This window comes from Actinomadura madurae (genome assembly GCF_047130825.1).
Classification (GTDB): domain Bacteria; phylum Actinomycetota; class Actinomycetes; order Streptosporangiales; family Streptosporangiaceae; genus Spirillospora; species Spirillospora madurae.
In genome coordinates this window covers 7,021,808-7,133,759 of the sequence record NZ_CP083237.1, presented here as the reverse complement: position 1 = coordinate 7,133,759, position 111,952 = coordinate 7,021,808, and the positions used below count along the sequence as shown (strand labels likewise).

Annotated in this window: 107 protein-coding genes and 3 pseudogenes (2 of these 110 cut by a window edge); 63 read left to right on the top strand and 47 right to left on the bottom strand. The window is 71.6% G+C overall.

From position 1 onward, the window contains the following. The 4 genes and pseudogenes from K8Z49_RS32830 to K8Z49_RS32815 all read right to left on the bottom strand — a co-directional run. A protein-coding gene (locus K8Z49_RS32830) for a carboxylesterase/lipase family protein (RefSeq protein ID WP_412521215.1) crosses the window boundary here: on the bottom strand, positions 1–1,162 show its 5' portion. Its footprint begins 395 nt before the window's first position; only the first 1,162 of its 1,557 coding nucleotides appear in the window; it begins with the start codon at positions 1,160–1,162; the stop codon falls past the left edge of the window. After that, positions 1,153–2,082, bottom strand: a complete 930-nt coding sequence (locus tag K8Z49_RS32825; protein ID WP_021593710.1) for an MBL fold metallo-hydrolase — start codon at positions 2,080–2,082, stop codon at positions 1,153–1,155. The genes K8Z49_RS32830 and K8Z49_RS32825 overlap by 10 nt, the downstream gene beginning before the upstream one ends. After that, positions 2,013–2,828: a GPR1/FUN34/YaaH family transporter gene (locus K8Z49_RS32820; protein ID WP_412516022.1), complete on the bottom strand. Its 816-nt coding sequence runs from the start codon at positions 2,826–2,828 to the stop codon at positions 2,013–2,015. The genes K8Z49_RS32825 and K8Z49_RS32820 overlap by 70 nt, the downstream gene beginning before the upstream one ends. Before the next feature lie 68 nt (positions 2,829–2,896). After that, a pseudogene (locus tag K8Z49_RS32815) lies at positions 2,897–3,690 on the bottom strand (transposase family protein). 1,277 nt (positions 3,691–4,967) lie between these two features. On the opposite strand from K8Z49_RS32815, the gene K8Z49_RS32810 reads away from it, so the two are divergent. From K8Z49_RS32810 to K8Z49_RS32800, 3 genes are read left to right on the top strand one after another with little or no spacing between them, the layout of a single operon-like run. Further along, a complete protein-coding gene (locus K8Z49_RS32810; RefSeq protein ID WP_412516021.1) occupies positions 4,968–6,107 on the top strand; it encodes a hypothetical protein in 1,140 nt (379 codons plus the stop codon). After that, positions 6,100–7,803: a hypothetical protein gene (locus K8Z49_RS32805; protein ID WP_412516020.1), complete on the top strand. Its 1,704-nt coding sequence runs from the start codon at positions 6,100–6,102 to the stop codon at positions 7,801–7,803. The genes K8Z49_RS32810 and K8Z49_RS32805 overlap by 8 nt, the downstream gene beginning before the upstream one ends. An 8-nt stretch (positions 7,804–7,811) precedes the next feature. Beyond that, entirely contained in the window at positions 7,812–8,945 is a 1,134-nt protein-coding gene (locus K8Z49_RS32800) for a hypothetical protein (protein ID WP_412516019.1), read from the top strand. A gap of 6 nt (positions 8,946–8,951) precedes the next feature. Here the strand turns inward: K8Z49_RS32800 and K8Z49_RS32795 are convergent, their stop codons facing one another. Continuing rightward, a complete protein-coding gene (locus tag K8Z49_RS32795; protein WP_412516018.1) occupies positions 8,952–10,163 on the bottom strand; it encodes a hypothetical protein in 1,212 nt (403 codons plus the stop codon). 70 nt (positions 10,164–10,233) lie between these two features. Here K8Z49_RS32795 and K8Z49_RS32790 point away from each other — a divergent pair, with 70 nt between their 5' ends. Both K8Z49_RS32790 and K8Z49_RS32785 read left to right on the top strand, forming a co-directional pair. Next, positions 10,234–10,392, top strand: coding sequence for a hypothetical protein (locus K8Z49_RS32790; protein WP_412516017.1), 159 nt, complete (start codon positions 10,234–10,236; stop codon positions 10,390–10,392). 468 nt (positions 10,393–10,860) lie between these two features. Beyond that, a complete protein-coding gene (locus K8Z49_RS32785) occupies positions 10,861–11,421 on the top strand; it encodes a hypothetical protein (RefSeq protein WP_412516016.1) in 561 nt (186 codons plus the stop codon). 8 nt (positions 11,422–11,429) lie between these two features. Here the strand turns inward: K8Z49_RS32785 and K8Z49_RS32780 are convergent, their stop codons facing one another. Further along, on the bottom strand, positions 11,430–12,008 hold the full coding sequence (locus K8Z49_RS32780) for a hypothetical protein (RefSeq protein WP_152563868.1): 579 nt from the start codon (positions 12,006–12,008) through the stop codon (positions 11,430–11,432). A 220-nt stretch (positions 12,009–12,228) separates the two neighbouring features. On the opposite strand from K8Z49_RS32780, the gene K8Z49_RS32775 reads away from it, so the two are divergent. Beyond that, positions 12,229–13,695 carry a hypothetical protein gene (locus K8Z49_RS32775; protein ID WP_412516015.1) on the top strand — a complete coding sequence of 489 codons (1,467 nt, stop codon included), beginning with the start codon at positions 12,229–12,231 and terminating at the stop codon, positions 13,693–13,695. 111 nt (positions 13,696–13,806) lie between these two features. On the opposite strand, the gene K8Z49_RS32770 is transcribed toward K8Z49_RS32775, so the two are convergent. Further along, entirely contained in the window at positions 13,807–14,391 is a 585-nt protein-coding gene (locus K8Z49_RS32770) for a TetR family transcriptional regulator (RefSeq protein WP_021593720.1), read from the bottom strand. A 93-nt stretch (positions 14,392–14,484) separates the two neighbouring features. Between K8Z49_RS32770 and K8Z49_RS32765 the strand changes: the two genes are divergently transcribed. After that, positions 14,485–15,966 (top strand): aldehyde dehydrogenase family protein, encoded by a 1,482-nt coding sequence (locus tag K8Z49_RS32765; RefSeq protein WP_412516014.1) that lies wholly within the window; start codon positions 14,485–14,487, stop codon positions 15,964–15,966. Positions 15,967–16,017: 51 nt separating this feature from the next. Here the strand turns inward: K8Z49_RS32765 and K8Z49_RS32760 are convergent. The 4 genes and pseudogenes from K8Z49_RS32760 to K8Z49_RS32745 form a co-directional block, all read right to left on the bottom strand. After that, a pseudogene (locus tag K8Z49_RS32760) lies at positions 16,018–16,206 on the bottom strand (alpha/beta hydrolase); the annotation flags it as partial. Positions 16,207–16,483: 277 nt separating this feature from the next. Then, positions 16,484–17,651, bottom strand: a pseudogene (locus K8Z49_RS32755) (urease subunit alpha); the annotation flags it as partial. After that, a complete protein-coding gene (locus K8Z49_RS32750; RefSeq protein ID WP_412516013.1) occupies positions 17,593–17,730 on the bottom strand; it encodes an urease subunit beta in 138 nt (45 codons plus the stop codon). The gene K8Z49_RS32750 and the pseudogene K8Z49_RS32755, both read right to left, overlap by 59 nt. Next, the gene (locus K8Z49_RS32745) at positions 17,727–18,029 is read right to left on the bottom strand and encodes an urease subunit gamma (RefSeq protein WP_412516012.1); all 303 of its coding nucleotides are present in this window, start codon (positions 18,027–18,029) and stop codon (positions 17,727–17,729) included. The genes K8Z49_RS32750 and K8Z49_RS32745 overlap by 4 nt, the downstream gene beginning before the upstream one ends. A gap of 285 nt (positions 18,030–18,314) precedes the next feature. On the opposite strand from K8Z49_RS32745, the gene K8Z49_RS32740 reads away from it, so the two are divergent. The 4 genes from K8Z49_RS32740 to K8Z49_RS32725 are packed head-to-tail and all read left to right on the top strand — an operon-like array spanning position 18,315 to position 24,543. Beyond that, positions 18,315–19,544 (top strand): hypothetical protein, encoded by a 1,230-nt coding sequence (locus K8Z49_RS32740; protein WP_412516011.1) that lies wholly within the window; start codon positions 18,315–18,317, stop codon positions 19,542–19,544. Then, positions 19,528–20,298: a hypothetical protein gene (locus tag K8Z49_RS32735; protein ID WP_412516010.1), complete on the top strand. Its 771-nt coding sequence runs from the start codon at positions 19,528–19,530 to the stop codon at positions 20,296–20,298. Before K8Z49_RS32740 ends, K8Z49_RS32735 begins: the two co-directional genes overlap by 17 nt. 24 nt (positions 20,299–20,322) lie before the next feature. Further along, the gene (locus K8Z49_RS32730) at positions 20,323–22,380 is read left to right on the top strand and encodes a protein kinase domain-containing protein (protein WP_412516009.1); all 2,058 of its coding nucleotides are present in this window, start codon (positions 20,323–20,325) and stop codon (positions 22,378–22,380) included. A gap of 18 nt (positions 22,381–22,398) precedes the next feature. Then, positions 22,399–24,543: a PQQ-binding-like beta-propeller repeat protein gene (locus tag K8Z49_RS32725; protein ID WP_412516008.1), complete on the top strand. Its 2,145-nt coding sequence runs from the start codon at positions 22,399–22,401 to the stop codon at positions 24,541–24,543. Positions 24,544–24,650: 107 nt separating this feature from the next. Here the strand turns inward: K8Z49_RS32725 and K8Z49_RS32720 are convergent, their stop codons facing one another. Both K8Z49_RS32720 and K8Z49_RS32715 read right to left on the bottom strand, forming a co-directional pair. Further along, complete coding sequence (locus K8Z49_RS32720) at positions 24,651–25,211, bottom strand: DUF1772 domain-containing protein (RefSeq protein WP_021594233.1); 561 nt, start codon at positions 25,209–25,211, stop codon at positions 24,651–24,653. Positions 25,212–25,216: 5 nt separating this feature from the next. Further along, positions 25,217–26,044, bottom strand: coding sequence for an NAD(P)H-binding protein (locus K8Z49_RS32715; protein ID WP_412516007.1), 828 nt, complete (start codon positions 26,042–26,044; stop codon positions 25,217–25,219). A 132-nt stretch (positions 26,045–26,176) separates the two neighbouring features. On the opposite strand from K8Z49_RS32715, the gene K8Z49_RS32710 reads away from it, so the two are divergent. Next, positions 26,177–27,079: a LysR family transcriptional regulator gene (locus K8Z49_RS32710; protein ID WP_412516006.1), complete on the top strand. Its 903-nt coding sequence runs from the start codon at positions 26,177–26,179 to the stop codon at positions 27,077–27,079. Here the strand turns inward: K8Z49_RS32710 and K8Z49_RS32705 are convergent. Further along, positions 27,076–27,609, bottom strand: a complete 534-nt coding sequence (locus K8Z49_RS32705) for a hypothetical protein (RefSeq protein WP_143118419.1) — start codon at positions 27,607–27,609, stop codon at positions 27,076–27,078. The two genes, K8Z49_RS32710 and K8Z49_RS32705, sit on opposite strands and share 4 nt — an antisense overlap. Positions 27,610–28,318: 709 nt before the next feature. Here K8Z49_RS32705 and K8Z49_RS32700 point away from each other — a divergent pair. After that, complete coding sequence (locus K8Z49_RS32700; RefSeq protein WP_021594239.1) at positions 28,319–29,128, top strand: IclR family transcriptional regulator; 810 nt, start codon at positions 28,319–28,321, stop codon at positions 29,126–29,128. A gap of 53 nt (positions 29,129–29,181) precedes the next feature. Here the strand turns inward: K8Z49_RS32700 and K8Z49_RS32695 are convergent, their stop codons facing one another. Continuing rightward, on the bottom strand, positions 29,182–30,480 hold the full coding sequence (locus K8Z49_RS32695; RefSeq protein WP_200871758.1) for an MFS transporter: 1,299 nt from the start codon (positions 30,478–30,480) through the stop codon (positions 29,182–29,184). Positions 30,481–30,742: 262 nt separating this feature from the next. Between K8Z49_RS32695 and K8Z49_RS32690 the strand changes: the two genes are divergently transcribed. The 5 genes from K8Z49_RS32690 to K8Z49_RS32670 are packed head-to-tail and all read left to right on the top strand — an operon-like array spanning position 30,743 to position 35,095. Further along, positions 30,743–31,633: a DUF6282 family protein gene (locus tag K8Z49_RS32690; RefSeq protein WP_021594241.1), complete on the top strand. Its 891-nt coding sequence runs from the start codon at positions 30,743–30,745 to the stop codon at positions 31,631–31,633. 15 nt (positions 31,634–31,648) lie between these two features. After that, a complete protein-coding gene (locus K8Z49_RS32685) occupies positions 31,649–32,560 on the top strand; it encodes a hypothetical protein (RefSeq protein WP_412516005.1) in 912 nt (303 codons plus the stop codon). Beyond that, on the top strand, positions 32,557–33,342 hold the full coding sequence (locus K8Z49_RS32680; protein ID WP_021594243.1) for an HpcH/HpaI aldolase family protein: 786 nt from the start codon (positions 32,557–32,559) through the stop codon (positions 33,340–33,342). Before K8Z49_RS32685 ends, K8Z49_RS32680 begins: the two co-directional genes overlap by 4 nt. Before the next feature lie 2 nt (positions 33,343–33,344). Beyond that, positions 33,345–34,286, top strand: coding sequence for a 3-keto-5-aminohexanoate cleavage protein (locus K8Z49_RS32675; protein ID WP_075021180.1), 942 nt, complete (start codon positions 33,345–33,347; stop codon positions 34,284–34,286). Between the two features lie 41 nt (positions 34,287–34,327). After that, positions 34,328–35,095: an SDR family NAD(P)-dependent oxidoreductase gene (locus tag K8Z49_RS32670; RefSeq protein ID WP_021594245.1), complete on the top strand. Its 768-nt coding sequence runs from the start codon at positions 34,328–34,330 to the stop codon at positions 35,093–35,095. Positions 35,096–35,153: 58 nt separating this feature from the next. On the opposite strand, the gene K8Z49_RS32665 is transcribed toward K8Z49_RS32670, so the two are convergent. From K8Z49_RS32665 to K8Z49_RS32610, 12 genes are all read right to left on the bottom strand, one after another. Next, entirely contained in the window at positions 35,154–35,942 is a 789-nt protein-coding gene (locus K8Z49_RS32665) for a carboxymuconolactone decarboxylase family protein (protein ID WP_021594246.1), read from the bottom strand. Next, positions 35,939–36,823, bottom strand: coding sequence for an NAD(P)-dependent oxidoreductase (locus K8Z49_RS32660; protein WP_412516004.1), 885 nt, complete (start codon positions 36,821–36,823; stop codon positions 35,939–35,941). The genes K8Z49_RS32665 and K8Z49_RS32660 overlap by 4 nt, the downstream gene beginning before the upstream one ends. Next, positions 36,816–37,217 carry a 4-carboxymuconolactone decarboxylase gene (pcaC, locus tag K8Z49_RS32655; protein ID WP_021594248.1) on the bottom strand — a complete coding sequence of 134 codons (402 nt, stop codon included), beginning with the start codon at positions 37,215–37,217 and terminating at the stop codon, positions 36,816–36,818. The genes K8Z49_RS32660 and pcaC overlap by 8 nt, the downstream gene beginning before the upstream one ends. Further along, complete coding sequence (locus K8Z49_RS32650; protein WP_021594249.1) at positions 37,214–37,627, bottom strand: cupin domain-containing protein; 414 nt, start codon at positions 37,625–37,627, stop codon at positions 37,214–37,216. The genes pcaC and K8Z49_RS32650 overlap by 4 nt, the downstream gene beginning before the upstream one ends. Further along, positions 37,624–38,535, bottom strand: a complete 912-nt coding sequence (locus K8Z49_RS32645; protein WP_021594250.1) for an NAD(P)-dependent oxidoreductase — start codon at positions 38,533–38,535, stop codon at positions 37,624–37,626. The genes K8Z49_RS32650 and K8Z49_RS32645 overlap by 4 nt, the downstream gene beginning before the upstream one ends. After that, positions 38,532–39,341 carry an SDR family NAD(P)-dependent oxidoreductase gene (locus K8Z49_RS32640; RefSeq protein ID WP_021594251.1) on the bottom strand — a complete coding sequence of 270 codons (810 nt, stop codon included), beginning with the start codon at positions 39,339–39,341 and terminating at the stop codon, positions 38,532–38,534. The genes K8Z49_RS32645 and K8Z49_RS32640 overlap by 4 nt, the downstream gene beginning before the upstream one ends. Positions 39,342–39,406: 65 nt before the next feature. Further along, the gene (locus K8Z49_RS32635; protein WP_412516003.1) at positions 39,407–40,228 is read right to left on the bottom strand and encodes an N-acyl homoserine lactonase family protein; all 822 of its coding nucleotides are present in this window, start codon (positions 40,226–40,228) and stop codon (positions 39,407–39,409) included. Next, the gene (locus tag K8Z49_RS32630; protein WP_021594253.1) at positions 40,225–41,166 is read right to left on the bottom strand and encodes a DUF6282 family protein; all 942 of its coding nucleotides are present in this window, start codon (positions 41,164–41,166) and stop codon (positions 40,225–40,227) included. The genes K8Z49_RS32635 and K8Z49_RS32630 overlap by 4 nt, the downstream gene beginning before the upstream one ends. Further along, the gene (locus K8Z49_RS32625) at positions 41,163–42,305 is read right to left on the bottom strand and encodes an ABC transporter ATP-binding protein (protein ID WP_412516002.1); all 1,143 of its coding nucleotides are present in this window, start codon (positions 42,303–42,305) and stop codon (positions 41,163–41,165) included. The genes K8Z49_RS32630 and K8Z49_RS32625 overlap by 4 nt, the downstream gene beginning before the upstream one ends. Further along, a complete protein-coding gene (locus K8Z49_RS32620; RefSeq protein ID WP_412516001.1) occupies positions 42,302–44,068 on the bottom strand; it encodes an ABC transporter permease subunit in 1,767 nt (588 codons plus the stop codon). Before K8Z49_RS32620 ends, K8Z49_RS32625 begins: the two co-directional genes overlap by 4 nt. A gap of 3 nt (positions 44,069–44,071) precedes the next feature. Then, complete coding sequence (locus K8Z49_RS32615) at positions 44,072–45,124, bottom strand: extracellular solute-binding protein (RefSeq protein ID WP_081842335.1); 1,053 nt, start codon at positions 45,122–45,124, stop codon at positions 44,072–44,074. 101 nt (positions 45,125–45,225) lie between these two features. Further along, positions 45,226–46,014, bottom strand: a complete 789-nt coding sequence (locus K8Z49_RS32610) for an IclR family transcriptional regulator (RefSeq protein ID WP_021594257.1) — start codon at positions 46,012–46,014, stop codon at positions 45,226–45,228. Positions 46,015–46,297: 283 nt separating this feature from the next. On the opposite strand from K8Z49_RS32610, the gene K8Z49_RS32605 reads away from it, so the two are divergent. The 15 genes from K8Z49_RS32605 (at position 46,298) to K8Z49_RS32535 (ending at position 61,599) form a co-directional block, all read left to right on the top strand. After that, on the top strand, positions 46,298–47,053 hold the full coding sequence (locus K8Z49_RS32605) for an HpcH/HpaI aldolase family protein (protein ID WP_412516000.1): 756 nt from the start codon (positions 46,298–46,300) through the stop codon (positions 47,051–47,053). Positions 47,054–47,084: 31 nt separating this feature from the next. Then, complete coding sequence (locus tag K8Z49_RS32600; protein WP_412515999.1) at positions 47,085–48,011, top strand: hypothetical protein; 927 nt, start codon at positions 47,085–47,087, stop codon at positions 48,009–48,011. Further along, positions 48,001–49,560: a flavin-containing monooxygenase gene (locus K8Z49_RS32595; protein ID WP_412515998.1), complete on the top strand. Its 1,560-nt coding sequence runs from the start codon at positions 48,001–48,003 to the stop codon at positions 49,558–49,560. The genes K8Z49_RS32600 and K8Z49_RS32595 overlap by 11 nt, the downstream gene beginning before the upstream one ends. Next, positions 49,553–51,247 carry a thiamine pyrophosphate-binding protein gene (locus tag K8Z49_RS32590; RefSeq protein WP_412515997.1) on the top strand — a complete coding sequence of 565 codons (1,695 nt, stop codon included), beginning with the start codon at positions 49,553–49,555 and terminating at the stop codon, positions 51,245–51,247. The genes K8Z49_RS32595 and K8Z49_RS32590 overlap by 8 nt, the downstream gene beginning before the upstream one ends. A 27-nt stretch (positions 51,248–51,274) precedes the next feature. Next, positions 51,275–52,255, top strand: coding sequence for a DUF6282 family protein (locus tag K8Z49_RS32585; protein ID WP_412515996.1), 981 nt, complete (start codon positions 51,275–51,277; stop codon positions 52,253–52,255). Beyond that, on the top strand, positions 52,252–52,833 hold the full coding sequence (locus tag K8Z49_RS32580) for a carboxymuconolactone decarboxylase family protein (protein ID WP_075021187.1): 582 nt from the start codon (positions 52,252–52,254) through the stop codon (positions 52,831–52,833). Before K8Z49_RS32585 ends, K8Z49_RS32580 begins: the two co-directional genes overlap by 4 nt. Further along, positions 52,830–53,699: an N-acyl homoserine lactonase family protein gene (locus K8Z49_RS32575; RefSeq protein WP_075021188.1), complete on the top strand. Its 870-nt coding sequence runs from the start codon at positions 52,830–52,832 to the stop codon at positions 53,697–53,699. Before K8Z49_RS32580 ends, K8Z49_RS32575 begins: the two co-directional genes overlap by 4 nt. A gap of 369 nt (positions 53,700–54,068) precedes the next feature. After that, complete coding sequence (locus K8Z49_RS32570) at positions 54,069–54,668, top strand: hypothetical protein (protein WP_412515995.1); 600 nt, start codon at positions 54,069–54,071, stop codon at positions 54,666–54,668. Positions 54,669–54,684: 16 nt separating this feature from the next. Beyond that, complete coding sequence (locus K8Z49_RS32565) at positions 54,685–55,473, top strand: glycosyltransferase family 2 protein (protein WP_021594266.1); 789 nt, start codon at positions 54,685–54,687, stop codon at positions 55,471–55,473. Next, a complete protein-coding gene (locus K8Z49_RS32560) occupies positions 55,470–56,705 on the top strand; it encodes a 2-phospho-L-lactate transferase CofD family protein (RefSeq protein ID WP_021594267.1) in 1,236 nt (411 codons plus the stop codon). Before K8Z49_RS32565 ends, K8Z49_RS32560 begins: the two co-directional genes overlap by 4 nt. Continuing rightward, complete coding sequence (locus tag K8Z49_RS32555) at positions 56,702–57,331, top strand: HAD family hydrolase (protein WP_412515994.1); 630 nt, start codon at positions 56,702–56,704, stop codon at positions 57,329–57,331. Before K8Z49_RS32560 ends, K8Z49_RS32555 begins: the two co-directional genes overlap by 4 nt. After that, the gene (locus tag K8Z49_RS32550) at positions 57,328–58,083 is read left to right on the top strand and encodes an NTP transferase domain-containing protein (RefSeq protein ID WP_412515993.1); all 756 of its coding nucleotides are present in this window, start codon (positions 57,328–57,330) and stop codon (positions 58,081–58,083) included. Before K8Z49_RS32555 ends, K8Z49_RS32550 begins: the two co-directional genes overlap by 4 nt. Then, the gene (locus K8Z49_RS32545) at positions 58,080–59,363 is read left to right on the top strand and encodes a lipopolysaccharide biosynthesis protein (RefSeq protein ID WP_412515992.1); all 1,284 of its coding nucleotides are present in this window, start codon (positions 58,080–58,082) and stop codon (positions 59,361–59,363) included. The genes K8Z49_RS32550 and K8Z49_RS32545 overlap by 4 nt, the downstream gene beginning before the upstream one ends. After that, a complete protein-coding gene (locus K8Z49_RS32540) occupies positions 59,360–60,607 on the top strand; it encodes a glycosyltransferase family 4 protein (protein ID WP_412515991.1) in 1,248 nt (415 codons plus the stop codon). The genes K8Z49_RS32545 and K8Z49_RS32540 overlap by 4 nt, the downstream gene beginning before the upstream one ends. Further along, entirely contained in the window at positions 60,604–61,599 is a 996-nt protein-coding gene (locus tag K8Z49_RS32535) for a glycosyltransferase family 2 protein (protein ID WP_052357306.1), read from the top strand. Before K8Z49_RS32540 ends, K8Z49_RS32535 begins: the two co-directional genes overlap by 4 nt. A 6-nt stretch (positions 61,600–61,605) precedes the next feature. Here K8Z49_RS32535 and K8Z49_RS32530 read toward each other — a convergent pair whose 3' ends face one another. From K8Z49_RS32530 to K8Z49_RS32500, 7 genes are all read right to left on the bottom strand, one after another. Further along, positions 61,606–62,055 (bottom strand): hypothetical protein, encoded by a 450-nt coding sequence (locus K8Z49_RS32530; protein ID WP_143118420.1) that lies wholly within the window; start codon positions 62,053–62,055, stop codon positions 61,606–61,608. A 477-nt stretch (positions 62,056–62,532) separates the two neighbouring features. After that, positions 62,533–63,399: a hypothetical protein gene (locus tag K8Z49_RS32525; RefSeq protein ID WP_143118421.1), complete on the bottom strand. Its 867-nt coding sequence runs from the start codon at positions 63,397–63,399 to the stop codon at positions 62,533–62,535. A gap of 169 nt (positions 63,400–63,568) precedes the next feature. Then, the gene (locus K8Z49_RS32520) at positions 63,569–64,618 is read right to left on the bottom strand and encodes a DUF5753 domain-containing protein (protein ID WP_177287697.1); all 1,050 of its coding nucleotides are present in this window, start codon (positions 64,616–64,618) and stop codon (positions 63,569–63,571) included. A gap of 150 nt (positions 64,619–64,768) precedes the next feature. After that, a complete protein-coding gene (locus tag K8Z49_RS32515) occupies positions 64,769–65,590 on the bottom strand; it encodes an SAM-dependent methyltransferase (protein ID WP_024934506.1) in 822 nt (273 codons plus the stop codon). 103 nt (positions 65,591–65,693) lie between these two features. Beyond that, complete coding sequence (locus K8Z49_RS32510; RefSeq protein WP_412515990.1) at positions 65,694–67,226, bottom strand: tripartite tricarboxylate transporter permease; 1,533 nt, start codon at positions 67,224–67,226, stop codon at positions 65,694–65,696. A 19-nt stretch (positions 67,227–67,245) separates the two neighbouring features. Next, positions 67,246–67,743: a tripartite tricarboxylate transporter TctB family protein gene (locus tag K8Z49_RS32505; RefSeq protein ID WP_412515989.1), complete on the bottom strand. Its 498-nt coding sequence runs from the start codon at positions 67,741–67,743 to the stop codon at positions 67,246–67,248. 17 nt (positions 67,744–67,760) lie between these two features. Beyond that, the gene (locus K8Z49_RS32500; RefSeq protein WP_412515988.1) at positions 67,761–68,738 is read right to left on the bottom strand and encodes a tripartite tricarboxylate transporter substrate binding protein; all 978 of its coding nucleotides are present in this window, start codon (positions 68,736–68,738) and stop codon (positions 67,761–67,763) included. 359 nt (positions 68,739–69,097) lie between these two features. Here K8Z49_RS32500 and K8Z49_RS32495 point away from each other — a divergent pair, with 359 nt between their 5' ends. Genes K8Z49_RS32495 through K8Z49_RS32485 form a run of 3 tightly spaced genes read left to right on the top strand, consistent with a single transcriptional unit; the run spans position 69,098 to position 72,131 of the window. Further along, entirely contained in the window at positions 69,098–69,925 is an 828-nt protein-coding gene (locus K8Z49_RS32495) for an enoyl-CoA hydratase-related protein (RefSeq protein ID WP_412515987.1), read from the top strand. Between the two features lie 7 nt (positions 69,926–69,932). Continuing rightward, positions 69,933–71,063: a CaiB/BaiF CoA transferase family protein gene (locus K8Z49_RS32490; RefSeq protein WP_412515986.1), complete on the top strand. Its 1,131-nt coding sequence runs from the start codon at positions 69,933–69,935 to the stop codon at positions 71,061–71,063. Positions 71,064–71,096: 33 nt separating this feature from the next. Further along, positions 71,097–72,131 carry a LysR family transcriptional regulator gene (locus K8Z49_RS32485; protein WP_024934509.1) on the top strand — a complete coding sequence of 345 codons (1,035 nt, stop codon included), beginning with the start codon at positions 71,097–71,099 and terminating at the stop codon, positions 72,129–72,131. Positions 72,132–72,161: 30 nt separating this feature from the next. Here K8Z49_RS32485 and K8Z49_RS32480 read toward each other — a convergent pair whose 3' ends face one another. Next, the gene (locus K8Z49_RS32480) at positions 72,162–72,956 is read right to left on the bottom strand and encodes a hypothetical protein (RefSeq protein WP_075021194.1); all 795 of its coding nucleotides are present in this window, start codon (positions 72,954–72,956) and stop codon (positions 72,162–72,164) included. Between the two features lie 209 nt (positions 72,957–73,165). Here K8Z49_RS32480 and K8Z49_RS32475 point away from each other — a divergent pair, with 209 nt between their 5' ends. After that, positions 73,166–74,359 (top strand): alpha-hydroxy acid oxidase, encoded by a 1,194-nt coding sequence (locus K8Z49_RS32475; protein ID WP_412515985.1) that lies wholly within the window; start codon positions 73,166–73,168, stop codon positions 74,357–74,359. 25 nt (positions 74,360–74,384) lie between these two features. On the opposite strand, the gene K8Z49_RS32470 is transcribed toward K8Z49_RS32475, so the two are convergent. Beyond that, on the bottom strand, positions 74,385–75,779 hold the full coding sequence (locus tag K8Z49_RS32470) for an FAD-binding oxidoreductase (RefSeq protein WP_412515984.1): 1,395 nt from the start codon (positions 75,777–75,779) through the stop codon (positions 74,385–74,387). Between the two features lie 63 nt (positions 75,780–75,842). Here K8Z49_RS32470 and K8Z49_RS32465 point away from each other — a divergent pair, with 63 nt between their 5' ends. The 8 genes from K8Z49_RS32465 to K8Z49_RS32430 all read left to right on the top strand — a co-directional run bounded on the left by K8Z49_RS32465 (position 75,843) and on the right by K8Z49_RS32430 (position 83,833). After that, a complete protein-coding gene (locus tag K8Z49_RS32465) occupies positions 75,843–76,775 on the top strand; it encodes a LysR substrate-binding domain-containing protein (protein WP_412515983.1) in 933 nt (310 codons plus the stop codon). A gap of 215 nt (positions 76,776–76,990) precedes the next feature. Then, positions 76,991–78,220, top strand: a complete 1,230-nt coding sequence (locus tag K8Z49_RS32460) for an ABC transporter substrate-binding protein (RefSeq protein WP_081842341.1) — start codon at positions 76,991–76,993, stop codon at positions 78,218–78,220. 12 nt (positions 78,221–78,232) lie between these two features. Next, positions 78,233–79,087: a branched-chain amino acid ABC transporter permease gene (locus tag K8Z49_RS32455; RefSeq protein ID WP_081842342.1), complete on the top strand. Its 855-nt coding sequence runs from the start codon at positions 78,233–78,235 to the stop codon at positions 79,085–79,087. Continuing rightward, positions 79,084–80,055 (top strand): branched-chain amino acid ABC transporter permease, encoded by a 972-nt coding sequence (locus K8Z49_RS32450; RefSeq protein WP_075021197.1) that lies wholly within the window; start codon positions 79,084–79,086, stop codon positions 80,053–80,055. The genes K8Z49_RS32455 and K8Z49_RS32450 overlap by 4 nt, the downstream gene beginning before the upstream one ends. Continuing rightward, positions 80,048–80,803 (top strand): ABC transporter ATP-binding protein, encoded by a 756-nt coding sequence (locus tag K8Z49_RS32445; RefSeq protein ID WP_021594378.1) that lies wholly within the window; start codon positions 80,048–80,050, stop codon positions 80,801–80,803. Before K8Z49_RS32450 ends, K8Z49_RS32445 begins: the two co-directional genes overlap by 8 nt. Continuing rightward, the gene (locus K8Z49_RS32440) at positions 80,800–81,591 is read left to right on the top strand and encodes an ABC transporter ATP-binding protein (RefSeq protein ID WP_075021198.1); all 792 of its coding nucleotides are present in this window, start codon (positions 80,800–80,802) and stop codon (positions 81,589–81,591) included. Before K8Z49_RS32445 ends, K8Z49_RS32440 begins: the two co-directional genes overlap by 4 nt. Further along, positions 81,588–82,850 carry a metal-dependent hydrolase family protein gene (locus K8Z49_RS32435; RefSeq protein WP_412515982.1) on the top strand — a complete coding sequence of 421 codons (1,263 nt, stop codon included), beginning with the start codon at positions 81,588–81,590 and terminating at the stop codon, positions 82,848–82,850. Before K8Z49_RS32440 ends, K8Z49_RS32435 begins: the two co-directional genes overlap by 4 nt. After that, positions 82,850–83,833 carry a dihydrodipicolinate synthase family protein gene (locus K8Z49_RS32430; protein WP_412515981.1) on the top strand — a complete coding sequence of 328 codons (984 nt, stop codon included), beginning with the start codon at positions 82,850–82,852 and terminating at the stop codon, positions 83,831–83,833. The genes K8Z49_RS32435 and K8Z49_RS32430 overlap by 1 nt, the downstream gene beginning before the upstream one ends. Before the next feature lie 4 nt (positions 83,834–83,837). Here the strand turns inward: K8Z49_RS32430 and K8Z49_RS32425 are convergent, their stop codons facing one another. Further along, the gene (locus tag K8Z49_RS32425; RefSeq protein WP_412515979.1) at positions 83,838–84,896 is read right to left on the bottom strand and encodes an SDR family oxidoreductase; all 1,059 of its coding nucleotides are present in this window, start codon (positions 84,894–84,896) and stop codon (positions 83,838–83,840) included. A gap of 120 nt (positions 84,897–85,016) precedes the next feature. Next, complete coding sequence (locus K8Z49_RS32420; protein WP_021594373.1) at positions 85,017–85,442, bottom strand: hypothetical protein; 426 nt, start codon at positions 85,440–85,442, stop codon at positions 85,017–85,019. A 102-nt stretch (positions 85,443–85,544) separates the two neighbouring features. On the opposite strand from K8Z49_RS32420, the gene K8Z49_RS32415 reads away from it, so the two are divergent. Together K8Z49_RS32415 and K8Z49_RS32410 are read left to right on the top strand one after the other, a co-directional pair. Beyond that, entirely contained in the window at positions 85,545–86,444 is a 900-nt protein-coding gene (locus K8Z49_RS32415; RefSeq protein WP_412515978.1) for a LysR family transcriptional regulator, read from the top strand. Between the two features lie 90 nt (positions 86,445–86,534). Beyond that, positions 86,535–87,983 (top strand): beta-N-acetylhexosaminidase, encoded by a 1,449-nt coding sequence (locus K8Z49_RS32410; RefSeq protein ID WP_412515976.1) that lies wholly within the window; start codon positions 86,535–86,537, stop codon positions 87,981–87,983. Positions 87,984–88,064: 81 nt separating this feature from the next. Here K8Z49_RS32410 and K8Z49_RS32405 read toward each other — a convergent pair whose 3' ends face one another. From K8Z49_RS32405 to K8Z49_RS32395, 3 genes are all read right to left on the bottom strand, one after another. Then, positions 88,065–88,244: a hypothetical protein gene (locus tag K8Z49_RS32405; RefSeq protein ID WP_021594370.1), complete on the bottom strand. Its 180-nt coding sequence runs from the start codon at positions 88,242–88,244 to the stop codon at positions 88,065–88,067. A 98-nt stretch (positions 88,245–88,342) separates the two neighbouring features. Further along, positions 88,343–88,510, bottom strand: a complete 168-nt coding sequence (locus K8Z49_RS32400; protein ID WP_021594369.1) for a hypothetical protein — start codon at positions 88,508–88,510, stop codon at positions 88,343–88,345. Between the two features lie 115 nt (positions 88,511–88,625). After that, positions 88,626–89,210, bottom strand: a complete 585-nt coding sequence (locus K8Z49_RS32395; RefSeq protein WP_021594368.1) for a TetR family transcriptional regulator — start codon at positions 89,208–89,210, stop codon at positions 88,626–88,628. A 123-nt stretch (positions 89,211–89,333) separates the two neighbouring features. Here K8Z49_RS32395 and K8Z49_RS32390 point away from each other — a divergent pair, with 123 nt between their 5' ends. The 10 genes from K8Z49_RS32390 (at position 89,334) to K8Z49_RS32345 (ending at position 100,538) form a co-directional block, all read left to right on the top strand. Next, positions 89,334–90,284, top strand: coding sequence for an aldo/keto reductase (locus K8Z49_RS32390; RefSeq protein ID WP_412515974.1), 951 nt, complete (start codon positions 89,334–89,336; stop codon positions 90,282–90,284). 18 nt (positions 90,285–90,302) lie between these two features. Continuing rightward, on the top strand, positions 90,303–91,316 hold the full coding sequence (locus K8Z49_RS32385) for an NADPH:quinone reductase (RefSeq protein ID WP_412515972.1): 1,014 nt from the start codon (positions 90,303–90,305) through the stop codon (positions 91,314–91,316). 254 nt (positions 91,317–91,570) lie between these two features. After that, complete coding sequence (locus K8Z49_RS32380) at positions 91,571–92,590, top strand: extracellular solute-binding protein (RefSeq protein ID WP_021596975.1); 1,020 nt, start codon at positions 91,571–91,573, stop codon at positions 92,588–92,590. A 39-nt stretch (positions 92,591–92,629) separates the two neighbouring features. Next, a complete protein-coding gene (locus tag K8Z49_RS32375; protein WP_412515971.1) occupies positions 92,630–93,550 on the top strand; it encodes an ABC transporter permease in 921 nt (306 codons plus the stop codon). Further along, positions 93,543–94,370 carry an ABC transporter permease gene (locus tag K8Z49_RS32370; RefSeq protein WP_146877538.1) on the top strand — a complete coding sequence of 276 codons (828 nt, stop codon included), beginning with the start codon at positions 93,543–93,545 and terminating at the stop codon, positions 94,368–94,370. Before K8Z49_RS32375 ends, K8Z49_RS32370 begins: the two co-directional genes overlap by 8 nt. Continuing rightward, positions 94,367–95,527 carry an ABC transporter ATP-binding protein gene (locus K8Z49_RS32365; protein ID WP_412515970.1) on the top strand — a complete coding sequence of 387 codons (1,161 nt, stop codon included), beginning with the start codon at positions 94,367–94,369 and terminating at the stop codon, positions 95,525–95,527. Before K8Z49_RS32370 ends, K8Z49_RS32365 begins: the two co-directional genes overlap by 4 nt. A 65-nt stretch (positions 95,528–95,592) precedes the next feature. After that, entirely contained in the window at positions 95,593–96,729 is a 1,137-nt protein-coding gene (locus tag K8Z49_RS32360; protein WP_412515969.1) for an NAD(P)/FAD-dependent oxidoreductase, read from the top strand. After that, positions 96,726–98,084 carry an amidohydrolase family protein gene (locus tag K8Z49_RS32355; protein WP_021596980.1) on the top strand — a complete coding sequence of 453 codons (1,359 nt, stop codon included), beginning with the start codon at positions 96,726–96,728 and terminating at the stop codon, positions 98,082–98,084. Before K8Z49_RS32360 ends, K8Z49_RS32355 begins: the two co-directional genes overlap by 4 nt. A gap of 102 nt (positions 98,085–98,186) precedes the next feature. Further along, complete coding sequence (locus K8Z49_RS32350) at positions 98,187–99,173, top strand: LacI family DNA-binding transcriptional regulator (protein WP_412515968.1); 987 nt, start codon at positions 98,187–98,189, stop codon at positions 99,171–99,173. 9 nt (positions 99,174–99,182) lie between these two features. Next, the gene (locus K8Z49_RS32345; RefSeq protein ID WP_412515967.1) at positions 99,183–100,538 is read left to right on the top strand and encodes an MmgE/PrpD family protein; all 1,356 of its coding nucleotides are present in this window, start codon (positions 99,183–99,185) and stop codon (positions 100,536–100,538) included. A gap of 29 nt (positions 100,539–100,567) precedes the next feature. Here the strand turns inward: K8Z49_RS32345 and K8Z49_RS32340 are convergent, their stop codons facing one another. Then, on the bottom strand, positions 100,568–101,458 hold the full coding sequence (locus K8Z49_RS32340; RefSeq protein ID WP_075021218.1) for an LLM class F420-dependent oxidoreductase: 891 nt from the start codon (positions 101,456–101,458) through the stop codon (positions 100,568–100,570). 88 nt (positions 101,459–101,546) lie between these two features. Here K8Z49_RS32340 and K8Z49_RS32335 point away from each other — a divergent pair, with 88 nt between their 5' ends. After that, a complete protein-coding gene (locus K8Z49_RS32335) occupies positions 101,547–102,068 on the top strand; it encodes a TetR/AcrR family transcriptional regulator (RefSeq protein WP_075021219.1) in 522 nt (173 codons plus the stop codon). A gap of 12 nt (positions 102,069–102,080) precedes the next feature. Here the strand turns inward: K8Z49_RS32335 and K8Z49_RS32330 are convergent, their stop codons facing one another. Genes K8Z49_RS32330 through K8Z49_RS32320 form a run of 3 tightly spaced genes read right to left on the bottom strand, consistent with a single transcriptional unit; the run spans position 102,081 to position 104,730 of the window. After that, entirely contained in the window at positions 102,081–102,740 is a 660-nt protein-coding gene (locus K8Z49_RS32330; protein WP_024934515.1) for a response regulator, read from the bottom strand. Then, a complete protein-coding gene (locus K8Z49_RS32325; RefSeq protein ID WP_024934516.1) occupies positions 102,737–103,891 on the bottom strand; it encodes a sensor histidine kinase in 1,155 nt (384 codons plus the stop codon). The genes K8Z49_RS32330 and K8Z49_RS32325 overlap by 4 nt, the downstream gene beginning before the upstream one ends. Next, the gene (locus tag K8Z49_RS32320) at positions 103,888–104,730 is read right to left on the bottom strand and encodes a CPBP family intramembrane glutamic endopeptidase (protein ID WP_021596986.1); all 843 of its coding nucleotides are present in this window, start codon (positions 104,728–104,730) and stop codon (positions 103,888–103,890) included. The genes K8Z49_RS32325 and K8Z49_RS32320 overlap by 4 nt, the downstream gene beginning before the upstream one ends. A gap of 273 nt (positions 104,731–105,003) precedes the next feature. Between K8Z49_RS32320 and K8Z49_RS32315 the strand changes: the two genes are divergently transcribed. Continuing rightward, positions 105,004–106,206, top strand: coding sequence for an MFS transporter (locus K8Z49_RS32315; protein WP_412515966.1), 1,203 nt, complete (start codon positions 105,004–105,006; stop codon positions 106,204–106,206). A gap of 4 nt (positions 106,207–106,210) precedes the next feature. Here the strand turns inward: K8Z49_RS32315 and K8Z49_RS32310 are convergent, their stop codons facing one another. Next, positions 106,211–107,125 (bottom strand): oxygenase MpaB family protein, encoded by a 915-nt coding sequence (locus tag K8Z49_RS32310; protein ID WP_412515965.1) that lies wholly within the window; start codon positions 107,123–107,125, stop codon positions 106,211–106,213. Positions 107,126–107,213: 88 nt separating this feature from the next. Here K8Z49_RS32310 and K8Z49_RS32305 point away from each other — a divergent pair, with 88 nt between their 5' ends. From K8Z49_RS32305 to K8Z49_RS32295, 3 genes are all read left to right on the top strand, one after another. Continuing rightward, positions 107,214–107,831 (top strand): TetR/AcrR family transcriptional regulator, encoded by a 618-nt coding sequence (locus tag K8Z49_RS32305; RefSeq protein ID WP_021599169.1) that lies wholly within the window; start codon positions 107,214–107,216, stop codon positions 107,829–107,831. A gap of 140 nt (positions 107,832–107,971) precedes the next feature. Continuing rightward, positions 107,972–108,952: a helix-turn-helix domain-containing protein gene (locus tag K8Z49_RS32300; RefSeq protein WP_412515964.1), complete on the top strand. Its 981-nt coding sequence runs from the start codon at positions 107,972–107,974 to the stop codon at positions 108,950–108,952. A gap of 287 nt (positions 108,953–109,239) precedes the next feature. Next, positions 109,240–110,571 carry an OmpA family protein gene (locus K8Z49_RS32295; RefSeq protein WP_412515963.1) on the top strand — a complete coding sequence of 444 codons (1,332 nt, stop codon included), beginning with the start codon at positions 109,240–109,242 and terminating at the stop codon, positions 110,569–110,571. An 18-nt stretch (positions 110,572–110,589) separates the two neighbouring features. Here the strand turns inward: K8Z49_RS32295 and K8Z49_RS32290 are convergent, their stop codons facing one another. Then, on the bottom strand, positions 110,590–111,393 hold the full coding sequence (locus tag K8Z49_RS32290; protein ID WP_412515962.1) for a hypothetical protein: 804 nt from the start codon (positions 111,391–111,393) through the stop codon (positions 110,590–110,592). 153 nt (positions 111,394–111,546) lie between these two features. On the opposite strand from K8Z49_RS32290, the gene K8Z49_RS32285 reads away from it, so the two are divergent. Beyond that, positions 111,547–111,952: the 5' portion of a PQQ-binding-like beta-propeller repeat protein gene (locus K8Z49_RS32285; RefSeq protein ID WP_412515961.1), read on the top strand. 1,733 nt of this gene lie beyond the right edge of the window; the window shows 406 of its 2,139 coding nt (coding positions 1–406); its start codon is at positions 111,547–111,549; its stop codon lies beyond the right edge, outside the window.

Here is a 111,952-nt window from a genome sequence, read left to right as displayed (position 1 = left end):
CGTGCGCGTCGGCCAGGGCCCAGCTGCCCGCGCCGAACAGCGCGTCGCCCAGGATGGCGGACCGCAGCTCGCCGAAGGACGCCTCGGGCCGGGCCTTCCTGTACGTCTCGACGAGCCGCGCGGGACTCGGGTGCGAGCGCGCCGCCGTATCCTCGACGTCCCGGGCGGTCGAGGCGGCGTACTTGCCCACCGGGACCAGGTAGAGATTCCCCTCCTCCGCGTTGGTCCCGATCAGCAGGTCGATGCCGGCGGCGAGGCCGGTGGCGACGAGCTCGGCGGGCTGCGTGTCGAGGACCAGGCTGAAGGGGCTGAGACCGGCCAGCGGATCGTGGTGCGACTCGGTCCGCAGGTCGATGCCCCCGAGCCGGGACGCGACCTCGACCAGCCGCTCGTCGGGGACGTCCGCGAAGGCGTCGGCGCGGGGCGCTGCGCCGAGGGCCTCGGACGCGGCCTCGGTGACGCGGGCGGCCTGCTCGGTCGTGAACGCGCCCAGGCCGCTGCCGCTCTGGATGATCGCCCGGCGGAAGAGGCCCGCCGCTTCGGGGGCGGCGAGGACGCCGCCGACGATGGTCGCCCCGGCCGACTGGCCGAAGAGGGTGACCTTGCCGGGATCACCGCCGAACGCGGCGATGTTCTCCCGGACCCAGCGCAGTGCGGCGACGACGTCCAGCAGGCCGCGGTTGGCGGGCGCTCCGGGGAGGTCGAGGAAACCGGCGATGCCGAGCCGGTAGTTGAGGGTGACGAGGACCACGCCGTCACGGGCGAAGGCGGAGCCCTCGTACAGCGCGGACCGGGTCGATCCGGCGACGAACCCGCCGCCGTGGACGAACACCATGACGGGCAGGTCGCCGTTCGCGGCGGCGGGCGTCCAGACGTTGACGGTGAGGTAGTCCTCCCCGCGGCTCCAACCAGTGCCGAAATAGGGGGACATGTCCACGCTGCCGAGCGTGCGCTCGGACTGCGGCGCGTTGGGCCCCCACGCGGTGGCGTCCCGAACGTCGTCCCAGGGCTCGTGCGGCCGCGGCGCGGCGAACCGGCCGGCACCGCGGGGCGGGGCGGCGTAGGGGATGTTCAGGAAAGCCGCGATGCCGTCCTGGCTCCGGCCGCGGACGGGCCCCTGCGCGGTCTTGATGACGGGGTTGCGGTCGTGGTTCACGCCGATGCCTTCCCGCGGTCCTCGTCATAGGGCGTGAACGGGGCCCAGCCCTTGATGGCGAACCTGCTTCCGTCACGCGTGACCTCGGCGGCGCCGTGGCCGCCCAGGTGCGCGGGAACCACGAGCGCGTTATTGTCGGCCGCCCAGCCCAGGATCTTGCGGCGGGTGGCGCGGGCGCCCGCGGCGTCCTCGCAGAAGCAGCTGTTGGTGCCCGGCTCCAGGATCTGTACCGGGCTGTGCAGCATGTCGCCGACGAACACCGCGCGGTCCGCCCCGGAGGCGAGCGTCAGGACGGAGGAGCCGGGAGTGTGCCCGGGCGCCGCGTCCAGGCGCAGGTTGGCGTCGATCCGGTGGCTGCCCTCCCACAGCAACGTCAGGCCCGCCTCGTGCACCGGGGCCACGCTGTCCTCGAAGACGTTCTGGTTGCCGCGGCCGAACACCGTCTCGTGGCCGTTCTCTGGATTCCAGAAGTCGAAGTCGGCCTTCGGCATCAGGTAGGTGGCGTTGGGGAAGGTGGGGGCCCAGCGCCGTTCGTCCAGGTACGTGTTCCAGCCGACGTGGTCGATGTGGAGGTGGGTGTTGACCACGATGTCCACGTCCTCGGGCTCGACGCCGGCGCGCGCCAGATTGGCCAGGAAGTCGGTTTTCCGATGGCCCCAGACCGGCGCGTACGGCCGCTCCTTATGGTTGCCCACGCCCGTGTCGACAAGAATGGTCTTCCCCTCGCTGCGCAGCAGCCAGGTCTGGATCGCGGAGTTGATGATATTCGTCTCGGAATCCAGGAAATGCGGGACCAGCCAGGGAGCACCGTCTTCCCAGACCTCCTTCGAACCTTCTGGAAAGAAGGTGTCAGGCGTCATTTCGACGGAACCGTAGTACTCCCAGATCCGGGTGATGGTGACGTCGCCCAACTCGATTTGTTCCATAACGCGTCCTTGGAGTCTCGGCGGCTTTCCAGGAAGCGTAAGAGTGGCCCCCACACCCCCGGTATCCGTAACCTGACTGCACCTGCCACACCCCGCCAGGGCCGGCGCGGTACACCGGCCCTGGCGCGCCGACCGTTCAGGTGGGGAGCGGTGCGCCGGCCGGGGGCTTCCGCGGCCCCTCTTCTGGCCGCGACGATGCCGCAGTTCCGCAGCACGTCGCCGGCGGCGACGAACCAGATGGCCGCGGCCGCCACGAAGGCGAACCAGCCGGAGACACGGGGCAGGGAAGCGGACCCGTACATCACGCCGAAGCCGAGGCACAGGATCCGGGCCGCGATCGCGACGAACGTGATCATGAACGGCACGCTGCGGAACACGAAGGCGGGTACCGCCAGGTAGACGGTCGGAACCACCTGCAGCACCACGTACCATGCGACGGCTTGCGTGGTGAACCCGTCATCGGTGACACCCGAGGTCAGGACGAAGTAGAGACCAATCACCCAGAAACCGAACGTGGCGAGCACGTAGCCCGGGTAGGCGAGGACTCCGAAAAGGCAGAGAATTCCGCAGACTATTTCCGCGAGTCCACTGAACAGAAGGGCGTAGTTGAGCCCCACGGCCACTCCGGCGTCCGTGGTGTAACGAATCCCGTACAGGGCGAGCGTGAAGCCGAACAGCGCGAGCGCGATCGGCGAGGCGACCGCCAATGCGGACGAGCGACTTTCCGTCTTGCCGGCCATCTCCATCCTCCGATTTTCGTTCATGTGAATGCGGCATGCCCCGGCGCACTGACACAGCGCCGACTGACCCTTTTTCATCCTCGGGTGGGCTCGTAGTTCTGTAGGACGGCGATGGCCTTGACCAGGTGGCCGGCCTTGCTGGGGCTGCAGCGGAGCTTACGGAGGATTCGCCATGATTTGAGCTGGGCGTTTGCGTGTTCGCCTGGGCCGCGGAGCTTGGTGTGCGCCCGGTTGGCCTGTTTCTGCGACTCGGGCTTGTCCTTGCCCTTGTAGGGCGTGATGACGACCGATACCTCGGCTCCTTGGTAGGCCTTGTCGGCCAGGGTGAGGATTCCCGCCTTCTCCAGTGCGCGCAGGATGCCCCAGACGCGGGCGGCGGTCAGGTCGTGGATCTTGCCGGGCATCGCGCCCGAGGTCCACAGGATCGTCCCGTCCGGCCCGGCGATCACCTGCACGTTCATCCCGTGCGCCCGATGCTTGCCGGAGAAGTAGGGGCGGTCGGCCCTCACCCGGTCAGCGCGGATGAGCGTGCCGTTCAGGACCAGGTGCGTCAGCCCGTCGGTCTTGGCCTTGCGCAACGCGGCTGCGAGCTTGGGTGAACGCGCCGACAGCAGCGTGACGATCTCCTGGACGTAGCGCCAGGCGGTGGCTACCGAGATACCCCGAATGCCGCGGCGGCCTCGGCGAACGTCTCGCCCTTGCGCAGGTGCATCAGCACCAGCACCAGCACCAGCACCAGGAGAGCCTGCTGGCCGGGGTTCAGCAGCCGCCAGTGTGACCTGATCGCCCGGCGGTGGCGGCGGGCGATCCCCGCCACATAGTTCAGCGTCGGACGCGACAAATCCACGGCGGCACGGTAGAACAGCATGCAGAGGCTCTTGGTGAGACGGCGTGGGTTGTGGTGATCAACCCGTCTACCAGGGGCTTCTCTGCGTCTGAGGGATTCCGCCAACTCGCGATCATGCTGTGATCAACCCGCCCCGCCCAGGATGAAAAAGGGTCACTGCATTCGACTCATCAGATTCGGGCCTCCAAAGATCACGTGGTATCAGTCACCTGACTGCACCACCCCAGGATCGGCGTTCAATCTCCGAGATTCAGCGGCGGGCGAGAACTGTGCGGAGCCGTTCCGGAGACAGGGTGTCCATCCCGAATGCGAGTCGGAGTAACCATCGCCGGATCCACCACTACGCCGCGCGGCGCCTGGGCACGCAACGAGCGCAGTCGCGTCCGGTGGCGCCAGACGTTGCGGGCGGTGATGGTCCTGCTGTCGCTGCACGGGTCAAGCCCGGACGAGATCGCCGAGTTGCTTGAGCTTTATCCGGCCACCGCACGGCGCGGATCGGCCGATTCAGCGCCGACGGCCTGGCGGGTCTGGCCGACCGCGACGGTCGGGACGGCCCCGGCGGCCGGGCTAGGGTGTAGTCACCCACCTGAGCGAGCGAAGCGCGGCGCCGCTGGCGTGCCCGGGGCCGCGGACAGCGCCGCGGATCTGGCAACGGATGGGCCGTCCGAAGCTGAGCCGGCGCCCCATGTCCCGCGAAGCACGCTAGGTCGCGGTTTGGCGGTGTCGCCCGCGACGACCCCCGACCAGACGATCGCTGCCATCGTGGCCCACTGCCGGAACTGCCGCGGCGCTCGGTGGTGTGCGCGCAACGAGACCCAATCACACCTCCTGGCCTACCTGCGGTGGGGCTGGACGCCGCACGACAACCTATACACCCGGGCAAGAATCGCCCGGTGAGGTGCTGGGTGCGCTGGAAGTGGTCACCGGGCGGTGGGTGTGGCGACCCGGGCGGCCGCTGCGCAGCACACTTCATAGTCCCGGTGAGCGATGTGGAGGCCACGTTCCCCCGCGCCTCGCGGCGATCTGGAACAACAACCACCACCACGTCACAGCGCCTGGACCAGCCCCTGGCTCCCCTTCCAGTTGCGAGCACAACTCCCGGGATAGCACCTAGAGCATCTGGCACGTTTCGGCCAGACTGAGTTGCGGGCACCGTGCAAAATGTCACTTACAACTGCGCCTAGATGGCTGAGTATCGATGCGTACGTGACTCGATCGGCCTTTCTTGATCGATAGGTCTGAGGAGCATCATGGCCCCACCTTCTCCACCCTCGGAGACGCAACCTTCGCTGGATCTCGTGGACCGAGTCGATGCGACGAGCATCGAACGCGGCCTTATGGAGAGCCCTGAGTTCGTAGCCGGATGCGATCTCGGCATCGTGGACCTGACCGCGACCAAGCAGTTCGACGTCGTAGCACTGCTGTATCTGCTCTCCCTTCTCAGCGGGCGGCGCGGCACCGACCGCCGGATCAGGTTCAAGCTGCCTGCCGACGCGCGGGCCCGGCACCTGCTGCGCCGATCGTGCTTCGCGGCCGCCGCCGAGTTGGCTGCTCAGACGCCATTCCCTGTGCTGGTGGATTCGGCGGATCTGGCCTACTTCGGCGAACACCCGCCACTTGATCTGCTCCGGTCGGAGACCGGTCAAACACCCCGGGGCAGTGTGTTGTCCTATCTCATCGAACAACATCATTTCGGTCTGTCAGCCCACCGTATTGACGGTCCGCAAAGCCTGCTGCGGATGCTCGACGAGGAAGTGCGGCACTGGGGCGGTTACGCGATGGTCAATCTGCTGGACGGCATACTGTTCGGCCAGGCGATCGATGTCTCGCGCGTGGTGGTCCAGGAACTGGTGGCCAACGTTGTGGAACACCCGAAGCCGTCAACGGCCGTTGTCGCATCGCAGTTGGAGCTGCGGGCCGCCGGCTCCCAGGGGCCCCATGCCGCGCTCACGATCGCGGCATGGGACGACGGGTTGTCCATCGTTGAGACCTTGCGCACCTGCCTGCGTCAAGGCGACAGCGTCCGCGCATGGTCCCCCGATGTTCCCGACACGTTCGCTGTACGAGCACCGCACGTCTCAGGAGGCACTGCTACGTACGCGTCGTCCTGGACACCAGGCACTTCGGCCACCGACGAGGAGATCCTCTTGGCGAGCCTGTTTCCGGGCATCACCCGCAAGGCGGCCCACGAGCGTCCGGCCAGCGACCGGACGCCGGCCGCGAAGAGGATGGACTACGGCTACGGGCTGTTCGCTCTCTACAAGGCCGCAGTGGACCACTTCCGGGGTTCGGTGGAACTGCGCTGTGGCGCCACGGTTCTTAGCCTCACCAGACCGGACCGAACTGAGCCCTACCAGGTCACCCTGTCCACCCAGCACGGCTTAGAGCCGCTCACCGGAACCATCGTGACGGTACGGCTGCCGGTCCGCGATGACTGAGCCGAACGTCTTCCCGTACTACATCCAGATCGCCCGGGCCCTGCCGGAGCCCGTACCTGTTGAGCGCGAGAAGACCTATAGCTGGCTGGCCGAGCGACTGCTCAACGGTCCCCAGGTGGATATCCGGCAACCCCGGGGCAGCATCTATCTGACCCCCGAGCAGATGCGCGATGAGCCTAGCCGGATCTGGGACCTGCTGGAGGCTCCCCCTCACCGCGACGGCCCAACCCTCGTCATCCTCGACCTGGCGCACAACCCCTACCATCTGCTCCGCGACATCTTCCTCGGCCACATCGCGGAGATCGTCCGGGGCTGGGCACATCGGGATCTGCGCTGCCAGATCGCCGTCTTGTTGCCGCTACTTCCGCCGCGCATCTCGTTGTTCTGGGCGATCGACGAGGGGGAGGACGGGATGCCCTCCGAGGGCTCACGGGTCACCGTAATCAGCAACAAGGGCGACTCCGTGCCCGTCCGGTTCGGCGAACCCGAGGGCCGCCAGTACAGTCTGTTGCAACTGCGGCCCGAGCGGGCCCTGCGAGAGCGGCTGAAGCAGCGCATCGTCCGCAACGTCGGCCACTATCAACTCGGCACTTCTGATGATCCGCACTGCACCCGCTTCTACTTCGAAATCGCGGCGGCAGAGCATGAGATCGGCGGCCTGATCACCACCTGGGCCCGGGAACATATCCGGTCGCAGGTCACGGGCGGCCGGTTCACCCTGGTCAGTCATGGCAAGGACAACAGCAGCTTCCACGATGCGGTGGGGGGCGCGGCCGCGGCCCTGGGTTGCACTGTCCAGGAGGTCAAGCTGGTCGACCCGGCTCGGAACCTTTTCCACGTGACCGGCATCGAGGGGGTCGCCGCCCTAGTGCTCGATGTCGTACACACCGGACGGACATACCGCGACATCGTTCTCGGCCTCAAGGCGCAGGGCGTTCCGCTCGCACCGGAAGCCCTCACGGTCATGACGACGGACCCGGAACGCACGGCCGAACCTGCGACACCGAAGCTGCACTCGCTGTGCGACGCGTTCGAGCGCGAGAAGACAGCGCGCGAAGAATGTCATCAGTGCCTGATCGGCCTGCCATACACCTACCCACACGAAACAGGCCAAATCGGGCTGCGCACGTTCGACATGTGGGGGATCCTCGGCAAGGCGGCCTTCCAGAGGGAACCTTTCGGACCGCCCGAGAAAGTCCGCACCAGGATGCCGTTCATTCCCGACACGGGGCAGATCTTCGACGCGCACGGATCCTGGCTCGCCCAGAAGATCTCAGATCTCTTGGAATGGCTCAAGATCAGCCCGGATGTGGTGTTCGTCTGTCCGAAGGAGCCGCACATCGAGCGGCTGGTCACCCAGCTCGGCTTCCTGCGACAGAACCGGCAACTCACTGTCCAGATTCCGCGGTCGGTGCTGAACAGCAAGAACCTGTCTCAGACACTGGCGGGTCAGCGCGAGGAAGACTGGCACCGCCAGCTGCGTCATCTGGGACGTCGCAACTACGGCAACATCGTGCTGCTCGACGAGTTCGTCCGCTCGCACACGACCGCCCGGTCGATGGTCAAGCTGATACAGCACAGGGCGTTCGGCGAGTTCGGGCTGGAGCCGCGCGCCTATATCCCGATCATCGACTTCTCGGTCGACGGCGGGATCTCCGTACCCACCTATCCGCTCTACAAGATTGCGCACCCCTGAGGGCCGCCATGACACCACCAAACGACTCCGAGCATCCAGCTTCGGTTCCCTACCGCCCGGTCCCGCAGAATGAGGAGCCTGCCCTGGAGGCATGTCGCGGTCTGCTGTATCACCTGCTCCGAGATGATGAGGATCAGAGCCGCCTGCCAGTCGCTGAACTGGGCCGCCGAGCGCTTCGTCGCAACCTGCTGCTGGCGGACTATGCCCGCCGATCGGCCCACCTGCATCCGCAGGTCAAGGCGGTGTTCGACGCCTACCTGGTGGAGTCGCTCGGTGCGCACCGGCGCTCGCAGGCTTGGCTGGAGCTCAGCAAGAGCCCTCGCGTGGCCGAACCCGTGGACGTGGCCATCCTCACCGTGCTCCGCGAGGAACTGGAGGCCACGGTGAGGGTCTTCGAGGCGGAACGGGTCCCGCAGGCGGACGGAGACGAGCTGCCGTTCTACTCGGCGAAAATCAAACGTACCGGGGAGCCGGACGAACCGTGGTCGGTTACCATCACGCACACGGTCAAGCCGCTCAACGTGCACACTTTCGGCCCTGTCCAACAAATCCGTGACCTCTACCTCCCGAGGGCCATCTTCCTCGTAGGAATCGCCGCAGGTATCCAGGAGAAGTTCTCGCCCGGGGATGTCGTCGTGCCTCGGAAGGTCTTCTACTACGAGCCAGAGCGGTTGACGGCAGACGGAGCCCGCCCCCGGCCCGAACACGCGGAACAGGAGGATCTCTCGCTGTACGGGTACGCACAACATGACCCGCAAGCGGGTGAGTTTGTCGACAAGGTGCGCGAGTTCGTCGCCGGGCTTCCGGCCTACCAGCGCCCGGACATCGATCTGAACGAGCTGCGACCCAAGGTGCTCAGTGAGAACCAGACCATCGCCTGCGGGGAGCGGGTGCTACGAGATGGCAAGTATCTCATTGGGCTGCGTGATTTCGATGAGACGATCAGCGCCGCCGACCAGGAGTCCTACGGCTTCGTCCAAGCCGTCGGCAAACGCCCTTGGATGATCTTTCGCGGAATCAGCGATCACGCCGACCCGGTGAAGCGCGACGACTGGAAGTACGTGGCCGCCGGGGCCGCCGCGATCTGTCTGCGTGACTTCCTGGAACGCAGCTACCAGCCCAAGGGTCTACGCAAGTTCTGACCCGGTTCACAGCACGCGCTCGAGCCGCTCTGGCGCCACCGCGTTGAGGATCAACGAGCGGACCTGCTCGAAGAGCCCCCCGCTCCCGGAGGTGGCGAGATAGTGCGGCATGTCCGCGCGCTCAACCGGGGGAAGGCTGGAGTGCACGGTGAGCATGTACGGCGAGTAGAGGATCATCGCCTCCGGCGACACCGCGTCGATGCACAGCGCCGCCGCCCCTGGGAGCTCGTCGGTTTGGTAGACCTGCAAACGCTCCGCGGCCTCACCGTGCTGCCGTTTGAACCGGTCAAACCGCTCCAGGGAGCTATGACACTTGGTGGCCAGATCCTCCTGCCACAATCTGGAGCACAGCTCGGCGGCCTCGCTGCCGGGGTCCAGTACCACACAGCGGTAGGTGCCGCCGCGCCGCAGAAAGTCGAGGACCGCCTCCCGGTAATAGGCGGGACGCTCGGTCGTGACGAGATAGCCGGCACAGGTATTCAGGGCCGTGCCGATGTCGAGCACGTCGTCGTAGGCGACCGCTACCAGCCTCGCCTTCTCCTGCTGGCTCGGGCGCTGGGCGTAGCCGGCCAGCCGGACGCCGCCCGACAGTCCCGCCACCCTCAGCCAGGCTCGCCGCGCGTCGTTCGCCTGCCCGCCCGGCCCCATGAGATAGACCTTGCGGCCTTCGAAGCTCCCCGCCTCCTGAAACGAGGAGGCATATCGGCCTGAGACCCGATAGATGTCCTCGGAAACCGCCAGGTGGTCTTGGGGCGTCGCCTCTTCCAGATGCGCGGTGAAGTTGATGTGCGGCGAGTGGATGGCCCCGGTGTCGTCCGCCGTCAAATACTCGATGGGGCCCTTATGGATCGCCATCCGAAGGTGGAGCTCACCTTGGAACTCGTCTTTGGCGAACTCCTCGCGCAACTGGGGCAGGTAGACGGCGAGCACTTGCCAACCCGCCTCCAGCGCGACGTCGCGGGCGACGCTTTCCTGCTCGTCGTGGATGACGAGGAAGCCACCGTCCCCGCGCCAGTTCCACAGGGCGACTCTGGCACAGCCCTTCTTGGCGGCCAACTCTTTCACCCCAGCGATCACTCTCGCCCGCAGCACCTCGAAAGCGTGCGCCACACGGTCCCGGGGGTTGAGATTTACGATGCTGGAGTAGCCGGCCGCGTCGAGGAAGAGGAAGTAGACGTTGTCGTACGCCTGACCCGCCTGGAAGATGTCCTGACCCATCGCGGACTCCCTCGGCTCGACCCCAGTGTCGATCGTGGATATGCCCGCTGAGCCCTCTTTGTACCGGGGGGTGCCAACTCACGACTGCGGGAGTGCTGACGCCGTCGCTGCCCGTAACCTCCAGACGGATGCGCTCCTCGTCACCGGCGACTACATCCTGCCAGTCGAGATGCACTACCACTTCGAGTCGATCTGCGAGTCCTGCACGTTCTTCGCCACCATCACCTAGTTCACCCCTGGCCGCCAACGAGACGACGCTGCCGCCAAGGAAAAGGTGACTCGAGAAAGGTTTCCTGACCCAACTCACCGCGGCCGCCGCTTGACAACGAGACCGGTTATGAGTGACACACAGGGCGTGATCACACGGCCGGACCAAGAGCGTCGTGGAACAGCACGTCGCGCCGAGTGAGCTCCACTCCTTCCGGAGACAATCATGTCCGCCGACCATATGTGTTCGAAACAGCTTGGCCAGGTTTCTTGTATTTCTGGTTTTCAATGGGCGCGGATGATCTCGGTGAGTTGGCCCGGGGACTTGTCAGCGGTCCAGCGACGTGACGTAGTAGCGATGCGCGTCTTGACCACGCTAAGGTCTGCCACCGACGACCAGGTCCTCGAGCGGTGCCCTTCCTAGCTGGCGCGGACAAGATCCGGTGCAGACAGTTCGGACCTGCGCCGACATCCCGAGAATGCAACCCGTATGACGACCAGTGCTCAGCAGTTGATCGAGATGGCGCGTCTTGCGTCGGTGGTCGGGCCGTTTGACTGGGGGCGGGTTGAGCGGCGGATCGGGGCGGCTGTGCCGCGGGACTACCGCGAGCTTCTCGACGCTGGGGGTGGTGGGATCTGGCTGGACTGGTTGAGGCTCTACGTTCCGGCGCCCGGCGTCGGCCTCAAGCATGTCGATCTGGAGCGCTCGGGGGTGGAGTTCGAACAGCTCCAGGACCTGTTCGAGGACGAAGTCGTGGGGCGGCCGGACGGTCTCGGCCCTGATTCCAGGCTGCTGCCCTGGGCCTCGACCGGCACCGGGCTCACGCTGTATTGGCAGGTCTCCCCCGAGGCGGCGGCCGGTTCGTATCCGATCCGGGTCTCAGACCGGAACGGCGACGTATGGGAAAGGTACGACCTGCTCACCACCGACTTCCTCCTGGGAATCATCCGGGGTGAGGTGCACAGCGAGTTGCTCAACGAGTCGTGGACAAAGCGCGACATGCTCTTCAAGCCCTACGCGGGCGAGCCGGTGCAGCGTCATGACGCCTGACCTGGATATCACTCAGGCACTGCTCTGGCAGGCTGCCGTCTGCTGCGCAGCACAAGGTGGACATTGAAAGCGGTGATCACAGCGAGTGCGGCCAGCCCCAGCCAGAACCCGACACTCACCTCTACCTTGATTCCGAGGTTGTCGAAGAATTTCGCGACTTCGGCCGGCGGCATGGTCGACGGCATTGGCAGAAACTCATGTCCTTGTACGTCCAGCGACTCCGAGGCCCACAGCCCGGTCACCACCAGGAGTCCACCGGAGACCGTCGCCGCAACGGCGGCGACGAAGCTTCGCCTCTGCGGACTGCGTGCCAGGGCGGTGCCCGCACCTGCCACCAGGACGACGAGCAGGGCGAATGGCAAAACGCGGACCGCCGCGGGGAACGTGTTCGCCTCAGTGGCGATGTTCCAACCGGTGAACCCTTCATCGACTATCCATTTCAATCTCGGAGGTCCGGACTCCGCGCTGGTGGCAATGCACGGCATGAACAGGAATATCAGCGAAACCAGCACGAAACCGATCGGATTGATCAGCCGTGTCATCACCGGCACAAGAGGAGATGGTGCGTGTTTCCTTACGTCGTCCATCTGCTGGACTATAGCCAGCCCGCCCGGGACCGGTCCCGGAATCGCCAGTGGCCGGTGTGCGGGCTGCCGGCCTCGCGACCATCCGGTCCCCGCCCGACCGCCGTGATCAACATGTCGCCGGCCCCGTTGGCTTCGGCGGTGGTCGCGTTGCGGGCGTCTCCGTGGACCACCTGGCCAGTGTCGGTGGCGCACCAGGCGCGTTTCTCTCCCATGCGAGATCATGATCGGTATGGCTCGGTACCGGTATGACGCGAAGGTTGAGGCCTTTCCCCGGGATCTGTTGGACGAGGTCGTCGCGGCCCTGCTGGACGCGGTGGAAGAGGCGCCCGTCACCGAGAGCGGCTTCGAGTTCGGGCAGGACGTTCACGACGGGATACGGCTGGTGGAGGGCCGGCACGTCGCCACCGGGGCCCGCTATCGGATGGCCGCCGAACGAGGCGAGGGCGAGGTGAGCGTTGCGGCGTGGAACAGGGCCGGGGAGTCGCGGATCGAGGCCACCGGCGACTTCGGCGGCCATATCGTCCGGCTCAAGGTGGAGCTACGCATGTCAGGGCGGCGGCTTCGTGACGTCCGGATCAGCGGCGACTACCAAGGGCCGAAGCCGTTCCGCAAGGTGCGGCGGGCGAAGTGGGAATGTGAGGTGGCGGCCGAGGAATGGTGGGCCGTGCTCGGTTCGAAGACGGCGCCGCTTTCCGTGCGGTTCGTGCATCCGTTCGCCTTCGCCGATCTGCGTGTTGGGAGAGGTAAGGACAAGGGCGGGCGCTGGACTGTCAGGACCACGGCGCGATTCGGGGGTCGTTCCCTCTTGCGTCCGCTGGCCTGGGTGGGGTTGGCCGTCATGCGGCGCCGCGTCCGGCGCACGTTGGACGAAGGGTTCGGCAACGCCGTGTCCGCTTGGAACGCCGAGGTGCCCGGCATGGCGAAACGCGGCCTGCGAGAGCGGCTCGGCTTCGAGCACCGGGTGACGCTCACTGCTGTGTCCCGCGAGTGGGCCGAGGCATATGTCGCCGCCCTTCATCAGGCGGTCGGGGAGTTGCGCTTCAAGAAGGGCAGGCTCGTAACGGGTTCTGAGGCGGCGTTCGGCGTGCGGCTTCTCAAGGGCGCGCACATCGGGCCGGGTGCCCGCTACCGCATCGCGCTCGTTCCGGACGACGAGATCGAGCCGCTAAATGTGGACGTCGTGGCATGGGACCGTGCCGGGTCGAACCGCATCGAGTTCAGCACTCCGGGTGATGTGCAGACGGGGTGGATCGAGATCGACAGCGCCCGGAAACCCACCGTCGTGCGTGCCGCGCTTGCCGGCGAGGTGGAGGGGTTCCCACAGGCCGAGTGCGAGGGTGAACTGGACCTTGAGCGCTGGTGGACGGATACCGAAGAGGGCCCTGCCATGACGGTGAACGCCGCCAACCCGCTAGGTGAGGCGGCCCTGACGGTGAAGAGAACTCCGGAGGCGAACGGCAAATGGACGGTGACCATCGCCGCGACGGTTGAAGGCCGCGCTTGGACACGTCGGCTGATCGCCGCAGCGGGTCTCATCGCCGCCGTTCCCATGAACCGTGGGCTCCAGGAGTCGGCCGATGCGGCCGCATTGAAGTGGGACGGCCTCGCGGCCAGAAGCGCTTCGGTTTCGCCGCAGGAGGCCGCCGACGACACTTTGCGAGCACTCCTCGGCACCCCACCGGGCTGAATCCGGGCGTTCGCCGCGCGGACTCGGCGCCTGCGGGCCTCATGTCCACCCGAGTAAGAGCCGTCCCCGCGCAGGTCGGTGGCTTGTCCAAGGTCGTGGGTCGGCGCCTGGTCAGTCCTCGGAAGTGGTGCTGCGTGGGGCGAAGGCGTTGCGGACGGTGGTGGCGAGGCTGGCTCGGCGGCGGGTGTGGTCGGCGGCCGGGTCGGCCGCCGTCGCGGTGTAGGTGATGCTGGCCGGTGACCAGGTCATGGCCAGGGCGATGACCATCGCGTGGACGTCGGCCGCCGGCAGGTCCGGCGTCACGTGCCCGGCTTCCTGGGCTTGGACGATGGTCTTGATCTTGGGAGCGTCCTCAGCGGCCGGGAAGAGGTGGCCTTCCGGGGTGCGTTCCAGACGTGCCCAGGTGGCGAGGCGCACGAGCCGAGGGCGCGCGAGGTAGGCGTCATAGAGGCGGACGGCGTAGCCGGGGAGGTCGTCCGCGGTGAGCGGCACGGCGTCGACGATGCCTTCGACCTGGTCGGCCAGCACGGCGTCGAAGAGGCCCTCCTTGTTGTCGTAGTAGGCGTACATCTGAGCCTTGCTCACCCTGGATTCGGCCGAGATTCGGTCGACGCGCGCGCCGGCGATGCCGTAGGCGGCGAACTCTGTGGTGGCGGCGTCCAGGAGTCGGCGCCTGCTGGCTTGGGCTCTGTCCACATCATCAGGGTAAACGAACCAGTCTGTTTGCAAGGCGAGGCGGGGCTGGCTACCGTGGCGCAAACAAACTAGTTCGTTTGCGAAGGAGTCATTGTGACCATCCCTCTCACCGTCGCCCCCGACGAGCGGCCCGCGCCCGCGTTCCTGGACGGGTCCGCCAAGCGGCTCCTGATCGGCGGTAGCTGGAGACCGGCTCTTGCGGAAAACACGTTCGCGACGCTCGACCCCGCGACCGGGAAGGTGCTCGCCGACGTCGCCATGGCCGGAGCAGACGATGTGGGCGAAGCGGTGGCCGCGGCCCGGCGGGCCTTCGAGGACCCGTCGTGGGCGGACATCGGCCCGTATCAGCGCAGCCGGATCCTGCTGCAGATCGCCGACGTGCTGGAGGCGCACGCCGAAGAGCTGGCCGTGCTGGACTCCCTGGACATGGGCGGCCCCCTGTGGATGACCCGCTGGCTGGTGGACCACTCCGTCGAGGTCTTCCGGCACTACGCGGGCTGGCCGACGAAGATCTACGGCCGGACCGCCCCCGCGGACCCGTCGGTGCTCCACTACACCGTGCGCGAGCCCATCGGCGTCGTCGCGGCCATCACCGCGTGGAACGGTCCGGTTCTGCAGCTGGCGTGGAAGCTGGGTCCGGCGCTGGCGACCGGCAACACCGTGGTCGCCAAGCCGGCCGCCTGGTCCCCGCTGTCGGCCCTGCGCATCGGCGAGCTGCTGGGCGAGACGGACCTTCCCCCAGGCGTCGTCAACATCGTCACCGGAGACGGCGCCACCACCGGTGAGGCGCTCACGCACCATCCCGGGGTGGACAAGATCTCGTTCACCGGCTCGCTCGGGGTGGGCAAGCGCATCCTGGAGGTCTCCAGCAAGGACCTCAAACGGGTCACGCTGGAACTGGGCGGCAAGTCGCCGACGATCGTCTTCGACGACGCCGATCTGGAGGCGGCGGCCAAGGGTGCCGTCGCGGGGTTCGCGCAGGGCAGCGGCGAGGCCTGTGTCGCCGGGACCCGGATCTTCGTCCAGGAGACGGTCCGCGACCGGTTCCGCGAACTGCTGCTGAAGGAGATGAAGGCCTTCGCCCTGGGCGACCCGTTCCATCCCGATACCAAGATCGGCCCCTTGGTCACCGCGCAGCACTTCGAGCGGGTCGGCTCCTACCTCGACCTCGCCCGCGAGGAGGGCGGCAGCCTCCTGACCGTCGGCGACGCTCGGGACCTGTACATGCCGCCGACGCTGATCGAGGACGTCGGCGCGGACGCCCGCGTGGTCCGGGAGGAGATCTTCGGACCGGTCGCCGCCCTGCTGACGTTCACCGACGCGGAGGACGCCATCGCCCAGGGCAACGACACCATCTTCGGCCTGGCCGCCTCCGTGTGGACGACCGATCTCGGGCGCGCCCATCGCGTCGCAGGTGGCCTGCGGGCCGGAACCGTGTGGATCAACACCTACGGCGAGATGAGCGCGGGAACGGTCCCCTTCGGCGGTTTCAAGCAGTCGGGCATCGGCCGCGAACACGGCACCGAGGTCCTGGACGCCTACACCGAGACCAAGACCGTCATGATCCGGCTCTGACGGCCGTGCATATGTCGCTCTCCAGGTCTCCTTGTCGCAGGTCGCATTCGTGCCGGAGGTGAGGTAGGCGTTGACCGCTTCGGTGACGCAGCGGTTGGGGTACATGCCGTGGCGGCGGACGTTCCGCAAGGTGACCATGCGGGACGCGGGTAGCGCGCGGTGCAGGGCGACGGCGCCCTCGTGGACGGTGCGGGTGTCGCCCGTGGACTGGACGATCAGCGCCGGGAGGTCGCTGCCGATCCGGGCGGGAGGCCTCCACGGGCACGTTCGGTGAGAAGGCGCGCCCCGGCTGGAGATTACCGGGTCAGCCGCGGGCGTGCTTTTCGCCCTGGACGAGACGTTGCCGGAGGATCGCCGAATCGGGTGCGAGTGCCGTCACGAGGACGCCCGGTCCGGCGAGGGGCATGACCGCCGGCCCGTCGGCGGCGTACGCGTCCCTCGCCAGATCGGGGCCGACCAGCAGCACGTCGCCGGTGCAGCGCGCGTCCCCCAGCACGGCGCTGCTGGTGTAGAAGGCCGGATCGGGCAGCGGTAGCTCGTGCCGCAGCAGCGGGACGCCGTCGAGGGTGACGTACTTGGCGACGTAGCGGCGCGCCCGCAGGTTGTCGGCGGGATCGCCCGCGGTGCTCAGCGGACCGCGACGGCCCTTCATCACGTGGGCGGTCTGCCAGGTGCGGATCACGGTCTCGCCGATCCGCCCCATGGCCTGCGAGTCCGAGCCGATCATGGAGATGGCGCCGAGGTCGTGCAGGACGTCCTCGGCGGCCATGGTCGTCGGCCGGATGCGCGGCGATCGTGATGATGTCGGGCGCGTGGCCGCCGCCCGCGCCCTCGGTGTGGTACGCGTGGACCGCCCGGCCGCCGATGGCGCCGAGCGTCGACTCGACGTAGCCGGCCTCGTTGAGGGTGTCGGAGTGCAGGGCGACCGGCACGCCGGACGCGTCGGCGACGCGAAGGCAGGCGTCGATGGCCGCGGGGGTGGACCCCCAGTCCTCGTGCAGCTTGAAACCCGACGCTCCGGCGCGCAGCTGCTCCCACAGCGCGTCCTCGCCGACCGTGTTGCCCTTGCCGAGCAGGGCGACGTTCACCGGCCAGGAGTCGAGCGACTCCAGCATCCGGGCGATGTACCAGGCGCCGGAGACGGTGGTGGCCTTGGTCCCTTCCGCCGGGCCGGTCCCGCCGCCGATGAGGGTGGTGACCCCGGCCCCGAGCGCCTCCTCCAAGAGCCGCGGGCAGATCAGGTGGACGTGGGAGTCCACGGCTCCCGCGGTCAGGATGCGCCCGTTGCCGGCGAGGACCTCGGTGGACGGCCCGATGACCAGTTCCGGGTGGACGCCGTCCATCGTGTCGGGGTTCCCGGCCTTCCCGAGCGCGACGATCCTGCCGTCGCGGATCCCGAGGTCGGCCTTCACGACGCCCCAGTGGTCCAGGATCACGGCGCCGGTGACGACCATGTCGAGCGCGCCGTCCGCGCGGGTGGTGCGCGCCTGCCCCATCGACTCGCGGATCACCTTCCCGCCGCCGAAGAGCACCTCGTCACCGGCGCTCGCACCGCGGCTGCGGTCCTCGGTGACCTCGATGAACAGGTCGGTGTCGGCCAGCCTGATCCGGTCTCCGGCGGTGGGGCTAGTGGGACCCCACCTGGATGGGCCGGTCTCCCGTGTTGACGACCGTGACCATGACACGGGTGCGCCCGGCGTTGAGCACGTCGGGCGGGCCGTCAGCGGGAACGACCTCCCCGGGAACCAGCGGACGGGAGGTCACGGGATCGGCCTGTGGACGGTGACGAGCTTGGTCCCGTCGGGGAACGTCGCCTCGATCTGCACCGAGTCGAGCATCTTCGGAATGCCTTCCATGACGTCCTCCCGGGTCAGCACCGAACGGCCGGACTCCATCAACTCGGCGACCGTGCGCCCGTCCCGCGCCCCCTCCAGCACATGGACCGCGATGATCGCGGTCGCCTCCGGATGGTTCAGCCGCAGCCCCCGGGCCCGGCGCTCCCGCGCGACCGACGCGGCGACATGCAGCAACAGCCGCTCCTGCTCGTGTGGGCTGATCAGCACAGTCCGGACACTACTGGGCTGAGAAAGGTCATAGAACGGAGGAATTGCAGAGGTAACAGCGAATTTACGTGTGCCCGAAGAAGGCCGGTAAGCCAATCCACCCGTCACCCGGACGACGGCGCCCGGTCCCGGCCCTAGGACGCCGCCGGGTCAGCGTGATCGGCACCGGCCTGGCGATCGCGTCCGGACCGCTGATGGTGCCGGTCTTCGGTGCGGTGATGCCGAGGAAGGCGGGCGCCGTATGGCCAGGGTGCGGTCGGCTGATGGATGATAATCTTGTATTCAATGCACGCAACAGAGCCGGTAGAAGCCTGCGTCGATGACGCGAAGAGTATTCTGGTCGCGCCTTCGACACTGCACGATAATGACTCGCTCAGAGACTTCTTCGGGTCGACGATCACGCCAGAAGATCTTGCTTCCGGTTCGCTCGACCTCGCGCGGAAGACCGTCTACCTGTGCGGCGATGTGTCCGGGATCAGCGTCGGCCAGTTGCGTGCGGCGGCCCGGGTGTTCGTTATACGGGAGCTGTCGGACGGGTACTGCGAGGACGTCAACGAACCGTGGCCCCTTGTCGAGCTCGGCCAGGTTCCCATCCGGGTGCACGGCGTCGGCGTGTACTACCGGCGCTTTTTCGACCCCGGTGCCGATCACTTCAACCTGATCCGCACGGAGCACGCGTTCCAGTCCCTGACCGAGTCCACCAAGCCCGGAACGGCCCATCGCAGCGGAATCTACCTGACGCCCGTGACGCGGAACGGCGACGAACTGCATTTCCGCCTGCTCCGGTGCTCCACGAATCTCTCGGGGCCGACCGAAAGCTTCCGCCCGACCGACACGCATATCGTCGAGACTCTCAACCGCGAGGCCGCCGCCGTCTTCCGGAACCACGCGCCGCTGAATCACGTCCTCGCCCAGATCTACCACAACACCCCCGCCACGACCGAGCGCAGGCAATCCAAGGCGAAGATCTCGGCCCATGCCGACAAGACCAAGGACATGCCCGTCAACGGCATCATGGCGTTCTGCACCTTCTATGACGGGCTCGACAAGCTGCGACCCCTGTCCGAAGACCCCTTCGACTACGGCGTGAAGAATGCCAGCGGGCTGACCAAGCTCCGCTTCCGGCTCAAAGATACGACTGAAAACCGCCTCGGGGATACCCTTCCCTCGCAGTTCACCCTGACGCTTTACCCCGGCTCTGTGTTCTTCATGCCACTGTCCACCAACCGCCTGTACACGCATGAGATACGACCCTCGGCGTTGGACGCCGAATCGCTTCCGACCCGCCTGGGATACGTGGTGCGCTGCTCGAACGCTGAGGCCGTCCACAAGGACGGCCACACGTTCCTCAAGCTGGACGGAGATCTGGTGCGACTGGAGCCGCCCACCCCGGCAGGCATGGACGAACTGCGCAGGCTCTACGCCGAAGAGAACAAGAGCTCGTCCTTCATCGATTACGGCGACGAGTTTCTCTTCAGCATGAACAAGGGAGACTACGTTGCCCCCCGAGCCTAGGATCTCGGATGAGATCCTCTCGTTCGTTCTGCCGATCGAGGAAAATCTCTTCGCAGAGCTTTCCGCGTCAGCCCGCTGGGAGGACGTCGGCAAAGGCCGGCGAGGCGCCACGCTCACCAAGGTCGACGAGGCGCAGGGCGTGCCTCTCGTGCGCACGACCACTCCATACAGCAACCCCACACAGCGTTTCCGGCCGGTGCACGAAAGGCTCGCGCAACAGGTCCAAGAATGTGCAACGCTTCCGGTCGGCTTCAACAACGCTCTCATCGAGAGCTACACGAACGCTTACAGGACCATGGGCGGCCATTCCGACCAAGCCCTCGACCTGGCCGACGGGTCCTTCATCGCCGTCTTCTCCTGCTATCGGCATCCCGAAGCGGACCCGCCAAGGAAGCTGATCTTCGAATCGAAGGGGGCCGATGGCGAGAAGTTCGAGGTGACCCTCACCCACCACAGCATCGTCGCGTTCTCCGTCGACACGAACCGGCGGCTCAAGCACAAGATCGTGCTGGACACACCCGTCCGAACGACGGACAACGAATGGCTGGGTGTGACCCTCCGAACGTCACAGACCTTCCTCCGGTTCCGCGACGGACACGCATATCTCCCGCAAGGTGCGCGCCTCGTACTGGCCGACGAGGAGCAGCAGCGCGAGTTCTACCGGCTACGGCGCCGCGAGAACAATGAAACGGACTTCGTCTACCCCCCGCTGACGTACACCGTCAGCCAGAGCGACCTGATACCGCCCGCCTGAGGGCTGGTGTGCGTCATTGATGCCATGGAGCGGCTGACCCCGGAAGACCCGGTGCGCATCGGGCACCACGTGCTGGTCGCCCGGCTGGGGGCCGGCGGCATGGGGCGGGTCTATCTCGGTCGCACACCGGGCGGGACGCCGATCGCCATCAAGGTGATCCACGAGCATCTGGCGCGGGACCCGCGGTTCCGGGCGCGGTTCCGGCGAGAGGTCGCCAACGCCCGGTCGGTGAGCGGCGCGTTCACCGCACCCGTGCTGGAGGCCGATCCCGAGGCGTCCACGCCGTGGCTGGCCACGGCCTACCTGCCGGGTCTGTCGCTGCAGGAGGCGGTCCGGACGCACGGACCGTTCCCGGTGGAGGCGACGCAGGCGCTGGCGGCCGGGCTGGCGGAGGGGCTCGACTCCATCCACCGGGCGGGCGTGGTGCACCGCGACCTCAAGCCGTCCAACGTGCTGCTCAGCGGCGAGGGGCCGCGGATCATCGACTTCGGCATCGCCAGGGCGGCCGACGACCACGCGCTGACCCGTCCCGGCGGGGTCCTCGGCACGCCCGGCTACATGGCGCCCGAGCAGGCCGCCGGCCGGGAGGTCCGCCCGGCGGGCGACGTCTTCGCGCTGGGCGCGGTGCTGGGCTTCACCGTCCTCGGGCGCAGGGTGTTCGGCGACGGACCGCTCCCGGTCATGATCCATCGGGTGCTGCACGAGGACCCGGACCTGGACGGCATCCCCGACACGTTCCTGCGCGGCCTCGTCGCCGACTGCCTGGCCCGCAATCCCGCGCTGCGTCCCACGTCGGCGATGCTGCTCGACCGGCTGAGCTGGGCCGGCACGGCACCGGTGGGCGTCGGATGGCTGCCCGCGCCGCTGGCCGAGGCGGTACGGACCAGGCAGGCGCAGCCGCCGCCGGCCACCATGCCGCTGCCCCGCCGGGTCCGCCGGAGACGGCTGCTGGTCGCCGGCGGGATCGCGGCGGTGGGGGTGGCGGGCGCCGGGCTGGGCGAGCTGACCGCATGGCGGCGGTCCGGCACCGGGACGTCGCGGCGGACGCCGGAGACGCCCGCCGCCGCGGGAGGCGGACCGACGGGAGGCGGGCCGGCGAGCGGACGGGTGCGGTGGCGGCTGCGGGATTCGCGGACGGAGGCCGCACCCGTCATCGATGAGAGGACGGCGTACGCGGTGACCTCGACCGGCGACCTGGGAGGCGCCGAGGGGTGGATCCTCGCCGTCGACGTCCAGTCCGGGAAGCAGCGTTGGAAGCGGGGCATCAAGCGCTCCTCCGAACGGGTGGCGGTCGGGGGCGGGACGGTCGTCGCACTTGAGGCGGGTGGTCTGGACAACGCCGCACTCGGGGCGCGCTGGAAGCTCACGGCCTTCGACACCGCGGACGGGAAGAGACGGTGGTCGGCGTCCCTGGCCGCTCCGGTGCAGCCGCCGCTCGCGGCGGACGGGCTGGTGATCGTGGCAGGGGACGCGCTGATCGCGTTCGATCTCCGTACCGGAACCGAGCGGTGGCGGCGCTCGCTCGACTGGGTCGCGAGCCATCCGGTGATGACCGCCCGCGATGGGGCGCTCTGCGTCCTGACCAGGGAGGAGCTCCGGGTCCTCGAGACGGCGTCGGGCAGGACCGTGTGGCGCCGTCGTGTCCAGGGCCGGGCCGCGGCCTTGCAGGACACGGGCACGGTCTACGTCACCGACCTGGCGGACCGGCTCCATGCCGTACGGCAGGGCAAGGCCGGCTGGAGCGCCACCGCCGGGAAGGTCGTCAGGCCGCCCCTGGTGTACGGCGACACCGTCGTCGTCCAGGACCTGGCCGGGTTCGTGCGCGCGTTCGACCGGGACACGGGACGGCAGCGGTTCGCCGTGCCCGTCCAGGCCGGCGGCTCCGAGACGGCGACGGCCCCGCCGGCCCGCGTCGGCGGCACGCTCTACGCGCCCGGCGGCGACACCGTCCACGCCGTCGACCTTGATCGCGGGCGCCTGGCGTGGCGCGTCCGCCTGGACGCCGAGGTCGAGGGGCTGGACGCGGTGGACGGGGCCGTCATCTGCTCGACCGGCGACCTCGTCGCCGTCACCGGCCCCTGACCATCCCGGAGGGAACCGATGGAGCCCCTGCGCCCCGGCGACCCGAGACGGCTCGCCCAGTTCGAGGTGCTCGCCAGGCTGGGCCGGGGCGGCATGGGCGAGGTCTTCCTCGGCACCTCGCCCGGCGGACGGCCGGTGGCCATCAAGCTGATCCACCGCGAGCTCGCCGACGACCCCGGGTTCCGGGCCCGGTTCCGCCGCGAGACGGAGATCGCGCGAACGGTGAGCGGCGTCTTCACCGCCCCGGTGCTGCGCGCCGACCCCGACGCGGAACGGCCCTGGCTGGCCACGGCCTACCTGCCCGGCCTCTCCCTGGAGGAGGCGGTCGGGTCGCACGGTCCGCTGCCGCCGGCCGCCGTCCGGGGACTCGCGGTGGGGCTGGCGGAGGCGGTCCGGTCGATCCACCGGGCGGGGGTCGTCCACCGCGATCTCAAGCCGGCCAACGTGCTGCTCGGCCCGGACGGCGCGCGGGTGATCGACTTCGGCATCGCGCGGGCGGCCGACTCCGCCGCGATCACGCAGAGCGGCGAGGTGATCGGCTCGCCGGGCTACCTGGCGCCCGAGCACATCGCGCACGGCACGGCGGGACCCGCCTCCGACGTGTTCTCCCTCGGAGCCGTGCTGGTCTTCGCCTGCACCGGGACCGGCCCGTTCGGCGACGGGTCCGTCCACCGGATCCTGCACCGCACGGTGCACGAGCCGCCTCGGTTGGAGGCGGTGCCCGACCCCGTGCTGCGCGACATCGCCGCCGCCTGCCTGGCCAAGGATCCCGCCGAGCGGCCCGCCCCCGGCCAGGTGACCGAGCGGCTGACCGACGCCGCGACCATGGACCTGCACGGCACGCGGTGGCTGCCGCACCAGGTGGTCGCCGCGATCGGCGCCCGGGGCCGGGAACCGGTACCGCCGCCGCTGCCGGTTCACCGCCGCCGGCGGATACCGCGCCGGGTGCTGGTCGCCGGCGGGGCGGTCGGCGCGGTGGCCGCGTTCCTCGCGATCGACGACATGCGCACCAGGCCCGCCACCCCACCGGGACCGGTGCGCTGGATGGTGCGGCTACCAGGAGGTCGAGTGCGCAGGGAGCACGGCCTGGTGATCGTCGACGGGATGCTGCTCGTCGTCGGCGGGACCGCGTTCGCCGCCGTGGACCCCCGCGCCGGACGGGTCAGGTGGAGCGTCCCCGACGTCCTCACCGACACCGTGGAGGGTCTGGCGTGGTCGGCGGACCGGCTGTTCCTGCGGCTCGCGGACGGCCGGCTGGCCGCGTACGACCTCGCCACCGGCCGGGAGGCGTGGTCGCACCGGCTCGGCCTGACCTCCTCCGGCCCGCCTCCGGCGGTGGCAGGAGGCGCGGTGTGCGTACCGGTCCCCGGCGAGGACAAGCTGACGGCCTTCGACGCCCGGACCGGCCGGGCCCGGTGGAGCCACGGCCGCCTGTCGGCGCACGGGCCGGTCGCGTCCGGACGGACGGTGTGCCATCCGGACGCCGATGACCTGCTGGTGGGCATCGACGCCGTGACCGGCCGCCGCCGGTGGTCCGCCGAGCTTTCGCGGCCCCCGGTCATGCCCCTCCAGAAGGCCGGGGATCTGATCTTGGCGGTCACCGGCGCGCCCGGGACACGGTCGCACACGGTGCTCGCGTTCACCGCCGCGGACGGCAGGCCGCGCTGGCAGGCGGAGCTCGCCGCTCCCGCCTCCGAACACGGCATGCTGACGCTGGCCGACGACAGAACGGTCTACATGGTGTGGTCGGCCGGGGTGCTGCACGCGCTCGACCGCCGCACCGGGCGGCTCCGCTGGACGTACCCTCTCGGCGCGGTGCGCGACTCCGTCGACCCGCCCCCCATGATCGTCGCCCCGGGACGGCTCTTCGTGAACACGCGCAACGGCCTGCTCGTCGCCGTGGACACCGCCGGCGGCCGCGGCCTGTGGCGGCAGCGGCTGCATCCCGACAGCCACGGCGGGCCCGTGCTCGCGGACGGGCTGCTGCACATCGGCGACCGGGGCCTGTCCTCGTTCGACCCGGCGACCGGTCGGCTGGTGAGGCGGATAGGTGCCGACCACCGGTCCCGGCCGATCCACCCCGAGAACCTGTGCGCCTCGGGCGGCACCCTCTACCACGCCAACATCCACGGCGAACTCCTGGCCACCCCCACACGCTCCTAGCCGAACCCCGGCCGATCGCGCAGGGCCAGGGCGCCCTGCGCTGGACGGCCGTCGGCCACGGCGGGGGGCCGGGAGGCCGTCCGCCGTGGCCGGGGTGGGGCGGGCGATCAGCGGGGGGCGGTCGCCGCCGGGGCCGGTGGTCGCTCGTCCGCCGCGGGGGCGGCGGCGCTGGACCGGGCGGGCGTGTACACGACGAGCGCCCAGGCGAGGCAGGTGAACGCGGCGGTGTGGACGAGCGTGCGGATGATGTTCCACGTCACCCATCGGTCCTCGAAGTTCCGGCGGGTCTCGGCCAGGTCGGCGATGCGGGCGGGGTCCCCGGCCCGGTCGAGCCGGTCGTTGAGCGGGATGTTGATGCCCTGCGTGATCAGGTACGCGACCACGTAGAGCGCGAGCCCGGCGAGGATCCACGGCAGCGCGGGCCGGCCGTGGCCGCGCCAGGCGAGGACGACCGCCGTCGCGATGAGGGGCAGCGAGCCGAGGAAGGGGATCAGGAACCAGGGGTTGATGATCGCCCGGTTGATGTTCTGCATCCCCTCGACGAGGGTGCGGTCGGACGAGCGGCCGAAGCCGGGCATCACCGAGCAGGCGTAGGTGAACATCAGCCCGGCGACCAGGCCGCTGCTGAGGGTGGCCAAGAGCAGGGTGATGGACTGGAGCGTCTTCATCGGGGTCACCTCGCGTTCCAGACGCCGGTGGCGGCGGCGTCGCGCACGTAGTCGGAGAAGTCGCGGGCCGGGCGGCCGAGGACCCGCTGGACGCCGTCGCACACGTAGGCGTTGCGGCCGTCGAGCACGGTGGTGAACAGGTAGGTCAGCAGGCCGACGAGATCGTCGGGGACGCCGTCGGAGGCCAGGCCCGCGGCGAAGTCGCCCGCCGGGATCCGGTGGTAGCCGAGGGAGCGGCCGGTGGCGCCGGCGATGGCGGCGACGGCCTCGGCGAACGTCAGCAGCCGGGGCCCGGTCAGCTCGTAGATCTGGCCGAGGTGCCCGTCCTCGGTGAGGACGGCCGCCGCGGCGTCGGCGATGTCGTCGACGTCGACGAACGGCTCGCCCACGTCGCCGGCGGGCAGGGACAGGTCACCGGCCGCGAGGGCGTCCACCAGGTAGCCCTCGCTGAAGTTCTGGGCGAACCAGCTGCAGCGCAGGACCGTCCAGTCCGCGCCGGAGTCCGCGAGCACCTTCTCGCTGGCCTGGGCCTCCTCCTCGCCGCGGCCGGACAGCAGCACGAGCCGCCGGGTCCCCGACCGCAGCGCCGCCTCGGCGAACGATCCGATGGCCTCGGGCGCCCCGGGCGCCGCCAGGTCCGGGAAGTACGACAGGTACGCCGCGGTGACGCCCTCCAGCGCGGGCTCCCAGGTGTCCTGGTCCGCCCAGTCGAAGGGCACCCCGCCGGACCGGGATCCCACCCGCACCGGCCGGTCCCGGGCGGTCAGCCGCTGGACGACGCGCCGGCCGGTCTTGCCGGTGCCGCCGGTGACGAGGGTCATGTGGTCGGTCATCTCGCTGCTCCTTGGTCCGAGTGCCGCGGCCTCCTTCGGGCCGCACTTCAACGGTCGCCGGGGGCCGGGTTGGCAACAATGAGCGGCTCTGCAAGGGTCGTTAACCGAGGGGTTCACGATCGGAGGCCCGGCGTGGAGCAGCGCGACATCGAGATCTTCCTGACGCTCGCCGAGGAGCTGCACTTCGGTCGCACCGCCGAACGCCTGCACGTGTCCACCGCCCGGGTCAGCCAGACGATCAAGAAGCTGGAGCGCAGGATCGGCGCCGCGCTGTTCGAGCGGACCAGCCGCCGGGTCGTGCCGACCCCGATCGGACGGCGCCTGGAGGAGGACCTGCGGCCCGCCTACCAGCAGATCCTCGACGGCATCGACAGGGCGGTCGCGGCCGGCCGCGGGATCGAGGGGGTGCTGCGCGTCGGCTTCGTCGGCACGGTGGTCGGCCGGCTCCTGCAGCAGGCGGCCACGCGGTTCCACGCGCGCCATCCGGGGTGCGAGGTGCGGATCGCGGACGTGCGCTACAGCGATTTCCTCGACCTGCTCCGCGCCGACGAGCTCGACCTCGTCCTGGTTCCGGTCAAGGTCGACGAGCCCGACATCGCGTGCGGCCCCGTGCTCTTCCGCGAGCCCGTCGTCCTCGCGGTCTCGGCCCGGCACCGGCTCGCCCGGAGAGCGTCGGTCTCGCTGGAGGACCTCGGGGCCGAGGAGGTGCTGTCGCCGCGCGGTCTCCCCGCCTACATGAACGAGAGCCTGATACCCCGCCGCACGCCCGGCGGCAGGCCCATCCGGCACGGCCAGGAGTTCAGCACCGTCCAGGAGATGCTCTCCCTGATCGGCGCGGGGCTGGGCGTCTTCCCGGTGCCCGCCCATGCGAGCAAGTACGACACGCGCCCCGACATCGCCTACCTGCCGATCGACGACGGCCCGCCCAGGGAGCGCCGGTTCATCTGGCGCGCCACGGCCGAGACGAACCGGATCCGCGCCTTCACCCAGGCCACCGCCGACGCCATCGCCGCGGAGGGGAACCTCACTCTTTAGGGCACGGGGCGCTTCGGTGCTGTGAGGGCACGCCAGATGCCGACGGCCGACAGCACGCCCACGATGGCCAGGACGATCAGGGCCAGGGCGAGGCGTCCGCTCCCGGGACCGGTGACGAATCGGATCTCGTCAGGGTCGTCCTTGGAGATGGAGACCCAGACCGTCTCGCCCACGGCATAGCGCGGCCGGTCCCTGTCGGCCTTGTTCGCACGCGGGCTCGGCCTGTGGACGACGTCGCGCGTTCCCGCCGGGCAGGCGACCCGATAATCCTGCCGAAGCCACAGCTCGTTCGTCGGCTTCAGCGCCGACACCCGGCACGACTCGACCCGTTCCGCCCGCGCCGGCGTGATGTTGCCGAGCAGGATCAGGAAGGGGAACCCCGCGACGAGGGCGAGCACGATCATGGCCGTCCCGCCGCCGCCACGCCGTCGGGCGTCCAGCCGGACCAGGCCGATGGCCGCGCAGACGAAGAATCCCAATCCCGCCGCGGCCACCGGCCACCGCCACCAGCCCGCCGTGTCCTCTGTCACCAGTAGGAGGAGCAACACGAGAGGGAGCCCCACCCACCCGGCCGAAACCCACGACCAGTTCTTGCCTTCGGCGGTTCGCAAAGGCACCTCCGATTCTCAGATTCCTCTGCGTGGTCCGGCATATCCTCCCGCGGCTTCAGAAGTGCCGGCTCTGCCTCATGATCCGATCATCGAGGCCACAGCGCCGCTCACGAGTACCCCCAGCCCCTGGACGGTGATGAGGCCGGCCGACATCACGCCCAGTCCTCGCGCCCTGAAGTGATCGGGAACCGACGCACGGGCCGGGGGCAGGCCGGTGGCCAGGGCGAGGACGCCCACGGCGCGGTCGCACACCGGGCCGGGCACGAACCGGTAGGCGCGCGGCCACCTGCCCGGCCTGCCGATCCTCGACGCGCTGGACCGGATGTCCGCCGGGGGGGACGGCGCTGGCCTCCGGCACGACAACGCCACGATCGTTGCGGCTCTGGTGGTCTCCGGCCGCGCTGTGAGGAAGCAGATCACCGGCATTTTCCACAAGCTCGGGTTGCCCGCGGAAGGGCGCGGATACCGCCGGGTGCCGGCGGTCCCGGCCTACCTCGACGCCTGACCCGTGCGGGGCGGCGAGGGAGCGTCCGGCGCTGAGCCGCCCGGCTTCTGAGGTAGCCTGACAGCCGTGCTCCTGTCGTGAGCATGGCTGTCAGGCCCTCGATCACCGTCCGGCGGAGGCTCCGTGACCAAATCGACGCGGTCGCCGGACGGCGCTCGCGCGGACCGAGGCGACCAGGCGGACATCCAGGCCGTGAGCCGGGTCAGCCAGATCCTGTCGCTGTTCGATCCGGCCACGCCGGAGCTGACCGCCGGCGAGGTCGCCGAGCGGCTCGGCCTCAACCGCACCACCGCGTACCGCTACTGCACGTCGCTCGTCGCGGCCGGGCTGCTCGAACGCGGCCCCGAGGGCGGCGGCTACTCGCCCGGCGGCCTGCTGCTCCAGCTCGGCGCCTTCGCCATCGGCCACCGCCGCGTCATCAACCTCGCCCCGCGCCACATGCAGGCGCTCGCGCGCGCCACGCGGTGCAGCTCTGTGCTCAGCCTCTGGGGGCTCACCGGGCCGGTGGTCTCCCGGGTCGAGGAGAACATCTCCACCGCCGTCATCGTGTCCGTGCGGGTCGGCAGCCATCTGCCGCTCGACGCGGCGCAGAGCAAGGTTTTCCTGGCCTACCACGGCGATCAGCTGTCCATGGAGCGGCTCATGGCGAACCTGCCCGGCCCGGTGCGCGAGGAGCTGCGCGCCGACGTCGAGCGGGTCCGCGCCGTCGGCCACTGCTCCGCGATGAGCACCCCCGGCATCGTCGCGGTGGCGGCGCCCGTGTTCGACGAGTACGGCATCTGCGCCACCATGGCCATCATCGGCCCGGACAACACCCTGTCGATGTCCGACGACGCCCCCGAGCTTCGCGTCGTCGTCGACACCGCCCGCGAGCTCACCCGCGAGCTCGGCGGGCACTACCGGCCCGACGACGTCGACCAGCGCGCGATGTAGCGCGGCGGCGGGGCGCCCGCACGCCACCGCCGCCGCAGTCTCTCTCCCCCCGGTCAGCGCAGGGCCGGAACCGTGCTGTCGTCGGTCATGTCGACGTCCTTGGTCTCCGGGCCGAGGAAGCCGCCGAGGCTGATCAGCGCTCCGGCGAGCACGATCAGGACGGCCGGGGCGAGGTGCCCCGGCATGAAGTCGTCGAGCTGCCGCAGGTAGAACTGGTAGAACGCGGGGATGACGATGGCGAGGCTGTAGCCGACGCCGTACCCGGTGGACCGGATGCTCGCCGGGAACCGCTCGGTCAGGTACGCCGCGATCGGGCCGAACGTGCCGACGGTGAAGACGCCGATCAGGACGGCCCAGCCGAGCACCGCGCCGAACCCGCTGTTCATGGCCATCATCAGGGTGTAGGCGCCGGCGCCGATCGTCAGGACCGTCACGCCGTAGCCGATGTAGAACCGCCGCCGCCCGATCCGCTGGGACAGCACGCCGAGGAACGGGTAGGCCACCGCGGCCGACGCGTTGATCACGAGCATCGTCACCGTGACCTCCTTGCTCGACAGGTCGAGGTGCGACTTGAGCTGCGCGGGCGTCACGGCGGCCTCCATGTTGGTCGCCAGCCACGTGCCGGTCATCAGGATGAACACCTGCGCCAGGGCCCTGGGGTAGCGCACCACCAGCCGCACGAACGGCATCTTGTGCCGCTCGCCGCTGCGCTCCGTGGGCGGCTCGTGCACCTGCTTGAGGTAGTAGCGGAACAGCACGGCCGCCAGCAGCGCGCCGATCACGAACGGGATCCGCCAGCCCCACTGCACGTAGCTGCTGTGCAGCCCGGCGGGCGGCAGCAGTTGCAGGAGCAGCAGCGTGATCGCGGCGATCACGGCGTACGCCCAGGGGGAGGTCGAGGTGATGAGGGAGGCGTAGAGCCCGCGCTTGTGCTTCGGGCACCATTCCATCGCCAGCGGCACCGCGGTGGTGTACTCGCCGCCGAGGAAGATCCCGTCGATGAAGCGGAGGAAGATCAGCAGGCCGATCGACCAGGCCCCGATCGTCTCGTGGCCCGGCAGGCAGGCGATCAGCAGGGTGGTGATGCCGAAGCCGCCGACCGCGACCAGAGTGGTGACCTTGCGCCCGACCGTGTCGGCGAAGTGCCCGAAGACGAGCGCGCCGAGCGGGCGGCCGACGAGGGTCGAGGCGAACACCAGCGACGACAGCAGGGCCGTCGTGCTCGCGCTCAGGGACGCCGACTGGAAGTAGATCGTCGCGGGCGCCAGCACCACGATCGGCAGGTAGATGTCGAACTGGTCGACGAAGTAGGCGAGCGCCCCGCCGCGTACGGCGGCGCGCACCTTATCCATGTCCGGGCCGTGCGACGAGTGCGCCTGGCCCGCTGCCGCCGGCCGCGGCGCTTCTGCGTGGGACGGTGTGGACATCGCGTCCTCCGGTCTGTGCTGGCGGCTGCCCGGGGTTCGTTAGCCGCGACAGAACTCTGAACCTTGAGTTCACAAAGTGAACATGTAGCACCGTAAACGTGTGATCTGGACAACACAAGCACTTGAAGCAGGATGTTTGGCCTCGTATATTGAACAGCAACTTCAAAATACGAACGAAGGTGGCCAGATGAGCCCACGTCCCGCCATCGCCTCCGTCCTGGACGGGCTGGTCGACATGCACGTCCACTCCGGGCCCAGCCCGTTCCCGCGCCGCTTCGACCACGTCGAGGCCGCCCAGGACGGCGCCCGGATCGGCCTGCGCGCCATGGTGGCGAAATCCCACCACCACAACACCCAGATGGACGTCCTGGCGATGAAGGGGCGGCTGGCCGAGGTCGCCGCCTCCGTCTACGGGGGCATCGCGCTGAACAGCACCGTCGGCGGGCTCAACGTACACGCCGTGCGCATGTGCCTGCGCATGGGCGGCAAGGTCGTCTGGTTCCCGACCATCTCCTCCGGCCGGCACATCGAGTGCCACCCCGAGGACGGGGCGTTCCCGACCACCACCGTGCCGCTGACCCTGGAGCGCATCGACATCGTCGACGAGGACGGCGCGCTGAAGCCCGAAGTGATCGAGATCCTGGACGAGATCAAGGAGCAGGAGGCCGTCCTCAACGGCGGCCACATGTACCCCGAGTACATCCGCACCCTGTTCCAGGCCGCGCGGGAGCGCGGCATGAAGCGGATGGTCGTCAGCCACCCCGACTTCGTGATCGGCGCCGAGCCCGGCCTGTGCCGCGAGCTCGTCGACCTCGGCGCGTTCGTCGAGCACGAGATCGGCATGTACGACCCCGAGGGGAACATGGCGTGGGACCCCGAGCGGCTGATGACCTGGATCGAGACGCTCGGCCCCGAGCACACGGTGCTGTCCTCGGACTTCGGCCAGGCGGCCAACCCGAAGCCGGTGGACGCGTGGATGCGGGTGGCCGGCGCGCTGCTCGACCTCGGGCTGCCGGAGAAGGACCTGCGCCGCATGGTCCGCGACAACCCCGCCCACCTGCTCAACCTCGACGACTGACGGAAGGGACCCACCATGGCATACGGGAAAGACGACCCCCGCTCCTCGCTCGCGACGGCGACGGCATCGCGGCCGGACAGCGGCGCCCCCATCGCGGCTCCGCAGTACTTCGACTTCCGCAAGCTCGCCTCACCGGACGCCGCGTCACCGGACGAGCGGACCGCGATCGTCCGCGGCCAGAACGTCGTGCTTGTGCACACCTTCGCGCGCGCGGGAGACGAGCTCGGCAACGGAACGCTCGACGGTGAGCTCGTCGTGCTGGCCATCGGCGACTCGCCCGCCTTCTCGGTGATCACCGACGACGGCGCCACCAAGATCGACGAGCCGGGCCTGGTGGTGGTGCCGCCCGGCACCTCGCGGCTCGCCGTGGAGGGCGACGGCCCGCTCATCCGCCTGGTCGAGGCCACCGAGCCCGACTGGCGGGACCGGCCCGCCAACGCGGACTCCTACGTGGAGGACCACCCACGCGTCGCGCTGCTGGAGCGCTGGCCGGAGCCCCCCGCCGGGCCGGCGGTGCGGTTCTACCGGCTGTCGGAGGTGCCGAACGAGCCGGGCCGGTTCGGCCGCATCTTCCGGACCCGCTCGTTCATGGTGAACTTCCTGCCCGAGATCGACGGTCCGCGCGACCCCCACAAGCTCTCCCCGCACACCCACGACGACTTCGAGCAGCTCTCGCTGGCCGTGCAGGGCGAGTACGTCCACCACATCCGCACCCCGTGGCTGCCCGACAGCACCGGGTGGCGCGAGGACGACCATGTGCGGATCGGCAGCCCGTCCGTCGCGATCATCCCGCCGCCCACCGTGCACACCTCCGCGGCCGCCAGCCCCGACCGGAACCAGCTGATCGACATCTTCAGCCCGCCGCGCGCCGACTTCTCCGCCAAGCCGGGCTGGGTGCTCAACGCCGACGACTACCCGATGCCGTGACCGGGACGCGACGCACCGGCGCCGGGCTGTTCGCCCCGGACCGGGCCGGCACACCGCTCGGCACCTGGCTGAAGATCGCCTCCACCGAGCCGTCCGAGATCATGGCGTACTGCGGGTTCGACTTCGTCGTGATCGACCTGGAGCACGCGCCGCTCGACCTGACGATGGCGTACCGGCTGATCAACTCGGCCGCCGCGCTCGGCGTGGTGCCCCTGGTCCGGGTGCCGGACGGGACCCCGTCGACGATCCAGAAGATCCTCGACGCGGGCGCCATGGGCATCCTCGTGCCGCACGTCGACACCGTCGAGCAGGCCGAGGCCGTCGGGAAGGCGTGCCGGTTCCCGCCGCACGGTACCCGCGGCGCGGGCGGCACCAGCCGGGCCGGGGCGTGGGGGCTGCGCCCCGCGACCGACTACCGGGCCGTCGGGAACGACGACGTGCTGTGCATCCCGCAGCTCGAGAGCGTCGACGCCGTCAAGGCCGCGCCGGAGATCCTCGCCCTCGACTCGGTCGACGCGGTGTTCGTCGGCGCCGCGGACCTCTCGCTGTCGATGGGGTCCACCCCGGCCTCGCCCGAGGTGAAGGACCTGATCGGCTCGGCGCTCGACGCCGCGCACGCCGCGGGCAAGCGCTGCGGGCTGGCGTTCGGCGGCGTGCCCGAGCGGGCGGCGCAGGCGGCGCGCGACGGGTGCGACTTCGTCGTGCTCAGCAACGACGCCTCGATGCTGGCGGAGGCCGCGCGGGGGCTGGTCACGACGTTCCGGGAAGCGGAAGGGAGCTGACGATGCGGGCCGCCGAGAAGGTCATCATCACCACGGCGGTGACGGGATCGGTGAACGTGCCGTCCCAGAGCCCCCATCTCCCGCTGTCCGCCGACCAGGTGGCCGACGCCGCGCTGGAGGCGATCGAGGCCGGTTCGGCCATCGTGCACCTGCACGCCCGGCGGCCGGACGGGCGGCCGGCGTTCGAGGTCGAGGTCTTCGAGAAGATCATCGAGCGCATCACCGCGCACGGCGACGCCGTCCTCAACATCACCACCGGCGGCTCGACGCAGATGACGATGGAGCAGCGGCTGGCCGCCGCCCTCCACTTCCGGCCCGAGCTGGCGTCGCTGAACATGGGCTCGATGAACTTCGTGTTCTCGGGGATCGCCGACCGGGTGAAGGAGTGGAAGCACGACTGGGAGAAGCCCTACGTGCTCAACACCTACTCGCACCCGTTCGTCAACACCTTCGACAAGATCGAGCACACCCTGCGGACGCTCGGCGAGCACGGCACCCGGTTCGAGTTCGAGTGCTACGACATCGGGCACCTGTACACGCTCAAGTACTTCCTCGACAAGGGGCTCGCCAAGCCGCCGCTGCTGATCCAGGGCGTCTTCGGCATCCTGGGCGGCATCGGCGCCGACCACGAGAACCTCGAGCACATGGTGCGGATCGCCGACAAGCTCTTCGGTGACGACTACTCCTTCTCCGCCTTCGCCGCCGGCCGCGACCAGATGCAGTTCGCCACCCACAGCGCGTGGCTCGGCGGCCACGTGCGGGTGGGCCTCGAAGACAGCCTGTGGATCGGCCGGGGACGCCTCGCGGAGAGCAACGCCCAGCAGGTGACGAAGATCCGGGGCGTCATCGAAGACCTGGGCAAGGAGATCGCCACACCCGACGACGCCCGGAAGATGCTCGCCCTCCGCGGCGTCGACGGCGGCGACGCGAGCACGACCCCATGAGTACGCCCATGGAACGAGACCAGGAAAGGGCCCACTGACCCATGCCAGCCACCACAGAACCACCGCTCGCCGGCAAGACCGTCCTCATCGTCGGGGCGAGCACGGGGATCGGGGCCGCCACCGCGCGCCTCCTCGCCGCGGACGGCGCCGCCCTCATGCTCGTCGCGCGCAGCAAGGCGCCGCTCGCCGAACTCACCGAGGAGCTCACCTCGGACGGGCACGACGTCGCCTACACGACCGGCGACGTCTCGGACCCGTCGGACGTCGCCGCGTTCGTCGACGCCACCGTCGCGCGGTTCGGCCGGCTCGACGGGGCGTTCAACAACGCCGCGATTCCCGGGAGCGGGCGGCTCGACGCGGTCACCGAAGAGGACTTCGACCGGATCATGGCCGTCAACGTGAAGGGCACGTGGCTGTGCCTCCGCGAGGAGATCCGGGTCATGGAGGCGCAGGGCTCCGGCTCGATCGTCAACATGAGCAGCATCGGCGGCCTGCGCGGCAGCTCCGGTTCAGGCGCCTACCAGGCCACCAAGCATGCGGTCATCGGCCTGACCCGCACCGCCGCCCACGACTTCGGGCCGCTCGGCGTCCGGGTGAACGTGCTGGCCCCCGGCCCGATCGAGAGCGCGATGCTCGACCATCTGCGGCAGCGGATCCCCGGCGGCGTGGAGGCCCGGATCGCCGCCACGCCGCTGCGCAAGGCGGGGACGGGAGCGGAGGTCGGCGCGACCGTGTCGTTCCTGCTGAGCGACCGGGCGAGCCACCTCAGCGGGGTCATCCTGCCGGTCGATGGAGGGTTCCTCACCTGAGCGTTCCGGCGCCGGGCGGCCCGGCGCCGGAACGCTCACGAGCCCGGCCCCGGCCCGTTCACCGCCCGCAGGTGGCGGCGCCGGGGCTTCCCGCCTTCTCGGCCAGGGCCTTGTCCAGGAGGGGCGCCGCGGTCGTCGCGGCGTGGATGCCCACCACGCTGGCGATCTCCAGGACCTCCATGATCTCCTCCGCGGTGGCGCCGTGGCGCAGCGCGTTGCGCATGTGGAGCTTGAGGCCCGGCTGGTACAGGTGGGTGGCCGAGGCGTCGAAGGCCACGTAGACGAGTTCCTTGGTCTTCGGCGGGAGGGTGCCCGTCGTCCAGGGGACCGACGAGAAGTCCAGGTAGGCGCCGAAGAGTTCGGGGTCGAGTTCCAGCAGGCCGTCCCAGAACGGGTGCCAGTAGCCGCGGTTGGCGACGAACTCGGCCTTGAGACGCTCGCGCTCCGCGTCCAGGGGGGCGGGCTCGGTGCGGAGCCCCTCCTCTTCGAGGACCTCCAGAAGGAGGGGGACGCCGATGTTGCAGGCGTGGATGCCGAGGGTGCTGGTCAGCTCCAGCACCTCCATGATCTCCGCGCCCGTCGCGCCCTGTTCCAGGGCGGCGCGGATGTGCTGGAGGATGCCGGGCTCGTACAGGTGGGTCGCCGCGGCGTCCACGGCGATGTAGACGAACTCCTTCGTCTTGGCGTCCAGGTGGTTCTTGCGCCACGGCACGGCCGAGAAGTTCAGGTACGCCTTGAGGAACCCGGGGTCGTGGCGCAGCATGCTCTCCCACGGCGGCCCCCACGTGCCGCGCACGCGGATGAACTCGGCCTTGATCTCCTCCTGGTCGGGGGTGAGAACGGTCATCGTTGCTCTCCGTTCCGTAGCCAGCGCACGATCTCGGTGTGGTCGGCGTCGCCCGGCAGGTCGCGCGCCGCCTCGGCCCACAGGTCCACGGCCGCCGCGCCGAGCCGGGCGGGGCGGCCGGACGCGGCGGCGAGCCCGACCGCCGTCCGCATGTCCTTGAGCATCAGGCCGAGGCCGAAGCCGGAGTCGAACCCGCCCGGGAGCACGTGGACCGGCCACTTGACCTGGGTGGATCCGCTGCGGCCGCTGGACCCGTTGACGGCCTCCAGCATCACCTCGTAGTCGAGCCCGAACGCGTGCCCGGCCTCCAGCGCCTCCGAGGAGACGAGGAGGTGCGCCGCGGACATCAGGTTGTTGAGCGCCTTGAGGGCGTGTCCGGCGGCCACGGGGCCGACGTGCAGGACCTTCCCGCCCAGCGCCTCCAGCAGGGGCCGGACCCGCTCGACGGGCTCCGGGTCGCCCCCGGCCATGATGGTGAGCGTCCCGTTCCGGGCGCCCGCCACACCGCCGGAGACGGGCGCGTCGACCAGCGCCGCGCCCCGCTCCCCGATGCCGGGGGCGAGCGCCCGGGTCCGGACCGGGTCGGAGGAACCCATGTCGACCAGGACGGTGCCGGGGGCGAGTGCGTCGCGCAGCCCGCCGTCCAGCACCGCCTCGACGACATCGGACGTCGGCAGCATCAGCACCACCGCGTCCGCCCCCTCGGCGACCGCCGCCGCGGTGGGGACCGGGACCGCCCCCGGCAGCTCGTCCAGCACGGTCAGGGACGCCGCGTCGGCGTCGTGGCCGCGCACCGCGTACCCGGCGCGCGCGAGCCGGCCCGCCATCGGGGCGCCCATGTTGCCGAGCCCGACGAAACCGACCGTTCCGCGGTCACCCATCGGCGCGCAGCTCGGTCAGGACCCGCTCGGCGACGCGGAACGCCTCCAGCGCGGCGGGCGCGCCGCAGTAGATCATCGCCTGGAGCAGGCACTCGCGGATCTCGTCGTCGGTGACGCCGTTGTTCACCGCGCCCCGCACGTGCACCCCGAGCTCGTGGTTGCGGCCGAGCGCGGTCAGCATGACGATGTTCAGCATGCTGCGGGTGCGGCGCTCCAGGCCGGGCCTGGTCCAGATCTCGCCCCAGCAGTACTCGGTCAGCAGTTCCTGGATGGGACGGCCGAAGTCGCTCGCCGTCGACATCGCGCGGTCCACGTGCTCCGCGCCGAGCACCTCCCGGCGGGCCCGCATCCCCCGCTCGTACCGGCTCTCCTGGCTGTTCACGTCAAGGGTCATCGTTGCTCCTCCGGGATGGTCTGCGGGCGGGCGGCCCCGTACTCCTCGTCGGTGACGGGCCGGTCCCAGTGGGTCGTGCCGAGCGAGGTCGCGAGGTGCAGCAGGTAGCCGTCCGGCCCGGCGCCGTGCCAGTGGGTCTCGCCGGGCGGCACCCAGACCAGGTCGCCCGGGCCGAGCGGCTCGGGCGCCTCGCCGAGCGCGCACACCCACCCGGAACCGGCCGTGACCTGGAGGATCTGCCCGTTCTCGTGGTGGTGCCAGTGGGTGCGCGCGCCGGGGGCGAAGAACACGTTGTTGACGACGACGCCGTCGGTGGACGGCAGGACGGGGTCGGCCCAGACCTCGCCGGTGAACGTCGACGACCTCCGCTCGGACGCGCCCGCGGAGGCTCGCCCGCGCACGATCCTCATCGGGCGGCCTCCTCGCCGTCGTGGACCCGGATGCCGCCGGCGACGTCGCCCAGCGCGTCCACCACCCGGTTGCTGATCTGGTCGGCGTAGCCGAGGTTGTTGGACAGCCCGAACGTCGCCAGCGGCCCGGCGGCGTTGAGCGTCGGGACGCCGAGCGCGCGGGCGCGTTCGACGTACAGGACGATGTCCTTCATCATCAGCGCGCCGGTGAGGCCGCCCTCCAGGTAGTCGCCCCGGATGATGTGCGGGAACCGCTCGCGGGTCGCGAAGTTCTGCCCGCTCCCCGCGTTGAGGACCGCGAGCAGCCGCCCCGGGTCCAGGCCGGCCGCCCGTCCCGCGACCATCACCTCGGCGGTGGCCGCGAGGGAGACGGCGTTGAGAAAGTTGTTGAGCAGCTTCGCGGTGTGCCCGGCCCCGCTGTCCCCCATGACGAAGACCTTCGCGGCGAACAGGTCGAACAGCCAGTACAGCGCGCCGACCGCGTCGGCGGAGCCGCCGACCATCAGCGTCAGCGCGCCCCGCTCGGCGGCCGCGGCGCCGCCGGTGACGCCCGCGTCCAGGAACGTCACGCCCCGCTCGCGGAGCGCGGCGTGCAGCCAGACGGTCGATTCCGGCGCGGCCGTGCTCAGATCGACCACGACCTGGCCGGGACGGCACGCGCCGAGCAGGCCGCCCGCCCCCATGACGACGGCCTCGACCGCCTTGCTGTCCGGCAGGGACAGCAGGATCGTGTCGCTGCCCTCGGCCACGCCGGCCGCCGACCCCGCCGGGTCGGCGCCCGCCGCGGCGACCTTCCCGGGGTCGCTGTCATGGCCGAGGACGCGGTGGCCACGCTCGATGATGCGGCGCGCGATGCGCCCGCCCATGTTGCCGAGGCCGACGAAACCGACCGGGCGCTTCTCGGTCACGCCGTCTCCTCGGGACGCCAGGCCCCCGCGCCACCGGACGGACGGACGGTGTTGACCATCGCGGCGCCGCCGTCGACCGACACCACCTCGCCGGTGATGTACGCCGCGTCGTCCCCGAGCAGGAACGCCACCACCCCGGCGATCTCCTCGGGGGTGCCGACCCGCCGCAGCGGCGTGGTCGTCCCACGCTGCTCCAGGTTCTTCCCGGCGCCGGCCACCCCGGTGAACAGCCCGGTCGGGACGAGGCCGGGCGCGACGGCGTTGACGCGCACCCCCCGTGACCCCCCGAACATGGCGGCGCCGTACGTCAGCCCGATCACGCCGTGCTTGCTGGCCTGGTAGGGCAGCAGGTCGGCGCTGCCGCGCAGGCCCCCGATCGACGAGGTCAGCACGATCGCGCCCCCGTTGCCCTGGGACTCGTAGCAGCGGAACGCGGTCCGCAGCCCGAGGAAGGGGCCGCGCAGGTTCACGGACGTGACCCGGTCGAAGTCGTCGACCGTGAGGTCGGTCAGCCGGTCCAGCGTGCCGAGGATCCCGGCGTTCAGGTGGTACAGGTCGATCCGGCCGAACCTGTCCAGCGCCTGCTCGGCGTAGCGCTCGACGTCGGCCTCCTTGGAGACGTCGGCGGCGATGGCCAGGCTCTCGGTCGGCAGGGACTCGGCGGTCTGCTTCGCCGCGTCGCCGTTCACGTCGACCACGACGACCCGGGCCCCCTGGCCGGCGAGCCGGCGGGCGGTGGCCGCGCCGATCCCGCTCCCGCCGCCGGTGACGAGGGCGACCTTGTCCTCCAGCGTGTTGTGCGCCAACTTCGTGCTCCTCTCGTGACGGCCGGCCGTGTCAGCCGACCGATCCAGTCAGCCGACCGTTTCGGTCAGCCGACGCGGACGGCGTGGCCGCCGGTGCCCTCCAGCACCGGGAACCGCCGCATCACCTCGGGGTCGTGTCCGGGGACCAGGGCGTGACCGGGCCGTCCGGCCAGGTCGCGCAGCAGGTCGAAGCCCCGGTACATCGCGGGGAGGTCCGCGACGAACGCGAACGGCCGGTCCAGGTCCAGTTCCTCGTAGTAGTGCAGGGCGTCGGACGCGAGGACGGTCCGCCCCGACGCCGTGGTCACCAGGACGATCAGCTGTCCGGGCGTGTGCCCGCCCACCGGGACGACCTCGATGCCCGGTGCCACCGTCCGCGGCCCGTCCAGGAGCGTCATCCGGCCCTGCCGGGCGACCTCGGCCAGGTGGGCGGTCTCGGCCTCCTCGACGGAGTGGGCGAACTGCGCGCGGCGGCGCATCGGGCCCGTCCAGAACTCGAACTCGCCGCGGGCGAGCATGACCTCGGACCGGTCGAACGCGGCGAGGTTGCCGATGTGGTCGTAGTGGGCGTGCGTCACGATCACCGGCGGCGCGGCGTCCGGGGAGGCCCCGAGCGCCGCCAGGGCCGCGACCGGCTCGGTCAGCGTGGTGCGCGCCCGGCGGGCGCCGCCTTCGGGGCCGAACCCGGTGTCCACGACCACGGTCCGCCGGTCGTTGCGGACCACCCAGCAGTAGTAGTCCATGTCGAGCGGCGAGTCCGGCTCACCGTGGATGTGGTGGTTGAGGTAGATCTCCGCGCGGGTCCCGGTGCGCGTCCCGTACCGCAGGGCCACGACCTCGTAGACGCCGTCCCCGGTGCCGGGCGGGTCCGGTGCCCGTGCGCTCATGGCAGCAGCAGCCCTCCGGCGTTGCCGCCGACCAGCCGGGTGATGTCGGACTCCGGGAGGCCCGCGTCGAGCAGGCCCCGCACGGCCCGGCGGAACAGGGTGACCGGCAGCGGGTTCACCTTCTGCCCCGAGTCCGACGAGATCACCGTGCGCTCCACCCCGGCGGCCTTGATGAACGCCTCCAGCTCGCCGATGTCGCGGCGGCGGTCGGGGCGTCCGAAGTACATGACCGCGCAGTGCTCGATGTGCACGCCCTGCCGGGCCCACGCGGCGGCCTGCTCGATGGACGCGCCGACGACGAAGCAGGGGTGGTTCACGACGATCCGCTGGACGCCCTCCTCCAGCGCGGCGTCGATGAGCGCCTGCGCCTCGCCGACGCCGAGGTGCCCGCAGGTCAGCACGGCGTCCTCGGCGGCGATCACGCCGAGGATGTCGCGCACCTCCGGCAGCACGGCCCCGGCCTCGTCCACGATCGAGATCGGCTCGTTGTCGCGGAGCTCGACCTCGGGCGTGGGGAACCCGGTGTTGTGCTCGGCGTGGTGGTCGATGTGGGCGTGCGAGGCGAGGGTCGGGAACCACACCATGCGGCCCCCCATGCGCAGCGCCAGCTCCACCGCGTAGGGGTTGAGGCCGCCGACCGTCCGGTTCAGGGCGATCCCGCCGCGCACCTCGACGGGCAGGTCGTCGAGCCCGGCGGGGCCGAGCGCGAGGATGTCGGTGACCATGCTGTGGTGGTGCGACTTGGCGACGATGGCGCGGAAGCCGGCTCCGGCGGCGTCGCGGGCGGCGTCCAGGATGCTCATCCGGCGCGGGAACGGGCTCGGGCCGGGATGCTGGTGCAGGTCCACCGCCCCGACGAGCAGCGCGTCGGCCTCGTCGTCGGGGTCGTGCCGGTCCCCGTCGAGGTCGGGGTCGATCAGCGCGGGATCAGCGATCACGTGTCGGTCCTCATCTCTTGGTCGATCTGGGAGGCGGCGGGCCCGTCGGTCACCAGCACCTGGTCGTCCGGGCTCCAGTGCGCCACCACGGAAGCGCCCGGGTCCGGCAGGCCGGCGGTCCCGCCTGCGCCCTGGGACAGGACGGCGGAGCCCTCGGTGCCGTCCCGGAATTCCAGCCGGACGCGCTGGTATGTGCCGTGGAAGGTGACCTCGATGACGGTCGCCTCGGCCCGGTTCGCTCCCGACGGGACGGCGGACGCCTCGGTCGCCAGGCCCACCCGCTCGGGCCGCACGACCAGCAGCCGGTCGTCGGGGCCGGCGCCGGGGCCCTCGGCGGCGAAGCCCCACTTGCGGTCGCCCCACACGTAGACGTCGCCGGTGAGCCGTCCGGCGAAGATGTTCGACTCGCCGAGGAAGGTCGCGACGAACCGGGTGCCGGGCCGGTTGTACAGCTCGGCGGGGCCGTCGAGGCGCTCGATCCGGCCGCGGTTGAACACCGCGATCCGGTCGGAGAGCACCATCGCCTCCTCCTGGTCGTGCGTGACGAACACGAACGTCAGCTTCAGCTCGTCGTGGATGCGCTTGATCTCGTGCTGGAGCGTCTGGCGCAGCCTCCGGTCGAGCGCGCTGAGCGGCTCGTCCAGCAGCAGGACGCTCGGGGAGTACACGACGGCGCGGGCCAGCGCGACGCGCTGCTGCTGCCCGCCGGACAGCTCGTTGGGACGCCGCCCGGCGAGACCGCCGAGGTCGACGAGGTCGAGCGCGTCGCCCACCCGCCGCTGCGTCTCCCGCCTGCCCACGCCGCGCTCCCGCAGCGGGAACGCCACGTTCTGCTCGACGGTCATGTGCGGGAACAGGGCGTAGTTCTGGAACACCATGCCGAACCCGCGGCGATGCGGCGGCAGGCCGGAGATGTCGCGGCCGTGCAGCCGGATCTCCCCCGACGTCGCCTCGGTGAACCCGGCGATCATGTTGAGGGTCGTCGTCTTGCCCGACCCGCTGGGGCCGAGCAGGGTGACGAACTCGCCGGGGGCGACGTCGATCCCCACATGGTCGACCACCAGCGGTCCGCGGGGCGCGAAGCGCTTGCACAGGTCGACCAGCTCGATCCGGCCTCCGCCGGACTCCTGCGACTTCATCGGGGATCACCCGCCTTTCCGGTGCCGTCTGCCTTTCCGGTGCCGCCCGCCTTCGCGGCTCCGCGGCGGGCGCCCGCCACCTGGGCGAGCAGGATCGGAACGCTCACGCCGACGACCATGACGCTGGAGGCGGCGGAGATCGTGGGGTCGATCTGGAGGGCCACGCTGTTGAACATCTGCACCGGCAGGGTGATCGCGGCGGGGCCCTGGAGGAACAGCGCGACGACCACCTCGTCCAGCGAGCTCACGAAGGCCAGCACGGCGCCGGAGGCGACGCCGGGCATCGCCAGCGGGAGGGTGACGCGGCGGAAGACCGACCAGGGCCGCGCGCCCATCCCGGCGGCGGCGTCCGCCAGCCGGGGGTCCATGCCGCGCAGCCGGGTGAAGACGGCGATCACCACGAACGGGAGCGCGAGCGCGGTGTGCGCCAGGATGATCCCGATCAGCTTGCCGTTCAGCCCCATCCGGAGGAAGACGCTGAAGACCACGAGCGCGATGAGGATGTGCGGCACGGTGAGCGGGGACAGCAGGAACCCGTTCGCCGCGCCGCGCACCCGCTCGGGCGCCCAGGTCAGCCCGACCGCGGCCGCGGTGCCGAGGACGGTGGCCAGCACGGCGGTGATCACCGCGACCTGGAGCGAGTTGAGGATGGAGGCCGTCCACTCCGGTGAGGTGAACAACCGCTCGTACCACCGGACCGACCAGCCCTGCGGCGGGAACTGGAAGGTCTGCCCGGAGGAGAAGCTCATCGGGATGACCACGAGGCTGGGCGCGACCAGGAACAGCCCGGCGACGGCCGTGTAGGCCCGCAGCCACGGGGCCCGCACGGATTCCGACGCCCCGGAGGCGCCGCCCGCGGTGGCCACCGCCTGGGAGAGGCCGCCCGCGCCGCGCCCGGCGAGCAGCCGGCTGACGCCCAGCACCGCCAGCGCGACGACCAGCAGGAACATGCCCATCGCCCCGGCGCCGCCGAAGTCGAGCAGCTCACGCGCCTGGGTGTTGATGACCTGGGCGATCAGCGCGCTCTGCGGCGAGCCGAGCAGCGCCGGCGTGACGTAGAAGCCGAGCGCGAGCACGAACACCAGCGACGCCCCGGCCACCACGCCCGGCAGCGACAGCGGGACGTAGACCTTGCGGAAGGCCGACACCCGTCCCGCCCCGAGGCCCTGCGCGGCCTTCACCAGCCGCCGGTCGATCTGCTGCATCCTGCTGTACATCGGCAGGACCATGAACGGCAGCATCACCTGGGTCATCGAGATGGCGACGCCCGTGTTGGTGCCCAGCAGCACGGTGTCGCCGAAACCGAACGGGGCCAGCAGGTACTTCTGGATCACCCCGTCGTTCTGCATCAGCACCAGCCACGCGAAGTTGCGGGCCAGCATGCTCGTCCAGAACGGGACGAGCACCACCGTGACCAGGACGGCGCGGGCGGTGGGGCCCACGATCGTCATCGCGTACGCGTAGGGGTAGGCCAGGACCATCCCCACGAAGGTCACCACCAGCGCGGTCAGCACCGTCCGGCCGAGCACCCGCAGCGTGTACCCGTCGGTGAACAGCGACGTGTAGTTGTCGATCCCGAACGTGGGGTCGGTGAAGCTCTGCCACGCCACGTTGATCAGCGGCAGGGCGAACAGGACCGTCAGCGCCACCAGCGCCGGCAGCAGGAGCAGCACCGCGCTGCGGCGGTCGCGCCTGGTGGGCGGGGCCGGTCCCCCCGCCGGAGCGGCGTCCGGCGGGGAGGGCGCGCGGGTCGGGGCGGCCATCGGCTAGCTGACCTTCCACTTGGTCCAGCGCTTCGACACGGCGTCGGTGTTCTTGATCCACCACGGCTTGTCCTGCTCGACGAGCCGGCCGCGGTCGGACTGGAAGGCGTTGAACGACTTCTGCAGCGGCGAGTACTGGATGCTCTCGACCGGGACGTCCGTGCGCGCCGGGGCCGTGCCGGTGAGCTTGGCGTAGGCGCGGGCCTGCTCGGGTGCGACGACGAACGCGAGCATCTCCTGCGCGAGCGTCTTGCGCGGGCTGCCCTTCGGGATGAGCAGCGCGCCGATGTCGGTGGTGTTGAAGTCCCACACCGGCTTGAGGTTGGCGCCCGCCTGCGCGGCCGTCACGCCGCGCGCCGTCACCGTCAGGGTCATGGACGCCTGCTTGTCGACGAGCTGCTGCTGGATGGCGCCGTAGGTGGGCGCGAACACCAGGTTCTTCTTGATCGTGTCGAGCTTCTTGAACGCCCGGTCCACGTCCAGCGGGTACAGCTTGTCCGGCGCGACGCCGTCGGCGACCAGCGCCGCCTCCAGCAGCCCGTTCTTGGGGTAGTCGAAGACGATGCGCTTGCCCGGGAAGCGCTTGACGTCGAAGAAGTCCTCGATCTTCGACGGCTTCGCGCCGGGGAACATGTCGGCGTTGTAGCTGAAGATGTTCGCGTACCGGAACGTCGGGATGAAGCAGTCGTGCGTGGTGCCCTGCGGGAACTGGCTGCGGTCCAGGGTCGGGCTGTCGAGCTTCTCGAACAGCTCGCCGCAGTAGGCGCCCCCGAAGATCCAGCTCGTGTTCACCAGGTCCCAGATGGTGCGCCCGGACTTGACCATCGCCCTGACCTGCGCGATGTCGGCCGGGCTGGCGTTGGTGAACGTCGTGCCGGTCTTGGCGGTGAACGGCTTCTGCAGGGCGTTCTTCTCGTCCTCCTGGAACTTGCCGCCGGTGCTGGCCCAGGTGAGCGTCTTGTCGTCGGAGCCGCCGCCGCTGGAGCCGCTGACCCCGCAGGCCGCGAGCAGCAGGGAACCGGCCATCGCCAGGACGAGCGTTCGGGGTTGTCTCATTGCCTTACCTCTTTTTTTCTCGAGGGAACCGTCCACACGAACGGTGCGAACCGACGCGACACACCCCCCGGCGCGGTTCGTCTGACGACGACGGTGTCCGGTCAAGGCTGGTCTTCGCCGTCGCCCTCCAGCGAGCTACTCAGGCTGTTCTTGATGATGTCGGCGCCGCGCAGCAGGGCCCGCGCGACGGGGCTGTCGATCTCATCGGGCACGAACTGGGCGATGCCCACGACGCCGAGCGTGGCGACGACCAGGTTGTTGGCGTCGAACACGGGCACGGCGAGGGCCCGAATGCCGTCGTCCGGCCAGTACCGGACGGCGACGCGGGTCTCGCGCACCACCGCCAGGTCGGCCTCCGAGATCGCGGGAGCGGACGGTTCGCCGCGGAAGCGATGGAAAGTGTGGTCACGGAACGCGTAGAACACCAGGAACTGCGCCGTGCCCTGACGCAGCACCGACCCGACCTTTATCGAGACGTGCGCCGTACGGCTGCTGTCCTCGTGCACATGCATCACAACGGGTGCCTGCCCGTTCCAGATGCTCAGCACCACCGTCTGCTGAACCTCGACGCTGACGGCCTCCATCACCGGGCGGGCGACCTCGATCACCCCGAGCCGGGACAGCGCCACCGTGCCGAGCTCGGCCAGCAGCTCGCCGCACTCGTAGCGGTTGCGGTCGCGGCGGTGCAGCAGGCCGTGGTTCTCCATCGACGCGAGGTAGCGGTGCGCCGTCGACTTCCCCACGCCCAGCTCGGCGGCGGCCGTCACCAGGTCGATGGTCTCGTGGGTGGTCAGCAGGCGGAGCAGCTGAGCGGTCCGCGCCACGACCTGGATGTCCCCGCTGGTGATGTCCAGGCGATCCTTGGACGATGTCCCGGGCATGTCCGCCATGCCGTCTCCCCACCTTCCGTCCGGGCCGCCCGGTTGTCCCACTATCCGGGTTAGCTGTCCATCTATCCGGTACAACCCCGGACTGTAGGTCACCTCTTCGGGGCCGTGTCAAGGTTTCCGCCGCATTTCAGGGCGGGAAAGTTCCGGAAAATTCGATCTCTTGACGTGCCGCGACACGTCTGCCTACAGTCGCCCGGAATCCCGAAGAACAGGATGTTCATCCCGCTCTTCGGAACTTGTCCCCGGCCGGCACCCCCGCCGGGACGGCCCGAAGGAGACCGCGATGCGGATGATCGAACGGCTGCGGACCGGGGACGGCGGGCCCCTCCTCGGCACCTGGGTCAAGATCCCCGCCCTGGAGACCGTGGAGCTGCTGGCCCGAGCCGGGTTCGACTTCGTGGTCATCGACCTGGAGCACAGCCCGCTGACCCTGGAGAGCGCCTACCGCATGGTCGTCGTCTCGCAGGGCCTCGGCCTGCACGCCCTCGTCCGGGTGCCGGAACGGGGCGCGGGCCACGTGCAGCCGATCCTCGACACGGGCGTGGACGGCGTCCTCGTCCCGCACGTCATGGACGGGGCCGACGCCGACCGCGTCGCGCGGAGCATGCTGTTCCCGCCGCACGGCAGCCGCGGCCTCGGCGCCACGTCCCGGGCCGGCATGTGGGGACTCGACCCGACGCCCGAGTACCTGCGCCGCGGCGACGAGGACACGCTGCGCATCCCCCAGCTGGAGGACCTCTCCGCGGTGGAGGACGCCGAGGCCGTCCTCGACGTCCCCGGGGTCAACGCCGCCTTCCTCGGCATGGGCGACCTGACCGTCTCCACCGGCCTCAAGGCCGACGACCCCGGCCTGACCGCGCTGACCGACCGGCTGCTCGCCGCCGCCAAGGACCGCGAGACGCCCGTCGGGACCGCCGTCCGCACCGCCCGGCAGGCGAAGGCGGCCGCCGACCGCGGCTTCGCCTTCGTCATGGTCGGCAACGACGCCCAGATCTTCGGCACCGCCGCCATCGACCTGTGCGCCGCCGCCCGAGGCTAGCCCGCACCACCACACCGACCAGGGAGATCCCATGCCCTACGACCCCGGCGACGCCCGAGCCGCCCTCCGCAGCACCGGCCCCGGCAAGGCCGCCGAGCAGGCCGCCGCGGCCGACTACCTCCGCTTCTACGAACTGCCCCCGGACGAGCAGTACGGCGCCGCCGCCTGGTACGGCCGCAGCCAGCACCTGGTGATCGGCTACCTGGACGTGAGCGAGGAGACCGTCGTCGAGCACGAGGGCGGGCCGGACGAGTTCGGCCTGCTGCTCCCCGACCCCGCCACCGGCGCCGTGATCACCATCGACGGCACGGAGACGGAGGTGGCCGGCGAGACCCTGAGCTTCATCCCGCCCGGCCCCGCCACCGTCCGGCTGCGCGGACCGGGACAGGTCGTCACCATCACCACCACCCGGTCCCCCAAGGCGGCGGCACGGGCCTCCAACGCCCGCGCCTACGACGAGCCGCACCCCAACGTCGCGCCGCTGGAGCCCTGGCCGGAGCCGGCCGGCGGGTACCGGCTGCGCACCTACAGCCTGGACGTCCCCGGCCTGGAGAACCCGCCGTTCCGGATCTTCCGGTGCTCGTCGTTCATGGTCAACTACACCCGCCCGCGCACCGGCCCGCGCGACACCGCCAAGATGTCGCCGCACTCGCACGACGACTTCGAGCAGCTCTCGCTCATCATCGACGGCGAGTACGTCCACCATCTGCGCTGGCCCTGGACCACCGACCTCGACGAGTGGCGGCCGGACGAGCACGAGCACTGCGGCAGCCCGTCCCTGACGGTGATCCCGCCGCCGACCGTGCACACCAGCCAGGCCATCGGCGCCGGCTCCAACCACCTCATCGACATCTTCGCGCCGCCCCGGCTGGACTTCTCCCAGCAGGACGGGTGGGTGCTGAACGCCGCCGACTACCCCATGCCGTCCCAGGCCGCAGAGCTGACCGATGCCCCGTAGCACCCCCGCACCGCCCAGCGTCGCGATCATCGGCGGCGGGTTCGGCGGGATCGCGGCCGCCGTCAAGCTCCGCCGGGCCGGGTTCGACGACTTCACCATCTTCGAGCAGAGCGCCGGCCCCGGCGGAACCTGGTGGGACAACCGCTATCCCGGGTGCGAGGTCGACATCCCCTCGCACGCCTACTCGTTCTCCTTCATGGACTACGACTGGCCCCGCACCCACGCCACCCAGCCCGAGCTCCAGCGCTACGCCGAGGTCGTCGTGGACCGGTTCGGGCTGCGCCCGCACTTCCGGTTCGGCACCCGCGTGGAGGAGCTGACCTGGGACGAGTCGGCGTCCGGCTACCGCGTCCGGACCGACGACGGCGCCGAGCGGACCTTCCGGTTCGTCATCAACTGCGCGGGCCTGCTGAACGTCCCCCGGTACCCGGACTGGCCGGGCCTGGAGGACTTCGGCGGCATCGCCTTCCACACGGCCCGGTGGGAGGACCACGACCTGACCGGGAAGCGCGTCGCCGTCGTCGGCACCGGCTCGACGGCCGTGCAGATCATCCCGGCGATCGCCCCCGAGACCGGCCGGCTCTACGTCTTCCAGCGCGAGCCCGGCTGGATCGAGCCCAAGGGCGAACGGGCCTTCACCGCCCGGGAGCGCGCGATCTTCCTGCGCAGCCGCGTCGCCCGCCGCGCCTACCGGATGTGGCTGTTCTGGAAGTCGATGGAACGGTTCAAGGCGTACGACGCGAGCAGCAAGCAGCAGGGGCGGATGCAGCGCCTGTGCCGGCACTTCATCGACACCGCCATCGACGACCCCGCGGTGCGCGAGGCCGTCACGCCGGACCACCCCTGGGGATGCAAGCGCCCGGTCCTGGCCTCGACGTTCTACCCGACGCTGAACCGCGCCAACGTCGAACTCGTCCCCGAGCCGGTGACGTCCGTGACCGGCAAAGGCATCGTGGACGCCACCGGCGTGGAGCGCGAGGTGGACGTGCTCATCATGAGCACCGGATTCCAGCCGACCCGCTTCCTGGCCCGCACCACCGTCACCGGTGCGGGCGGTCAAAAGCTCCAGGACTACTGGGGGGAACGCCCGCGCGCGTTCCTCGGCGTCACCGTGCCGAACTTCCCGAACTTCTTCATCCTGTACGGGCCGAACACCAACGGCGGGTTCTCCATCATCGCCCAGCTGGAGCGCCAGGCCGAGATCGCCGTCGCGGCGATCCGCCGCGTCCACCGCCTGGGCCTGCGGACGGTCGACACCAGGGAGGCCGCGCTCGACCGGTACGTCCGGTGGATCGACCGGCAGCTCGACCGGCACGCGTCCGCCATGCGCGCGGACTGCCACAACTACTACCACGCGTCATCCGGCGCGAACGTCACCCAGTGGCCGCGTACGCACTTCGTCTACTACTTGATGTGCCGGACGCTCCCCTACCTGGGACTCCGCTACTCAGGGAAGCGCCCGGCCACCCGGCGGCCGGACCCGTCGCCGAAGGCGTACTCGACGAAGTCCACGGTCAACGGCGGCGAGGGGCGGTCCCACGATGGCTGAGTCCGGTGCGGTGAGGCGGTCCGGCGCGTCGGCGGTGGCCGACATGCTCGCCGGCTACGGCGTGACGCACCTGTTCTCCGTCCCCGCCATCCTGCGGCGGACGCTCGCCGAGCTGGAACGCCGCCACCCCGACGTGGCGCGGGTCGTCACGCACGGGGAGAAGTCCGCCGCGTACATGGCGGACGGGTACGCGCGGGTGTCGGGCCGGGTGGGCGTGTGCGCGGCCCAGGTGGTCGGCGCGCTCAACCTCGCGGCCGGGCTGCGCGAACCGTTCCTGGCGCACTCGCCGGTGCTCGCGCTGACGGGGGGACGGCTCCCGGCGACCAAGTTCCGGCAGGTGTACCAGGAGATCGACGACCTGCCCACCTTCGAGCCCGTGACCAAGTGGAACGCCACCATCGACGACGTGGCCCGGTTCCCCGACATGATCCGGCACGCGTTCCGGGTCGCGACCACCGGATGCCCAGGACCGGTGCACCTCCAGGTGCAGGGGAACGAGGGCCAGCTCGACACCGAGGAGGCCGAGCTCGATCCGCTGGTGGAGCGGCGGTTCGCCCAGGTGCCGCCGTTCCGCCCCGAACCCGACGACGCGGACGTCGAGGCGGCGCTGAGCGAGCTGACCGCCGCCGAGCGGCCCGTGATCGTCGCCGGCGGCGGCGTGCGGGCCTCCCGGGCGGGCCGTGAACTCGTGCAGGTGGCGGAGATGCTGCGGATCCCCGTCGTCACCTCCGCGAACGGCAAGGACACCATTCCGGGCGGGCATCCGCTGGCGGCGGGGATGGTGGGCACCTACTCGCGGGAGAGCGCCAACGCCGTGGTCGGCCGGGCCGACCTGGTCTGCTTCCTCGGGACGAGGACCGGCGGCATGACGACCCACTTCTGGGCCGTGCCGCCGATCGGCACGCCGGCCGTCCAGGTCGACATCGACCCGGAGTTCCTCGGCCGCAACTACCCGCTGCGGGCCGCGGTGCTGGGCGACGTCCGGCAGGTGCTGCGCAGGATGATCGCTCTCGCCGGCACCCGGCCGCGGCACGAGCGGGACGGCTGGATCGAGGAGGTCGCCCGGATCAAGAACGCCTGGCGGGAGAAGTACCGGACCGTGCTGACCAGCGGGGACGTCCCCATCCGGCCGGAGCGGATCTGCGGCGACCTCACCGCCTCCCTGCCCGCCGACGCGGTGGTGCTGGCCGACACCGGGCACGCGGGCATGTGGATGGGGCAGTTCTTCGACGTGACCGCGGCGGGGCAGGACTACCTGCGCAGCGCCGGCCACCTGGGCTGGGCCTTCCCCGCCGGGATCGGCGCCAAGGCCGCCGCCCCGGACCGGCCCGTCGTCGTCTTCACCGGCGACGCGGGCCTGTACTACCACCTCGGCGAGATCGAGACGGCCGCCCGCTGGAAGATCAACTCCATCACCGTGGTCAACAACAACCGGAGCGGCAACCAGAGCAGGCGCGGCTTCGACCGGGCGTACGGCGGCGAGGCCACCGAGCGGTCGCGGGAGCTGTGGACCTACCGGGACGTGCGGTTCGCCCGGATCGCCGAGGAGATGGGCGCCCTCGGACTCACCGTCGACGAGCCCGCCGGCCTCGTGCCCGCCTTCGAGCGGGCCGTCGAGGCGGACCGTCCCGTGGTCATCGACGTGCGCACCGACGCCGGCGTGATCGCGCCGCTCCCGATCACCTGACGACATCTTCCCCACGTGGAGGTCCCCATGGCCGACGAGATGGCCGACGAGATGGCCGACGATCAGCCTCCGGCGCCGCCCCTGGACGTCGCCGCGCTCCCCGACGGGTTCGACCGGCTCCTGCGCGACGCCGTCGACGTGCACGTCCACGGCCGGCCCGACCTGTCCGCCGCGTTCCACTACCGCGGCGACGACCTGGCGGTCGCCCGGCTCGCGCACGCGTACGGCATCGCCGGCTGGGTGCTGAAGTCGCACCTGTGGATCACGACCGACCGCGCCGGGATGCTGCGGCGGCAGGTCGCCGATCTCGGCTTCGAGGTGCACGGCAGCATCACGCTCAACCCGCCGATGGGCGGGGTCTGCGCGACGGTCGTGGAACTGGCCGCCGCGCACGGCGCCCGGGTCGTCTTCCTCCCGACCTGGGGCTCGGACGCCGACACCGGCCGGAACGGCTACATCTCCAAGCTGCTCGGCCGGGTCTCCCCGTCCTTCGACGAGTACGGCCGCCGCAACGCCGTCTCGCTGCTCGCCTCCGGCGGCACCCTGACCGGGCAGGCGCGCGAGGCCGTCGACGCGTGCCGGGACCTCGGCCTGTCGCTGGCGACCGGGCACGTGTCGCTGGAGGAGAGCGAGGCGGTGGCGCGCTACTGCGCCGACATCGGGCAGCGGTTGATGATCACGCATCCGATGCACTACACGGCGGACGCGGGCCGGCTGCGCGAGCTCGCCGCCCTCGGCGCCTACATCGAGTTCTGCAACGGCCCGCTCCTGCACCCCGACTCCCGGCACACGATCCGCGACGTGCACGACATGCTCTCGGCGATCGGCCCCGAGAGGAGCGTGCTCAGCACCGACGCCTTCTCCCGGTGGGCGCCTTCCGAGCCCGAATGCCTGCGGATCTTCGTGGAGCAGCTGGCGTATCTCGGCTGGCGGCCGGACGAGCTGCGGCGCATGACCGTCGACAACCCGCGGGCCTTCCTCGGCGCGCCCGGCCCCGTCCGCGCATGAGCGCGCGTTTCACGGGCCAGAGCCCGGAGGAGATGAGCCCGGAGCAACGCACCCTGTACGACTTCTTCGCCTCGGGCCGCCGCGCGGACTCGTCCGCCCCGTTCTCGCTGGTGGACGGCGCGGGACGGCTCCAGGGACCGCCGGCGGTGTGGGTCCTGCACCCGCCGCTCGGCAACGCGCTCGAAAAGCTCGGTGCGGCGATCCGGTACCACCTGACGCTCCCGGCGCGCGCCCGGGAGATGGTCATCCTCATGGTCGGCCATCACCACCGGGCCCCCTTCGAGCTGTTCGCGCACACGAAGGCGGGGATCGCCGCGGGGCTGTCGCCCGCCGACCTGGACGCGCTCGCCGCCGGCCGGCCGCCGGAGCTGACGACCACCGAGGAGCGCCGCGCGTACGAGGTCGCCCGGCAGCTCCTTGACACGGGCAAGCTCGACGAGGGCACCTACGCCGACGCGGTGGCCGGGCTCACCGTGGAGCGGCTGTTCGAGGTGGTGACGCTCGTCGGCTACTACACGATGGTCGCCGTCCAGCTCGGCGCCTTCGAGCTGCTGCCGCCCGAGGAGACCGGTCGATGAGCGACCACTCCATCTGGGTCCTGGAGTACGGGTTCGTGGACCGGTTCCCGGCCAGCAACCTGTTCGCCGCGCAGCCGAATGAGGGCCACCGGCGGATGCCGTACTGCTTCGCCCTCGTGCGCTCGGCCGACCGGTGCGCGCTGGTCGACACCGGGTTCGCCGACGAGGCCACCTACCGGCGGCTGACCGCCAAGTACGGCCGGACCGGATGGGCCGCGCCGGTGGACGTGCTCGACCGGATCGGCGTCGCCGCCGCGCAGGTCGACACCGTGATCCTCACGCACAACCACTTCGACCACGCGGGCTGCGCGGGCGCCTTCCCGAACGCCCACGTCTACATCCAGCAACGCGAGATCACCCAGTACGAGGCGGCGCTGCGGAGGCCGCCCCGGTTCGAGTACCTGACCCGCTCGTGCCAGGCGGACCTGCCCGCCCTCCTGGCCGAGCGGGAACGCGACGGCCTCGGGACCCGCGTCGACGGCGAGCACGAGATCGCGCCCGGCCTCGCCGTGCGCCCCGCCTTCGACACCCACACGGCGGGCTCGCAGGTGGTCGCGGTCTCCAACGCGGCGGACGGCGAATGGATCTTCGCCGGCGACAACGTCTACTCCTACGAGAACCTGGAGGGCCTGCGCGGCGACGGGATCCTCGCGCCCATCGCCATGACGACGGGCAGCGCCACCGGCTGGCTGGACTTCGCCGACACCATGCTCTCCGCCGTCGGCGGCGAGACCCGCAGGATCATCCCGTTCCACGAGAACCGGATCTGGGAGCGGTTCCCCTCGCACGCGTTCGACGACGGGCTGCACCTGGCCGAGATCAGCCTGGCGGGAGGCCACGGCAGCCTGGTCGAGGCGCTCACGTGAACCGCGGGTCCCGCTGACCCGGCAACTCCTCCGCAGGCCCGCTCGCGCAAGGGATGTTTCGGCGTTTTTCGGGTGACGTCTTGACATGAATGGACGTTCTCAAATCTACTGGGAGCGCTCCCACACATTTCTCGGTGGTGTGCGACGGGAGTGTGTGGGAGCGCTCCCACGATGGTTGAAAGTGGGACTAGAAGATGGGTGCCGGTCGTCGCTCGGTGCCTCGGGGAAGGGTGTCGGACAATGAGCGTCAGAAGCGGGGACCCGGGCTCCCGGACGCGATCCGGAGAGGGCGAACCGGATCCCGTGACCGGTGGCGCACAGCCCGCGGCGCCTGTCCGCTGGGGCGTTCACGTGTGGTGGATCGCCCTTGTGACGGGGACGGCCGGGGCACTGGCCGTACTGCTGTTCATGCCGCACGGGCGCGAGATCGGGGCCGCCTGGGAACTGCCCGCCAAACTGCTGGTCTTCGCCTGCCTGGCCTGCGGAATCGCGTTGTTCCCGTGGCCGTCGAGGGTCCCGCATTGGGTGCTGTACATCCCGTTCGTCTTCTTCGCCGGCTACCTCTTTCCGAGGATCAGCGGCTTCTATTTTCTGGACGGCGAGCGCGCCGATGCCGACAGTTTCTACACCCACCTTTACCTGCTGCTCTATCCGGGCCTCGTGCTGACCACCGCCGTCGCGTACCGGCTCGGAGGCGGGACGCCCGGCCGGTGCCTGAAGGTCGTGTTCACGGGCATCGTCGTCATCTTCTCCGGCTTCCTCGACCTGATGTGGTACGTCGTCAACCCGGTGGACCTCCCGTCCGAGATCGACGCACCGCACATCACCCTGATCACCGGCGGGCCGATCTCGTTCGGCGCGACGGTCGTCTTCGCGCTCGCCCACCTTCCGTTCGTCGTCGCGTTCAACCTGCTGCCGCTGGATCGCCGGCTCGGGCGCCTGCTCGGCCCCGAGCGGACCCGTACCTGAGCGGGAAGGGGACAAAATGCCAACGTCCGGGGGCGCGTCCGGCGCCATCGGGATCTCCGTGGCGGCGCCCGCCTACAACGAGGCGGCGACCATCGCCGACGTGGTCACCGAATGGCAGGCCTACCTGCGGCGCAACGCGCTGGTCGGCGAGTGGGAGATCGTCGTCTGCGACGACGGGAGCACCGACGCGACCGCCGACATCCTCGAAGAGCTCAGGGTGGGCTGCCCCGAGCTGGTCATCGTGCGGTTCGACCGCAACCGCGGGGCGGGCGCGGCGATCCGCGCCGCGATCGGGCACACGCGGCTGGAGTGGGTCCTGCTGCTGGACTCCGACGGCCAGTTCCCGATCGCCGGCCTCGACCGGTTCCTCGGGCCCGTCCTCGCCGGCGAGGGCACGGCCTTCTCCGGTGCCCGCGTCCGGAAGGCCGACGGCGCCGCGTACCGGTGGGGCTCGGCGGCGAGCGGCGCGGTCAGCAACCTGCTGCACCGCACCCGCTACCGCGACTTCAACTCGATCTTCAAGCTGGTGCACGGGCCGCTGCTGCGCGCGCTGCCGCTGGAGGCGGGCGGGATGAACTGCTCGACCGAGATCACCGCACGGGTCGCCGAACTCGGCCGTACGTGGGTGGAGATCCCGATCGAGCACCGGCCGCGCGCCGGCGGGGGACGCGGCTGGCGGTACTGGCGCGGGGCCCGGGACCGGGCGCTGCTCGTCGGCTACCTCGGCTACCGCCACTGGCTGCAGCGGCGGGGCGTGTTGCGCGCCCCGTCCGCGAACGAGTGGATCCGCCGGGAGATCCGGTGAGCGCCCGGGTAGCGATGTTCAGCGGCGGGCGGGGCGGCGCCGCGATCGCGCGGGAGCTGCTGCGCACGCCGGGCATCCGGCTGGCGCTGCTGATCAACGGGTACGACAACGGGATGTCCACCGGCGCGCTGCGCCGCTACCTGCCCGGGATGCTCGGGCCGTCGGACTTCCGCAAGAACCTCCTGCTGCATCTGGACGCCCGCGATCCGGGGCAGGCGGCGCTGGCCGCGGTCCTGGAGCACCGCCTCCCGGACGGGACGACGCCGCGCGACCTGGCCGAGTTCGTCGGCGCGCTCGCGGTCGACCTCGTCGAGGGATGCCACGCGCTGCCGCGCGGCCCGCGGCTGGCGATCGCCCGGGACCTGGCCGCCTTCCTGGACCGGCTCGGCACCGGCGCCGGGGGCTTCGACCTCGCGGACTGCGCGCTCGGCAACCTGGTGTTCGCCGGGGCCTACCTGCGGCTGGGAGAGGACTTCAACGCCGCGGTCCGCGCGTGCGCCGCGACGTTCGGGTCCCCGGTGCGGCTGCTGAACGTGACCGGCGGCGAGAACGCCCACCTGGCGGCGCTCAAGGAGGACGGGCGGCTGCTGGCGGACGAGGCGGAGATCGTCGCGCCGCAGGACCCGGCGCCGATCACCGACCTGTTCCTGCTCCGCGACCCGGTCCGCGACCGGGACGCGCTGGAGGCGATGCCCGCCGGGCGGGTGCGGCGGATCCTGGCCGGCCGCCGCGCCGAGGTGTCGCCGAACCCGGCGGCGCTGGCGGCGATCCGGGACGCCCGCCTGATCGTGTACGGGCCGGGCACCCCGCATTCGTCGCTGTACCCGAGCTACCTCGCGCCGGGGGTGGCACAGGCGGTCGCGGCGAGCCGCGCGGCGGCGAAAGTGCTGGTCGTCAACATCCGGGAGGACCACGACGTCCAGGGCCTGACCGCGTCGGACCACGTCGCCCGCGCCCTGGTCCATCTCGGCGACCCGTTCAACGAGCGCCGGACCGTCACCCACGTGCTGTGCCACGAGGGCGCGGGCGACCGGGCGGTGCAGGTGAAGGCGGTGCAGATGAAGGCGGTGCCGGTGGACGTCCCGGAGGGCACCTGGGGCCGGGCCCGGTGGATCTCCGCGGACCTGGCGGAGCCCGCGCGTCCGGGCACGCACAGCGGGCCGCGCACCGTGCGCGTCCTCACCGCCCTGGCGGGGCTGCCCGCCGCCGCCCCGCTGGAGGAGGCCGGATGATCTGGCTCTGCGATCTCGACGGCACGCTCGTGGACTCCACCCCGGTCCACGATGCCGCCTTCCGCGCCGCGCTCGCGGAGACCGCGCCCGAGCTGCTCGGTTCCTTCCGATACGAACGACACGCGGGCGCGAGCACCGACGAGGTCGCGGCGGTCCTGGGCCTCGGCACGGACGGCGCGCGGCGGCTGATCGGCGCCAAGCGGCGGCACTACCGCGCGTACGTCGACGCGGGGCGAGTGAAGGTCTTCCCTGGTGCGCGGAGGTTCCTCGCGGCCCTCGCCGCCGGCGGGCAGCCCGCGTACCTGGTGACGAGCGGCAGCCGCGGTTCGGTCGAGCGGGTGCTGGCGGCCTGCTCGCTGGGCGGGTGGTTCCGCGGCGTTCTCACCGGCGACGACGTCCCGGTCAGCAAGCCCGACCCGGCGTTCTACCGGCGCGCCTGCGAACGGTGGGGCATCGCGCCGGACGAGGCGGTGGCCGTGGAGGACTCGGTCCACGGGGTGGCGTCCGCCGTCGGGGCCGGGCTGACGACGTTCCAGGTGCACGCGGCCGAGCCCGCCCCGGGCGCGGTCCACCTGAGCGGGCTGGACGACCTCGCCGGGCTCGCCGAGACGGGGGCCCGGCCGTGAACCGCACCGTCTGCGCGGTGATCCCGGCGGCCGGGCGCGGCACGCGGCTCGGCCTGGACGTCCCGAAGATCATGGCGGAGATCGCCGACGGCGTCACCGTGTGGCACCTGCTGCACCGTGCGCTGCGGGCGTCCGTCGACCATGTGCACGTGGTGATCGCGCCCGCGGCGGAGACGCGGTTCCACCGCCTCGCCGCCGAGGAGATCGCCGGTGGCGCCGTGTCCGTGAGCGTGCAGCGCGAGCCGACCGGCATGGGCGACGCCGTCTTCGGGGCGTCCGGGCACTGGGAGTCCCATGGCGGGATCCTGGTGGTCTGGGGCGACCAGGTGAACCTGTCCGGGCGGACGGTGCGCCGCGTCGTGGACGCCCACCTGCGCGCGCCGGGGCTGACGATCCCGCTGGTGCCGATGCCCGACCCGTACGTCGAGTACGAGCTGTCCGGCGGCCGGCTGCTGCGGGTGCGGCAGTCCCGCGAGGGCGACGCGTGCCGGCCCGGCGGGCTCGGCGACGTCGGCGCGTTCTGCCTGGCGACGGGCGGGCTCGCGGCCGCCTGGCGGGACTACCTCGCCGCCGCGCCCCGCGGCGCGATGACCGGCGAGGTCAACTTCCTGCCGTTCCTGACCTACCTGTCGCTGATCCGCGGCCGGGACGTCACGGCGGTGCAGGTGGACGATCCGGACGAGGCCCGCGGCATCAACACCGCGGCCGACCTGGAGTTCGCCAGGCGGCGGCACGCGGAGCGCGCCGGGTGAGGCCCGACCGCGCGCGGTCGCCGCTCGGCGGGCACGGGTGGGCGGCCGGGCCGACGCTGCTGAGCAGCCTGGCCAGCGCCACGGCCGCCGGCACCACGCTCGTCATCGCCCGGGGCGCGGGCCCGCGGGAGTTCGGGCACTTCACCCTGGTGCTGACGATCGCGCTGATCGTCGCCGTGGGCATGCTGATGAGCCTGCACTACGTGCTGCTCCAGGAGCTGCCGCGCGCCCGGCCGGCGGAGCGCCCGGCCCTGGCGGCGACGGCGTTCCTGTCCACCCTCGCGCTGGGCGGTGGCCTCACCGCCGCCGGGGCGCTGCTCTCCCCGCTCCTGGCCGTCCCGCTGGGCGTCGACGCCCGGACGCTGTGCTTCTCGTTCGCGCTCGCGCTGTCGCTGGCGCTGAACCAGCTCACCGAGGGTCTGCTGCGCGGCCTGGCACGGTACCGGTTCGTGGCGTCCCTCAAGCTCGCGGTCGCCGCCGCCTACCTGGCCGGCTCGGCGTTCTGCCTGCTGGTCCTCGGCGTACACGACGCGGAGATCTACCTCTTCGCGCTCATCGCCACGAACGCGGCGTTCGTCCTGGTCGCGCTGCCCGGCCTGGGGATCGTCCCGCGCTCGTGGACGCGGGCGGCGGCACGCTCGCAGTACCGGCTCGGCGCCTACATGACCGTGATCGCCGTGCTGACCGGCGTCCTGTTCGGCATCGACGTGATCTTCCTGAACCGCTGGGCCGGCACGGGGGACGTCGGCGTGTACTCGGTCTACAACGGCTTCCCGAAACGGCTGCTCGGCGTGCTGTTCACCGACGGGGTCGGCCTGGTGCTGCTGCCGGCGCTCGCGGTGGCGGACAAGCCGGCCGCGCTGCGGCGCATCGCGCGGATCACCCCGCTGGTCGCGGCGGGCACGGCGGCCGTGGCGTTCGCGGCGAGCACCGTCTTCTTCGTCCTGCTGGGCGGCGGCTACCCCTACTCGCTCGGGCTCATGGCGCTGTCGGCGGCGGGCATCGGAGCGCACACGGTCTTCAACCTGTACGCCGTGGCCCTGTCGATGGACGGGGTGCGGGGCGCGCGGCTCCTCGCCGGCTGCCTCGCCGCGGGCACGCCCGTCGCCGTGGCGTGCCTGGCCACGTGCGTCGCCCGGTGGGGGCTGACCGGGGCGCTGGCCGGCTTCGCGCTCGGCAACGTCATCCTCGTGGCCATCGTGGGGACCGCCGCGGCCAGAACGTACCGGCGGGCGGAGACCGGGACAACGGAGACGGACGCGGTGGAGGCGCAGCGGTGAGGATCGCCTACGTCGTCAACCAGTACCCGCCGAACGTCACCACCGGGCTCGGCAGGTACGCGGAGATGATCACGCCGTACCTGGCCCGCGAGCACCGGCTGGCCGTGTGCACGCTGAACGACGGCCGCCTCCCGGTGCGCGGCACGAGCGGGACGATCGCCGTGTACCGGCCGCGCGGCGGCGTCCTCGGCGCGATCGGCCGCCGCCGGCGCCTCAACCGGACCCGCAGGGCCGAGTTCCTGCTGCTCGCCCTGAACGTCGTGGTGAGCAACTGGCGGTACTTCTCGCGGCTGCGGCGCCTCGGCCGGGACGAGCGGCCCGACCTGGTCTCCGTCCACGACACGACGAACTTCCTGTGCGGCCTGCTGTGCCACTACGCGCTGCGGCTGCCGGTCGTCCTGCACGTCCACACCACCGAGTACGGCGTCGCCCCGCAGCGCACGATCACCGACCCGCTGCACGTGTTCGCGGCGGTCGAGCGGTGGCTGGCGCGCGTCGCGCGGCGCGTCGTCGTTCCCACCCCGGAGGTGCGGGACCAGCTGACCGCCGCCGGCTGGGACCGGACGCCGATCGACGTCGTCCCCCTGGGCGGCACGTTCGAGTGGGTCCTGGCGGACCCCGCGTTCGACCGGGACGGACTCCGCCTCGGCGCCGCCGCCCTCCGCTCGCGCCTCGGGATCGCGCCGGACGACCCGGTGCTCCTGTTCGTCGGGCGCCTCGAACGGCAGAAGGGGATCTACGAGCTGCTCGAAGCGATGCGAAGCATCCGCAAGGACGTCCCCAGGGTCCGCCTGGTCGTCGTCGGCGACGGGGACACGGCGGGCGTCGCGCGCATCGTCGCCGAGACCGGGCTGGACGAACACGTCCGCACCTCCGGCGGGTTCGTCGGCGGGCGCGCGCTGCTGGAGTACTACGAGATGGCCGACGCCTGCGTGTTCCCCTCCCTCTTCGAGCCGTTCGGCCTGGTCGCGACCGAGGCGATGGCGATGGCCCGACCGGCGGTCCTCGGCGCCGGGTTCTCCCGCGTGTTCCTCGGCGACGCGGACGCCCCCGCGGCGCGCTTCGTCCGCGGCACCGGCCCGGAGGCCATCGCCGAGGCCGTGACCGGGGTGCTGACCGACCCGGCCGTCCGGGCGGACCTCGCCCGGCACGGGGAACGGCTCGTCCGGGACCGGCTGAGCTGGGCCAGGACCGCCGAACAGACCCTCTCCGTCTATCGCGCGGCGCTGGAGGCCCGGCCATGACGACCGTCTCCCTGATCGTCCCCTGCTACAACGCGGCGAAGACGCTGCGCCCGTGCCTGGAGGCCGTCCTGGCCCAGACGCGGCGCCCGGACGAGATCGTCGTGGTCGACGACGCCAGTGGTGACGGCTCCGCGGCGATCGCCGCCGCGCAGGGCTGCCGCGTCGTGCGGCTGCCCGAGAACCGCGGGGTGTCGGCCGCGCGGAACGCCGGTGTCGCCGCCACCACGGGAGACGTCGTCTTCTTCCTCGACTCCGATGTAGCGCTGCGCCCGGACGCGGTGGAGAACGCTCTGCGCGTCCTGGACGACGACCCGGAATGCGGATGCGTCCAGGGCGTCTACGAGCCCGAGCCGCTCATCGACGACGGGCCCGCGGAGTGGTACCGCGTCCTGCACGCCGCGTACTGGCGCCGCCGGCACCTCGGCGACGTCACCGGTGTCGTGTTCGCGCTCGCCGCCATCCGCCGCGACGTGCTGCGCGCCGTGGGCCCGTTCGACGAGACGCTGCGCGACTGCGAGGACGTCGAGTACGGCGGCCGGCTCGCGGGCACGTGCCGCGTCGTCCTCACCGACGCCGTCCGCGGGCACCACGACGACGCGAGCCGGCTCCTGCCGATCCTCGCCGAGCAGTGGCGCCGGGCCGTCCCGCTCGTCCCGCTCGCGCTCGCCGCGTCCAGGCGGGGCGGCGGGCAGCCGGAGCACGCCAACCGCCCGGCAGGCATCCTCGCCTGCGCCCTCGCGATGGCGACCCTCCCGGCCGGCCTGCTGCACCCGGCGCTGCTCGCGCTGCCGCTCGCCCTGCTGGCCTGCTTCGCCGCCGCCGATCCGGGGCTGCTGCGCTTCGTCCACCGGCGCCGGGGCGCCGCGTTCACCGCCTACTTCATGACGGTGCACCTCGCGGTCCACATGGTGCTGGTCTCGGGCCTGGCCGCCGGCTCCCTCCGCCTGCTGCCCGGCCTGCGCCGGGCCCAGCGCACCGCGGCGCTCCGCTAGCGGGTCTCAGGGGGTCCACATCCAGGCCGTGGTGTGGGTCTCCTTCACGTCGACCTGGACCTTCCCGATCTTTCTGTCGTCGAGCAGGTGGAACCCCTGGATCGCCTCGTACAGTTCGGCGGAGATGATGACGGCGAACTCCGCGCCCTGATCTCTCATCGCGATCTTGAATTCCGGCGCGTCGAGAAGCCGGGCGGCCCGGTTGAGGGCGTCGCCGGAGTAGCCCGTGTGGTCCCTGACGAGAAAGCCGGCGTCCACGGCCATGCGGAGCCGGACCTGCAGATCGGGCGCGACGGTCTGGTTGTGCCGGCGCACGGCGCCGCCGAGCCGCCACGGAAGGTCGTGGACCAGCACCTCGATGCCGCACTTGGTGACGAGCGCGAGACCGTCGCCCCGGTCGCTGTGCAGGCCGGGCCGCCAACGGATGTCGAGGTCGCGCGCGGTGTGCTCGACCATGTTCTGGACCGTTGCCCGCCGGTGCGCTTGGGCCGCCTCGTCAGTGCCGGTGAATCGGGAGATGTCCAGGAAAAAGCAGTTCCGGTGGCGGGGCTGCCACTGATGGAACGACGGGTTGTGCGGGGGCATGGGTCACCTCGATCTCTTGGGAATGGCCCGGCGGAACACCGCCGACCCAGGCGTCCGGCATTCACATGGAGCCGCCACGGTCGACCGTCAGTGCACCCAGGGGCGCCGTGCGGCGGGAGGCGACCACGGGCCGGAAGCAGTTGAGGGGGCCTCAGCGGCACTAAGTCGCACATGCGCCACGATGACACATCAAGGTGCCCATATCAGCTTATCGGCCGATATTCATTGCGAAATAGAAAGCAACAATTCGGCGCGGCGAGGAAACGATCTGAAATGCACGCGGCGAATGAACGTGCATCGGTCGGTCACGACCGTTTCGGGGATGCCTTTGCCGTGCGGCAGGGGGAATCAGTCGCGAAGTCGCGGCGCCTGGGCTTGCAGGCCGGGGCTGTCGGCGCGGCCGGCGCAGTACGCGAAGACGCGGGCGGCGTCGTGGTCGTCGTGGGCGGTGGCGGCGTGGGCCAGCACGCGGGCGTGCGCGGCGGCCTTGCCGGCGTCGACGTCGAGATCCGGGGTGAGCAGGTCGGAGGCGGGGGACGGCCCCCGGGCGGCGGCCGCGGCGGCGACGGCGAACACCCCCGCGCGCCCGCGGTAGGGGTCCCCGGCGGTGCCGAGGGCGACGGCGATCTCGTAGAAGGCGCCCGGGTCCGCGTCGGAGGCGCGCAGTGCCAGCGTCCGGGCGTAGTGGCCGAGGGCGACGAGTTGATGGACTTCGACCGCGGTCACGTCGATGGAGGCGACCTCGATGTGCGCCGCGGACGTTCGGACGGCGGACCCCGGCGGCACGGGCACGGGCAGGGTCAGCGGCCGGTCGGCGCCGTGCTCCGAATCCCGGATGTACCGGCCCTGGCTCCGCTGGTGGCGGTCGAGCATCCTGGCCTGGTTCAGCAGCGCCTGCCATCCGGGGAGGGTGGCGCACCCCGGATCGTCGTCGCGCACGTGCCCGCGGTAGGCGAGGTGCTGGAGCGCCAGGACGAGCACGCTGAGCTGGGGGCCGGTCGGCAGTGTCAGATGATCGCCGCGCAGCTTCTTGTAGATGTTGATCGGGGACAGCCCCGCGGGGATCCCGCCCCGGTAGTCGGGGTAGAGCCCCGGGACCCGCACCACGACCCCGGCGATCTCGTCCTTCGTGTCGTTCCCACTGTGCTCGTGGAGGCTGGACAGCACGTTGTTGAACATCTGGTGCGCGGGGGTCCGCCGCGGCGTCGTTGCCATGGGCGCTGCGCTTTCTGCGAGAACGGACGGGTGGCAGGGCAGGGCGGGGTGCGGTGCCGCGCGGGTGTCCGGTATGCGCGTGTCAGTCAGGGCCGGTCAGCGGTCCGGGGACGGCGGCAGCCTGCCAGACGCGGGCGCCCGGCTCTGTGTCATCCGTCACATTCAGCCGTCACCGGAGCGATCCGGCGACGCGGGCGCGGTCGTCGCCGGCCAGGTCGTCGCCGGCCCGGTCGTCGCCGGTCCGGTCGTCGCGGGAGGGGCGCGGCTCCTCGCCCGCCAGGTGCCCGACCGCCCGGCGCAGCAGGTCGGGCGTCTCGTCCGGCCGGGCCGCCTGGATCGCCAGCTTGTTCAGCCAGTGCCTGGCCCGGCCGGCGTCGTGCGGGTACATGGAGGTGTCGAGTTCCTGAAGGTAGGCCACCCGGGAGATGTCGCGGTCCTCCAGCACGCGCACCAGCGTGAGCGGGCGCGGCAGCAGGGCGGCGCCCGTGTCCAGCGGCATGATCTGGATGCTGACGTGCGGGAGCTCGCACAGGTCGAGCAGGTGGTCGAGCTGGCGGTACATCACGGTGGTGGGGGCGGCCCAGCGGAGCAGCGCCGCCTCGTCGATGATCATCCACAGCTGGGGCGGGTCGTCGGCGCGCAGGATCCGCTGGCGGTGCATCTGCAGTTCCAGCCGCCGGTCCAGCTCGTCGTCATCGGCCGCGGGATGCCTCCGGGCGATGAGGGCGCGGGCGTAGTCGGGGTGCTGCAGAAGCTCGGGTATCGCCTCGACGGCGTAGGAGCGGATCAGCTGCGCGGCCTGCTCGGCGCCGAGGTAGGGCAGGAACCCGGGGCGGATGAGACTGCGGTAGGGCTCCCACCAACCCTCCTGGCGCGAGTGCAGGGCCAGTTGCAGCAGCACCGACCGGGTGTCGTGGTCGGTCACCCCGAACAGCGTGGCCAGGGTCATCACGTGGTGGGGGGACGATGCCGTGACGCCCCGTTCCATCGCCTGGAGCAGAGCCGGAGATCCGATCGCCGCGGCGGCGGTGCGCATCGGCACCTGCCGGCGCTCACGCAACTCGCGCAGCCGGGCGGCCAGCAGCAGCCGCGGCTGGGTCAGCGCGTCCGGCTCGCACTGCGGGACCCACACCTCGCCCACGGTGCACCGGCAGCCGGCATCACCGGAAGGGCCGCCGGTGCCACCGAGCCTGCCGTCCACGGCACTCGAACCGTTCACGCAGTTCACGCACCCGTCGGGCTTCTTGGCGCTCCTACCGGCGTCTGCCTCGTTTCCGGTCGGCAGGCTCCTCACCTCCTACGCGGCTGTCCCAGTCTGCCCAACGTCCCGGTGCGCCGTCACCGGTGCCGGCCACCAGATGGCGGCCGGTCACTGTCTGAGGCCCACCCCACCGAACTGGTCGACCTCCGCGGGCAGCATGTCGGTGGTCTCCGGCCGCCACCGGTTGCACGACACCACACCCGGCTCCAGCAGGTCGAGGCCGATCTCGGTGAACAGCGTCTCCATCTGCCGCCTGGACCGGCACACCCCCTTGGGGGCGGCGTCCCGGTTCCACATCTCCACCGCGTCCCGGGCCTGCTGCCCGGTGACCTCGTCGGTCTGGTGGCTGATCGCCAGATGGCTGCCCGGCGCGGTCCGCTCCATCAGGCGCCCGAGGATCCGCACGGCGTCGTCGTCCTCGACGATGTGCCAGACCACCCCGAGCATGGTGACGGCCACCGGACGGCCGAAGTCCAGCGTCCGGGCGGCCAGGTCGAGGATGCCGTCGGGGTCGTGCATGTCCGCGTCCAGATAGGCGGTGACGCCCTCGGGGGTGCTGGTCAGCAGCGCGCGGGCGTGCGCCAGGACGAGCGGGTCGTTGTCGACGTAGACGACGCGGGCGTCCGGGCGCAGCCGCTGCGCGACCTCGTGGGTGTTGTTGGACGTCGGCAGGCCCGTCCCGATGTCCAGGAACTGGTCGATGCCCGCCTCGCCGGCGAAGAACTCCACCACGCGTCTCAGGAACAGCCGGTCGGCGCGCGCCTGGTCCACGATGTCCGGCAGGACCCGCTCGATCTCGTCGGCCATCGCCTTGTCGGCGGGGTAGAACTCGTCGCCTCCCAGCCAGTAATCCCACACCCGGGCCGAATTGGGCACCTCGGGATCGACGCCGGGGATCGACGGCAACTCCGGACCGTACTGTTCATCCATAACGGCTCCAATTTATTTGGACATAATAGTCCGATCAAGGATAAAGAGCGCACATGCGATGAACGGTGGCCTCAATGGGTCATCGTCGCGGGCGACGGCCGGGCTAGCCGGTGCGTGCCGATTCAGAACTGGCCGAAGGGGCGGACGAGGCCCTTCGCGCGCGGACCGCCTGCCGCACCGACAATGCCACGGCCAAGACCACGAAGCCGAGTATCACCATCGTGACGGGCCGTCCGAGCACGTATCCCGAATTGCCGTCGGAGTAGGCCAGGGTCTGGCGCAGCGAGGTCTCCAGCGTGGGCTGGAGGACGACGGCGAGCACGAAGGGGGCCATGCTGAACCCGGCCCGGCGGAGCACGAATCCGAGGAGCCCCGCGACCAGCATCACCATGACGTCGAACATCGAATTGTTCTCGGCGTACACCCCGACGACGCACAGGCCGATCACGACCGGCATCAGCACCTGCGGCGGGACGGACAGCAGGCGCGTGAAAAGGCCCACCAGCGGAAGGTTCAGGACCAGGAGCGCCAGATTGGCGATGTACATCGCGGCGATGACCGTCCAGAACAGGTCGGGCTGGTCGTTGATGAACGTCGGCCCCGGGACGATGCCGTTCAGCAGCAGGGCGGCGAGCACGAGCGCCATCGTCGGGGCGAACGGGATGCCGAGCGCCAGCAGGGGGATGAACGCGGCGCCCGCCGCCGCGTTGTTGGCCGCCTCCGGACCGGCCACCCCCTCGACGGCGCCCTTCCCGAACTTCTCGGGGTGCCGGGAGATCTTCCGTTCGGCCACGTAGGAGGCGAACGTCGACAGCACGGCGGCCGGGCCCGGCACCAGCCCGAGCAGGAAGCCGATCACCGAGCCGCGCACCGCCGCCGGCGCCGCCCCGCGCGACTCCCGCCCGGAGGGCAGGAGCTCCCTGAGCTTCGGGGCCCGGACGGCCTCCGGACGCCACCGGCGGCCGGTCGTGCTCAGCGCCTCCGCCACGCCGAAGACCCCCATGACCAGGGCGATGAAGCTGAACCCCTCGGCCAGGCTGCCCGTTCCCAGCGTGAACCGCAGATCCCCGGCGGCCGGGTCGATGCCGACCGTGCCCACCGCCAGCCCGGCGCAGATCATGGCGACGGCCTTGGCGGTGGAGCCGTCGGAGAGCGCCGCCAGCAGCAGCAGTCCCGCGACGCACAGCGCCATGTACTCGGGAGGACCGAGCTCGACCGCCACCCCGCTCAGCCACGGGGCGAACACCATGAGCCCGACGATCGCGACGGTCCCCGCCACGAACGAGGAGACCGCCGCGATGGTCAGCGCGGGCCCGGCCCTGCCCCGCCTCGTCATCGCGTGCCCGTCGAGCGCCGTCACCACCGACGACGACTCGCCGGGCAGGTTGAGCAGGATCGAGGTCGTCGACCCTCCGTAGGTGGAGCCGAAGTAGATCCCGGCGAACAGGATGAGCGACCCCGTCGGGCCCAGCTGCGTCGTCATGCCGAGCAGGACCGACATCGCGCCGATGGGCCCGATGCCCGGGAGCACCCCGACGACCGTGCCGAGCACCACGCCCACCAGCGCGAGGAGGACGTAGGTCGGATCGGCGAAGGAGGCGAAGCCGGTGCCGAGGTTACCGATCACGTCCGCCATGCGACACTTCTTCCTTTCTTCAGACCAGGCCGAGCGTGCCGGCCGGGAGGGGGACGTACAGCAGCCGCACGAAGACCAGCCAGGTGGCCGCGCCGAAGGCGACGCCGAGGATGGCGGCGCCGGTCCACCGGGAAAGGCCCATGATCTTGGCGGCCAGCGCGACGGAGACCGACAGCGTCACGGTCATGCCCACCGTGGCGCCCACGGCGGGCACCAGCAGGGCGGCGGCCAGGACGCCGCCGACCCGTGCCCAGTGCACGGCGTCGTCCGCACCGTCCTCGGCCCCGTCCTCCGGGGCCGCGTCGTCCTCGGCGGGCTCGGCGCGTGACGTCCCGCGCCGGCTCTGCACGAGGACAGTGCCGCTGGCGGCGACCAGCACGACCGCGACGACCAGGGGGAAGAAGCCCGCCCCGGTGTCGGCCATCGTGCCGATCCCCTCCCCGACGGCCAGCACGCCGTACAGCACGCCCAGCGCCAGGAGCGATCCGGCCCCGATCACGTCGGACGCGGCTCTCATGGGGATGCGCCTCACCGTCATCCCAGCGGGAGCAGGCTCTTCGCCGCGGTGGACTTCTGCGACAGCCGCGCCTTGGCCGCCTTCCCGTCGGCCCCGCTGACGACGAGGCCCAGGTTCTTCGCGGTCTGCGTGAACTTCGGGCTCTTGATGGCCGCGGTGAACGCGTCGGACAGCTTCTTCTGCGCCTCGGCCGGCAGCCCCTTCGGCGCGATGACGACGTTGTACGCCTCCCACTGCAGCTGGATCTTCTGCTCGGTGAAGGTGGGGATGTCGGGAGCGAGGTCGACGCGCCCGGCGGTGGCGATCCCGATCGCGCGGAGCTTCTTGGACGTCAGCTGCGCCTTCGCCCCGGCCAGCTGCATGACGCCCACGTCGACGTTGCCGCCCAGCAGGGCCGTGGTCGTCGCCTGGTCGCCGTCGAACTTGACGTGCTTGAACCGCGTGCCGGTCAGCTGCTCGAACTTCTTGGCCGGAACCGCGTAGTTGAGCGGTCCTTCGGCGATCGTGACGGCGCCGGGGCGGGCCTTGGCGGCGGCGACCAGGTCGCCCAGGGTCTTGTAGGGCGAGTCGGCCGGCACCGCGAACAGCACCGGCGAGGTGGTGGCCTCGCTCAGCACCGTGGCCGCCTCGGGATCGTAGGAGACCTTTTCGGTATGGGGAATCAACGTCATCGGCCCGTCCGGAACGAGGCCGATCGTGTAGCCGGCCTTGTTGGCCTTGAGCACCGCGGTCGTCCCGACCAGGCCGGCGCCCCCGGCCCTGTTCACCACCTGGAGGCGCTTGCCGAGTTTGCGCTGCTCGTTGACGGTGTCGGCCAGGGCGCGGGCCGTGGTGTCGATCGCGCTGCCGGCCGGATAGGGCACGATGAGCTGGACGTCGCGTGTCGGGTAGGCCTGCTGGGCGGTCGCACCGCCGCAGGCGGCCGTGGCGAGCGCGCAGGCGAGGACCGACACCCAGGCGACGCTGCGGGGTTTCCTGACCGGACGAGCATTCATGGGGCACCTCTTGTCTGACGGACCGATGCCCGATGGGGCGGTGACCAGAGCGACGACATCGCCGTCGCCACGAGCCCGCCACCTGGCCCAATGTCCATGACCTCGGTCCACTTCCGCGAAGGCCCCACCGTGTCACCGCCCGATGAAGTACGTCAAAGACGTGAACTCAACCCGACTCATTGCGTGGCGCAATGAGTCAGCCATAGCTCCACGCAATGCGTTGCTCTTCGTTTTGCTCTTTGACGCACTAGGACGGCGTTGCTCAGGATGGGGCGCGGTGTCGGAACAGCGAACGAGGGATGGTGCACCCGGATGGATCTTCGATACCCAGCGGCGCGTGACCTGCCGGGCCTCCCCGGATGAGCGGAACGGCGACCGGTTCGGGGACCGTGCTGTTCGAGCTCGCCGGCGGCGTCGGCACCGTGACCCTCAACCGGCCCGAGCGCCGCAACGCGATCTCCTGGCAGCTCGTCGAGGACCTGCTCGCCGCCGTCGAGCGGGCCCGCTCGGAACGCGGCCTGCGCGTCCTCGTCCTCACCGGCGCGGGAGCCGACTTCTGCGTCGGCGCCGACCTGGCCCGCGCCGCCTCGGACAACGCTCACGACCAGGACACGCGCACCCTGCGCGGACGTTCGGTCGCCGACGACCTCGACCGCCTGGGCCGGGCCTCGACCATCGTGGAGACGCTCGTGTCCTTCCCGGTGCCGACGATCGCGGCCATCAACGGCGCCTGCGCCGGCGCGGGGCTGGCCCTCGCCCTGGCCGCCGACTTCCGGCTGGCGGCGCAGGGCGCGGCGTTCAACACCGCGTTCGTCAGCGCCGGAGTGTCGGGCGACCTGGGCAGCGCCTGGCTGCTCGCCCGCGCCGTGGGCGACGCCCGCGCGCGGGCGCTGCTCCTCGATCCCGCCAAGTTCACGGCCGCCGAGGCGTCGGAGTGGGGCCTGGTGACCGAGACCACGGCCGACCTGCCGGCCAGGGTCGGCGAACTGGCGGGTAAGCTCGCCGCCCAGCCGCCGAAGGCGATGCGCTACGCGAAGGAGAACCTGGCGGACGCCCGGCTGGCGACGCTGCCCGACTACCTCCAGCGCGAGATGCCCCGCATGGTGGACTGCGCCCGCAGCGACGACGCGAGGCAGGCGGCCCGGGCCTTCCTGGAGAAGCGCAAGCCGGTGTTCACCGGAGAGTAGGAACGGCATGACCACACCACTCGCGGGAATCCGAGTCGTCGAGTTCGGTCACTACATCGCGGCGCCCGCGGCGACCCAGCTGCTCTGCGATCTCGGCGCCGAGGTCATCAAGATCGAGCCACCGGGCGGGGACCAGGCGCGCGGCATCGGCGCCTACGGCGAGGGCATCGTCCTCGCCTTCAACCGCGGGAAGCGCTCGGTCGTCCTCGACCTCAAGCAGGAGAGCGACCGGGACACGGCCCTGCGCCTGATCGCCGGGGCGGACGTCGTCGTGCAGAACCTCCGGGCCGGAGCGCTGGCCCGGCTCGGCCTCGGGCCGGACGACCTGCGGGCCGGCCACCCCCGGCTCGTCTTCGTCTCGGTCAGCGGTTTCCCCGCCGCGGGCCCCTCGGCGCAGCGGCCCGGCCTCGACATCGCCGCGCAGGCCGAGAGCGGGCTGATGTCGATCAACGGGGAGCAGGACGGCGATCCGCTCCGGGTCGGCTTCCCGATCGCCGACGTCGCCGCCAGCTACGCGGTCGTCCAGGCAGTCCTCGCCGCGCTGCTGCGCCGGGAGCGCACCGGCGAGGGCGGGGTGGCCGAGGTCTCCCTGCTGGACGCCGCGATCCATCTCCAGTCCGCCATGTGGGGCGAATGGCACGCCTCCGGCCAGGAGCCGCGGCGCAAGGGGAACGGGCAGGCGACCGTGGCGCCCGCGGCCGACCTCGTCCACACCTCGGACGGGACCATCGTCGTCTCGGCGTACACCCCCGAGCACTTCGCGCGGCTGTGCCGCTTCATCGACAAGCCCTGGATGCTCGACGACCCCCGGTTCGCCGACAACCCGTCCCGGGTGGCGAACCGGACGGCGCTCCTCGCGGAGATCTCGCAGGCCCTCGGCGCCCTCTCGACCGAGAAGTGCCTCGCGCTGCTGGCCGACCACGGCATCGTCGCGGCGGAGGTCCGCACCTACCGCGACGTGGCCGCGGCGGCGGACGTGCACGCCGGCGGCATCCTCAGCACGGGCATCGGCCCGGACGGCGACCGCTACACCATCCCGTCGCTGCCCTTCACCCTCGACGGCGTGGCGCCCGAGGCGGACCGGGCGGTGCCCCGGACCGGGGCCGACTCCGGGGCGCCCGCCTGGCGCGAGCCTTGACCCGTCCGTGAGCCGACCGTTTGGATCGCCCTCATGAACGTCCGCGAGCTCGAATGCTTCCTCGCCGTCGTCGACCAGGGCAGCATCACCCGGGCCGCGTCGGCGCTCTACCTGGCGCAACCGTCCCTGTCGCAGATCATCCGCCGGCTGGAGAGCGACCTCGGCGTCGAGCTGTTCCGCCGGGTCGGGCGCGGGCTGGTGCTCGCCCCGGCGGGCGAGGCGCTCGTCGGCCCGGCCCGCCAGGTGGTGCGCGACATGCATCGGGCCCGCCAGGTCGCCGAGAGCTACCGGGGGCTCGAACGCGGGCGGGTCGACCTGGCGATCTCCGCCTCCCTCACGACGAGCTTCCTCGCCGCCTGGGTGGGCCACTTCCGCCGCAGGCACCCCGGCCTCACCCTCCGGCTCACCCAGCACCACGGGGACACCGACGAGATCGTCGCCCTGATCCGGACGGGCGAGGCCGAGCTCGCCTACACCGTCGCCCCCGTGACGCGCCAGGGCATCGAGTGCGTCCACATCGGCGAGGGGGAGGTCGTCCTCGCGCTGCCGCCCGGCTGGCGCAACGAGTTCCCCGACCCGGTCCCCATCGCCCTGCTCGACGGCCTCCCCATGATCGTCGACCGCGGGTTCGGGCGCCCCTACCTCGACTCCATCCGCGACACCAGCGCGGTCGAGCCCGCGGTCGTCGTCGACGTCAGCGAACCCGCGGGGCTCGTCCCGTTCATCATCGCCGGCGCCGGGGCCGCGCTCCTGCCGATGCGCCAGGCGCTGGACGCGCGCCGCCGGGGAGCGAGCCTGCGCATGATCGAGCCGCTGACCTCGCGGGCCATCTACGCCGTCACGCCCAGCACCCCGCTGTCGATGCCGACCCGCAAGTTCCTCGAACTCAGCAGGGAGAACCTCGACCGCTGGCAACGCGCCATCACCACCCGCACCGACCGCGGCATGACGCTGCTGGAAGCGGCCATCGACGCCGACAGCGTGATCGAGACCGCCTACCAGCGCCTGGAGGAGACCCCCTACACCCTGAACCTCACCCCGGGCCCCCACCCCGACGGCGACCTCTGACCGGCCGCGCTCGCGCGGTGGCTCGCCCGGTCATTCGATCACTGTTTCTTCGACTTTTCGCCGGCCGCGTACTTGCATTTTGCCCCCGCCGAGGGCCTCGGCCTCCTTTTCCAGCCGTCCGATCGAAAGTACGACGGCGTCGAAGACTTCTTTCGTTGAGGTCCACCCCAAACCGGGTTCCTTCTCCAACGCGGCCGCGGCCTTTTTCAGAGCGTCGATCGTAGATTCCACCCGCTCCTGGCTGTACTCGTCTGCTTTCTGAGCAACGGCTTGCAGCAGCGATTCCCTGTCGAACCCCTTTTCCACAGCCCGGGTCTTCCTCTCGCCGTGACCGCCCCTGTCACCCGCATCGACCGTCGCATAGGGAAGCAGATTGCGGAACCTCAGATAGTTCTCCGCGGCCGACTCGATGCGCTGTGCCTCCAGCGTTCTGACGGCGGCGCCGAAGATGGCGTGCAGTTGCCCGGAGCGGAGCTGGTCAGCGGGAAGCAAGTAGTCGAGCTCGAGCACCTCGCCCTTGAGATCGTCCTTCACCCTTCCCTTGATGGCCTGGATCCGAGTCTGCTCCTCAGGCGCCGCTGAGGCGACGATCCACTGCAGAGCCACGAGTTCCGCCGCCCACATGGTGGTGTGCGAGCCCATGCCTTCGACGCCGAGCGGGGCGGGTGCCCGGCCTGTGATCGTCAGTTCGCCATCCTCGCTGAAGGAGGCGACCAGGTCCGGAGCCTTAGAGCTCTGCGCCCATCGGTTGGTCTTCGCGGGCTTCGGATCTCCGCCGAACTCCCGGTAAGCCTTCTCCACCTGGCGCTTCAGCCCCTCGATCATCTCCGTATTGGGTTTTGCCGGCCCAGAATCCCACCGGGTCGAGCTCGCGCTTGAGGAGCCCGGCGATGCCCGGGGCAGCGGAAGGTGGGGGCGCGGGGGCCGGTGGCGGGTCAGGGTGCATTGATCGATGCCCGAACGGCAACGGTTTCGCTGGGCGGCGTACTTATCATTGCAGGACATACATATCTCGCGATAACTGAGAGGTTCGCATGCTCGGCGTGCAGGCCATGCGGAGACGACGGCTTTCAGGAGTGCTCAATCACGAGGACGCACGCCGTTCCGCTCGGCGGGTTCTGCTGCGGCTGCTCTTCGATTACATCGACGGCGGCGCCGACGACGAGGTGACATTGCGGCGCAATAGCGAGGCCTTCGACGGCCTCTGGTTGCATCCACGGATGGGAGAGTGGACACCCCGGCCGGTGCTGGCGACGGAGGTTCTCGGAACCGAGCTCTCCATGCCGGTGCTGACCGCGCCTTGCGGCGGCATGCGACTGGTGCATCCGGCGGGTGACCTGGCGGTCGCGCGGGGGGCGGAGCGAGCCGGCGTGGAGTCGGTCGTGCCTTCCGGGGGCGGGTACTCCCTCGACCAGGTCGCGTCGGCGAGCGGGCCCCGGTGGTTCCAGCTCTACAGGTTCTCCGATCCCGTGCTGATGGAGGCGCTCGTGGAACGGGCTCGCCGCTCCGGTTACCGGGTGCTCGTGGCGACGATCGACACGGCCATCGCCGGGAATCGCGAACGCGATTTTCGGAACAGGTTCAGCTATAACCTGAGAATTAACGCTGGAAGCGCCTTTCGCCTTGGGCCGCAAATGGCGCGGCGGCCTGGATGGGTCTACCGGTTCTGGCGCGACGGCATGCCGTTCGAGCTGCCCAACACGGCCGGATCCGGGAGTGACGGCAGAGCGATGCCGCTCACCGAGATGGGGCGCGCCGGAGCGGAGTCCTTCTCCCCCACGTGGCGCGATGTCGCCTGGCTCCGCGAGGTCTGGGACGGGCGGCTGGTCGTGAAGGGCGTGATCACCGGGGACGACGCGCGGCGCGCGGTCGACCTGGGCGCCGACGCCGTGGTGGCGTCCAACCATGGCGGCCGCCAGCTCGACGGCGTACCGGCCGCGATCGACGCGCTCCCCGAGGTCGTGGACGCGGTCGGCGGGTCGGCGGAGGTGCTGCTCGACGGCGGCGTCCGCCGGGGCGGGGACGTGGTGCGGGCGGTCGCGCTCGGGGCGCGTGCGGTGCTGGTGGGGCGTCTGGTCGTCTGGGGGCTGGCCGCCGGCGGGGAGCCGGGCGTCGTCCACGTCCTGGAAATGCTGCGGTCCCAGATGATCCGGACCATGTGCCTGATGGGATGCGCCTCGGTGGCCGAGCTGGACGCCGGATGGCTTCGGGCGCGGCGGACGGACTGAAGGTCCCGGCCGTCCCGGGCCGGGCTCAGGGGGTGCGCCAGCCCAGGACGCCTTCCGGGTCGAGTTCGCGCTTGAGGCATTCGGCGATGCGCTGGATGGGGGCCGGCACGTAGCGTGCGTAGGCGTCGGCGTTCTTGGGGCCGATGCCGTGTTCGGCGGAGAAGCTGCCGCCGAAGTCCCGTACCACCGTGTCGAACACGAGGTTCCGGAGCTCCCGGAGTCCGTCCTGGTCGGCGGCGATGTCGGAGGGCAGCGGCAGGATGAGGTGGAGACCGCCGTCGCCGTAGTGGCCGAGCTCGATCGGCGTGATGCCCGGGTGGTGGCGCGCGAGCCTCGTCCCGAGCTCGGCGCGGAGTGCGGTCAGGCCGCCGCGCGGGGCGGAGATGTCGAAGGCGGCCACCGGGTCCATCCGCTCGGTGATCGCCGGGATCGTGTGCCGGACCTCCCACAGCCGGTCCGGGGCGCCGACCACGGCGTCCCCGACGTCTCCCCGGTCGCAGAGCGCGTCGATGGCGGCCAGCAGGACCTCTTCGGCCGAGCCGTCGGCGGCGCCGATCTCGACGAGGACGCTGTCGTGGTCGCCGGCGGGGACACGGGTGAGCAGGTGCGGATACCCGTCGTCGAGCAGGTGGACGGCCGTGGCCGAGGCCAGCTCGAAGGCCGACAGCCATTCGCCGGCGCGGTGCTCGAACTCGCGCAGGACGGCGGAGAGCCCGGCCGGGTCGGGGATCTGGAGCCAGGCCGCGGCCCGGCTCGCGGGCAGCGGCGCCAGCTCGAAGCTCGCGGCGGTGACGACCCCGTAGGCCCCCTCCGTCCCCACGAACAGCTGGGTTGCGTCCAGCCCCTCGTTCCGCTTGCGCAGCGGCGCCAGGGTGTCGATCACGGTCAGCCCGCCGTCGGCGATCACCGCCTGGACGCCCAGGAGCCGGCGTCGGACGTCGCCGTGGCGCAGGACGTTGGACCCCGCCGTGTTCGTGGCGACCATGCCGCCGACCGACGGGCTCGATCCCACCTCGATCGGGAGGTGCAGGCGCGCCGGGGCGAGCCGGGCGTTGATCTCGTCGAGGGTCCAGCCGGCCGACGCGGTGAGCGTCCGGCCGTCCTCGTCCACCTCGAACCGGCCGCGCATCCGGTCGGTCGACAGCACCGCCTGCGTGCCGGTCGGGTCCGGAAGGCCGCTGCCCACCAGACCCGAGTTGGCCCCCTGCGGGACCACGCGCAGGCGGTGCTCGCGGCAGACGCCCAGCACCGCCCGCACCTCCTCGACCGTCCGCGGGCGGATCACCGCGCCCGCGCGCCCGCGCAGGTTGTTCGGGGCGATCTCGTAGCGCGAGAGGTCGAGCGGAGGGAGCAGGAGGCCGGAGGAGTCCAGCGTCTCGCTCAGGGTCGTCAGGGCCTCGGCGGGGACCATGGATGCCATGCGGCAAGTCTGTCACCAGCGAAATGATTGACGATTGCCACAAATGCCGGTTTCAATGCCCGGATGGCTAAGGATCCGACCGTCCAGCAGATGCGGGCCTTCCAGGCCGTGGCGACCGAGCTGCACTTCGGGCGGGCGGCGGCGCGGCTCCACAGCACCCAGCCGCCCCTCACCCGCCACATCCAGGCGCTGGAGAGCTCGCTCGGCGTCCAGCTGCTCCGGCGGAACTCCCGCAACGTCGAGCTGACGCCCGCGGGGCGGACGTTCCTGGCCGAGATCGACATCGTCATGGCCCGGCTGGAACGCGCGATGGAGATGGCGAAATCCACGGCGGGCGGCGTCCTCGGGCAGCTGTCCCTCGGCTATGTGGAGCCGATGGCCCTCGGCCTGCTGCCGCGCGTGCTCCACCAGTTCGTCCTGCTCCATCCCGGGCTGGAGCTGCGGCTGCACGAGATGGACACCCGCGACCAGATCGCCGGCCTCCATGACGGCGGCATCGACTGCGGTCTCCTGCGCGCGCCCGGGAACGTCGATCCGTGGCTGGAGTTCGAGAACGTCTGCACGGACGTGTTCGTCGCCGCCCTCCCTCCCAGCCACCGGCTCGTGCGCGACGGCCGTTCGGAGATCGATCTGGCCGAACTGGCGGACGAGCCGTTCATCGCCTACGAGGGCAGCATCGGGCAGGGCATGATCAACGCCATGCTGAGCGGCTGCGCGGCGGCGGGGTTCACGCCCGCGGTCCGGCATCTGGTGCAGAACACGCTCATGCTGCTGGCCCTGGTCGCCGCCGGGGAGGGCGTCGCGCTGGTCTCCGGCGAGATCGCCCGGCGTCCGAGCCACGGCGTGCGGTTCGTCCGGTTGCAGGGGGATCCGGCCCAGTCGAGCATCCTCATGGCCTCCCGGCGGGGCGAGCGGAACCAGGCCCGGGACGACCTCGTGCACCTCCTCCGGCGAGCCGCGCCCGTGATGCCCGCCGCGGCGGGCACCGATCAATAGCGGCCCGGGTATCGAATCCGCCGACTCCTGCATCGTTGCAGCCGTTCCCCGCGATTACTGTCATCGCAAGCCATCCGGAACCCGGTGGGCGCATAGATCATCGATCTCCTTCGCGACGAGGGCCCACGACGACGCGATCGATCGTCGGATCGCGCCGCGCCCACGGATTCCGAGGCCCCAATCAGCGGCCGGACTGAGCCGAGCGGGAGGCAACGATGAGGCGCAGCAGACGAATACACGGGCCGATCACCTGGGCGGCGCTCTCCTGCGTGGTGGTGACCGCGGCCGCGTGCGGCGGCGGGAGCTCGGGAAGCGGGTCCATCAACGTCGGCGGCCTCGTCCCCCTGTCGGGCGGCGGCGCCGTGTACGGGCCGGACATCCAGTCGGCGCTGCGGATCGCGGTCGAGGAGATCAACGGCGACGCGCCGATGGGCCGGAAGCTCAAGCTGCAGATCGAGGACTCCCAGACCGATCCGGACGCAGCGACCAGGGCCACGCAGAAACTGATCAACGTCAACCGCTCCGCCGCCATCATGGGCGTGTGGTCGAGCGCCGAGACCCTGGCCATCGCGCCGATGGCGATCCAGAGCGGAACGGTGCTCACCACCGCCGCCGGCGCCGGCGACGTCACCGACCTCGACGACGAGAACCTGGTCTGGCGCTTCTACCCGCCGGGCAAGTACACGGGTGCCGCGATCGCGCAGGCCGTCCGCGAGCAGAAGTGGACGTCCGCCGTGGCGATGTCGCGCAACGACCCGAGCGGCCTGACCATCGTCAAGAGTTTCAAGGACGCCCTACAGGCGTCCGGGGGCCGCGTGGTCGACTCCGTCACCTACCCGCCGAACCAGAGCAGCTACACCGGCGAGGTGGGCCGGGCGATCGGCAAGAAGGCCGACGTCATCGTCAACGTCGGCTACACGCCCGAGCTGGCCGCGATGATGAAGGACGCGCGGAACGCGCCGGACAAGGGCACCTGGCTCTCGGTCGGCTGGTCGGTCAACCAGGAGCTGTTCGACGCCGTCGGCACGGCCGCGGCGGAGGGCCTGTACACCGTGGACGCGGCGCCCAACGTCGACGGCGCGGCGTACGCGAACCTCCGGCGGGCGTTCCAGGCCAAGACCGGCAAGGAACTGCTCGCCAGCAACACCTTCGCCTTCTACGCCTACGACTCCGCGATCGTCGTCGCCCTGGCGATGGCGGCGTGCGAGTGCACGAAGGGCGCCGCCCTGACCAAGGCCATCGCGAAGGTCTCCACGGCGCCCGGCAAGAAGGTCGGCGGATACGCCGAGGGCATCGCGGCGCTGAAGGGCGGCGGCGACATCGACTACCAGGGGGCCGCCAGCGACCTGGAGTTCGACGGCAAGGGCGACCAGCGCTCCGACTACGGGGTCTACCAGGTCAGGAACGGCAAGGTCGAGCTGGTCAAGAAGTTCACCCTGTCCTGAAGGACGGTTCCCATGCTCCAAGCAATGGTCAACGGCGTGACCGACGGCATGCTCATCGGTCTCATGGCGCTGGGCCTGACCCTCGTCTACGCCGTCCAGCGGTTCCCCAACATCAGCCAGGGCGGCCTGGTCGCCGCCGGCGCCTACACCACGTACGCCCTGGCGGCGGTGGTGACCACCTGGTATCTCGCCGTGGCGGCGGGCGTGCTGGCCTCGTTCGTGCTCGGGGCGGTCGCCTATCTGATCGTCGTCAGGCAGTTCCGGGCGGCGCCCCTGATGACCCTGCTCATCGTCACCATGGGCCTCGAATTCATCCTCGACTACACCATCGCCTTGTTCTGGGGGAACTCGCTGAGAACGTACGAGTTCGGGGTGACGGGCCAGTTCGCCGCCGGAGATCTGCATGTGAGCAAGGCGGCCGCGTACACAAGCCTCGTCGCGCTCGCCGCGATGGCCGCCACCGCCGCCGTCATCGGCCGGACGAGGCTCGGCCGGGAGATGAGGGCGCTGTCGGACGACCGGTCCCTGGCGCGCGTCGCGCGGATCTCCGAGAACCGGACGCTCATGCTGACCTGGGGACTGGTCGGGGCGCTCGCCGCGATCGCGGGGATCTGCTACGGCGTCAAGACGCATCTGACCCCGCTGATGGGCTGGAACCTGCTGCTGCCCTCCTTCGCCGCGGCGATCCTCGGCGGGCTCGGCAGTTTCGGCGGGGCGATCCTCGGCGGCGTGCTCGTGGGCGTCGGCATGGAGATGTTCGCCCTCGTCCTGCCGCCGGTGTACAAGCCGGCGTTCGCCTTCGTGATCCTCACCCTGCTGCTCCTGGCCCGCCCCCAGGGGCTGAAGGGCAAGGCGGTGCGCGTATGAACACCTACCTTCCGGCGGTGGCCACGGTCGCCCTGCTGTACGGCGCGCTGGGGCTCTCGCTGAACCTCCAGGTCGGGCGCACGGGCGTGATCAACTTCGGCCATGTCGCCTTCTTCGGCGTCGGCGCGTACGCCACCGCACTGCTCTCCCTGCACGGGGTGAGCCTGGCGCTGTCCATCCCCGCCGCGGGCGTCCTCGGCGGCCTGGCGGCGCTGCCCCTCGGCTGGATCGCGGCGCGCCTCACCTCGCACTACCTGGCGATCGTCACGATCGCCTTCGCCGAGACGCTGCGGGTGCTCCTGCAGAACCTGGAGGCGACCGGCGGGCCGAGCGGGCTCGTCGGCGTTCCCCGGCCCTTCGGCCAGCTGGACCCGGACGTCTTCGCCGCCGCGTGGCTGGCGCTGGCCGCCGGGCTGCTCGCGGGGACCTGGCTCCTCGTCCGCGTCGTCACCCGGGGCCTGCTCGGGATGGGCCTGTCGGCGATCAAGGAGGACGAGCCGGCCGCGGCCATGCTCGGACGCAGCGTCGCCGCCTACAAGACGACGGTGCTGGTCTGGGGATCGGTCCTGGCCGCCGTCGCCGGCGCCTTCTACGCGCACTGGGTCGGCTTCGTCACCGCCGAGCAGTTCGATCCCCGGGTGACCTTCTACATCTGGGCGGGGATCATCATCGGCGGGGCGCGGCACGCCGGGGCCTGCCTCGGCGCGGCCGGCATCGCCGCCGTCTTCGAGTTCACCAGGTTCGTCCGCGACTTCGGGTTCACGGCGTTCAGCGACACCCAGCTCGCCTCGCTCCGCTGGATCGCCATCGGCGTGATCCTCATCGTCATGATGCGGCTCCGCCCGGAGGGCCTGCTGCCGCCGCGGTCCAGCCGGCACCTGAAGGCGGGCCCGCCGGACGAACCGGACGCGGCGGCGGAGAAGCCCGCCGCCCCCGCCGTCAAGGAGGCGTCGACCAGCGATGCTTGAGATTCGGAACGTCTCCGTCCGGTTCGGCGGGCTCCAGGTCCTGGACGACGTCAGCCTGGCACTGCCGCCCGGCAGGGTGACCGGGGTCATCGGCCCGAACGGGGCGGGGAAGACGACGCTGTTCGACTGCGTCACCGGCTTCGTCAGGCGCGACACGGGCACGATCCGGGTCGACGGCCGTGCCGTGCCGAGGACGTCCCCCCACCGGGCCGCGCGGGCCGGCATCGCCCGGACCTTCCAGACGCCCCGGATGTTCGGCGGGCTGACCACGCTGGAGAACCTGGTGGTGGCGGGCTCGCGGCCGTCCGCCGTCCGGTCGCTGGTGCTGGCCTTCCGCTCGCGCGCGCACTCGGCCGAGCTGCGCGGGCTGGCCGCCCTCGCCGAGGAGACGGGCGTGTTCATGGGGCTCGCCCCGGTCCTCGACCAGCGGTCCGACGCCCTGTCCGGCGGGCAGCGCAAGCTGCTGGAGATCGGCCGGGCCCTGATGCGGGAGCCGCGGGTGCTGCTCCTCGACGAGCCGATGGCGGGCGTACACCCGTCCCTGGCCGGGACGATCGCCACCCGGATGCGCGCGGTCGCGGACCGCGGTCTCGCCGTCGGCGTCATCGAGCACAACATGGAGTTCGTCATGACCCACTGCGACCACGTGCACGTCCTGGCCCGGGGCAAGGAGCTCGCGCACGGCGAACCCGACGTGGTCCGGAAGGACCCGCGGGTGCTGGAGGCCTATCTGGGAGGCCGGCCGTGACCGCTCTGGAACTCACCGGTGTGCACGCCGGCTACGGCGACCAGCGCATCCTCCACGACCTGTCGCTCACGGTCGGCGACGCCGAGGTGGTCAGCGTCATCGGGCCGAACGGCGCCGGGAAGTCGACCTGCCTGAAGGTCGTCGCGGGGCTGCTCCCCTGGACGGCGGGGGAGGTCCGCGTCGCCGGCCGTGCCGTGCGGTCCGGGACGGCGACCGACGAGGGCCGGGCCGCACTCGGCTACGTGCCGCAGCTGAAGAACACCTTCCCCAGCCTGACGGTCAGGGAGAACCTGCTGCTCATGGCGCCCCGGACCTGGCCGCGGGCGGCCGCCGGGCGCCGCGCGGCCGACCTGCTGGAGGAGTTCCCCGCGCTCGCCTCGGTCGCGGGGCGGTCGGCGGCGCTGCTCTCCGGCGGCGAGCGGCAGCTGCTGGCCCTCGCGATGGCACTGGTGCGCCGCCCGTCGGTCCTCCTTCTGGACGAGCCCGCGGCGGCCCTGTCCCCGATCGCGACGCGGCAGGTGTTCGAGATCGTCGGGGGGCTGAAGGCCGAGGGGATCGCGGTCCTGATCGTCGAGCAGAACGCGCGCCTCGTCCTGAACCACTCGGACCGCTGCTACGTCCTCGAATCCGGAACCGTGGCGTTGGAGGGCGACGCCGCGCCCATGCTCGACGACCCCCGCCTGGGCTCCCTCTACCTGGGCGGCGACCTGCCCGAGGACGCCGCGGGCCACGCCGCGCGGCGGGAATCCGGACCGTCCCTCGCCCCGCCTACGCCTGGAGCGTCATGACCATCACCCACCTGACCGACGCGACACTGATCGACGGGACCGGCCGCGACCCCGTCCCCCGGTCGTGGCTCCGCATCGAGAACGGCCGCGTCGCCGCCGTGGGCGCCGGCGCGGCACCCCGCGGCGCCGCGGACGAGGTCATCGACTGCGCCGGCCGGACCGTCATGCCCGGGCTGATCGACGCGCACGCCCACCTCGGGGCCGTCGACCACCTCGACCGGCTCCTGGACGGCCCCCGCGCCGTGTACGCCGCGGCCGTCCTCCGGGAGATCCGGTCCACCCTGGAGCAGGGGTTCACCACGATCCGCGACGCCGGCTACACCGACGCCGGCTTCCGGCTCGCCATCGAGGGCGGCCAGGTGCCGGGGCCGCGGCTGCTGGTCTCCAACGGCCCCCTCAGCCAGACCGGCGGCCACTCCGACCTCCGCCGGGGGCACGAGCGGGAACCGGCCGTGATGTTCGACGGCCTGGTGTGGACCGGCGTCGTGGCCGACGGCGTCGAACGGGTGCGGTGGGCGGCGCGCGAGGTGCTGCGCGCCGGCGCCGACCAGGTCAAGGTGATGGCGAGCGGCGGATGCGCCTCGCACGGCGACGACGTGACCGACACCCAGTTCACCCGCGAGGAGCTCGCCGCGATCGTCCACGAGGCGGGCGCGCGTGGCCGGCCGGTCATCGCACACGCCTACAACCCCGAGGCGATCGCCAACGCCGTCAGGGCTGGGGTCCGCTCGATCGAGCACGGGAACCTGATGGACGAGGCGTCCGCGGCACTGATGGCCGAGAGGGGGACCTACCTCGTCCCCACGATCGCCACGTTCGAGCTGCTGTCGGCGGACGGTCTCGCCGTGGGGATGACGCAGACGCAGGTCGACCAGATCAACACCGTCCTCGACTCGGCGTTCACCTCCCTGCGGATGGCCATGGACGCGGGCGTCCGCATCGGTTCCGGGTCCGACCTGCTCGGCCGGCACCAGCCGCGGAAGGCACTGGAACTGGAACTCCAGGCGCGGGTCACGGGACCGCTGGAGGCGATCCGGTCGGCCACGGCCGTCAACGCGGGGCTCATCGGCCGCGGGCACGACCTCGGGACGATCGGCGAGGGCATGATCGCCGACCTGCTCCTCGTGGACGGGTCGCCCGCCGAGGACATCACCGTGCTCCAGAAGAAGGAGGCCGTCCACGCGGTCTTCCAATCCGGCCGCCGCACCGTCGACCGGCGTCCGGAACGCACCGGCGCACCCGCGGAGGGGACGATCTGATGGACCGCAACGATGTGCCGTGGACGGGCTACTGGACGGCCGCCATCACGCCGTTCACCTCCGAGGGCGAGCTGGACGAGAAGGCGTTCAGGGCCGTCCTGGACAGGTCGGTGGCGCAGGGCGTGCACGGCATCTGCGTGAACGGCAGCACCGGGGAGTGGTTCAGCCAGACCCTCGACGAGCGGCGCAGGCTGGCCGAGATCGCGGTGGAGACCGTCGCCGGCCGCGTCCCCACGGTGATCGGGGTGACCTGCTCGCGCGTCGACGACGCCGCGGGACTGGCCGAGCACGCGGCGCGGACCGGGGCCACGTCGGTGATGGCGGCCCCGCCGCCGCTGGCCCGTCCGACGCCCGCGGAGCTGGAGACCTACTACCGCGAGGTGTTCGGGGCCGTGGAGGTCCCCGCGTGGCTCTACAACTTCCCGCAGGACAACGGGCACCACATCAGCCTGCCGGAGATCGTCCGGCTCGCCGAGATCCCCAACGTCGTGGCGATCAAGCAGAGCGTGCCGAGCATGGCGGAGTTCATCGAGACCATCGACGCCGTGGGGTCGACCCTGCGCGTCTTCGGCAACATGCTGAACCGGGTGAGCGTCGCCCTGATCCGCGGCGGCTTCGGCGGCGACGGCCACTTCGGCAGCGGCATGCTGCTCGGTGCCGACATGCCCGGCTTCTTCGAGGCGGTGTGGAGGGGCGACGTGGCCCGGGCGTACGCCATCGCGCACCGGTACGAGAAGCTCATGGCCGGCCTCGCCGGAGACCGCCGGGACGGATACAACTGGGCCTTCGGCGGCATGCAGGCCACGCTCAAGGCGGCCATGAACATCCTCGGGGAGAACGGCGGCTTCCCCCGCCGTCCGAAGCTCCCCGTGGACAGCCCCGCGGCGCTGGCCGGCATCCGCCGGATCCTCCAGGACGCCGGCCTCGACTGCACGCCCCCGCCCGTTCCGCACGGCGCGGAGGGCGAGGGCGCGTCTCGGTGACGGCTCAGGGGATGATCCGGCGGTCGCGCAGGTCGGTGAAGATGCCGAGGAACATCTTCTCCGTGTCGACGAATTCGTGGAAGCCGAAGCGGCGGGCTTTGGAGCCGTCGGCGAACATGTCGTAGTCCCAGGAGAAGACGAAGTCGCCGAAGGGCCAGGAGACGAGCCGCTCGTAGGGGTGCGGCTCCAGTCCGTGCTTCTCGGTCATGGACGTCCAGAGCGGCCCCTTGTCGGCCATGACCGTCTCCAGGCTCATGGGCAGGGGGTCGGACGCCTCCAGGTCGAAGAAGCGGGCGATCTTGGGCCAGAGGGAGCTCCAGCGGAAGAGGTCGCCGTTGTTGATGTTGAACGCCTGGTCGGCGCAGCGCTCGTCGGTCGCGGCCCAGACGGTGGCGCGGGCCAGCAGCCCGGCGTCGGTCATCTCCAGCAGCGACTCGTAGGCGCCGGGCTTGCCCGGGAAGCGCAGCGGCACCTTCAGCTCCCTGGCGATCGACGCGTAGACGGCGATCACCATGGCCAGGTTCATCGGGTTGCCGAGCGCGAAGCCGCAGACCACCGAGGGGCGGATCGCCGACCAGGTCCAGGACGCGCCCTGCCGGCGGCGCTCCAGGAAGTCCTGCTGGTCGACGTTGAACTCCGGCGGCATGTGCGGCGGGTCGTCCTCGCGGGCCGGCGTCTTGAACGGGCCGAGGTGCGCCCCGTAGACCTTGTAGCCCTGCATCAGGCTGATGTGGCGCAGGCCCTTGGCGACGGGTTCCACGGCGTCGACCACGTTGACGAGCATGGCCAGGTTCGGCGGCACCAGCTCGGCCCACGTCGGCCGGTCCTGGTAGGCGGCGTAGAAGATGTGGGTGACGTGGGTCAGCTCGCCGAGCCGCTTGGCGCAGTCGTCGCGGTCCAGCAGGTCGACCGACAGGTGGCGGACGCGGCCGGAGTCCGTCCCGCCGCGGCGCGACAGGCCGACGACGTCCCAGTCGCCCAGCTCCGCCAGGTGCTCCACCAGCCGCCCGCCGATGACGCCCTGGGCTCCGACGACCAGGGCCACCTTGGGTTCCGTCTGCATGATTTCCTTCCAGCTCTTATCGGTTCGTGTTTGCGCGAGATGCTGGGCCGCCGTCGTCGCGGGCCCGCAGGCAGGCCGCCGCCGCGGGGTCGCCGCCCGCGCCGTCCTTTCCGTGGGCGCTCAGCTGAGCGGCAGCGGCGGGTTCGCGCCTTGCAGCAGTTCCACGGTGATGAAGGCCAGCGGCCCGTCACCGGTGTTCTCCAGGTCGTGCAGCAGGTAGTCGCCCGGACCGAACGTGTACGAGCGCGTCTCCCCGCGCCGGTAGGCGACCTCCCTGGTCGTGCCGTCGTGGACGTGCTGGCGGCTGCGGCCGTCGGTCAGCGCCGTCCAGAAGTAGTCCAGGACGTGGCGGTGCGCCGGGAGCCGCTCGCCCGGGGCGAGCCGGATGTCCCACACCCGCACCCGGTCGGTCTCGTGGAGCAGCAGGCCCCCCACCTGCCCGTTGAACGCGTGCGCGTCGAAGTCCGCCCGGACGGCGCCGGACCAGCCGGCGAAGTCCTTCGCCACGGTCTCGCCCGCCAGAGGAAGGTCGTCGAGAGAGCCCACGTCAGATCTCCTCAGCGATGGGTGAACAGTGCCCTTCAGTCTCGGCCCACCTGCATGCATAAGTCCAAGTCATCTTTTTCATCGGCTCGATAGAATCTGTGCATGCTCAGCCTGCGCCAGCTCCAGTACCTGGTCACCGTGGTCGACGAGGGGTCCTTCACCCGGGCGGCCGAAGCGCTGCACGTCACGCAGCCGGCCCTCTCCCACCAGATCCGGGCGCTGGAACGGGCGGCCGGGGCGCCCCTCCTGGAGCGCCTGCCCCGGGCGGTCGGGCTGACGCCGGCCGGGCGCGCGATGCTCCCGCACGCGCGCGCCGCCCTCTCCGACGCGGCACGGGCGGAGACGGCCGTCCGGCAGGCGGCCGGCCTCACCGCGGGGGAGCTGCGCCTCGCGACGGTCTACTCGATCAGCATCGGCGTGCTGCCTCCCGCGCTGCGCGCCTGGAGCCGGCGGTACCCGGGGATCGACGTCCGGCTGTTCGAGCACCGGCACGCCGCCGAACTGGCCGAGGCGATGGCGGCCGGGCAGGCCGACCTGGCCATCGGCCCGCTCCCGCCCGGCTGGACCGGACCGGTCCGGACGCTCGGCACCGAGGAGTTCGTGGTGGCCGTCCCCGCGGACGATCCGCTGGCCGTCGAGGGCGTCACCGAGATCGGGTTCGCGGCGCTGCGCGACCGCCGCTGGGTGCACTACGGCCCGGACAACGGCCTGGCCGCCATCCTGGACCGGGCCTGCCACGACGCCGGGTTCCGGCCGAGGACCGCGGTCCGCGCGGAGCAGACCGCGTCCGCCCCGACCCTGGCGGCGGCCGGTCTCGGCCCCGCCCTCTTCCCCGCCAACCTCGTCCCGGACGGCTACGAGGGCCACATCCTCCGCCCCGAACCCGCCGTCACCCGCGTCCTGGCCGCCTACTCGCGCACCCGGCTGGACGAGCTGAGCAGCGCCTTCCTCGCCGTGCTCGTCGAGAACGCCTCCGGCCTGCTCACCCCGTCCCGTGTGTGATGCACTTGGCGTGTGGCGACCGAGGTGAGCGTGATCCCTGCCCCACTCCGATGCGAACTGACGGGAGGTTCGGGTCCGTTCAGCGGAAGCGTGCGCACCGGTGTCGACCCGTCACTGGCACCGGAGGCCTACCGGCTGACCGTGTCGAGCGACGGCGCCGACATCGTGGGCGGCGACGAGGCCGGTGTCTTCTGGGGCCGGCAGACCCTGCGGCAGATGCTCGGGCCAGACGCGTTCCGCCGCGCCCCCATCGAGCGAGGGCCGGCCACGGTGCCTTACGTGACCATCGAGGACGCGCCGCGTTTCGCCTGGCGGGGCTTCATGCTCGATGTCGCCCGGCACTTCATGCCCAAGGACGACGTGCTGCGCTATGTCGACCTGCTGGCCGTCCACAAGCTGAACGTCCTCCACCTGCATCTCACCGACGACCAGGGGTGGCGCGTCGAGATCCGCCGCCGCCCCCGGCTGACCGAGGTCGGCGCCTGGCGGCGGCGGACCCGCCTGGGGTGGGGCGAGCCCCCGCTGTGGGACGAGCGGCCGCACGGCGGCTTCTACACCCAGGACGATCTGCGCGAGATCGTGGCGTACGCGGCCGAGCGACACGTCACGGTCGTCCCCGAGATCGACCTGCCCGGACACTCGCAGGCGGCCATCGCCGCCTACCCCGAACTGGGGAACACCGACGTCATCGACACCTCCGCGCTGGAGGTCTGGACCGAGTGGGGCTTCAACCGCAACGTGCTGGCCCCGACCGACGCCGTGCTCCGCTTCTACGAGGGCGTCCTGGAGGAGGTCCTGGAGATCTTCCCCGGCCCGTTCGTCCACATCGGCGGGGACGAGTGCTTCAAGGACCAGTGGCGCGCGTCCCCGGCGGCCCAGGGGCGCATCCGCGACCTCGGGCTCGGGGACGAGGACGGGCTCCAGTCCTGGATGATCGGTCACTTCGCGGGCTGGCTCGCCGCGCGCGGCCGGCGCCTCATCGGCTGGGACGAGATCCTGGAGGGCGGCCTGGCGGAGGGCGCCGCGGTCATGTGCTGGCGGTGGTACCGGGGCGGGATCGCCGCCGCGGAGAGCGGCCACAGCGTGGTGATGTGCCCCCAGCAGGAGGTCTACCTCGACCACGTCCAGGCGCCCGGCGCGGAGGAGCCCGTGCCCTTCGGATGGGTGCACACCCTGGAGGACGTCTACCGCTTCGAACCCGTACCGCCCCGGCTGGCCGGGACGCCCCACGCGGCCAACATCATCGGCGCCCAGGCCAACCTGTGGACCGAGGTCGCCGAGGACCGCGGCCGGGTGGACTACCAGGCGTTCCCCCGGCTCGCCGCGTTCGCCGAGGTGGCCTGGTCGGACCTGCCCGGCCCGGACGAACGCGACTTCGACGACTTCGAGCGCCGGATGGACGCGGCGCACTATGCCCGCCTGGACGCGCTCGGCGTCGGCTACCGCCCGCCCACCGGACCGCACCCGTGGCAGCAGCGCCCCGGCATCCCCGGACGAATGCACAACAAACCCCGAAAGACCTGGCACATGGCGGACTGAGCCCCTTCACAGGAGGGACGGCTCGTGGGCTCGCCGTACCGCCTCGCCCCTGCGTGTCACGGCGAGCTTGCGGTTGATGCTCTACCGCAGCACCTCCAGTTCCCGCGGGCTGAGCCGCTCGACCGGCACCGCCCCGTTCCCGCCGGGCGAGACCATCGCGCCGGTCTCCGCCGCCAGACCCAGCGGTTCCAGGAGGAGGCGATGGGTGCGGAGCAGCCCGGGATCCTGCCGCAGGACGGGCAGCAGCCAGCTCCGCGACATCTCGAAGGGCCGCCTGATGCCCTCCCGCCGAGCCAGGCAGCCCGTCCCTGAGCACCGCGACCGCGGCGCTCTCGCGGACGTAGGCGCGGAACTGCTCGTCACGCTTCTGGACGGCGCGCAGTCAGCCTGTCGTCGCGGAAGATGTCGCTCAGAATCCTGAAGAGCACCATGAGGAACAGCACCCACAGGAAGAACCACAGCATCGTCCAGAAGGCGTTCAGCAAGGGGTAGTCCGTTGCGGCGATGGGCGCCGCGAGGTCGTTCATGGTGATCCTCCTGTCGTTGGCCGCTCACCATCCGATGCGGCCAACGCTCCCCGAACTCGACGGTTCCGAAATCACCCGCAACAGGCGATTCACGGACGCGGGCAGGGCCGGCGGCTCAGCGTGCTCGGATGCCGTTGAGGATGAGGGAGATGACGTCCTCGGACTCCGGCGCGGTCTCGGGGGACCGCCACTCGGCGGCGTGCAGCGGGTTGTGGAAGCGGCTGGTCGCGTTGAGGACGGCTCGCGCGATCACCTCCGGCTCACCGGCGGCGAAGTCGCCGCGGGCGATGCCGTCCGCGACGACGGCCCGGATCTCCGCGAGCAGGCGCGCGACATGGGCGCAGGCCACGTCGCTGTGCTCCGCCGCCAGCACCCGGAAGGTGGCGAACAGCTCCGGGTCCTCCCTCGCCTTCGCCCACTTCGCGGCGAACATGGCGGTGAGCAGGCGGCGGAGCCGGTCGGGGGCCGGGCCGGAATCCTGGACCGCCGCGGCGACCTCGTCCCGCATCCGGTCCAGCCAGCGCAGGATCACGGCCTCGCGCAGCGCCGCCTTGGACGGGAAGTGCCGGTACACGCTCCCGTGGCTCACTCCCAGCAGCCGCGCGACGTCGAGCACCGTGGTCTTCTCCGGACCGTGGCGGCGCAGCAGCTCCTCGGTGGCCGACACGATCGTCTCCGCGTCGAGCGGCTCTGCGCGCATCAGACCTCCCCCTAGCTCCAGGCGGACTTCCAGGAACGTACGCCAGGGATCTGGTGGAAGCCAACCTGTCAGCCGTCATCTGAATGACAGATATTGATATCTGTCATCCATTGATTGTACGGTGTGGGTCGCGAGCAGTCCGCGCACCACCGCGGCGACCCACCGACCGAGGAGACGTCCATCAACGCCCCCACCGCCACGTTCGCCGGCCGCACCGTGTCCCGGGCCGGCTACGGCGCCCTCCAGCTCGACCGCCTGCACGACCGCCGCGACGAGGCCGTCGCGCTGCTGCGCCGCGCGGTCGCGCTGGGCGTGGACCATGTGGACACCGCCGAGTTCTACGGCTTCGGCTTCGCCAACGCCGTGATCCGCGAGGCCCTGCGTCCCGAGGACGGCGTCCTCGTCGTCACCAAGGTCGGCGCCGAACCCGACCCGGGCGGGCGGCTGCCGCTGCGGATCGCGCAGCGGCCCGAGCAGCTGCGCGCCGGTGTCGAGGCGAACCTGCGCAGCCTCGGCCTCGACCGGCTCCCGGTGGTGAACCTCCGCCGCCTCGACTCCGGACCCGGCCTGCGCCCCGAGGGCGACCAGCGGGTCGACCTCGACGACCAGCTCGCGGTGATGACGGCCCTGCGCGACGAGGGCAAGATCGGCGCGATCGGCCTGAGCAGCGTCACCCTCGACGGCCTGCGCCGCGCCCTGCCGGCCGGTATCGCCTGCGTGCAGAACGCCTACAGCCTCGTCTCCCGCGACGACGAGGACCTGCTGCGGCTGTGCGCGGACGAGGGCATCGCCTGGGTGCCGTACTTCCCTCTCGGCGGGGCCATCCCCGGGTTGCCCAAGGTCACCGAGGAGCCGGCCGTCCACGCCGTGGCCGAGTCGCTGGGCGTCACGCCCCACCAGGTGGGCCTCGCCTGGCTGCTGCACCGCGCCCCGAACGTGCTGCTCATCCCCGGCACCGCCGACTCCGTCCATCTGGAGGCCAACATGGCGGTCAGCGAGATCACGTTCGACGCCGCCACCCTGGCCGCCCTCGACGCCGTCGAGTCGCGGTCGAGCGACGTACGGATCGGCTGACGAGGGAAAGGACGAATCATGAAAGCGATCATCTACAGCGACAACGGCGGTCCCGAGGTTCTTCGGCTCGTCGACCGCGACCTGCCCGTGCCCGGCCCCGGCGAGGTTCGCGTCCGGGTCTCCGTGTCCGGGGTCAATCCGACCGACTGGAAGAGCCGTTCCGGCGGCACCATGCAGTTTCCCGAGATCACTCCGCATCACGACGGCGCCGGCGTGATCGACGCCGTCGGCGAGGGGATCGACCCGGGCCGGGCCGGTCAGCGGGTCTGGTCGTACATGGCCGCCGCCGGGCGGCCCACCGGCACCGCCGCCGAGTACACCGTCGTGCCCGCCGAGCGGGCCGTGCCGCTGCCCGACGAGGCCGGTCTCGACGTCGGCGCCGCGCTCGGCGTCCCCGCGCTCACCGCCCACCGGGCGCTCACCGTCGCCGAGGACGGCCCGCGCCGGCTGCGGCCCGGCGCGCTCGACGGCGCGGTGGTGCTCGCGGCGGGCGGGGCCGGCGCGGTCGGGCACGCGGTGATCCAGCTCGCCCGCTGGGCGGGCGCCACCGTGATCAGCACGATCAGCGGCCCGGAGAAGGCCCGGCTCGCCACCGCCGCCGGCGCCCACCACGTGGTCAACTACCGCGAGGGCGACCCGGCCGCCGCGATCCGCGAGATCGCCCCGGAGGGCGTCGACATCATCGCCGAGGTCGCGCTGGGCGTGAACCTCCCGCTGGACCTGGCCGTGCTGGGGACACGCGGCACGATCTCCGTGTACGCCAACGACGGCGACAAGCCGGCGCAACTGGACGTCCGGCAGAACATGTTCCTGAACAGCCGCTTCCAGTTCCTCGTCCTCTACACGGTCGGTTCGCAGGCGCTCGCCGCGGCCGCCGAGGACGTCACCGCCGCGGTCGGCGACGGCGCCCTGCCGGTCGGGGAGGAGCACGGCCTGCCGCTGGTCCGCTTCCCGCTCGACCGCACCGCCGACGCGCAACGGGCGGTGGAGAGCGGCGCGGTCGGCAAGGTGCTGGTGGACGTCCCGGGGTAGCCCCGCCCCTCCACCGCGCGCACGGGCGCGGTGACCGCCGGCCGACGTGCGAAGACTCTTGACAGGAAGGGAGGCGCCGCTATTCTGTCTGATGTAACTAGTTACATCAGACAGATGCACAGGCTGGCAGGGGCTTGCGGCGAATGATGTTCAGTCCGCCGGGGGCCAGGGGGATGTCAGCGTCCGTCACACGATGGAGCGGATCGATGACTCAAGCCCTGCGTAGACCCAGACCCCGATGGTTCGTCCTACCCGTGCTCGGTGGACTGCTGCTCACCGCCTGCGGCGGTGGCGAAGGGACGGGAGGGGGCGCCGGCAGGCTCGTCATCGACGGCTACGGCGCCGAGTACGCCAAGATCTGGATGGAGGTCGTCGGCAAGCCGTTCGAGGCCGAGACCGGCATCGAGGTCGAGTACATCCCGGAAGGGGCGGCCGCGGAGGCCTACACGGCGATCCGCGCCACCCGGGGAGAGCCCGGCTTCGACGTCGGGATCATGACGAGCTGGGAGATCGCCCAAGGGCGCGAGGACAGGCTCCTGGCCCCGGTCACCCCCGCCCAGGTGCCCAACGTCGCGAACGCCTACCCGCAGCTGGTCAAGGCGGCGGGCGGAGTCGGCGCCATCCACGAGCTGCAGCAGGTCGTGCTGATGTACGACAAGAAGAAGTTCGACAAGCCGCCCACGTCCTGGAACGTCGCCTGGGATCCGAAATACCGGGGCGGAACCCTGGCCTGGCACCCGAGCAACGCCCTCGGCGTGCTCCAGCTCCTGATCACGGCGGACCTGGCGGGCGGCGACGCGTCCAACGTGGAGCCCGCCTGGACGAAGTACGGGGAACTGGCCCCGCATCTACTGGCGTCGCCCAGCCAGTCCGCGGAGGCGGTCCCCTACATGGAGCAGGGGAAGGCGTCGGCCTTCCCGTACCTCGACGGTCGCGCCGCGATCTACGCGAAGACGACGCACTACGACTTCACGGTCCCGCAGGAAGGGACGTACGCACTGCTGGGCGCCCTCGGCGTCCCGGTCGGCGCCAAGAACAAGAAGAACGCCTACAAGTTCCTCGACTTCTGGCTGCGGCCGGACGTCCAGGCCAGGTGGGCGCAGCGGTACAACGTCGGCCCCACCGTCCGCGGCGTGGAACTGCCCGCGGAGTTCGCGGACAAGCACGTGTCCAGCGCCGACGACCTCGGGACGAAGGTGAAGGTCCCGGACGCCGATGCCGTCAACGCCAACCGCGGAGCCTGGCTCAAGCGCTGGCAGCGGACGTTCGACTGATCATGATCTGCCCCTCCGAGCGGCGAAGGGAGAAGGCCAGTGGTCATCTCCGCCCCCGGCACTGAGACCGGGGCGGCGAAGCGCCGGCGACCCACGGCGCTCCGCGGACATCGTGTCCTGCCGATACCGGCGGTCCTGTGGCTCGCCATCCTGTTCCTCGTCCCCGTGGGGATTCTGCTCAGCACCAGCTTCCTTTCCTATGAAGGACCGGACGTGGTGCTCGATCCGAATCTGGGGAACTATTCCGCGCTGTTCTCCGACTCGCACTTCCTGCGGATCCTGTGGTCGACCGTATGGACCTCGCTGGCCGTGGCGTTCATCTGCGCGGTGATGGCCTACCCGGTCGCGCACTTCCTCGTCCGCAGCAATTCCAGAATCCGTGTCCTGGTCGTCGTCCTGGTGCTGTCGCCCATGGTGGCCAGCGTGGTGGTGCGGACGTACGGCTGGCTGGTGCTCCTCGAAAAGGACGGCCTGATCAGCCAGGTGCTGGAGGGGACGGGAATTCATGACGGGCCGACCGGGCTCCGCGGAACGTACGCGGCCATCATCATCGGGCTGGTCCACGTCCTGCTTCCCTTCAGCGTCTTCACCACGATGTCGTCGCTGCAGGCGGTGAACCCGAACCTCGAACAGGCCGCCCGCGACCTCGGCGCCGGTCCCGTTCGGACCTTCTTCCGGGTGACGCTTCCACTGTCGCTGCCGGGGGTGACGGCGGGCGCGATCCTCGTGTTCGCGATCTGCCTGGGCGCGTTCGCCACCCCGTCCGTCCTCGGCGGCGGCCGGGTGCAGACCCTGGCCACCCTGGTGCAGGAGGCCATGATCACGACCGGGGAGTGGGCGCGCGCGGCCTCCGTCGCCGCCGTCATCCTCGCGCTCGGACTGTCGGTCATCCTGGTGCTGTCCTGGTCGGCACGACTGACGAGCCGGGGCGGCCGGCCGGGGGTGGGCGGTCGTGGCTGAGTCCTCCCGCAGGCGGGTGCGGCCCGGCCGCATCGTCCAGGCCGCCGTGCTGTCGCTGATCATGTCGTTCATCGCGCTGCCGCTGCTGGTGGTCGTGTGGACGGCGGTCCAGCCCGACACCTACCCGGAGCTGCCGCCGCGCGGCGTGTCGCTGCGGTGGTGGCCAGAGGCGCTGACGGCGCAGTGGCTGGAGCCGATCTGGCAGAGCCTGCTCATCGCGATCCCGGCGGCGGCGCTCGCCACCTGCCTCGGCACCGCCGCCGCGTACGGCCTGCTCCGCTCCGGCGGAGTGGCGCGCACGCTCGTGGAGGGCTTCCTCGCCTCTCCGCTGCTGCTGCCGGAGATCGTCATCAGCCTGGCGCTGCTGCAGATGCTGACCCAGCTCGGCGGCCGCGACCTGGTCGGCACGCCGATCCTGATGGCGAGCCACGTGCTGGTGGGCATCCCGTTCGTCGTCCGGACGGTCGGGGTGGCCCTCGCGGGCGTCGACCCCTCGTGGGAACGGGCCGCGGCGGATCTCGGCGCGACCAGGGCGAGGACCTTCCTCCACGTCACCCTGCCCCTGATCCGCAGCGGAATCCTCGCCGGAATGCTCTTCAGCTTCATCGCGTCCTTCAACAACGTGGAACTGTCGCTGTTCCTCGTCTCCCGGGAGAAGTCGACCATTCCCATCGCCATCTTGTCGGCCATGCAATACGACTATTCGCCGGTGCTCGCCTGCGTGGCGCTGCTGACGCTCGTCCCCGTCCTGCTCGCGGTGGGCCTGGCCCACCGCTACGCCAAGCTGACCGACTTCATCTACGGAGGTGACCGGCGGTGAACAGCACGAAGTCCACCCTTTCCCGATCGGGATCGCACGAGGCGGGGCAGGACGGGCAGGTCGCCCTGCGCACCGTCGTGAAGAGGTACGGGGACGAGGTGGCGGTGGACCATCTCAGCCTGGACGTCCGCCCCGGTGAGCTGCTGACGCTGCTCGGCCCCAGCGGGTGCGGGAAGACGACCACGCTCAACATGATCGCGGGGTTCGCCGAGCCCGATGCCGGTGCCGTCCTGATGAACGGGAGCAGGGTCGACCATCTCCCGCCGAACAAGCGCCCCAGCGCCATGGTGTTCCAGCAGTACGCCCTGTTCCCGCACATGACCGTCGCCGACAACGTCGGGTTCGGGCTGCGGATGCGCAAGGTCGGCCGCGCCGAGCGCGCCCGGCGGATCGCGGACGCCCTGGCCCTCGTCGGGCTGGCGGGAATGGGCGGACGGTTCCCGCGCCAGCTGTCCGGAGGGCAGCAGCAGCGGGTGGCGCTGGCGAGGGCGACCGTCGTCGAGCCCGCCGTCCTCCTGCTCGACGAACCGCTGTCCAACCTCGACCTCAAGCTGCGCGAGCAGCTCCGCCTGGAGATCAGGCGGCTGCAGCAGAAGGTCGGCATCACCACCGTGTTCGTCACGCACGACCAGACCGAGGCGCTCGTGGTGTCCGACCGGATCGCGGTGATGAACGCCGGACGCATCGAGCAGCTCGGACCGCCCGCGGAGATTTACGCCAGGCCCGTCAACACGTTCGTCGCCGGCTTCGTCGGCCAGTCGAACATCCTGGCCGCGGACGTCGCCGGACCGGCCGGCCCGTCCCTCATGGTGCGGCTCGAAGACGGGCAGGCGCTCTCGGTCACCGACCCGCGGGAGGAGGCCGAGGCCGGCGAGCGCGTGAACGTGCTCATCCGCCCGGAGTCCCTGACCGTCCATGCCGGCGACACCGTGACCGGCGACGCGGCCGGTGAGGCGGCGGCGCGGATCTCCCGGTTGCGGGGCTCGGTGACCGAGGTCCAGTACCTCGGCGCGTCGGCGAACGTCGTGGTGGACCTTCCCGGGGCCGGCCGGCTGACCGCCGCCGTCTCGGGCGGACCCGCCACCTCGTTGCCCTCCCCCGGCGACCGCGTGACCGTCACCGCCCCGGCCGGGGAGTGCCTGGTGCTCGCCGACTGACGTTCCCCCTCGCCCGTCCGCCCCCACGAAATCCCCGCATTCCAACGAAAGAGGTAGAGAGAGCGATGTCGCTCAAGGTCGTCGTCGTCGGAGCCGGTGTGATGGGAGCGGCCATGGCCGCTGAACTGGCGCGCCACGGCTGCTCGGTCACCGTGCTGGATTCGGGTGCGCCCGCGTCCGGAACCTCGGGTGCCACCTTTTCCTGGACCAACTCCAACAACAAGACGCCCCGCAGCTATCACGACCTCAACGTCGAGGGGCTGCGGGCGCACCGGCGGCTCGCGCAGGAGGCCGCCTCGTGCGACTGGTACCACGAGCACGGCAACCTGGAGTGGAAGGCCGATCCTGCGGCGCGGGAGAACCAGCGGCGGAAGGCCGAGCGCCTGACGGACTGGGGTTATCCGGTGCGGTGGCTGGAGCCGTCCCAGGCCCGCGAGCTGGAGCCCGACCTGGCCGCGGGCAAGATCGACGGGCCGGTCGCGTACTACCCGGAGGAAGGCTGGGTCGACCCCGTGCCGCTCGTGCGCGCGCTCCTGTCGTCCGCCCGCGCGGCGGGGGCGGACGTCAGGCCCCATTCGGCCGTCGTCGGGATGCCGATGGCGGGCGACCGCGTCACCGGCGTCACCACGGCCGACGGGGAGACCGTGCGGGCGGACGCGGTCGTCGACTGCGCGGGTCCCCGGGCGGCCGAGGTCGCCGCGCTGGCCGGGGTCGAGCTGCCCATGCGCAACTCCATCGGCCTCCTCGCCTACACCGCCCCGACGGCCGTCTCGGTGGGCAGGGTGATCCACGCGCCGGGCGTCCATCTCAGGCCCGATGGTGCCGGACGGCTGCTCCTGCACGACCCGAGCCTGGACGACGCGGTGTCCGGAGGCGAGAACGGCTCCTGGGACGTCGAGCCGGGCGCCGCCGAGACGCTGCTGCGCCGGACCGAGGAGCTCTACCCGGGCTTCCGCGGAACCCGGATCGAGGCGACCCGGGTCGGGGTGCGTCCGATACCGGTCGACGGTCTGCCGGTGCTCGGACGGAGCGCCACGGCAGACGGGCTCTTCCTCGCGGTGACCCACAGCGGCGCCACCCTCTGCCTGCGCGTCGCCGAGCTGGTGGGCGCCGAGATCCGCGGGGAGCGGGTCGATGAGCTGGGGCCCTTCCGCCATGGCCGCGCCCGGCAGGACGCCGCGACGACGCGGGGGGCCTCGTGACCGTCACCGTGATCCGATCCGGCACCGTCGTCCCCGGCGACGGGACCGCCTCGCTGCCCGGCACGGACGTCGTCATCGTCGACGGCGCCGTCCGCGACCTGCCGCCGTCGGACCCGGAGCGGCCCTACGACCGGGCGGACCTCGTGATCGACGCGGCCGGCAAGGTCGTGCTGCCCGGCCTGATCAACAACCACACGCACGGGACGGCCTTCGGCCCGCTGTTCCCGAGCGGGCACGAGCCGCTCCCCGACGACCAGGTCGTCCGCAACCTCGACCGGCACCTGCTGGAGGGGACCACCACGGTCCTGTGCGTGGACGGGTTCATGACCGCCGAGCAGATCGCGCGGACGAACGCCGCGCACCCGGTGAACGTGAAGGCGGCCTCGTGCAACACGCCCTCCTGCCTGCGGGCCGCCCAGATCGCGGACGGCGGCGGGCTGCGCGAGGACAACGTCCGGGCCACCGCCGAGAGGGCCGTGCGGGACGGCGCGGTGGCACTGGGCGAGATCGGCGCCGGGCACACCCTCGGCGGCGGCGGGGCGAGCTACATGTACATCCCGCAGAAGGTGCGGGAGCTCACCGGGGAGACCATCACGCCCGCGCAGGCGAACGCCCTGAAGTACACGGTGCTGGGGCGGCACATCGATCGCCGGACCCACGACCGGGACGAGGTGGCCGCCGTCCTGACCGAGATCGGGCTGATCGACCTCATGACCCCGGAGGACGCGGCGGACATCGTCCGCTCCGTGGTGCTCCCCGCCTTCGAGGTGGCCCTGCACGGGCTGGCCGAGGCCGCGGAGCACGCGCGGCGCCACGGCGTGCCGGTCCTCGTGCACAACGCCGCGGCGTCCATGAAGCAGGTCGCCGAGATCGCGCGGATCGACGTCCGGCTGATCGCCGGCCACTCCAACCATTCGAGCTTCACCGTCGAGGAGGCGGTGGAGCACGCCGCCGAGCTGCGGAAATCTGGGGTCGTCGTCGACGTGTCGACGCTGGACGGGCTCGGAGCGCGCCGGCTCCTGCGCTCCCCTGAGACAATGTTCGCGATGCTGCGGGAAGGCCTGGTCGACACCATCTCCACCGACTACGCCGGCGGGTACCACGACCCCATCCTGCTGGCGATCTCGAAGGCGGTCGAGGACGGCGCCACCACCCTGCCCGCGGCCGTCGCGATGGCCGGCGCCAACGTCGCCGACGCCGTCCCCGGCCTCGCACCCAACCGGGGGCGCATCGGCCCCGGCGCCGTGGCGGACATCGTGGTGGCCGACGCGGAGCGGCTCGACGACGTCCGATGGGTCCTCATCGACGGCCGCCCCGCCGTCGCGGACGGCGAACTCGTCCGCGCGAATCCATGACGAGCACCAGGAACACCGGTATGGACACACCCCAGGACACCTCGGCCGCCGGCCCCGCGCGCATCCCGCGGGGCCGGCCCCGGCCGCCCGACGATCAAGGACGTGGCGGCCGCCGCCGGCGTCTCGACCGCCACGGTCTCCCGCGTGCTGTCCGGGACGTCGCCCGTCAGCCCCGACCTGGTGGCGCGGGTGACGCGGGTGATCGACGAGCTGGGCTACAGCCCGAACGGGCTCACCCGCGGCGTCTTCAAGGGCAGGTCGAACAGCATCGGCGTGCTCGTCGGAGACCTCCGCAACCACTTCTACGTCGAGCTCGTCCGGGGGGCCGAGGAGGTGGCCACGTCGGCCGACGGATCGGTCCTGCTCGCCGACACCTCCAGGAATCCCTCCGCCGAGCGCCGCCTGCTCAGCCTCATGGACGAGCAGCGGGTCCGCGGCCTCATCACCACCACCGGCCACGACAACGACGACCTGACCCGCCAGATGGCGTCCCGCGGGGCGCAGTGCGTCCTGCTCACCCGCGCCCCGGCGGCGGCGCACCCGCGCATGCACAGCGTCCACCTCGACGACCGCGCGGCCGGCGCGCTCTGCGCCCGGCACCTGTACGGGCTGGGCCGCCGCCGCATCGCCGTCGTCACGAGCACCCGGCGGCTGACCACGCAACGCCTGCGGCTGGCGGGCGTCGCCGCCGAACGCGACGCCACGGGCCCACCGGCGGGCCCGATCTCGGTGCACACCTGCGAGACCCAGGAACCCGGCGTCGTGGCCGAGGCGGTGGCCGAGCTGCTCACCGCACGCGAGGGCGGCCCCCCGGACGCCGTCATCTGCACCAGCGGACGGCTCACCCGCGAGGTCTTCGGATCCCTCCGGGCGGCGGGCGCCCGAATCCCCGACGACATCGCCTTCGTCTCCTTCGACGACTTCCCCTGGGCATCGCTGATCGATCCACCGCTCACCGTCGTCGACCAGCACCCCCACCGCATGGGCGTCCTCGCCACCCGGCTGATCCTGGCCGAGGACCGCGACGAGCCCGAGGAGATCGTCATCGAACCCACGCTCATCGTCCGCCGCTCCTGCGGCGGAGCCTGAGAGCCCGCGATGGACGACCGTCACGTCTGCGCGCGCCTGGCCGAGCGGCTGGCCGCCCCGTCCCTCCCCCAGGCGGGGCCGGCGACACGACGCCGGCTCCGCGAACTGGTGCTCGACAGCATCGGCTGCGGCCTCGGCGCCGCCGGCATCGGCTGGGGCCGGTCGCTGGTGGACGGCACCGTCGCGCTCGACGGCCCCGGCGGCCCCGCCACCGTCTTCGGCTCGGCCACCCGCGTGGGCACGCTCGCCGCGGCGTCCGCGAACGCCCTGCTCGCCAACTGCCTGGACTTCGACGACACCCTGCACGGCCACCCGGGCGCCGTGATCGTTCCCACCGCGCTGGCCGTCGGCGACGCCCGCCGATCGTCCGGCGCCGACGTCCTGGCCGCGGTGCTCGCCGGCTACGAGGTCGCCGGGCGCCTCGGCACCGCCGCCCGGCCCAGCACCCGGCACCGGCTCGCCTCCTGGGGGACCGGCGGGCACCTGGCCCTCGCCGGAGCGGCGGTCACCGCGAGGCTCCTGCACCTGGACGAGACGGCGACGGCCCACGCCCTGGCCCTCGCCGCCTGCGCCGCGCCCGTCCCGTCCGTCCGGCAGAGCGTCTACGGCCCGCTGGGACCGTCGATGGCGAAGAACAACTACGCGGCGGCGGCCACGGCCGGGATGACCGCCGCCTACCAGGCGGACCACCACATGACGGGCCCACTGGACGTCCTCGACGACGACCGCGGCTTCGCGCGGCTCGTCGCCACCGACCAGTGGGACCCCCGAGCGCTCCTGGACGGCTGGAGCACCCGTTTCCAAGCCGACCAGGTGGCGACCAAGCCCTACTCCTGCTGCCGGAAGATCCACGCCTCGCTCGACGCGGTGCTGGCGGCCCGCGACGAGCACCGCCTCGACGCGTCCGAGATCATCGCGATCGACCTCCACTCCGGCGCGTGGGCGACCAGCCCGCACTTCGCCCGGCCGGACCCCGCCGACGCCCCCGCCGCCCAGTTCAGCGCACCCTATTGCGTCGCGGCCGCACTCCGCGGTCACCAGCCCGGTCCCGCATGGTTCCACCCCGGCACCCTGACCGACACCGCCGTGCGACGGCTGGCGGAGAAGGTGCGGCTGCTCGCACCCGCCGCCCCGTCGTCGACGGTCCTGACCCTGCGATCCACGCGCGGGACGTTCCACAGCGAGGTACGCCACCCCAAGGGCCACCCGCTCAACCCGATGACCGATGCGGAGATCGAGAGCAAGTTCCGGCGGCTGGCCGGCCCGGTCCTCGGCGCCGAACGCGCGACCGCGATCAGCAAGGCCGTCCGGGCGCTCCAGGACACCCACGACGTCGGCACCCTGACCGCACTGCTCCGTCCCTGACAGCGTCCCCACGGCCGCCGGGAAGGCCATCAGCGGAGGGAGGCGGCGAGTCGCAGGACGCGGGACGTGTCGCCGAAGGGGCCGATCAGCAGGTCGGTGGCGCCGGCGTCGGCGAAGCGGCGCAGCTCCCGGGCGACCGTGTCCTCGTCCCCCGCGATGACCGTCTCGTGTACGCCCGACAGGCCCTGGCGGTCGAGGACCGCCTGGTAGGCGGGGAACTGCGACACGGCACCGAACTGCTCGGCCACGGTCCGGCGGGCGCCGTCCGGGTCGTCGGTGACGGCCACCACGACGCCGGCCAGCACGCGCGGCGCGGGCCGTCCGGCGGCGTCGGCGGCGCGGGTGATCGCGGGCACGATGTGGTCGGCGATCGCGTCGGCGCCCACCCAGCTCGTCACGGTGCCGTCTGCGAGCTCGCCCGCGACGCGCAGCATGGCCGGGCCGAGCGCGGACAGGATCACCGGCGGCGGGGTCGTGCCGGGCGCGTCCACGGCGCCGACCGCGGTCAGCGTCTCGCCGTGCCGGTCGACGGCCTCGCCGCGCAGCAGCGGGCGCAGGGCGGACAGGTACTCGCGGACGTGCCGCACGGGCCGCTCGTAGGAGATCCCGTGCGCGCCCTCGATGACCTGCGGGTGGCTCGGCCCGATGCCGAGGGTGAAGCGCCCGCCCGCCATGGCCTGCGCGGTGAGCGCCTGGGAGGCGAGGGCGAGGGGATGGCGCGGGTACGTCGGGACGATGGCGGTGCCCACCTCGATGCCGGGCACCTCGCGTCCGGCGAGCGCCGCGGCCATGAGGGCGTCCCACGACGCCGCGTGCCCGAGGAAGAAGCCGTCGAGCCCGGCGTCCCGGGCGAGGCGGGCCTGGGCGACGAGATCGTCCACGGGGGCCGTCCCGGCGACGCTGAACATTCCGATGCGCATGAAGCCGCTCCAACCTGAATCGGATATTCCGGTTCCGTCAGAGTAATATGAATCTGAGATTCCGGTTAACGGTGGGAGGGGGCGAACGATGCGGGCCGACGCGCGGCGCAACCGAGAGCGGATCGTCACGTGCGCCCTCCGGCTGTTCGCCGAGCGCGGCCCCGGCGTGGGCATGGAGGAGATCGCCCGGGAGGCCGGGCTCGGCGTCGGCACCCTCTACCGGCACTTCCCGGACCGGAGGGCGCTCGTCGAGGAGATCGCGACCGGCTCGCTCCGCTGCCTCGGCACGCGGATCCGGCTGCTGGCCGCCCAGGACCTCTCGCGCTGGGACGTGCTCACCGAAGTCGTCGCCTACTGCACGGGACAGCCGCTGGCCCTCATCAAGTCCCTCGCCGAGGACGTTCCCGTGCCCAGCGAGCGGGGCGCCTTGCAGGAAGAGGTCGACGGGCTCCTCCGAGAGGTCATCGAGCAGGCCCGGCACGAGGGCGGACTGCGCCGCGACATCGGCTCCACGGAGGTGGTGGAGATGCTCAGCACCGCCGTCTGCCGTCCGGGCGCCCGCCCCGGCGACGCCTTCACCCGGGTGATGCTGGACGGCCTCAGAGCCTGACCCCCGCCCCGGTCAGGTCACCAGCCCTCGGCGGTAGGCGTAGACGACCGCCTGGACGCGGTCGCGCAGGTCGAGCTTGGTGAGGATGCGCGACACGTACGTCTTGACGGTCTCCTGGCTGATCACCAGGGCCGCGGCGATCTCGCTGTTGGACCGGCCGTCGGCGATGAGGCGCAGCACCTCCAGCTCGCGGGGGGTCAGCGGGATGTCGTCCGGCCCGCCCTCGGCGGGACGGATCCGCGCCGCGTACTTCCCCACGAGCTGCCGCGTCACCTCGGGGGCCAGCAGGGCGGCGCCGGCGGCGACGGTGCGGATGCCGTGCAGGAGCTGCGCGGGCGGGGCGTCCTTCAGCAGGAACCCGCTCGCCCCGGCGCGCAGTGCCTCGTACACGTACTGGTCCAGGTTGAACGTCGTCACCACGAGCACCTTGACGGGATGCCGCACCCCGGCGCCGGCCAGCAGGCGGGTCGCCTCGATGCCGTCCAGCACCGGCATGCGCACGTCCATCACGACCATGTCCGGATCCATCCGGCGGGCGAGGTCGACCGCGGCGCGGCCGTCCCCGCACTCGCCCACCACCTCCAGGTCGGGCTGCGCGTTGATGATCGTCGTGAAGCCGGTGCGGATCAGCGCCTGGTCGTCGGCGACGACGACCCGGACGGGTGCGGTCACGAGGTCCTCGCGGGGATGCGCGCCCGCACGACGAACCCGCCGCCCGCCCGCCCGTCCGCGCGGAACTCGCCGCCCAGGGCGTCGACCCGCTCGCGGAGCCCCGCGAGGCCCCGCCCGCTGCCGCCGGGAGAGCCGGCCCGCGTGCCCGATCCGTCGTTGCCGACCTCGACCATGATGTCCCTGTCGCCGTAGTGCACGTGCACCACCGTACGGCTGCCATGGGCGTATTTGAGGGCGTTCGTCAGAGCCTCCTGCACGACGCGGTACGTCACGAACTCGGCGCTGCCGGACGACTCCGCCTTCTCGCCCTCCTCCTTGAACTCCACGGGCTGCCCCGCCTGGCGCGTCTGGTCCACGAGCGTGCGGAGGTCGCCGGCGGACGGCGCCCTGGTGGTGGCGGTGTCGTGGTCGGGGTTGAGCAGGTCGAGCAGGTGGCGCAGGTCGCCGATGGCCCGCCGGCCGGTCTCGCTGATGGAGCTCAGGGTCTCCTCGAGGCGATCGGGCGCGGCGGTCAGGTACCGCGCGGCCTCGGTCTGCACGACCATCGCGGTCACGTGGTGGGTGACGACGTCGTGGAGCTCGCGGGCGATGCGGGTGCGCTCCGCGGTGCGGGTGGCCTCGGCGATGCGCCGGCGGCGTTCGGCCTCGGCCTCCCGGGTGGACCTCAGCCACGACCCGACGCACCATCCCATGGTCGCCACCAGGTAGAACACCACGAACCCGCTCACGCCCTCCGGTGAGCCCATCCGGTGAAGCGTGATCGCCAGCGGCACGTACACCGCGGTGAGGGCGACCATGGCGAGCCGCCGGTGATGGTCCAGGTGGGCGCCCGCGCTCACCAGCACGAAGGCGATGGCGGTGCCCGCGACCATGTGGTAGCTGCCGAGCTCGGCGAGCGTGAAGCCGAGGGTCACCAGCGCGAGGGAGGCGCCCGGGTAGCGCCGCCGCACCGCCAGCGGAAGGGTCTCCAGGGCGAGGATCACGGCGGCGAGCGCGTCGAAGGGGCGCTTCGGGAGGTCGCCGACCTGCGTCTCCTGGCCGTGCAGGGCGGGGACGAAGGACAGGACGATCAGCAGCAGCGGGAACGGGAGATCCCGGACCACGACGGGGCACCGCCGCCACAGGTCCGGGATCCGCCGGAGGTCGATCATCGGGCGAGCGTAGCGGGCGCGGCGGGCCGGGCGGAGCGCCGGAGCGGGACCAGGTTCCCGCGCCGGCGGGCCAGCCACAGGAACACGACCGTCACGATCGTGCAGAACGCCACCGTGTACAGGCTCGCCTCCGGCCCGAACTCGCCGCCGGTGATCAGGCTCGACAGGGACGGGTCCGGGTTCACCCCGTGCAGCAGCCCCTCCGGCGCGGTGTTGCCGGAGACCGTGGTGCTGAAGACGCCGCCCGCCGCGAAGTTCCAGCCGAAGTGCAGGCCGATCGGCACCCACAGGTTGCGGGTGGCGACGTAGGCGGCGCCGAGCATGCCGCCCGCCTCGATCGCGATGGCGATGGCCCCCCACAGGGTGGCGTGCTCGTTGAACAGGTGCGACAGGCCGAACACCAGGGCGCTGAGCGTCAGCGCCACCCACGTGCCGGTGCGCTCCTCGAGGATCCGGAACAGCACGCCGCGGTACATCACCTCCTCGGTCACGGCGGCGGCGGCCATGAAGCCGAGCAGCGCGAGCGTGCCCCCGGCCGAGCCGAAGCCGTCGGCCTCGTAGCCGCCGAGGAAGGCGATGTTGACGATGACGGCCGCGAACAGCCCGGCGCCGAGCAGCGTCCCCAGGCCGAGGCGGACCGGGGCGCCCTTGGCCGCCACCTCCGCCGGCTCGCGGTGCTCGGTCCGCCGCACCACCCACGCGTACACCGGCAGGATGAGCGCGATGGTCACGGCGCCGATGCCCAGGCTGAGGGGGGCGTTCCAGTCCGCCGCCATCATCACCTGGCCGCCGACGAGGGCGATGACTCCGACCGCCAGGAGCTGCTTCCAGAATCGCATGATGTTCCTCCGAGATCCCGCGGTCAGGGGCGCCGCGGCCACGTCGAAGACGCTAGAGATCCGGCGATCCCGAATCTTCACCGCTCGGTGGACACTCCCGGGTAGCTCGCTCGGGGGACAGAAGAGGGCCGCCTACCATGATCGGGTCCAAGTTAGGGGGGTTGTGATGGGACTTCCGGGAATGACCGGCGTCCGAGCTCGTCTCCCATCCCGGCGGGAAGGCGTTCGACCGGCGCGCGCCCCGGCGGGACGGGGCATGACCGCGGTGCGGCGATGACGCGGTGCCCCGGCGGCGAGACCGCCGCCGGGACCGCCGGGACCGCCGGACCCGGCCGCATCCCGTGGCGGCTCCAGGCGGTCGCGTTCGTCAGCACGCTCGACCGGTTCTCGATGGCGCCGATGCTCGTCGCGATGGCCCACGGCCTCGGCGTCCCGCTGTCGGCGACCGTCCACGCCGCCAGCGCCTACTTCCTCGCCTACGGGCTCACGCAGCCGCTGTGGGCCGTCGTCGCGGACCGGCTCGGCCTCGTCCGCACGATGCGCGTCGCGCTGGCGCTCGCCGCGGTCTCCGCCGCCGCCTCCGCCGCCGCGGACTCCGCGCTCACCCTCGGGATCACCCGCGGGCTGACCGGGGCCTGCTTCGGCGCGGCGATCCCGGCGAGCCTGGTCTACGTCGGCGACACCGTCCCGGCCGCGCGCCGGCAGCCGGAGATCGCGCGGCTGATGACCGGGGTCGCGGCCGGGACGGCGCTCGCGTCGGCGGGCGCGGGCGCCGTCGCCGAGTTCGCCGGCTGGCGGCCGGCGTTCCTGGTGACGGGCGCGGCGGCGCTGCTGCTCGTGCCGGCCCTGCGCCGGCTCCCCGAACCGCCGCTCGTGCGGGCCGGCGCCGGGGTGCTCGCGCCGATGGCGGCGCTGGCCCGGTCCGGCCCCGCGCGGCTCGTGCTCGCGCTGGCGTTCGTCGAGGGCATGGTGCTGCTCGGCGTGCTGACCCTGCTGCCCGCCGCGGTGGAGGCGACGGGCGCGGGCGCGTCCGTCGCCGGCGCCGTCACCGCCCTCTACGGTGTCGCGGTGCTCGGCTTCGCCCGCCTGGCGGGGACGATGGCGCACCGCGTGCACGCGTCCCGCCTCATCGCGCTCGGCGGGACGGCCGCCACCGGCGCCTGCCTGCTGACCGCCCTGTCCCGCGCGCCCGCGGTGGTGCTCCCCGCCACCGTCCTGCTCGGCCTCGCCTGGGTGTCGATGCACTCCTCGCTCCAGACCTGGGCGACCGAGGTGCTCCCGGCCGCGCGCGCGACCGTCGTGTCGGGCTTCGCCGCGTCGCTGTTCCTGGGCAGCTCGACCGCGGCCGTCCTCACCGGCGGGCCGGCGGGCGCCGGACGGTACGCCGGGATCTTCGCCGCCGCCGCCGTGCTGACCGTCCCCCTCACCTTCGTCGCGACCGTCACGCGCGCCCGCTGGGCCGGGGAGGGGCGATGACGTCTCACATGGGTCGGTGCGCCAGGGCCCGTTCCAGGCGCTCCTGGGCGCGGGCCGCCTGCCGGGCGCGGTAGGCGATCGGCATGTAGCGGACGCGTTCGGGGAGCAGGGGCGTGCTCCGCCCGATGGCCTGCCCGGCCAGGCGCAGCCGGCGCTCGTCCCCGGCCGTCCAGGGCAGCCCGAGCTTCTCGCGGGCGGCCTCCGGGAGGGTGCCGATGGTGATCAGCCGTCCGAGCCGTCCGGCGGCCGCGCTCACCGGGGCGGCCAGCGGGCGCAGCGGCGCGGGCACGTTGGGCGGGACCTGGCCCATCTGGGCGAGGACCTCGTGGGCCACCTTGTGGGGGACGAGGGTGTTGTCCACCATGTCGTGGAAGTAGTCCCAGTAGTCCGGGATGCTCTCCGGCAGCATCCGTTCGGGCACGCGCAGGATCCTGCCGAGCTGGAGGAACTCGTCGAAGATCTGCTGTCCCTCCTCGGGGGCCGGCGGCGCGGGGGCGAAGTACTTCGCCGCGGCCACGGCGGCGTAGAAGCCGGTGAGGTGCACCCACGCCCAGGGCTCGGCCGACAGCGCGTGGTGGCGGTTCCCGTCCTCGTCGACGGCGCTGAGCGGCTTGTGCATCTCCCGCAGCCGCCTGCCCTCCTCGATGGCGGTCCGGCCCCCGTACACCCAGGTCTGGACGGAGGCGAAGCTGCGCGCCGCCCGCCCGAGCGGGTCGGTGCGGAAGCTCGACAGCCGGTCGACCACGGTCCCGATCGCCGGATGCATCACCTGGAGGATGAAGACGCTGTTGCCCGCGATCGCCGACGTGTAGAGCCCCATCTGCTCCCACAGCAGCGAACCCGGGCCGAACGGGACCGGCTCCTCGCTGCGTTCCCGCCCGGCCGGTGGGCTCTCGGGCGTCCCCTCGGTCATCGTCATGTGCGCGACCTCCCGAAAAGAAGCGACTCCGGTAAGCTAAACGCGAATAAGCAGTCGCTTACAAGTCGCGTTTCCGAAGGAACCGCCCATGGCCTCCTCACCTGGACTTTCGCCCCGCAGGATCCCCTCCCAGGACCGGTCGCGGCGCACGGTCGAGCGCATCCTGGAGGCCGCCACTCGCGTTCTGTCCGAGCGCGGGTACGACGGCGCCTCCACCAACCGGATCGCGAAGGCCGCCGGGATCAGCAACGGATCGCTGTACCAGTACTTCCCCAACAAGGACGCGATCGTCATCGCCGTCCTGGACCGGTTCGCCGACCATCTCGCCGACCGGCTCGGCGCCGAGATCGAGGCCACCATGCGGCAGCCGTGGGAGGCCGCCGGGCGCGCGCTGCTGGACGTCCAGATCCGGCTGTTCGAGGAGAACGCGGACCTGCTGCGCATCATCGTCGAGCAGGTCCCGCGGCTCGGCCCGTTCGACAAGCTCGCCGCGCTGCAGCGGCGGCTGACCGACCTGATCCGCGTCTACCTGCTGGTCAACCGCGCCGCGTTCCGCGAGGACCTCGACATCGACGCGACGCTCTGGATCATCACCGAGACCGTCGGCCTGCTGTCCATCAAGTACGTCCTGGACCGCCCGCCCATCCCGCACGACCGCATGGTCGACGAGCTGGCCGAGATGGTCAACGGCTACATCCGCGGTTGAGGCCCTGTCGCCCTCCGCGACGAGGTCGCCGAGCCGCCGCGAGGTCTGGATCGGCGGCGTAGGCGCGGATACATCCGGCTTTCGTCGGCGACTGGTTAGGCTGGGGGCGAAGCCGCCGTCCTGCGCGGCAGGTGACGGGCATGCTGATCTCCACGAGCGACGTGCCGGCGTCGGAGCGGTACGACTACTGGCAGGCGATCACCCGCGAGCACCTCGCCTGCGGCTTCCGGACGCCCTACGGCCGCCGCACCGTGTTCCGGGCCGAGAGCCGGGTGGACGCGCTGGGGGCGGTCACCGCGGCCGTCGCGACGGCCTTCGGGGACGGCGCCGCGGGCGCGGCGGAGCTGCACCGCACGCCGGCGATGATCCGCCGGGACGAGGCCGACCTCTACCAGCTCTGGCTGCCGGCGTCGGGCCGGCGGCTGGCGGTCGCCCAGGACGGCCGGCGGGCGGAACTGGCGCCGGGCGACGTCGCGCTGGCCGATCTGACGCGGCCGCTGAGCGTCCTCGCGCGGTCGCCCGGCCGCATGATGACGCTGCTGGTGCCCCGCGCGCTCCTGCCGCTGTCCCCCGAGCAGGCGGCCCGGGTGACCGGGGTGGCGCTGTCCGGCCGGGAGGGGACGGGCGCGCTGCTGTCGGCGCTGCTGACGCGCGTGGCGGCCGACCTCGGCACCTACGGTCCGTCCGAGGCGGCCCGGATCTCCACCGCCGCGCTCGATCTGGTCGCCGCGGTCCTGGCCCGGCGGCTGGACGCGGAAACACCGCCCGACGTCCGGCGCGAGGTGCTGCTGCGCCAGATCTACGCCTTCGTCGACGAGCACCTGGGCGACCCGGGGCTGACACCCGGCATGATCGCCGCGGCCCACCACGTGTCGCTCCGCCACCTGCACAAGCTGTTCGAGACCGAGGAGTGCACGGTCGCCGAATGGATCCGGCGCCGGCGGCTGGACCGGTGCCGCCGCGATCTCGCCGACACCGCGCTGCTGGAACGGCCGGTGGAGGCGATCGCGGCACGCTGGGGTTTCCCCAGCGCCGCGTCCTTCAGCAGGGTCTTCCGCGCCGTCCATGGAATCCCGCCCGGTGAGTACCGGGCCATGCATTCGGACCGGCCGCCGAAATAGCCGACCGCTGATAGTGCATACGCCGGCAATAGCCGTGCAGCGGCAGACAATCGGCCCCTTTGTCCTCCGTGTGACGCTGAGCATCTCTGCCAGTCGGGGAACGGGGAAAGATGAGATCCGCGCATCGTTCGATCGCGCCCGCCGCGCTTTTCTGCGCCGTGCTCTCTGCGGGGCTTTCCATCGCGAGCTGCGCCGGTGAGGGGGACGCGGGTGGAAGCGGCAAGCCGTCCCGTGCCGCAAATGGCGGAAAAGGCGGAAAAGGCGGCGGGGGAACGGCGAGCGCTCCCATGGCCATCACCACCGGGAAGGTGCGGGTCGAGCTGATCGGGCTCGATCGAGGTCCGTCGAACACCGTGGTGGTGCGTATCCGGCTGGTCAACGGCGAGAACGAGCCGTTCTATCCGGAGAGCGTGCTCGACTGGCCCGCGGCGGACGGGGTCCACGCCGCCGAGCCGTCGACCACCCAGGCCCGCGGGATCACCCTGGTCGACACGGCCGGCGGCAAGCGGTACTTCCCCCTGATCGGCGCCGGCGGCGGATGCCTGTGCAGCGACACGCTCAACAGCATCGTCCAGCCGGGCGGTTCCGCCGAGTTTTACGCGGTCGTGCCCGCCCCGCCGCCCGAGGTGAAGCGCATCTCGGTCTCGGTGCCGCAGACCCGGGTGTTCCCGGACGTCCCCATCGGCGAAGGGCCCGTCCGGCCGCCCGGCGGGACGGACCCGGCCGGGGCCGGGCGGCCGAAGATCCTCCCGCTGATCAGCACCGCCGAGGGCGGGGACCGGGCGGTTGACGACGGCGACGCGACCCGCAGCGTCCGGCTGTCGTCGGACGTGCTGTTCGCCGTGGACCGGGCGGACCTGTCGGCAAAGGCCCAGGCGGTCCTGGCCGACGTGGCGCGACAGATCGACCGGGCGGCCGGCGCGACCGTGCGGATCGACGGCCACACCGACGACACCGGGGACGACGCGATCAACGATCCGCTCTCCCTGCGCCGGGCCGAATCCGTCCAGCGCGCGCTCGCGGCGCTCGTCTCCCGTCAGGGCGTGGACTACCGGTCGGCCGGACACGGATCCAAGGAGCCGATCGCGGGGAACACGAGCGACGAGGGCCGCCGGCGGAACAGGCGGGTCACCGTGACGTTCTCCAAACCTCCGGCGGCGCCGGATGGCGGGTCGCGGCCCGGCGCGCGAGCGAATCCCGTCAGCCCGCCCCGACCGAGAGCGCCGGAAGTGCGCTCGCTCAAACTGGACGTCACCGAACTGCGCCGCTCGCCGTCCGGACTGGTCAACCTCGTCTGGAAACTGACCAATACCGGCGGTGAACAGTTCTCCCGCACGACCCAGTTCACCATTCCGGCCACGAAGGTCTTCTACTACGGCGGCGCCAGTGACGGCACCATGGGCGTGACGCTTTATGACGAGGCCACCGGGATGCGCTACTACACCCTGCGCGACACCCAGAACCGGTGCGTGTGCAATCAGCCGGTGGGCCGCGATTACCGGGTCCTGCCAGGCGGGACGATGACGCACGCCAACGCCTACAGGCTGCCGCCCGAGGTCACGAACATCAGCGTGGAGTTCCCGGGCTACGAACCGACCCGGAACGTCCCCGTGAGCTGACAAGCGCCGCCCGCCGGGTCAGTCCTCGTCCTGCTCCGGCGGGTCGCCCAGGAGGCGCAGGTGGTCCGGGGTGAGGGTGCCGGTGATCAGCAGGTTCCGGATCAGGTTGACGTTGAGGGCGTTGCCGATCGGCGGGGTGACCTCATGCTCCAGCAGGCCCGGCACCCGGCCGCTCAACTGGTGGCGCACCTTCTCGACGCGGCGCGCCGCCTTCTTCTGGTTCCAGCCCGCCTCGGGCTGGAGACGGTCCAGCTCGTCGGCGACCTGCGCCCAGGTCAGGGGCCGCGGGTCCGGGTCGTGGCGCAGGTAGCGCTGCCCGAGGCACACCAGCACCAGGAGCTCGGACGCCTCCAGCGGCCAGGGCCGGCGCTCGTCGGTCGGCGCCTCGTTGCGGGCGCCGCTCCCCGGCGGGACGGCGCCCGCCGCGATCCGCACCTCGAACAGGTGCTCCTGATCCGGCGCGACGATGAACAGCGGCGTGTACCCGGCTTCGGGCAGCTCCGCCGACTGGCCGCGCAGCACCAGGCGCGACCCGGGGAACCGGATGGCCAGCTTCCCGGTGTTGTACAGGATCCAGCGCGAGTGCTCGCGCTGGATGTGGCCGTGCCTGCGGCTGACGTGGGTGTCGCCCGGTCCGACGCAGACGTGGACGGCGTCCTCCTGGCGTCCGAACACGAGCGTGAACCCGGCGTCCGGCGCGACCCTCATCCCGCCGCGCGCCCCCAGGGCGAACAGCGTGTCGGGCTCGGCCGGGGGGAGCCCGTCGGAGAGGCTCCTGATCCGCGCCGGCAGGAACTCCACCTTGGGTCGCGTCCGCGGCACCGTCTCAGCCCTTTCGCCCCGGGAGCCTTCCGGGGACCACGCTAACGGTCTTCCCCGTCACCGTCCGCGGTTCGAGGGGTGGTGGTCCGGTGGGGCGCCACGCCATCATGGGGCGAGGTCGTGGCTCCAGGGTGTGCGTGGGAAGGCGGGTCTGTGCAGCGGTTGCGGCGGGGCGATCCCGAGAGGGTCGGCCCCTACCGCCTGCTGGCCCGGCTCGGCGCCGGCGGCATGGGCGTCGTCTACCTCGGGCGGTCGCCGGGCGGCCGGCTGGTCGCGGTCAAGGTCATCGGCGCGAGGTACACCGGCGACGCCGAGTACCGGGCGCGGTTCCGGCGGGAGATCGGCGCGGCCCGGACCGTCAGCGGCGCCTTCACCGCGTCGCTGCTGGACGCCGACGCGGACGCCGGGACGCCCTGGCTGGCCGCCGCCTACCTGCCGGGGCTGACGCTGCGGGAGGCGGTCGGGGGCCACGGGAGCCTCCCCGGGCCCGCCGTCCGGACGCTGGCCGCCGGGCTGGCCGAGGCGCTGGCCGACATCCACCGGGCCGGGCTGGCGCACC

What these genes read in the sequence shown, in the direction of transcription:
- K8Z49_RS32825 (WP_021593710.1), bottom strand. Translation starts at nt 2,082, where the DNA reads ATGGAACAAATCGAGTTGGGCGACGTCACCATCACCCGGATCTGGGAG.
- K8Z49_RS32820 (WP_412516022.1), bottom strand. Translation starts at nt 2,828, where the DNA reads ATGGAGATGGCCGGCAAGACGGAAAGTCGCTCGTCCGCATTGGCGGTC.
- K8Z49_RS32805 (WP_412516020.1), top strand. Translation starts at nt 6,100, where the DNA reads ATGACTGAGCCGAACGTCTTCCCGTACTACATCCAGATCGCCCGGGCC.
- K8Z49_RS32800 (WP_412516019.1), top strand. Translation starts at nt 7,812, where the DNA reads ATGACACCACCAAACGACTCCGAGCATCCAGCTTCGGTTCCCTACCGC.
- K8Z49_RS32795 (WP_412516018.1), bottom strand. Translation starts at nt 10,163, where the DNA reads ATGGGTCAGGACATCTTCCAGGCGGGTCAGGCGTACGACAACGTCTAC.
- K8Z49_RS32785 (WP_412516016.1), top strand. Translation starts at nt 10,861, where the DNA reads ATGACGACCAGTGCTCAGCAGTTGATCGAGATGGCGCGTCTTGCGTCG.
- K8Z49_RS32780 (WP_152563868.1), bottom strand. Translation starts at nt 12,008, where the DNA reads ATGGACGACGTAAGGAAACACGCACCATCTCCTCTTGTGCCGGTGATG.
- K8Z49_RS32775 (WP_412516015.1), top strand. Translation starts at nt 12,229, where the DNA reads ATGATCGGTATGGCTCGGTACCGGTATGACGCGAAGGTTGAGGCCTTT.
- K8Z49_RS32740 (WP_412516011.1), top strand. Translation starts at nt 18,315, where the DNA reads ATGCACGCAACAGAGCCGGTAGAAGCCTGCGTCGATGACGCGAAGAGT.
- K8Z49_RS32730 (WP_412516009.1), top strand. Translation starts at nt 20,323, where the DNA reads ATGGAGCGGCTGACCCCGGAAGACCCGGTGCGCATCGGGCACCACGTG.
- K8Z49_RS32725 (WP_412516008.1), top strand. Translation starts at nt 22,399, where the DNA reads ATGGAGCCCCTGCGCCCCGGCGACCCGAGACGGCTCGCCCAGTTCGAG.
- K8Z49_RS32720 (WP_021594233.1), bottom strand. Translation starts at nt 25,211, where the DNA reads ATGAAGACGCTCCAGTCCATCACCCTGCTCTTGGCCACCCTCAGCAGC.
- K8Z49_RS32715 (WP_412516007.1), bottom strand. Translation starts at nt 26,044, where the DNA reads ATGACCGACCACATGACCCTCGTCACCGGCGGCACCGGCAAGACCGGC.
- K8Z49_RS32695 (WP_200871758.1), bottom strand. Translation starts at nt 30,480, where the DNA reads ATGGATAAGGTGCGCGCCGCCGTACGCGGCGGGGCGCTCGCCTACTTC.
- K8Z49_RS32690 (WP_021594241.1), top strand. Translation starts at nt 30,743, where the DNA reads ATGAGCCCACGTCCCGCCATCGCCTCCGTCCTGGACGGGCTGGTCGAC.
- K8Z49_RS32685 (WP_412516005.1), top strand. Translation starts at nt 31,649, where the DNA reads ATGGCATACGGGAAAGACGACCCCCGCTCCTCGCTCGCGACGGCGACG.
- K8Z49_RS32675 (WP_075021180.1), top strand. Translation starts at nt 33,345, where the DNA reads ATGCGGGCCGCCGAGAAGGTCATCATCACCACGGCGGTGACGGGATCG.
- K8Z49_RS32670 (WP_021594245.1), top strand. Translation starts at nt 34,328, where the DNA reads ATGCCAGCCACCACAGAACCACCGCTCGCCGGCAAGACCGTCCTCATC.
- K8Z49_RS32665 (WP_021594246.1), bottom strand. Translation starts at nt 35,942, where the DNA reads ATGACCGTTCTCACCCCCGACCAGGAGGAGATCAAGGCCGAGTTCATC.
- K8Z49_RS32660 (WP_412516004.1), bottom strand. Translation starts at nt 36,823, where the DNA reads ATGGGTGACCGCGGAACGGTCGGTTTCGTCGGGCTCGGCAACATGGGC.
- pcaC (WP_021594248.1), bottom strand. Translation starts at nt 37,217, where the DNA reads ATGACCCTTGACGTGAACAGCCAGGAGAGCCGGTACGAGCGGGGGATG.
- K8Z49_RS32650 (WP_021594249.1), bottom strand. Translation starts at nt 37,627, where the DNA reads ATGAGGATCGTGCGCGGGCGAGCCTCCGCGGGCGCGTCCGAGCGGAGG.
- K8Z49_RS32635 (WP_412516003.1), bottom strand. Translation starts at nt 40,228, where the DNA reads ATGAGCGCACGGGCACCGGACCCGCCCGGCACCGGGGACGGCGTCTAC.
- K8Z49_RS32625 (WP_412516002.1), bottom strand. Translation starts at nt 42,305, where the DNA reads ATGAAGTCGCAGGAGTCCGGCGGAGGCCGGATCGAGCTGGTCGACCTG.
- K8Z49_RS32620 (WP_412516001.1), bottom strand. Translation starts at nt 44,068, where the DNA reads ATGGCCGCCCCGACCCGCGCGCCCTCCCCGCCGGACGCCGCTCCGGCG.
- K8Z49_RS32615 (WP_081842335.1), bottom strand. Translation starts at nt 45,124, where the DNA reads ATGAGACAACCCCGAACGCTCGTCCTGGCGATGGCCGGTTCCCTGCTG.
- K8Z49_RS32610 (WP_021594257.1), bottom strand. Translation starts at nt 46,014, where the DNA reads ATGGCGGACATGCCCGGGACATCGTCCAAGGATCGCCTGGACATCACC.
- K8Z49_RS32605 (WP_412516000.1), top strand. Translation starts at nt 46,298, where the DNA reads ATGCGGATGATCGAACGGCTGCGGACCGGGGACGGCGGGCCCCTCCTC.
- K8Z49_RS32600 (WP_412515999.1), top strand. Translation starts at nt 47,085, where the DNA reads ATGCCCTACGACCCCGGCGACGCCCGAGCCGCCCTCCGCAGCACCGGC.
- K8Z49_RS32595 (WP_412515998.1), top strand. Translation starts at nt 48,001, where the DNA reads ATGCCCCGTAGCACCCCCGCACCGCCCAGCGTCGCGATCATCGGCGGC.
- K8Z49_RS32590 (WP_412515997.1), top strand. Translation starts at nt 49,553, where the DNA reads ATGGCTGAGTCCGGTGCGGTGAGGCGGTCCGGCGCGTCGGCGGTGGCC.
- K8Z49_RS32585 (WP_412515996.1), top strand. Translation starts at nt 51,275, where the DNA reads ATGGCCGACGAGATGGCCGACGAGATGGCCGACGATCAGCCTCCGGCG.
- K8Z49_RS32580 (WP_075021187.1), top strand. Translation starts at nt 52,252, where the DNA reads ATGAGCGCGCGTTTCACGGGCCAGAGCCCGGAGGAGATGAGCCCGGAG.
- K8Z49_RS32575 (WP_075021188.1), top strand. Translation starts at nt 52,830, where the DNA reads ATGAGCGACCACTCCATCTGGGTCCTGGAGTACGGGTTCGTGGACCGG.
- K8Z49_RS32565 (WP_021594266.1), top strand. Translation starts at nt 54,685, where the DNA reads ATGCCAACGTCCGGGGGCGCGTCCGGCGCCATCGGGATCTCCGTGGCG.
- K8Z49_RS32555 (WP_412515994.1), top strand. Translation starts at nt 56,702, where the DNA reads ATGATCTGGCTCTGCGATCTCGACGGCACGCTCGTGGACTCCACCCCG.
- K8Z49_RS32535 (WP_052357306.1), top strand. Translation starts at nt 60,604, where the DNA reads ATGACGACCGTCTCCCTGATCGTCCCCTGCTACAACGCGGCGAAGACG.
- K8Z49_RS32530 (WP_143118420.1), bottom strand. Translation starts at nt 62,055, where the DNA reads ATGGTCGAGCACACCGCGCGCGACCTCGACATCCGTTGGCGGCCCGGC.
- K8Z49_RS32525 (WP_143118421.1), bottom strand. Translation starts at nt 63,399, where the DNA reads ATGGCAACGACGCCGCGGCGGACCCCCGCGCACCAGATGTTCAACAAC.
- K8Z49_RS32515 (WP_024934506.1), bottom strand. Translation starts at nt 65,590, where the DNA reads ATGGATGAACAGTACGGTCCGGAGTTGCCGTCGATCCCCGGCGTCGAT.
- K8Z49_RS32510 (WP_412515990.1), bottom strand. Translation starts at nt 67,226, where the DNA reads ATGGCGGACGTGATCGGTAACCTCGGCACCGGCTTCGCCTCCTTCGCC.
- K8Z49_RS32505 (WP_412515989.1), bottom strand. Translation starts at nt 67,743, where the DNA reads ATGAGAGCCGCGTCCGACGTGATCGGGGCCGGATCGCTCCTGGCGCTG.
- K8Z49_RS32500 (WP_412515988.1), bottom strand. Translation starts at nt 68,738, where the DNA reads ATGAATGCTCGTCCGGTCAGGAAACCCCGCAGCGTCGCCTGGGTGTCG.
- K8Z49_RS32495 (WP_412515987.1), top strand. Translation starts at nt 69,098, where the DNA reads ATGAGCGGAACGGCGACCGGTTCGGGGACCGTGCTGTTCGAGCTCGCC.
- K8Z49_RS32490 (WP_412515986.1), top strand. Translation starts at nt 69,933, where the DNA reads ATGACCACACCACTCGCGGGAATCCGAGTCGTCGAGTTCGGTCACTAC.
- K8Z49_RS32485 (WP_024934509.1), top strand. Translation starts at nt 71,097, where the DNA reads ATGAACGTCCGCGAGCTCGAATGCTTCCTCGCCGTCGTCGACCAGGGC.
- K8Z49_RS32480 (WP_075021194.1), bottom strand. Translation starts at nt 72,956, where the DNA reads ATGATCGAGGGGCTGAAGCGCCAGGTGGAGAAGGCTTACCGGGAGTTC.
- K8Z49_RS32475 (WP_412515985.1), top strand. Translation starts at nt 73,166, where the DNA reads ATGCTCGGCGTGCAGGCCATGCGGAGACGACGGCTTTCAGGAGTGCTC.
- K8Z49_RS32470 (WP_412515984.1), bottom strand. Translation starts at nt 75,779, where the DNA reads ATGGCATCCATGGTCCCCGCCGAGGCCCTGACGACCCTGAGCGAGACG.
- K8Z49_RS32465 (WP_412515983.1), top strand. Translation starts at nt 75,843, where the DNA reads ATGGCTAAGGATCCGACCGTCCAGCAGATGCGGGCCTTCCAGGCCGTG.
- K8Z49_RS32460 (WP_081842341.1), top strand. Translation starts at nt 76,991, where the DNA reads ATGAGGCGCAGCAGACGAATACACGGGCCGATCACCTGGGCGGCGCTC.
- K8Z49_RS32455 (WP_081842342.1), top strand. Translation starts at nt 78,233, where the DNA reads ATGCTCCAAGCAATGGTCAACGGCGTGACCGACGGCATGCTCATCGGT.
- K8Z49_RS32450 (WP_075021197.1), top strand. Translation starts at nt 79,084, where the DNA reads ATGAACACCTACCTTCCGGCGGTGGCCACGGTCGCCCTGCTGTACGGC.
- K8Z49_RS32445 (WP_021594378.1), top strand. Translation starts at nt 80,048, where the DNA reads ATGCTTGAGATTCGGAACGTCTCCGTCCGGTTCGGCGGGCTCCAGGTC.
- K8Z49_RS32435 (WP_412515982.1), top strand. Translation starts at nt 81,588, where the DNA reads ATGACCATCACCCACCTGACCGACGCGACACTGATCGACGGGACCGGC.
- K8Z49_RS32430 (WP_412515981.1), top strand. Translation starts at nt 82,850, where the DNA reads ATGGACCGCAACGATGTGCCGTGGACGGGCTACTGGACGGCCGCCATC.
- K8Z49_RS32425 (WP_412515979.1), bottom strand. Translation starts at nt 84,896, where the DNA reads ATGCAGACGGAACCCAAGGTGGCCCTGGTCGTCGGAGCCCAGGGCGTC.
- K8Z49_RS32415 (WP_412515978.1), top strand. Translation starts at nt 85,545, where the DNA reads ATGCTCAGCCTGCGCCAGCTCCAGTACCTGGTCACCGTGGTCGACGAG.
- K8Z49_RS32405 (WP_021594370.1), bottom strand. Translation starts at nt 88,244, where the DNA reads ATGTCGCGGAGCTGGCTGCTGCCCGTCCTGCGGCAGGATCCCGGGCTG.
- K8Z49_RS32400 (WP_021594369.1), bottom strand. Translation starts at nt 88,510, where the DNA reads ATGAACGACCTCGCGGCGCCCATCGCCGCAACGGACTACCCCTTGCTG.
- K8Z49_RS32395 (WP_021594368.1), bottom strand. Translation starts at nt 89,210, where the DNA reads ATGCGCGCAGAGCCGCTCGACGCGGAGACGATCGTGTCGGCCACCGAG.
- K8Z49_RS32385 (WP_412515972.1), top strand. Translation starts at nt 90,303, where the DNA reads ATGAAAGCGATCATCTACAGCGACAACGGCGGTCCCGAGGTTCTTCGG.
- K8Z49_RS32360 (WP_412515969.1), top strand. Translation starts at nt 95,593, where the DNA reads ATGTCGCTCAAGGTCGTCGTCGTCGGAGCCGGTGTGATGGGAGCGGCC.
- K8Z49_RS32345 (WP_412515967.1), top strand. Translation starts at nt 99,183, where the DNA reads ATGGACGACCGTCACGTCTGCGCGCGCCTGGCCGAGCGGCTGGCCGCC.
- K8Z49_RS32340 (WP_075021218.1), bottom strand. Translation starts at nt 101,458, where the DNA reads ATGCGCATCGGAATGTTCAGCGTCGCCGGGACGGCCCCCGTGGACGAT.
- K8Z49_RS32335 (WP_075021219.1), top strand. Translation starts at nt 101,547, where the DNA reads ATGCGGGCCGACGCGCGGCGCAACCGAGAGCGGATCGTCACGTGCGCC.
- K8Z49_RS32325 (WP_024934516.1), bottom strand. Translation starts at nt 103,891, where the DNA reads ATGATCGACCTCCGGCGGATCCCGGACCTGTGGCGGCGGTGCCCCGTC.
- K8Z49_RS32320 (WP_021596986.1), bottom strand. Translation starts at nt 104,730, where the DNA reads ATGCGATTCTGGAAGCAGCTCCTGGCGGTCGGAGTCATCGCCCTCGTC.
- K8Z49_RS32315 (WP_412515966.1), top strand. Translation starts at nt 105,004, where the DNA reads ATGACGCGGTGCCCCGGCGGCGAGACCGCCGCCGGGACCGCCGGGACC.
- K8Z49_RS32310 (WP_412515965.1), bottom strand. Translation starts at nt 107,125, where the DNA reads ATGACGATGACCGAGGGGACGCCCGAGAGCCCACCGGCCGGGCGGGAA.
- K8Z49_RS32305 (WP_021599169.1), top strand. Translation starts at nt 107,214, where the DNA reads ATGGCCTCCTCACCTGGACTTTCGCCCCGCAGGATCCCCTCCCAGGAC.
- K8Z49_RS32300 (WP_412515964.1), top strand. Translation starts at nt 107,972, where the DNA reads ATGCTGATCTCCACGAGCGACGTGCCGGCGTCGGAGCGGTACGACTAC.
- K8Z49_RS32295 (WP_412515963.1), top strand. Translation starts at nt 109,240, where the DNA reads ATGGCCATCACCACCGGGAAGGTGCGGGTCGAGCTGATCGGGCTCGAT.